The sequence below is a fragment of the Actinoplanes sp. G11-F43 genome, assembly GCF_050589265.1.
Classification (GTDB): Bacteria; Actinomycetota; Actinomycetes; order Mycobacteriales; family Micromonosporaceae; genus Actinoplanes.
This window is the reverse complement of sequence record NZ_JBNZCE010000024.1, coordinates 298,810-383,743: the sequence shown is the minus strand read 5'-3', so window position 1 is coordinate 383,743 and position 84,934 is coordinate 298,810. Positions and strand designations below refer to the sequence as shown.

General features: G+C 70.2%; 74 protein-coding genes and 2 pseudogenes (1 of these 76 cut by a window edge). 37 read left to right on the top strand and 39 right to left on the bottom strand.

The genetic code is table 11. The features are described 5' to 3' along the window. Positions 1-69: 69 nt before the first annotated feature. From ACQ0O7_RS28760 to ACQ0O7_RS28740, 5 genes are all read right to left on the bottom strand, one after another. Positions 70-321, bottom strand: a complete 252-nt coding sequence (locus ACQ0O7_RS28760; protein WP_430786283.1) for a hypothetical protein — start codon at positions 319-321, stop codon at positions 70-72. Between the two features lie 156 nt (positions 322-477). Further along, positions 478-2,466, bottom strand: coding sequence for a polysaccharide biosynthesis tyrosine autokinase (locus tag ACQ0O7_RS28755; protein WP_430786281.1), 1,989 nt, complete (start codon positions 2,464-2,466; stop codon positions 478-480). 164 nt (positions 2,467-2,630) lie between these two features. Continuing rightward, the gene (locus tag ACQ0O7_RS28750) at positions 2,631-3,182 is read right to left on the bottom strand and encodes a hypothetical protein (protein ID WP_430786279.1); all 552 of its coding nucleotides are present in this window, start codon (positions 3,180-3,182) and stop codon (positions 2,631-2,633) included. 41 nt (positions 3,183-3,223) lie between these two features. Next, positions 3,224-3,529: a protealysin inhibitor emfourin gene (locus ACQ0O7_RS28745; protein WP_430786277.1), complete on the bottom strand. Its 306-nt coding sequence runs from the start codon at positions 3,527-3,529 to the stop codon at positions 3,224-3,226. A 106-nt stretch (positions 3,530-3,635) separates the two neighbouring features. After that, positions 3,636-4,556, bottom strand: coding sequence for a siderophore-interacting protein (locus ACQ0O7_RS28740; RefSeq protein WP_430786275.1), 921 nt, complete (start codon positions 4,554-4,556; stop codon positions 3,636-3,638). 157 nt (positions 4,557-4,713) lie between these two features. Between ACQ0O7_RS28740 and ACQ0O7_RS28735 the strand changes: the two genes are divergently transcribed. Then, on the top strand, positions 4,714-5,184 hold the full coding sequence (locus ACQ0O7_RS28735; RefSeq protein ID WP_430786273.1) for a response regulator: 471 nt from the start codon (positions 4,714-4,716) through the stop codon (positions 5,182-5,184). Positions 5,185-5,208: 24 nt separating this feature from the next. Here the strand turns inward: ACQ0O7_RS28735 and ACQ0O7_RS28730 are convergent, their stop codons facing one another. Both ACQ0O7_RS28730 and ACQ0O7_RS28725 read right to left on the bottom strand, forming a co-directional pair. Next, positions 5,209-6,069 carry a universal stress protein gene (locus ACQ0O7_RS28730; RefSeq protein ID WP_430786271.1) on the bottom strand — a complete coding sequence of 287 codons (861 nt, stop codon included), beginning with the start codon at positions 6,067-6,069 and terminating at the stop codon, positions 5,209-5,211. 100 nt (positions 6,070-6,169) lie between these two features. Continuing rightward, entirely contained in the window at positions 6,170-7,036 is an 867-nt protein-coding gene (locus ACQ0O7_RS28725; protein ID WP_430786269.1) for a LysR family transcriptional regulator, read from the bottom strand. Between the two features lie 79 nt (positions 7,037-7,115). Here ACQ0O7_RS28725 and ACQ0O7_RS28720 point away from each other — a divergent pair, with 79 nt between their 5' ends. From ACQ0O7_RS28720 to ACQ0O7_RS28685, 8 genes are all read left to right on the top strand, one after another. After that, complete coding sequence (locus tag ACQ0O7_RS28720) at positions 7,116-7,751, top strand: type 1 glutamine amidotransferase domain-containing protein (RefSeq protein ID WP_430786267.1); 636 nt, start codon at positions 7,116-7,118, stop codon at positions 7,749-7,751. Between the two features lie 195 nt (positions 7,752-7,946). Next, positions 7,947-8,957: a glutamine synthetase gene (gene glnII / locus ACQ0O7_RS28715; RefSeq protein WP_430786265.1), complete on the top strand. Its 1,011-nt coding sequence runs from the start codon at positions 7,947-7,949 to the stop codon at positions 8,955-8,957. Between the two features lie 38 nt (positions 8,958-8,995). Then, positions 8,996-9,754, top strand: a complete 759-nt coding sequence (locus ACQ0O7_RS28710; RefSeq protein ID WP_430786263.1) for an N-formylglutamate amidohydrolase — start codon at positions 8,996-8,998, stop codon at positions 9,752-9,754. A 78-nt stretch (positions 9,755-9,832) separates the two neighbouring features. After that, a complete protein-coding gene (locus tag ACQ0O7_RS28705; RefSeq protein ID WP_430786261.1) occupies positions 9,833-10,162 on the top strand; it encodes an STAS domain-containing protein in 330 nt (109 codons plus the stop codon). Further along, positions 10,155-10,535: an ATP-binding protein gene (locus tag ACQ0O7_RS28700; RefSeq protein ID WP_430786259.1), complete on the top strand. Its 381-nt coding sequence runs from the start codon at positions 10,155-10,157 to the stop codon at positions 10,533-10,535. The genes ACQ0O7_RS28705 and ACQ0O7_RS28700 overlap by 8 nt, the downstream gene beginning before the upstream one ends. Before the next feature lie 222 nt (positions 10,536-10,757). Then, entirely contained in the window at positions 10,758-12,887 is a 2,130-nt protein-coding gene (locus ACQ0O7_RS28695) for an RICIN domain-containing protein (protein ID WP_430786257.1), read from the top strand. Positions 12,888-12,990: 103 nt separating this feature from the next. Continuing rightward, positions 12,991-13,722: an alpha/beta fold hydrolase gene (locus tag ACQ0O7_RS28690; RefSeq protein ID WP_430786255.1), complete on the top strand. Its 732-nt coding sequence runs from the start codon at positions 12,991-12,993 to the stop codon at positions 13,720-13,722. Continuing rightward, positions 13,719-14,000, top strand: coding sequence for a TM2 domain-containing protein (locus tag ACQ0O7_RS28685; protein ID WP_430786253.1), 282 nt, complete (start codon positions 13,719-13,721; stop codon positions 13,998-14,000). The genes ACQ0O7_RS28690 and ACQ0O7_RS28685 overlap by 4 nt, the downstream gene beginning before the upstream one ends. Here the strand turns inward: ACQ0O7_RS28685 and ACQ0O7_RS28680 are convergent. Together ACQ0O7_RS28680 and rho are read right to left on the bottom strand one after the other, a co-directional pair. Then, positions 13,997-15,487: a PP2C family protein-serine/threonine phosphatase gene (locus ACQ0O7_RS28680; RefSeq protein WP_430786251.1), complete on the bottom strand. Its 1,491-nt coding sequence runs from the start codon at positions 15,485-15,487 to the stop codon at positions 13,997-13,999. The genes ACQ0O7_RS28685 and ACQ0O7_RS28680 overlap by 4 nt on opposite strands. A 377-nt stretch (positions 15,488-15,864) precedes the next feature. Then, positions 15,865-16,914 (bottom strand): annotated as a pseudogene (gene rho, locus ACQ0O7_RS28675) (transcription termination factor Rho); the annotation flags it as partial. A 197-nt stretch (positions 16,915-17,111) separates the two neighbouring features. On the opposite strand from rho, the pseudogene ACQ0O7_RS28670 reads away from it, so the two are divergent. After that, positions 17,112-17,333, top strand: a pseudogene (locus ACQ0O7_RS28670) (helix-turn-helix domain-containing protein); the annotation flags it as partial. Positions 17,334-17,422: 89 nt separating this feature from the next. On the opposite strand, the gene ACQ0O7_RS28665 reads toward ACQ0O7_RS28670, so the two are convergent. Both ACQ0O7_RS28665 and ACQ0O7_RS28660 read right to left on the bottom strand, forming a co-directional pair. After that, the gene (locus ACQ0O7_RS28665; RefSeq protein ID WP_430786249.1) at positions 17,423-18,277 is read right to left on the bottom strand and encodes a L,D-transpeptidase; all 855 of its coding nucleotides are present in this window, start codon (positions 18,275-18,277) and stop codon (positions 17,423-17,425) included. A 23-nt stretch (positions 18,278-18,300) separates the two neighbouring features. Then, positions 18,301-18,921: a TetR/AcrR family transcriptional regulator gene (locus tag ACQ0O7_RS28660; protein ID WP_430786247.1), complete on the bottom strand. Its 621-nt coding sequence runs from the start codon at positions 18,919-18,921 to the stop codon at positions 18,301-18,303. Positions 18,922-19,018: 97 nt separating this feature from the next. Between ACQ0O7_RS28660 and ACQ0O7_RS28655 the strand changes: the two genes are divergently transcribed. Genes ACQ0O7_RS28655 through ACQ0O7_RS28645 form a run of 3 tightly spaced genes read left to right on the top strand, consistent with a single transcriptional unit; the run spans position 19,019 to position 22,101 of the window. Continuing rightward, entirely contained in the window at positions 19,019-20,167 is a 1,149-nt protein-coding gene (locus tag ACQ0O7_RS28655) for an acyl-CoA dehydrogenase family protein (protein ID WP_430786245.1), read from the top strand. A 13-nt stretch (positions 20,168-20,180) separates the two neighbouring features. Beyond that, on the top strand, positions 20,181-20,930 hold the full coding sequence (gene fabG, locus ACQ0O7_RS28650; RefSeq protein ID WP_430786243.1) for a 3-oxoacyl-ACP reductase FabG: 750 nt from the start codon (positions 20,181-20,183) through the stop codon (positions 20,928-20,930). 13 nt (positions 20,931-20,943) lie between these two features. Then, a complete protein-coding gene (locus ACQ0O7_RS28645; protein ID WP_430786241.1) occupies positions 20,944-22,101 on the top strand; it encodes an acyl-CoA dehydrogenase family protein in 1,158 nt (385 codons plus the stop codon). Between the two features lie 807 nt (positions 22,102-22,908). Here the strand turns inward: ACQ0O7_RS28645 and ACQ0O7_RS28640 are convergent. Continuing rightward, the gene (locus tag ACQ0O7_RS28640; RefSeq protein ID WP_430786239.1) at positions 22,909-23,697 is read right to left on the bottom strand and encodes a hypothetical protein; all 789 of its coding nucleotides are present in this window, start codon (positions 23,695-23,697) and stop codon (positions 22,909-22,911) included. Here ACQ0O7_RS28640 and ACQ0O7_RS28635 point away from each other — a divergent pair. Continuing rightward, positions 23,669-25,141: a hypothetical protein gene (locus tag ACQ0O7_RS28635; RefSeq protein WP_430786237.1), complete on the top strand. Its 1,473-nt coding sequence runs from the start codon at positions 23,669-23,671 to the stop codon at positions 25,139-25,141. The two genes, ACQ0O7_RS28640 and ACQ0O7_RS28635, sit on opposite strands and share 29 nt — an antisense overlap. Positions 25,142-25,450: 309 nt before the next feature. Here the strand turns inward: ACQ0O7_RS28635 and ACQ0O7_RS28630 are convergent, their stop codons facing one another. Then, on the bottom strand, positions 25,451-26,194 hold the full coding sequence (locus ACQ0O7_RS28630; protein WP_430786235.1) for a hypothetical protein: 744 nt from the start codon (positions 26,192-26,194) through the stop codon (positions 25,451-25,453). Positions 26,195-26,446: 252 nt separating this feature from the next. Here ACQ0O7_RS28630 and ACQ0O7_RS28625 point away from each other — a divergent pair, with 252 nt between their 5' ends. Beyond that, entirely contained in the window at positions 26,447-27,157 is a 711-nt protein-coding gene (locus ACQ0O7_RS28625) for a CG0192-related protein (protein ID WP_430786233.1), read from the top strand. 103 nt (positions 27,158-27,260) lie between these two features. Further along, the gene (locus ACQ0O7_RS28620; RefSeq protein WP_430786231.1) at positions 27,261-28,403 is read left to right on the top strand and encodes a nucleotidyltransferase domain-containing protein; all 1,143 of its coding nucleotides are present in this window, start codon (positions 27,261-27,263) and stop codon (positions 28,401-28,403) included. 269 nt (positions 28,404-28,672) lie between these two features. On the opposite strand, the gene ACQ0O7_RS28615 is transcribed toward ACQ0O7_RS28620, so the two are convergent. Then, on the bottom strand, positions 28,673-30,037 hold the full coding sequence (locus ACQ0O7_RS28615; RefSeq protein ID WP_430786229.1) for an FAD-dependent oxidoreductase: 1,365 nt from the start codon (positions 30,035-30,037) through the stop codon (positions 28,673-28,675). Between the two features lie 193 nt (positions 30,038-30,230). On the opposite strand from ACQ0O7_RS28615, the gene ACQ0O7_RS28610 reads away from it, so the two are divergent. The 6 genes from ACQ0O7_RS28610 to yicI all read left to right on the top strand — a co-directional run bounded on the left by ACQ0O7_RS28610 (position 30,231) and on the right by yicI (position 39,739). Then, positions 30,231-33,125, top strand: coding sequence for a glycoside hydrolase family 3 C-terminal domain-containing protein (locus ACQ0O7_RS28610; protein ID WP_430786227.1), 2,895 nt, complete (start codon positions 30,231-30,233; stop codon positions 33,123-33,125). 91 nt (positions 33,126-33,216) lie between these two features. After that, positions 33,217-34,233, top strand: a complete 1,017-nt coding sequence (locus ACQ0O7_RS28605; RefSeq protein ID WP_430786225.1) for a LacI family DNA-binding transcriptional regulator — start codon at positions 33,217-33,219, stop codon at positions 34,231-34,233. A 105-nt stretch (positions 34,234-34,338) separates the two neighbouring features. Then, positions 34,339-35,646, top strand: coding sequence for an ABC transporter substrate-binding protein (locus ACQ0O7_RS28600; RefSeq protein WP_430786223.1), 1,308 nt, complete (start codon positions 34,339-34,341; stop codon positions 35,644-35,646). A gap of 56 nt (positions 35,647-35,702) precedes the next feature. Beyond that, positions 35,703-36,602, top strand: coding sequence for a carbohydrate ABC transporter permease (locus ACQ0O7_RS28595; protein ID WP_430786221.1), 900 nt, complete (start codon positions 35,703-35,705; stop codon positions 36,600-36,602). Further along, a complete protein-coding gene (locus tag ACQ0O7_RS28590) occupies positions 36,599-37,468 on the top strand; it encodes a carbohydrate ABC transporter permease (RefSeq protein ID WP_430786219.1) in 870 nt (289 codons plus the stop codon). The genes ACQ0O7_RS28595 and ACQ0O7_RS28590 overlap by 4 nt, the downstream gene beginning before the upstream one ends. A gap of 9 nt (positions 37,469-37,477) precedes the next feature. Beyond that, positions 37,478-39,739 (top strand): alpha-xylosidase, encoded by a 2,262-nt coding sequence (yicI, locus tag ACQ0O7_RS28585; RefSeq protein ID WP_430786217.1) that lies wholly within the window; start codon positions 37,478-37,480, stop codon positions 39,737-39,739. Positions 39,740-39,822: 83 nt separating this feature from the next. Here the strand turns inward: yicI and ACQ0O7_RS28580 are convergent, their stop codons facing one another. The 3 genes from ACQ0O7_RS28580 to ACQ0O7_RS28570 all read right to left on the bottom strand — a co-directional run bounded on the left by ACQ0O7_RS28580 (position 39,823) and on the right by ACQ0O7_RS28570 (position 41,649). Then, positions 39,823-41,088, bottom strand: a complete 1,266-nt coding sequence (locus ACQ0O7_RS28580; RefSeq protein ID WP_430786215.1) for a DUF418 domain-containing protein — start codon at positions 41,086-41,088, stop codon at positions 39,823-39,825. 70 nt (positions 41,089-41,158) lie between these two features. Then, positions 41,159-41,287: a hypothetical protein gene (locus ACQ0O7_RS28575; RefSeq protein ID WP_430786213.1), complete on the bottom strand. Its 129-nt coding sequence runs from the start codon at positions 41,285-41,287 to the stop codon at positions 41,159-41,161. Between the two features lie 41 nt (positions 41,288-41,328). Beyond that, positions 41,329-41,649, bottom strand: a complete 321-nt coding sequence (locus ACQ0O7_RS28570) for a hypothetical protein (protein WP_430786211.1) — start codon at positions 41,647-41,649, stop codon at positions 41,329-41,331. Between the two features lie 178 nt (positions 41,650-41,827). Between ACQ0O7_RS28570 and ACQ0O7_RS28565 the strand changes: the two genes are divergently transcribed. Continuing rightward, positions 41,828-44,263 (top strand): phosphoketolase family protein, encoded by a 2,436-nt coding sequence (locus ACQ0O7_RS28565; protein ID WP_430786209.1) that lies wholly within the window; start codon positions 41,828-41,830, stop codon positions 44,261-44,263. A 204-nt stretch (positions 44,264-44,467) separates the two neighbouring features. After that, positions 44,468-44,905: a peptidoglycan-binding domain-containing protein gene (locus ACQ0O7_RS28560; RefSeq protein WP_430786207.1), complete on the top strand. Its 438-nt coding sequence runs from the start codon at positions 44,468-44,470 to the stop codon at positions 44,903-44,905. A 312-nt stretch (positions 44,906-45,217) separates the two neighbouring features. On the opposite strand, the gene ACQ0O7_RS28555 is transcribed toward ACQ0O7_RS28560, so the two are convergent. The 4 genes from ACQ0O7_RS28555 to ACQ0O7_RS28540 all read right to left on the bottom strand — a co-directional run bounded on the left by ACQ0O7_RS28555 (position 45,218) and on the right by ACQ0O7_RS28540 (position 49,346). Beyond that, a complete protein-coding gene (locus tag ACQ0O7_RS28555) occupies positions 45,218-45,970 on the bottom strand; it encodes an energy-coupling factor ABC transporter ATP-binding protein (protein WP_430786205.1) in 753 nt (250 codons plus the stop codon). Positions 45,971-45,975: 5 nt separating this feature from the next. Then, positions 45,976-46,716, bottom strand: coding sequence for a cobalt ECF transporter T component CbiQ (gene cbiQ, locus ACQ0O7_RS28550; protein ID WP_430786203.1), 741 nt, complete (start codon positions 46,714-46,716; stop codon positions 45,976-45,978). A gap of 17 nt (positions 46,717-46,733) precedes the next feature. After that, complete coding sequence (locus tag ACQ0O7_RS28545) at positions 46,734-47,690, bottom strand: Acg family FMN-binding oxidoreductase (RefSeq protein WP_430786201.1); 957 nt, start codon at positions 47,688-47,690, stop codon at positions 46,734-46,736. Between the two features lie 72 nt (positions 47,691-47,762). Next, positions 47,763-49,346: a GAF domain-containing protein gene (locus ACQ0O7_RS28540; protein WP_430786299.1), complete on the bottom strand. Its 1,584-nt coding sequence runs from the start codon at positions 49,344-49,346 to the stop codon at positions 47,763-47,765. 194 nt (positions 49,347-49,540) lie between these two features. Between ACQ0O7_RS28540 and ACQ0O7_RS28535 the strand changes: the two genes are divergently transcribed. Further along, entirely contained in the window at positions 49,541-50,194 is a 654-nt protein-coding gene (locus ACQ0O7_RS28535) for a response regulator (protein ID WP_430786199.1), read from the top strand. Positions 50,195-50,336: 142 nt separating this feature from the next. Here ACQ0O7_RS28535 and ACQ0O7_RS28530 read toward each other — a convergent pair whose 3' ends face one another. Continuing rightward, complete coding sequence (locus ACQ0O7_RS28530) at positions 50,337-50,894, bottom strand: hypothetical protein (RefSeq protein WP_430786197.1); 558 nt, start codon at positions 50,892-50,894, stop codon at positions 50,337-50,339. 103 nt (positions 50,895-50,997) lie between these two features. Here ACQ0O7_RS28530 and ACQ0O7_RS28525 point away from each other — a divergent pair, with 103 nt between their 5' ends. The 4 genes from ACQ0O7_RS28525 (at position 50,998) to ACQ0O7_RS28510 (ending at position 53,578) form a co-directional block, all read left to right on the top strand. Further along, positions 50,998-52,080, top strand: coding sequence for a hypothetical protein (locus tag ACQ0O7_RS28525; RefSeq protein ID WP_430786195.1), 1,083 nt, complete (start codon positions 50,998-51,000; stop codon positions 52,078-52,080). Then, complete coding sequence (locus ACQ0O7_RS28520) at positions 52,077-52,541, top strand: hypothetical protein (RefSeq protein WP_430786193.1); 465 nt, start codon at positions 52,077-52,079, stop codon at positions 52,539-52,541. Before ACQ0O7_RS28525 ends, ACQ0O7_RS28520 begins: the two co-directional genes overlap by 4 nt. Then, the gene (locus ACQ0O7_RS28515; RefSeq protein ID WP_430786191.1) at positions 52,538-52,876 is read left to right on the top strand and encodes a hypothetical protein; all 339 of its coding nucleotides are present in this window, start codon (positions 52,538-52,540) and stop codon (positions 52,874-52,876) included. Before ACQ0O7_RS28520 ends, ACQ0O7_RS28515 begins: the two co-directional genes overlap by 4 nt. A 63-nt stretch (positions 52,877-52,939) precedes the next feature. Continuing rightward, positions 52,940-53,578: a hypothetical protein gene (locus ACQ0O7_RS28510; protein WP_430786189.1), complete on the top strand. Its 639-nt coding sequence runs from the start codon at positions 52,940-52,942 to the stop codon at positions 53,576-53,578. A gap of 15 nt (positions 53,579-53,593) precedes the next feature. On the opposite strand, the gene pflA is transcribed toward ACQ0O7_RS28510, so the two are convergent. From pflA to ACQ0O7_RS28495, 3 genes are read right to left on the bottom strand one after another with little or no spacing between them, the layout of a single operon-like run. Further along, on the bottom strand, positions 53,594-54,328 hold the full coding sequence (gene pflA, locus ACQ0O7_RS28505; protein WP_430786187.1) for a pyruvate formate-lyase-activating protein: 735 nt from the start codon (positions 54,326-54,328) through the stop codon (positions 53,594-53,596). Between the two features lie 2 nt (positions 54,329-54,330). Beyond that, complete coding sequence (pflB, locus tag ACQ0O7_RS28500; protein WP_430786185.1) at positions 54,331-56,571, bottom strand: formate C-acetyltransferase; 2,241 nt, start codon at positions 56,569-56,571, stop codon at positions 54,331-54,333. 8 nt (positions 56,572-56,579) lie between these two features. Continuing rightward, positions 56,580-58,550: an ATP-binding protein gene (locus ACQ0O7_RS28495; RefSeq protein WP_430786183.1), complete on the bottom strand. Its 1,971-nt coding sequence runs from the start codon at positions 58,548-58,550 to the stop codon at positions 56,580-56,582. A gap of 98 nt (positions 58,551-58,648) precedes the next feature. Here ACQ0O7_RS28495 and ACQ0O7_RS28490 point away from each other — a divergent pair, with 98 nt between their 5' ends. Continuing rightward, entirely contained in the window at positions 58,649-59,035 is a 387-nt protein-coding gene (locus tag ACQ0O7_RS28490) for an ATP-binding protein (RefSeq protein WP_430786181.1), read from the top strand. Beyond that, positions 59,035-59,361 (top strand): STAS domain-containing protein, encoded by a 327-nt coding sequence (locus ACQ0O7_RS28485; protein WP_430786179.1) that lies wholly within the window; start codon positions 59,035-59,037, stop codon positions 59,359-59,361. The genes ACQ0O7_RS28490 and ACQ0O7_RS28485 overlap by 1 nt, the downstream gene beginning before the upstream one ends. Here ACQ0O7_RS28485 and ACQ0O7_RS28480 read toward each other — a convergent pair. Both ACQ0O7_RS28480 and ACQ0O7_RS28475 read right to left on the bottom strand, forming a co-directional pair. Further along, complete coding sequence (locus ACQ0O7_RS28480; protein WP_430786177.1) at positions 59,329-60,933, bottom strand: methyl-accepting chemotaxis protein; 1,605 nt, start codon at positions 60,931-60,933, stop codon at positions 59,329-59,331. The two genes, ACQ0O7_RS28485 and ACQ0O7_RS28480, sit on opposite strands and share 33 nt — an antisense overlap. Before the next feature lie 68 nt (positions 60,934-61,001). After that, the gene (locus ACQ0O7_RS28475) at positions 61,002-62,186 is read right to left on the bottom strand and encodes a GAF domain-containing sensor histidine kinase (RefSeq protein WP_430786175.1); all 1,185 of its coding nucleotides are present in this window, start codon (positions 62,184-62,186) and stop codon (positions 61,002-61,004) included. A gap of 194 nt (positions 62,187-62,380) precedes the next feature. Between ACQ0O7_RS28475 and ACQ0O7_RS28470 the strand changes: the two genes are divergently transcribed. Continuing rightward, positions 62,381-63,550, top strand: a complete 1,170-nt coding sequence (locus ACQ0O7_RS28470) for a response regulator (protein ID WP_430786173.1) — start codon at positions 62,381-62,383, stop codon at positions 63,548-63,550. An 8-nt stretch (positions 63,551-63,558) separates the two neighbouring features. On the opposite strand, the gene ACQ0O7_RS28465 is transcribed toward ACQ0O7_RS28470, so the two are convergent. From ACQ0O7_RS28465 to ACQ0O7_RS28420, 10 genes are all read right to left on the bottom strand, one after another. Beyond that, on the bottom strand, positions 63,559-63,966 hold the full coding sequence (locus ACQ0O7_RS28465; RefSeq protein WP_430786171.1) for an Hpt domain-containing protein: 408 nt from the start codon (positions 63,964-63,966) through the stop codon (positions 63,559-63,561). A 49-nt stretch (positions 63,967-64,015) separates the two neighbouring features. Continuing rightward, on the bottom strand, positions 64,016-65,176 hold the full coding sequence (gene rhaI / locus ACQ0O7_RS28460) for an L-rhamnose isomerase (protein WP_430786169.1): 1,161 nt from the start codon (positions 65,174-65,176) through the stop codon (positions 64,016-64,018). Between the two features lie 85 nt (positions 65,177-65,261). Beyond that, positions 65,262-66,326, bottom strand: coding sequence for an ABC transporter permease (locus ACQ0O7_RS28455; protein WP_430786167.1), 1,065 nt, complete (start codon positions 66,324-66,326; stop codon positions 65,262-65,264). Beyond that, entirely contained in the window at positions 66,323-67,318 is a 996-nt protein-coding gene (locus ACQ0O7_RS28450) for an ABC transporter permease (protein WP_430786165.1), read from the bottom strand. Before ACQ0O7_RS28450 ends, ACQ0O7_RS28455 begins: the two co-directional genes overlap by 4 nt. Further along, complete coding sequence (locus ACQ0O7_RS28445) at positions 67,315-68,865, bottom strand: sugar ABC transporter ATP-binding protein (RefSeq protein WP_430786163.1); 1,551 nt, start codon at positions 68,863-68,865, stop codon at positions 67,315-67,317. Before ACQ0O7_RS28445 ends, ACQ0O7_RS28450 begins: the two co-directional genes overlap by 4 nt. Then, positions 68,865-69,893, bottom strand: a complete 1,029-nt coding sequence (locus ACQ0O7_RS28440) for an autoinducer 2 ABC transporter substrate-binding protein (RefSeq protein ID WP_430786161.1) — start codon at positions 69,891-69,893, stop codon at positions 68,865-68,867. The genes ACQ0O7_RS28445 and ACQ0O7_RS28440 overlap by 1 nt, the downstream gene beginning before the upstream one ends. A gap of 522 nt (positions 69,894-70,415) precedes the next feature. Beyond that, positions 70,416-72,104 carry a hypothetical protein gene (locus ACQ0O7_RS28435; RefSeq protein WP_430786159.1) on the bottom strand — a complete coding sequence of 563 codons (1,689 nt, stop codon included), beginning with the start codon at positions 72,102-72,104 and terminating at the stop codon, positions 70,416-70,418. Between the two features lie 410 nt (positions 72,105-72,514). Next, positions 72,515-72,934 carry a phage holin family protein gene (locus ACQ0O7_RS28430; protein ID WP_430786157.1) on the bottom strand — a complete coding sequence of 140 codons (420 nt, stop codon included), beginning with the start codon at positions 72,932-72,934 and terminating at the stop codon, positions 72,515-72,517. Between the two features lie 97 nt (positions 72,935-73,031). Continuing rightward, entirely contained in the window at positions 73,032-73,712 is a 681-nt protein-coding gene (locus ACQ0O7_RS28425; RefSeq protein ID WP_430786155.1) for a response regulator, read from the bottom strand. Then, complete coding sequence (locus ACQ0O7_RS28420) at positions 73,709-74,860, bottom strand: sensor histidine kinase (RefSeq protein WP_430786153.1); 1,152 nt, start codon at positions 74,858-74,860, stop codon at positions 73,709-73,711. The genes ACQ0O7_RS28425 and ACQ0O7_RS28420 overlap by 4 nt, the downstream gene beginning before the upstream one ends. Before the next feature lie 132 nt (positions 74,861-74,992). Here ACQ0O7_RS28420 and ACQ0O7_RS28415 point away from each other — a divergent pair, with 132 nt between their 5' ends. From ACQ0O7_RS28415 to ACQ0O7_RS28405, 3 genes are all read left to right on the top strand, one after another. Continuing rightward, positions 74,993-75,718: an ABC transporter ATP-binding protein gene (locus tag ACQ0O7_RS28415; RefSeq protein ID WP_430786151.1), complete on the top strand. Its 726-nt coding sequence runs from the start codon at positions 74,993-74,995 to the stop codon at positions 75,716-75,718. Continuing rightward, on the top strand, positions 75,712-77,928 hold the full coding sequence (locus ACQ0O7_RS28410; RefSeq protein ID WP_430786149.1) for an FtsX-like permease family protein: 2,217 nt from the start codon (positions 75,712-75,714) through the stop codon (positions 77,926-77,928). The genes ACQ0O7_RS28415 and ACQ0O7_RS28410 overlap by 7 nt, the downstream gene beginning before the upstream one ends. Before the next feature lie 317 nt (positions 77,929-78,245). Next, positions 78,246-80,936 carry a serine/threonine-protein kinase gene (locus tag ACQ0O7_RS28405; RefSeq protein WP_430786147.1) on the top strand — a complete coding sequence of 897 codons (2,691 nt, stop codon included), beginning with the start codon at positions 78,246-78,248 and terminating at the stop codon, positions 80,934-80,936. Between the two features lie 48 nt (positions 80,937-80,984). Here the strand turns inward: ACQ0O7_RS28405 and ACQ0O7_RS28400 are convergent, their stop codons facing one another. Both ACQ0O7_RS28400 and ACQ0O7_RS28395 read right to left on the bottom strand, forming a co-directional pair. Then, a complete protein-coding gene (locus ACQ0O7_RS28400) occupies positions 80,985-81,596 on the bottom strand; it encodes a Uma2 family endonuclease (RefSeq protein WP_430786145.1) in 612 nt (203 codons plus the stop codon). Between the two features lie 27 nt (positions 81,597-81,623). Further along, on the bottom strand, positions 81,624-82,958 hold the full coding sequence (locus ACQ0O7_RS28395; RefSeq protein ID WP_430786143.1) for an aminotransferase class I/II-fold pyridoxal phosphate-dependent enzyme: 1,335 nt from the start codon (positions 82,956-82,958) through the stop codon (positions 81,624-81,626). A gap of 59 nt (positions 82,959-83,017) precedes the next feature. Between ACQ0O7_RS28395 and ACQ0O7_RS28390 the strand changes: the two genes are divergently transcribed. Both ACQ0O7_RS28390 and ACQ0O7_RS28385 read left to right on the top strand, forming a co-directional pair. Then, a complete protein-coding gene (locus tag ACQ0O7_RS28390; RefSeq protein ID WP_430786141.1) occupies positions 83,018-84,508 on the top strand; it encodes a CoA-acylating methylmalonate-semialdehyde dehydrogenase in 1,491 nt (496 codons plus the stop codon). 18 nt (positions 84,509-84,526) lie between these two features. Next, positions 84,527-84,934, top strand: partial view of an aspartate aminotransferase family protein gene (locus ACQ0O7_RS28385; RefSeq protein WP_430786139.1) — the 5' end (the start) only. The gene runs 927 nt beyond the window's last position; the window shows 408 of its 1,335 coding nt (coding positions 1-408); the start codon lies at positions 84,527-84,529; its stop codon lies beyond the right edge, outside the window.

Genomic DNA, 84,934 nt, shown 5'->3' with positions numbered 1-84,934 from the left:
TTGAACTGACCGAAGCAGTGGCTGGTGTTGAACCGGCCGAAGTAGCGGTTGGTGTTGAACCGGCCGAGGTCAGCGGTGTAGGAACTGGGCCAGGCGGCTACGGTTCTGGGCTGCGGCCCTGGCGGAACGGCGGCGGGTCAGCAGGACCGCGGCTGCTGCTGCGGCGGCCAGGACCACTGTGGTGGCGGTGGCCGACTTCTTGGGATTTCGGCGGACCGCGGCGGTGGCCTTGGAACTCGCCGTGGTCAGCGCCTGACGTGTGTTGCCGGTGGCCGCGTGGAGTTTTCCGGTAGTGGTCTCGATCGTCTGGTTCGTGGTCATCGCTCACCTCTCTAGGAGATTCGCCGGGTCGGGTCTGAGCGCTGAATCCCCTGGGAAAGCGGGACCCAACCCGGCGATGCGGTTCATTCACGCTCCAGGAGAGACACTAATCGGACAGTACGGTCGATGTTGTCCAAGAACTGACAGGACGGGCGGTCAGCCGCGGACCTGCATGGTCTCCGAAGGGGGAGCTTTCTCCGGCGAGCCGGCCTCCGGAACGGCGGAGGAAGTGGTGGAGAGAGCGGCGGAGGAAGTGGTGGAGAGAGCGGCGGAGGGGACGGTGGAAGGAGTGGTGGAGGGACCGGCGAAAGGGGCGGTGGAAGGAGTGGTGGAGGGGGCGCCGTCCACCGGCGAGATGGGCACGATCGCGGCCAGTTCCTCGTCGAGGTCGGAAGCGGCGTCCTCGGCGGAGTCCGGCGACGCATGGTCCGTGGAGAACTCGGCGTCATCGGCGGCCGGGGACGAGAGCACTTCCTGGGACGAGAGCACTTCCTGGGACGACAACGCTGCCGGGGATGAGGACGCTTCTGGGGACCCGAGTGCTTCCGAGGCCTCGTCGGACTGGGCGGACTCGGGGTTGGACGTGGCGGTGGCGTTGGCGGAGGCGTACACCGTCGCGGTCTGGGTTGAGCCGTAGATGACCGGGACGCCGACCGTTGTCGTGCGGGCGTAGAAGTCGGCGATCGCGGAGCGGTCGTTCTCGTCGCCGGTCTCCACCTCGACATAGGTGTGTGAGGTGACGCCGGGTGGTGCCACGTCGTCGGCGTCCGAGACGAGGCGGTCGCGGGTGAGCGGCTGGGGACCCGGTCCGGTGGAGTGCACGCGGGGGCGCGGGACTAGGCCGCCGGCGCTCTTCGGCGCGTTGACCAGGACCGGGCGGACGTTGTCGTGGGTGACCTCGGCGAGTTCGGCGAGGGCGCGCCGGACCGACTCGCGGCTGGTGCGGGTGTAGTCGCCGACCAGCAGGACCAGGTCGCTGAGCGCGGCCAGGGCGATCGCGTCGGCGGCGGTCAACACCGCGGCGGTGTCCACGATGACCACGTCGGCGTGCTTCTGGACGGCTCGCAGGACACGGGCGATCCGGGTGCTGTCCATCAGGTCGACGTGGTCGCCGTCGCGCCGTCCGGCCGGGATCAGCGACAGGTGCGGGACCTGAGTCTCCTCGATCACCCCGGAGACGCCGGTGTCACCGTCCAGCAGGGTGGTCAGGCCGTGGTCGCCGGGCACCTGGAAGACGTGGTGCAGGCGCGGGTTGCGCAGGTCGGCGTCGACCAGGACGACCGAACGGCCGGCCTGGGCGAGGGTGACGGCCAGGTTGGCGGCGGTGCTGGTGCGGCCCTGCCGGTCGCCGGGGCTGGTGACCAGGATCGTGGTGGTGCTGGTCGGGCGCAGGGCGGGCGCCAGGCGCGCGCGCAGGTAACGGTACGACTCGGCGGCCGGTGACTCCGGCTCGCGGAGGACCACGGGCGCCCCGGTGGACGTACCGCCGGGGCGTTTGTATCGGGGGACGGTGGCGACGACCGGGGTGCCGGCGAGTGCCGCGAAGTCGTCGCGGGAACGGATCCGGCCGCGGGTGCGGGAGCGCAGCAGGGCGGTGCCGGCGCCGAGCAGCAGGCCGGCGGCGAGCCCGGCGGCCAGGTCGGGGACGAGCGGGCGGGTCCGTGGGCCGGTGGCCAGGCTGGGTTCGCTGAGGACGGAGACGTCGGCGGGGCCACGGTTGCGGTAGGCGACGTACGCCTCGACCAGCGCGCGGGTGCGGACCTGGGCGCTGAACCGGTTGTCGGCGGTGTAGCGGATCCGCAGCACGCGGGTGTCCGGGACGACGTCGACGGTCAGGTCGCGGGCGAAGTCGGCGGTGGACGTGCCGACCCGGCCGGCGGCGGGGAGCAGCACCGCGTCGGAGAGGAGCACGGCGCGTTCGGTCCGGACGTCCGGGTCGGCCGGGAAGTACTGCGGGGCGGTGCTGGGCCGGACGGCGGGGGTGCTGGTGAGGCCGGCGTCGACCAGGATCGTCGCCTCGGACCGGTAGACGGAGGGCGCCTGCTGGTTCAGGGCGTACGCGGCGCCGATGGCCGCCGTCGTGACCACCAGTGTCCATGGACCGTATCGGCGCAGTAGTCGCGCGGATCGTCCGTAGGTCGTCATCGCGGAAGGCCTCCCCGTCGTTCAGATCTCAAGCCGAGGATTCTTCCACCGGTCGGTGGTCTCGCGCGTCGATCATTCCGGCGATATGTATCTCGTTGTTACGGCCATCAGCGCTTGCGGGATGTCGAATATGACGAGGATCTCCGCTGGTCAGCGGGGTTGGGTCAGCGGACCACGGTGAGGGTGGGCCGGCCCTGGCGGTCACTGTGCGTACGAGTGGCGCGTATGGCCAGGGGCGCCAGGAAGAGGACGGCGGCGAGGGCGGCGGCGCGCAGCAGTGCCGGGCCGACGTCGAATCCGGTGTCGGCGACGCCTTCCAGGACGAGGCTGGTGAAGGCGGTCAGCGGGGCGATCCCGGCGAGCTTGACCAGGGCGGCGCGGGGGCGGCGGAACCGGTCGCCGTGGCCGAGCCAGTAGCCGGGCAGGCGGCGGTCCATCACCATCGCGTAGAACAGGGCGGGCACCACGGTGAGGATCGCGACGACGGCGCACATCAGCAGGCTCGCGCCGTCCAGGGTGGCGCCGACCGCCGCGGTGGTGGCCAGCATGATGACGTCGAAGCGGCGCTGCCCGAAGCGGCCCTGGGCGGTGAGCCAGATCGCGGCGACGGCGACCGCGGGCACCGGGAACCACGGGAACGCGGCGCAGACCAGGAAGACCACCAGATAGGCGGCCACGAACGCGGCCGAGCGCAGGACGTACCGGGAAGCCGTCATGGTGTGGTTCGTCGGCGGGCGGCCGGGCGATCTGAGGGAATCTACGTGAACGGCTCGCTGGTCAGGAACCGCAGCAGCGGACGCAGTTCGGTGGGCACGCAGGGTTCGGCCACGGTGCCGCGCCACTGGCGCCCGCCGCACTCGACGGCCAGCTGGTAGCGGGTCAGGTCGGCCTCGGAGGCGGCGCCGATCTCCGCGCCCACCCGGGTGAGGTCGATCTCCTCGATCAGGCGGGCCAGCTGGGCGGCCTGATCGCGGGGCAGGGTCGCGGAGTCCAGGACGACTCGCATGGATCGTTCGGTGAAGCCGCCCGGTCGGCGCAGCTCGGCTCGTACTCGTGGGGTCACGTCTTCCGACGGTGGCACCGGGCCGACATGATCGCTGTCAGATCATGGGCACTGGCGGATGTCGATCCAGGGGGCACGCCGTCGCGCCGGGCGTGCCCCGGATCGGTCAGGACTCGGCCCGGCCGAGACGCCAGTAACCCATGAACGCCACTGAGCGGCGGTCCACACCGCACTCGGCGACCAGGTGACGGCGCAACGTCTTGATCACTCCGGCCTCGCCGGCCAGCCAGGCGTAGAAGCCGTCCGGGGCACTGACGGTCTCGTCCGGGACCTCCCACAGGATGCCCTCGTCGATGTCCACGTCCTCCAGGGTGGTGGTGGCCGCGGGGACGCAGTCGCCGATCAGCCTGGTGGCGACCTCGTGGACCGCCGGGATCACCTTGACGCCGTGCGCCTCGCCGTCGCGGGGCAGCCAGGTGACGGTGAAGCCGGGCGGGGCGGTGATCGCCAGCTGGTCGGCGCCCTCCGGAACCTCCAGCAGGGCGTGACCGACCGTGTCGTCCGGGAGGCGGGACAGGATCGAGGCGATCGCCGGGACCGCTGTCTCGTCGCCGACCAGCAGGATCCGGCGGGTGCCGGCCGGCGGGTGGAAGTCGATGCCGCCGGACGGGCCGCCGAACTCGGCGTTCGGGCCGAGGACGGTCATCTCCGAGCCGGGGACGGCGGCCACCGCCCAGCGTGAGGCCGGGCCGTTCACCCCGTGCAGGACCATGTCGACGTCGATCTCGCGGTCGGCGGCGCGGACATCGCGGATGGTGTACGTCCGGATCGGGTTGCGCTGCTCGTCGGGCAGCTCACGCCAGCGGGTGTACCAGTCGGGGCCGGTCGGCAGATGCGCGAAACCCGAGCCGGGCAGCGGCGGGATGAGCTTGATGCGCTGGTCCCAGCCGTTGTCGCCGAAGTGGGCCAGCTCGTCGCCGGTGAACGTCACCCGCAGGAAGTTGGGGCTGAGACGCTCGGTCCGGGCCACCTGAACCGGGAAGAACCGGAACGGGTGGACCTCGGTGGGCACTGCGGTCTGGGTCACGGTCGCCTCCCTCTTTAGGTAAACCTAACCTAACCGGTCGGTTCGGCCCTGTCACCATCGGCCCCCGATGCACCCGAGTAGCAACCGTCACTCTCCTGCGGTTGCGGGTGGGCGTGCCGATGAGTCCGGTCCAAGCGAGGCTGCGAGGAGATGACCCATGCCCTACATCCCGTCCGTACCGACCACGGCGCTCACGTTCAGTGATGCCGACGCGTTGCCGTGGTTCGCGGGGGACTGGGCGACGGCGCTCCAGCCGCCGACCGTCCTGATCGCCGACGACGACGGGGACGTGCGGGACCTGGTGTCGGTGAAGCTCCAGGCGGCCGGTTACCGGATCATCGAGGCCGACAACGGGCGCGCCGCGATGTCACTGGCCGTGCACGAGCGCCCGCAGTTGATCCTGCTCGACGTGTCGATGCCGGGGCTGGACGGGATCGGCTTCTGCTACGAGCTGCACTCGTCGCCGCAGACCGCGCACATCCCGGTGATCATCATCAGCGGCCGGGGCTCGCCGGCCGACGTGGCCCTCGGGCACACCGTCGGCGCCGAGGACTACCTGGCCAAGCCGTTCACCCCGGCTGAACTGCTGCGCCGGGTGGAGAGGCTGGTGCCGGTCCACCACCCGTGAAACCGGCGCGCCGTGGGGCGGGGCTCAGCGGGCGCCGTGGATGAGGGCGATGCTGCACCGGGCCCGGTGCAGCAGGTGCCTGCCGATCGACGGGCGCAGGGCCACCCGCAGCGCCCGGCGGGCCCGCGCCCCGGCCACCACCAGCTGCGCCCCGGCGGCCGCCTCGGCCAGCACCTCACCCGGCCCGCCGACCAGGATCTCGCTGGTCACCGGCACCCGGGGGAACCGGCCCCGCCAGAAGTCCACCACCGACCGCAGCCGGTCCCGCTCGGCGGCGACCGCGCACAGGTTGACGTCGGAGAGCATGTCGCGCCCGGCCGGCACCGGCCACGCGTGCACCGCGCGCAACGGCACCCCGCGCATCGCCGCCTGCTCGAAGGCGAACCCGAGGACCAGCCCGGCGGCGGGGGAGTCGTCCACCCCGGCCACCACCGGCGCGGTGTCCCGGGGCTCGCCGCGCACCACGACGACCGGGCAGCGGGCGTGCGCGCCGACCGAGGCGCTGGTCGAGCCGAGCAGCGCGCGCACCGGCGAGTGCCGGGGGCCGCCGACCACCACCAGGGACGCCTCGGCGCTGCGCTGGGCCAGCGCCACCGCCGCCGTGCCGTGCTCCACCCGGGTGCACAACCGGACCCCGGGATGGGTGGCCGACGCGGTCTCCAGGGCCTGGCCCAGCATCTCGCCGACCGCGTCGTCGGTGTCGGCGTCCGGGTAGACGGCGGCGGCCGGCATCATCGCGGCGGCGGGGACGTAACTGGGCCACTCGTACGCGTACAGCAGCTCCACCGTCGCGTCCGTCCGCTGCGCCTCGTCCAGCGCCCACCGGGCGGCCTTGCGCGCGTCGGGCGAGCCGTCATAGCCCACGACGATCCTCTGAGTGGCCACGTCGCCGCCTCCTAACGCCATCCTCCCCTGATCGTGGTCGGCGAATGTCCCGTCGGCAAGGGCCGTCGGTCGGCTTTCCCGGATGACCGGGCCCGCCGTCCTACCAGGAGGGCCCGGCAGTGCGGAGGGTGTCGTGGACCAGGCGTACGTGCGGGTTGGTGGACGTGCCCGGCAGGCGTACCAGAAAGCTGGTGTTGATCGGTGGGTCCTCCGGGTCGTGCAGCAGGGTCAGAGCGCCGGAGGCCAACTGCTCGGCGCACAGATAGCGGGGCAGCACCGACCAGCCGGCGCCGGCCAGCACGGCGGCCAGCACACCCCGCAGGTCGGGGATGACCACCGCCGGGCTCACGGTCAGGCGGCGGCCGAAGACGTGCCGCCAGTAGCGGCGGACGATCGGGACGTCTTCCGCGTACGCGATCAGAGGCGCCCGCTCCACGTCCAGTGGCGCCGTCGCGACCAGCACGAACTCCTCGTCGGCCAGGACCGTCGCGGACAGTGCCCGGCCCTTCGGCCGGGTGGTGGCCAGGACCAGGTCGAAGCGGCCGTGCCGGGCCCCGTCGAGCAACTCGTCGGTGAGCCCGGCGGTGATCCGCAGCCGGACGCCCCGGGCCACCAGCGGCGCCAGGGCGGGCATCACCCGGGTGGCCAGCAGTTCGGCCGGCCCGGCCAGGTGCACCGGTTCGGGCGGGGTGGACGGCTCGGCCGGGGTGAGCGCGCGGGCCAGGTCGTCGAGCGGTCCGGCGATCCGGGCGGCGAGCTCGTCGGCGACCGCGGTGGGCCGCACGCCCCGGGCGGTCCGCTGGAACAGCTGGCGGCCGGACTGCTGCTCCAGGGCGCGGATCTGGCTGGTGACGGTGGACTGGGACAGGCCCACGGCCCGCGCGCCGGCGGTGATGGCGCCGGCCCGGTACACCGCGAGGAAGGTGCGCAGCTGATCCAGGCTGCCATCGGAGAACCGATCGGTCACACCGAGGATTCTATTGGTGGGCCGATGGGCAAGCGATCTACGGTCGTTCCTGACACCGACGAGACCGTAGGAGATACCGATGGCGAAGATCCTGTTCGTGATGAGTGCCGCCGGCCACTGGACGCTGCGCGACGGCACCCGGCACACCACCGGCTTCTGGGCGGAGGAGTTCGCCGTGCCGTTCCGGATCCTGACCGAGGCCGGGCATGAGGTGACGGTGGCCACCCCGGGTGCGGTGGCGCCGGTGGTGGACCCGGCCAGCCTGGACGGCGCGGAGGCCCCGGTGGTGCCGGCGCCGGTGGACCTGGGCACGGTGGATCTGGGGGAGTACGCGGCGGTCTTCTACCCGGGCGGGCACGCGCCGATGGAGGACCTGGCGGTCGACCCCACCTCGGCGGCGCTGGCCGGCAAGGCGATCTCCACCGGGGTGCCGCTCGGGCTGGTCTGCCACGGGGTGGCCGCGCTGCTGCCGGTGGACCCGCAACTGGTGGCGGGCCGCCGGGTGACCGGTTTCAGCAACGCCGAGGAGAGCGCGGCCGGGCTGGCCCCGAAGGCGGCGTGGCTGCTGGAGGACCGGCTGATCGAGCTGGGCACCGACTTCGCGGCGGGACCGGACTGGCAGCCGTACGTGGTGGTCGACGGTTCGCTGATCACCGGCCAGAACCCGGCGTCGTCGGAGGAGGTCGCCCGGGAACTGCTGCGCCGGATCGGATGAACCCCCCGGAAAGGTGACTAAAAGCCACTGAACGTAACCGGGATCACGCTTCCGAGGTGCGGGAACGGAAACATGGATTTTATCTGCGGTGGATAGCATCCTCGCGCTCCACCTGGTTTTAGTGAGTGTTTATCGAGCTTTTCCAGGATGAGCTGGTGTACGCCCCGAGTACCCCTTTTGAGGAGAAGACGAACAATGGCGGTTAAGGCCGAATACATCTGGATCGACGGGACCCAGCCCACCGCGAAGCTGCGTTCCAAGACCAAGATCCTGGCCGCTGGCGAGAAGCCCGGCATCTGGGGCTTCGACGGGTCCAGCACCAACCAGGCGCCCGGCGACAAGTCGGACTGTGTTCTCCAGCCCGTCTTCGTCTGTCCCGACCCGATCCGCGGTGGCGACAACATCCTGGTCCTGTGCGAGGTCGAGCTGATCAACGGCGAGCCGCACCCGACCAACACCCGCGCCGCCCTGCGTACGGTCGCCGAGAAGTACGCCGACCAGGAGTCGATCTTCGGCATCGAGCAGGAGTACACGTTCTTCAAGGACGGCCGCCCGCTCGGCTTCCCGGTCGGCGGCGGCTACCCGGCCCCGCAGGGTGGCTACTACTGCGGCGTCGGCGCCGACGAGGTCTTCGGCCGTGAGGTCGTCGAGGAGCACATGGACGCCGTGCTCGCCGCCGGCCTGCACCTGTCCGGCATCAACGCCGAGGTCATGCCCGGCCAGTGGGAGTTCCAGATCGGCCCGGTCGCCGCGCCGCGGGTCGCCGACGAGCTGTGGGTGGCCCGCTGGCTGCTCTACCGCATCGCCGAGAAGCACGGCATCTCCGCCACCCTCGACCCCAAGCCGGTCAAGGGCGACTGGAACGGTGCCGGCGCGCACACCAACTTCTCCACCAAGGCCATGCGCGAGGGCTACGACGCGATCATCGCGGGTGCCGAGGCGCTGGGCAAGAAGCGCCAGGAGCACGTGGACGGCTACGGCGCGGGCATCGACGAGCGCCTCACCGGCCTGCACGAGACCGCCCCGTGGACCGAGTACAGCTACGGCGTCTCCGACCGTGGCGCCTCGGTGCGCATCCCGTGGCAGGTCGAGAAGGACGGCAAGGGCTACCTGGAGGACCGTCGCCCGAACGCCAACGTCGACCCGTACGTGGTGACCCGCCTGCTCATCGACACCATCTGCGGTGCCGCGGCCGGCGACAAGTAAGCAGTCCCGCCGAAGGCCACCGCGCGTATCCTCGTGCGGTGGCCTTCGACGTTCTGCCCGGTGATCCGGGGTCTCCGGTGATCCTGCACGTGCCCCACGCGTCGCGTGCTCTCGTCGAGTCAGGGCTCTACCCGGACGTGTCCGGCGAGTTGGATCACCTGACCGACGCGTACACCGATGAGATCGCTCTTCTCGCCGCCGACCTGACCGCGATCCGGCCGTGGATCTTCGTCAACCGGCTGTCCCGGCTGGTCGTCGACCCGGAACGGTTCACCGACGACGAGATGGTCCAGGTCGGCATGGGACCGGTCTACACCCACGGACACGCCGGCGGGCGGCTGCGCGACGACGATCCGGAGCGCGACAAGGTTCTCCTGCGAGACCATTTCCGGCCGTACGCCGAAGCCATGACCGCCCTCGTCGACAAGCGGCTGACCGCCACCGGCCGGGCCTACGTGATCGACGTGCACTCCTATCCGACCGAGCGCCTGCGGTACGAACTGCACGGCGACGGGCCCCGGCCGCCGGTCTGCCTCGGCACCGACCGGTTCCACACCCCGGCCGGGCTGGTCGCGGCCGGTCGCGCGGCGTTCCCGGAGAGCGCCCTGGACAGCCCGTTCGCCGGCTGTTACGTGCCGCTCAAGCACTATCACCGGGACCCGGCGGTGCGGGCGCTGATGATCGAGATCCGGCGTGATCAGTACATGAGCGAGCCCGGCGGGCCGCCCCACGCCGGCCTGACCGCGATCGGCCGCGCCCTGGCCGTCCTCGTCGACCGGCTGCCCGCCACCGGGTGACCCGCCGTGGCACCGCTCCGGCGGCCGGGATGTCATGATGGCCGGGGCGGGAACTGCCGCGGGAAGGGTCGGCGATCGATGGCGAACTTCGAGGCGAGGACCTCCGCCAGCAGCGGCCGCATCACCGTGTCCCTCACCGGCGAGTGCGACCTGTCCCACCGCGAGCACCTGACCGCGGTCCTGCTCGACGCCGTGCACCGCTCCCGGGCCGTCTTCGTCGACCTGTCCCGGCTCACCTTCATCGACTCGAGCGGGGTGCACAGCCTGATCACCGCCCACCACGCCGCCAAACACACCGGCGGCCACGTGTACGTGCTGCACGCCACCGGAGCCGTCGCCACCGTCCTGGAGATCACCGGGCTGGACGGCCTGCTGCGCGCGCCCGCCGACGAGAGCCGCCATGCCTGAGACCGCCGCCGACGGGATGTCCTACTCGGTTCCCGACGACCTGCGACGGGTCCGCGCCTTCGTCACCGAGCGGGCCCTCGCCCTCGGGCTGCCCGAGGCCCGGATCGACGTGCTCACCCTGGCCGTCAGCGAGCTGACCACCAACACCCTGCAGCACACCTCCGGCGGCGGGCACATCCGGGTGTGGGCGGAGGACGGCCGGCTGGTCTGCGACGTGGTCGACCGGGGTGTGGACCGCCCGTTCGGCCGCTCGATGCCCTCCGCCGAGGCGATCCGGGGCCGCGGCCTGGCCATCGTCGAACGGGTCTGCGACTCGGTCCGGACCACCCGTGTCCCGGAAGGCACCCTGGTCCGCATCTGCCTCGACCTCTAGCGGCCGCCGTTCGTGTGCCGCGCCGCGGCTCGAATCGAGCCGCGGCNCCACCCGACCCCGGCCACGGATCGCGGCGAGTTCCGGTTCGGGTGGCCCGTTCCGTCGCGCTCCGCGCCGGAGATCGGCACGCCTCTCGATTTCTGTTGTCGCCTGCCGGGTGCGGCATCTACCCGGGTGGACCTTCGGGTCCGTTCCCCCGCATCCCCAGGCGAAAGGAACACCATGTCCTCAGCGAGAACCCGGCGGCCACGCCGGGCCCTGGCCGCCACCGGCGTCCTGGCGGCCGGCGTCCCGGCCGGCCTCGTCGCGGTGACCATGCTCCCCGCCGCCGCGGCCACCCCCGTCGCGGACGGCGTCTACACCCTGGCCTCCGGATCCAGCGGCAAGTGCGTCGACGTCACCGGCGCGTCCACCGAGAACGCGGCGCCACTGATCCAGACCGCCTGCGACACCGCCGCCACCGACCAGCGGTGGAAGGTGGTGGGCCGGCCCGACGGGCGGTTCAACCTGGCCAACGTCAACAGCGGGCGCTGTGTCGACGTGCCGGGTTCGGCGACCACATCCGGACTGCAACTGCAGCAGTACGGCTGTGGCGACGGGCTCAAGAACAATCAACTGTGGACGTTCAGCGCGTCCACCGCGGCGTCCGGCAAATGGATCGTCAAGAACGTGGCCACCGGGCTGTGCCTGAGCAACCGGGACGGGTCCACCGCCGGCAACAACCCGATCGTGCAGGAGACCTGCTCCGACATCGCCCGCATGCAGTGGAACTTCAACCAGCTCTCCGGGCCGACCGCCCCGCCCACCACCACCCCACCGCCGGCCGGCGCCGGACGGCAGATGGAGGACCTGGACCGCGGGCTGATCAGCGTCCGCAGCGGCAGCGGCAACCTGGTCAGCTGGCGGCTGCTCGGCACCGAGCCGTACTCGACCGGATTCAACGTCTACCGGGGTGGCACGAGAATCAACGCGACCCCGATCGTCAACTCGACCAACTATCTCGACGCCGGGGCGGCCGCCGGTTCGGCGTATACAGTCAACGCCGTCGTCAACGGTGTGGAACAGCCCGCCTCGCCGGTCTCGCTGACCTTCGGCAACGGCTACCTCGATGTTCCGCTCTCGATACCGGCCGGCGGGACCACGCCGGACGGCGTCGCCTACACCTACTCGGCCAACGACGCGTCGGTCGGTGACGTGGACGGCGACGGCGTCTACGAGATCATCGTCAAGTGGGATCCGTCCAACGCCAAGGACAACTCGCAGTCCGGGTACACCGGCAACGTCTACATCGACGCGTACAAGCTCAACGGCACCCGGCTGTGGCGTATCGACCTGGGCCGCAACATCCGGGCCGGGGCGCATTACACCCAGTTCCAGGTGTACGACTACGACGGCGACGGCCGGGCCGAGATCGCGATGAAGACCGCCGACGGCACCCGCTCCGGCACCGGCGTGGTGATCGGCTCGTCGACAGCCGACCACCGCAACTCGTCCGGATACATCCTGAGCGGCCCCGAATACCTGACGATGTTCAGTGGACAGACCGGCGCCGCGCTGTCGACGGTCAACTACACCCCCGCGCGCGGGACGGTCAGCAGCTGGGGTGACTCGTACGGCAACCGGGTCGACCGCTTCCTCGCCGGAACCGCCTACCTCGACGGGCAGCGACCGAGTCTGATCATGGCCCGCGGCTACTACACCCGCGCCGTGATCGCCGCCTGGGACTTCCGCAACGGCACCCTCACCAGCCGCTGGACCTACGACTCCGGCACCGGCAACGTGGGCGCCTACGGCCAGGGCAACCACCAGCTGTCCATCGCCGACGCCGACCAGGACGGCAAGGACGAGATCATGTACGGGGCCGCGGCGATCAACGACAACGGCACCCTGATGTGGCGCAGCGGCCTCGGCCACGGCGACGCGCTGCACGTCGGCGACTTCATCCCGTCCCGGGCCGGGCTCGAGGTGTACCGGCTGTGGGACGGCGACCCGGTCCGGGAACTGGTCGACGCCACCCGGGTCGACAAGTACGGCACCGGCGGCGACACCCGGCTGCTGACCGCGTCCGGAGTGGCCTCCAACAACACCACCAAACAGACCCCGGCGGTCTCCGGGGACCTGTTCGGCGACTGGCGGGAGGAGATCGTGTGGCGGCTGTCGGACTCGTCGGCGCTGCGGATCCACAGCACACCCACGGTCACCGACCGGCGGATCCACACGCTGATGCACGACTCGCAGTACCGGGTCGCCGTCGCCTGGCAGAACACCGCCTACAACCAGCCGCCGCACCCCGGCTTCTTCCTCGGCAACGGGATGAACACCCCGGCACAGCCGAACATCCACGTCCGATGAGCCGCTGAGACCCCGGCCCCCACCCCCGCGGTGGGGGCCGGCCGCTCCGGTGACCCGCTGCGCAACAATGGGCGCCGGACCGGCTCGTGGACGGGAACGACACATGGAGATCATCTCGGCGGACGGCACCCGGCTGGCGGCCCGGCGGACCGGGCGCGGCGAACCGCTGGTGCTGGTGCACGGGTCGGCCGGTGGGCTGGACTCGTTCGATCCGGTCGTGCCGCTGCTCACCGACGCGTTCGAGGTGTGGGTCTACGAGCGCCGGGGCTACGCGCCGGGGGCCGGCGAACCAGCGCTCTTCGCCGGCGACGTCGCGGACCTGCGGGCCGTGCTGCAACGGTCCGGGCCGGCTCGGGTCGCCGGCGTGTCCTACGGCGCCACGGTCGGGCTGCACGCGGCGCTGGAATCGGGGGCCGGGATCCGTACCCTGACCGTCTTTGAACCTCCGCTCTTCGCCGCCGGGGCGGTCGGCGCGCTGAAACGGTTCCGGGCCGCGCTCACCGCCGGTGACCTGCTCGCCGCCAACCGGATCTTCGCCGCCGAGGTGGCCCGGTTCCCGTTCGCCGACCAGCTCGGGCCGGCCGATCCGGGCGAGACCACCGGGATGCTGCACGACCTGGAAGCCCTCGCCGCCGACGGGCCCGACATCGACCGGTGGTCGGGCATCCGGGTGCCGATCCGGATCGTGCAGGGCGGGGACACCTGGGCGCCGATGCCGGAGACCATGGACGCGCTGGCCGCCGCCTGCCCGGCCGCCGAACGGGTGACTCTCGACGGGCAGTCACACTTCGCCGCGCACACCGCCCCGGAGCTGTTCGCGGCGGCGATCCGGTGAACGATCCGCAGTACCGGCTACGGCGGGCCGAGCACGAATTCGCGTCGGTGCGCAAGGATGCCCGTACCGCGTATCTGCTCTGGTTCCTGACCGGGATCATCGGCGGGCACCGGTTCTATCTCGGCGACACCGGGCGGTCGGTGGCGATGCTGTTCACCCTCGGCGGGCTCGGCCTGTGGACGCTTGCCGACGTGCTGTTCGTGGGCCGCCGGGTGCGGGCCGTCAACAGCGCCCGGCGAGCCGAGATCATGGCCCGGTACGGCATGATCGACGCCTAGGTCACCCGGATCGCCAGAGTGCACGTGTCGTCGTCCGGGCTCGGTGCGTGCAACAGCCGGTGGAGCCGGGTCAACCGTCCGGTCCCGCGGTCCGCCGACACCGCCGACAGGTGATCACGGACTTCGGGGGCCCGGCTGTGGTCACGGCGTTCCACCAGGCCGTCGGTGAAGAACAGCACCAGATCATCCGTCTCCAGCACGGAGTCCACGGTCGGGAAGCCGGCCTCCGGCTCGGCCCCCAGCAGCAGCCCCGGCGGCCGGTCCAGCTCGGTGGCCCGCCCGGCCCGGCCCAGCAGCGGCGGCGGATGACCGGCCCGCGCCCACCCCAGCGAACGCGCCCGGGGATCGTAGACCGCCACCACGGCCGTACCGGTGATGTCGAGCTGAGCGCTCAGCCGGTTCATGTGCCGGAGCAGCTCGCCCGGGTCGCGGATGCCGATCGACAGCCACGCCACCAGCGCGAACCGCAGATGCGCCATGCCGCTCGCGGCCTCCAGCCCGTGCCCGGCGACGTCCCCGACGGCCAGCGCGACCAGCCCGTCCGGCAGGGTTCGCGCGTGATACCAGTCGCCGCCGACCCGGGTGGTGCTCTCGGCCGGCAGATAGCTGACCATCGCCTCCAGCCCGGCCAGCGCGAACGGGGCGACCGGCACCGGCTGGATCAGGTTCTGCAGCTGGCCGGCCAGCCGATGCTCGGCCAGCGCCGTCATCTCCCCGGTCCGGAGCCGGTCGGACAGCGATTCGATCTCGGTGCGGTACTCCACCCGCGCGGTGACGTCCTGCACCACGGAGTAGATCTTCACCGGAGCCCCGGAAGCGTCCCGGGCCACATCCGACAAGATTCGCAGATGCTTGACCCGATCGTGTACGCGGAACCGAACGGTCACATCCGAGGTCGCCCCACTGTCCAACGTCTGCCAGGCCGCCTCGGCGATCGGGCGGTCCTCCGGCAGCATCGCCCGCGCCTGATCCATCCGCGACAGCGGCCCGTGCCCGGCATCGCGGCCGTGAATCCGGTACATGCCCGGCGACCAGTCCGTCCGCCCCGTCGTCAGGTCGTATTCGGACCAGCCCAGGCTGCCCAGGATCTCGGTGTGCTCCAGCCGCCGCTGATGCTCGTCGACCCGCTGCCACCACACCAGCAGCCCGCCCAGCACCCGGTAGGCGCTGATCTCGAACCGCGACTCGGCGACCACTCCCGAACGGTTCTCCGCATACCGGAACTCGTCCATCCGCCCCGGCACCCCGGTGGTCATCACCTCCAGGTAGAGCCGCCACAACGGCCCGCCGACCAGTGCGGGGTACAGCTCGCCGAGCAGGCGGTCGATCCGCTGGGTGCCCCGCCCGAAGATGTCCCGGATCCGGTCACTGGTAGCCGCGATCCGAAAGTCGGCGATCGTCCCCTCCGACCCGAACACCGGAACCATCCAGGTGCACCCCGCCGGAACGGCGGCGAGCAACTCCCGCACCACCGCCTCGACCGCCATCCGAGCAGCCTATCGGTGGTGCGACCCGCCCCGGCCGCACAAAACGCGACAACCGGGCCGGCCGGCCCGAGCCCGTCCCGCGGCCCGGCGGCCGGAAGCGGAATCCCGTCACCGGCCCAGGCCGGACGATCATGACGGGGTGGTCCACCATGTGGGGATGGAACCGCATCGAGCACCTCCGCAACGGACGGAAGATCCACGCGATCAAGGCCTACCGGGAGCACACCGAGAAGGCCTGCTCGAAGCGAAACTGGCCGTCGAGCGGATGGCGCGGGACGCGAACATCGCCTGAACGAGGGCACGGGGCGGGGTGGCGGTGACGGAACGCTCACGCCCGGCGGCCGCGGACGGTCTGGGGGGATCGGCTGGCTGCGAGGTTAGCCAGGGGACCGTTCGGTAGGCGTACCGAGACGGATCTTCTGTAGTAACGCCGCGTTGGACGAGGTCGCCGTGAGCAGGCGGGAGAGCTGGGGCATCGCCTCGCGGCGGTCGGTGCCGGTCAGGGTGCGGCGTAGGCGGTTCACCAGCGGCAACTCGTCGGGGTGCAGCAGTAGTTCGTCGTGGCGGGTGCCGGAGGCGGCGATGTCCACCGCCGGATATGTCCGGGATTCCGCCAGCGCGCGATCGAGTTTCAGCTCGGCGTTTCCGGTGCCCTTCAGCTCCTCGAAGATCAGGGTGTCCATGGCCGAGCCGTTCTCCACCAGGGCCGTGGCGATCACCGTCACCGAACCGCCCTCGGCCAGGGCTCGCGCGGCGCCCAGCAGGCGCTTCGGCGGGTACAGCGCGGTCGGGTCCAGGCCGCCGGAGAGGGTGCGGCCGCGAGCCGGGGCGATCAGGTTGTGCGCGCGGGCCAGCCGGGTCAGCGAGTCCAGCAGCAGGACCACGTCCTCACCCTTCTCGGCCAGGCGTTTCGCACGCTCGATGGCCAGCTCGGCCACCTCGGTCTGCTCCTTCGGCGGGCGGTCGAAGGTCGCGGCGATCACCTCGCCCTTCACCGTCCGGCGCATGTGGGTCACCTCCTCGGGGCGCTCGTCGACGAGCAGCACCATCAGGTGGCACTCGGGGTGGTTGTGGGCGATCGCGGTGGCCAGATCGTGCAGGACCGTGGTCTTGCCGGCTTTCGGCGGGGCGGCGATCACCGCGCGCTGGCCCTTGCCGATCGGCATGAACAGGTCGATCACGCGGGTGGTCAGCAGGTGCGGCTCGGTCTCCAGGATCAGGCGCTCGTGCGGGTGCACCGAGGTGAGCTGGTAGAAGTCGGGGCGCGGGGGAGCGGGGCGGAGCCGGTCGAGTGGGCCGGTCAGGTGGTCGCCGCGGCGCGGGCGCAGGCCACGCGGCAGGGCGACGTCGGTGGGGGAGGGCGCGTAGCCGCTGGTCCGCAGCCAGGCGCGGTCGTTGACGATGTCGACGATGCCGTCGACGGACACGGATGTGGACATGATGGTTCTCGATTCGAAAGCGACGGCAGACGAGGCCGTGGATGCCGCGGGGCGGCGGGAGAAAGTGGATCAGCGGGGGCGATGGAGAGCGCCTGCATCCGGGATCCGGTTGAGCCCACCTTAGCACCGCCCGGCCGGACCGGCGATGATGGCGGTGGGACGACACTCACGGGGAGGAGACCGGGATGCCACTGTTGCGGCGGGTCATCGGGGCGGTTCTGCGCAAGGTCCGGCAGGGCCAGGGGCGGACGTTACGGGAGGTGGCGGCGGCTGCCGGGGTGTCGTTGCCGTATCTGTCGGAGGTCGAGCGCGGCACCAAGGAGGCCTCCTCGGAGATCCTCGCGGCGATCTGCCGGGCGCTCGGGCTGGCCATGCCCGACCTGCTGGAGCAGGCGCGTAAAGAGATGATCAAGGCGGTCGTCTCGGCGCCGGTGGCCCGGCGTGCTCAGGGTCCGCGGTGTGCGATCGGGCGCACGATGATCTGTGCCCGGGGCGGTCAGGCGGTGACGATGACCGGCGTGCCCGGATCCACCTGGTCGAGCAGCTTGCGCTGAGCCTTCGCCGGCATCCGCACGCACCCGTTGGAGACGCTGCGGCCGAAGACGGCGCTGTTCGACCACGCGTGGATGCCGGTGTGCGCACCCCGCAGAGCGGCCGACAGCTTCTCCGGCTCCTCCGGCACCGAGCCGAGCACCAGCGCGTCCAGCCCGGCGAAGGCGCTGCCGCTGGTGCCGGTGCGGCCCATCACGTAGGTCCGGCCGGTCGGCGTCGGCGTCCTCTTCGTGCCGATCGCCACCGTCCAGCGGCCCTGCTCCTCGCCTCCGCGCAGCCAGATCAGCCGGCGTTCGGCCAGGTTGACCACCAGCTGGTCGCGCAGCGGTTCGGGACGCCAGCCCGCGGTCGGCACCCAGCCGACCTTGCGGTTGGTGGCCGGGACCAGCACGGCGGCCCAGCCCTCCTCCCGCGCCACGATCGGGACGACGGTGGGCAGCCCGCTGATCCGGGGCGGCAGGAACGCCAGCGGCTCACCGCCGGGCGCGTCGTAGAGCGCCGTCTTCGCCGTCGGCCGCATCGCTTCGGTGATCACCACGACGGAGACCGGGGCGGGGTCGTCGGGCAGGCCGTCCGGGCCCTTCGCGTACGCCACCACCGGCAGGTCGGCGGGCGGCTTCCGGGCTTTCGGCGGGGCGGGCCGGGTGCCGGCTCCGGCGTCGGCGACCACCGGCTCGACGGCCGGCCGGGCGGGCTGTGCGTCGTCGTCACGGTTCAGCAGGACGGCTCCGCCGAGACCGGCGACGAGGGCGACGACCGCCAGGATCCAAAGGTACGGACGGGACCGGATCGTCGACATCCGCCTAGGGTAGTGGCACCGGGTCAGCGCTGGGCCAGGCGGGCGGCCAGGCCGTCGACGAACATCGTCAGGGCGAAGTCGAAGCTGTCGCGATCCACCGCGTCGGCGTGCTCGCGCAGCCGGTGGGCGTCGTTCAGAGCCGGATAGCGATCCACATAGACCTGCACGTCGTCGACGAAACCGCGGGAGAACGAGCCCATCGCCGCGCCCAGCACCAGATATTTCGTCGACGCGCCGATCATCGTGGCGTCCCGGGGCGGCCAGCCCGCCGCGACCAGGCCGCCGTGCACGGTGTCGGCGCGGCGCAGCGAGGCGTCCCGCCGGCTCGGGCCGCGGGCCAGGAACGGGACGATGTTGGGGTGCTCGGCCAGTGCCGCCCGGTAGGACCGGGCCCAGGTCAGCAGGCCCTCCCGCCAGCCGTGGGCGAACGCCGACACGTCCACCCGCTCCATGATCTCGCTGGCCACGTCGTCGAGCAGGTGCTCCTTGGTGGGGTAGTGGTTGTACAGCGCGGGTGCCGAGACGCCCAGGTCGGCGGCGAGCTTGCGCATGCTCAAGCCGTCGAGCCCGGCACGGTCGATGATCGAGAGGGCGGAGGTGCGGATGCCGGGCCGGGTGAGCAGCGGGGTCGTCGGCCGGGGCATGCGGTCCTCCGAGGGGCTTGGTTTAACTAACGGTGTTAAGTTAGCATCCGCCGAGAAACCTGACAGTGTTCAGTCACCGAGCTTTACGGGAGCCGCGATGAATCTCGGTCTGACGAGCGAGCAGGAGCAGTTCCGGGAGCTCGCCCGGGAGTGGGTGGACCGGGAGGTGGTGCCGCACGCCACCGCGTGGGACCGGGCCGAGCAGGTCGACACCGCGATCGTCGGCAAGCTGGCCGGGCTGGGCTTCCTCGGGCTCGGGATCGACGAGGAGCTGGGCGGCTCGGGCGGTGACTTCCTGACGTACTGCCTGATGATGGAGGAGCTGGGGCGGGGCGACACGTCCGTGCGCGGAATCGTCTCGGTCTCTCTCGGCCTGGTCGCCAAGAGCATTCAGGCGTATGGGACCGATGCGCAGAAGTCGCGATGGCTTCCGGCGCTGACCGGCGGGGAGACCCTGGGGTGTTTCGGGCTGACCGAGCCGGGCACCGGTTCGGACGCGAGTGGCCTGACCACGCGGGCGGTCCGGGACGGTGACGGCTGGGTGATCACCGGGGAGAAGATCTTCATCACGAACGGTACGTGGGCCGGGGTGGCGTTGATCTTCGCGCGTACCGGGGGCCCCGGGCCGTCAGGGATAACAGCGTTTCTGATAAATACGGATATGCCAGGTTTTATTCGTAAGGAAGTCAAAGGCAAGCTGGGACTTCGCGGTCAGGCCACCGCCGAGATCAGATTGGACGCCGTCAGGGTCGGCGATGAGGACCGGCTCGGCCCCGAGGGCTCCGGTTTCAAGATCGCCATGGCCGCCCTGGACAAAGGCCGGATAGCGGTCGCGGCCGGCTCGGTCGGGCTGTCCCGGGGCTGTCTGGAGGCGTCGATCGGCTACGCCAAGGAGCGCACCCAGTTCGGCAAGCCGATCGCGAGCTACCAGCTGGTCCAGGAGATGATCACCGACATCGCGGTCGAGACCGACGCCGCCCGCCTGCTGGTGTGGCGCGCCGCCGACCTGGTCGACCGCGGGCTGCCGTTCAAGACCGAGGCCTCGATGGCCAAACTCTTCGCCACCGAGGCCGCCGTCAAAGCCGCCAACCAGGCGATCCAGATCTTCGGCGGGTACGGCTACGTCGACGAGTTCCCGGTCGGCAAGGCCATGCGCGACGCCCGGGTCACCACCCTCTACGAGGGCACCAGCCAGATTCAGAAACTGCTCATCGGCCGCGCGCTGACCGGGATCAGCGCCTTCTAGAGGGAGTGCACACATGAGCCGGGTAGCCGTCGTCACCGGCGCCGCGCGGGGTATCGGCGCCGCCACCGCACTGCAGTTCGCCCGGGAGGGCGCGGCGGTGGCGGTGCTGGATCTGGACGAGCAGGCGTGCGCCGAGACCGTGGACCGGATCAAGGCGGCCGGGGGGACCGCCGTCGGCTACGGCTGCGACGTGTCCGACGAGGCCCAGGCCGACGCCGTGATCAACAAGGTGGCGGGGGAGCTGGGCGGGGTGGACGTGCTGGTCAACAACGCCGGGGTGCTGCGCGACAACCTGCTGCACAAGATGTCGGTGTCGGACTGGGACACCGTCATGAACGTGCACCTGCGCGGCGCGTTCCTGTGCAGCCGGGCGGCACAGCGGCACATGGTCCCGAAAAGATCCGGCAAGATCGTGAACACGTCGAGCGTGTCCGCGCTGGGCAACCGGGGTCAGGCCAACTACGCGGCGGCCAAGGCCGGCATCCAGGGCTTGACCCGGACCCTGGCGATGGAGTTGGGTCCTTTCAACATCAACGTGAACGCGGTGGCGCCCGGCTTCATCGTGACCGAGATGACCGATGCCACCGCCGCCCGGGTCGGGGTGTCGGCCGCCGAGATGCGGGCCCGGGCCGCCGAGATCACCCCGCTGCGGCGGGTCGGCCGGCCGGAGGACATCGCCCGGGTGGTCGCCTTCCTGGCCGGTGACGCCGCCTCCTTCATCACCGGCCAGACGATCTACGTGGACGGCGGCCGCCGTCTCTAGAAAGGACTCGACCATGCGCCGTTCGGTTTTCAACGAGGACCATGAGGCATTCCGGCAGACCCTGCGCGAATTCATCGAGGCCGAGGTGGTGCCGCACTACGACCAGTGGTTCATGGACGGGCAGGTGCCCCGCGCCCTCTACAAGCAGCTGGCCGACCTCGGCCTGTTCGGCATCGAGGTGCCGGAGGAGTACGGCGGCGCCGGCATCGACAGCTTCAAGTTCGCCGCCATCCAGACCGAGGAGACCATGCGTGCCGGCGTCTCGTTCGGCGCGGCCGGCGCCCACATCGCCCTCGGCCTGCCCTACCTCCTCGACCTCGGCACCGAGGAGCAGAAACAGCGCTGGCTGCCCGACTTCGTCTCCGGCGACACGATGTACGCGCTCGCCATGACCGAACCCGGCACCGGCAGCGACCTGGCCGGCATGAGCACCACCGCCCGCCTCTCCGAGGACGGCACCCACTACCTGCTCAACGGCGCGAAGACCTTCATCACCGGCGGGGTGCTCGCCGACCGGGTGATCGTCTGCGCCCGCACCTCCCCACCCAAACCCGACGACCGCCGGTTCGGCATCACCCTGCTCGCCGTCGACACCACCCTCCCCGGGTACTCCGTCGGCCGCAAACTCGACAAACTGGGCCTGCGCACCTCGGACACGGCGGAACTGGCGTTCACCGACGTGCGCGTCCCGGTCGGCGACCGGCTCGGCGAGGAGGACCGCGGCTTCTACTACCTGGGCAAGAACCTGCCGAAGGAGCGGCTGAGCATCGCCTACGGCGCGTACGCGCAGGCCGCGGCGGCGATCCGGTTCACCAAGCAGTACGTCCAGGACCGCAAGGTGTTCGGCCAGCCGGTGGCCAGTTTCCAGAACACCAAGTTCGAACTGGCCGCCTGCCAGGCGGAGGTGGACGCCGCGCAGGCGGTGGCCGACCGGGCGCTGGAAGCCCTGGACGCCGGCGAACTGACCGCTGCCGAAGCCGCGTCGGCGAAACTCTTCTGCACCGAGGTCGCCCACCGGGTCATCGACCGCTGCCTGCAGTTGCACGGCGGCTACGGCTTCATCAACGAGTACCCGATCGCCCGCCTCTACGCCGACAACCGCGTCAACCGGATCTACGGCGGCACGTCCGAAGTGATGAAAATGATCATTGCAAAAGACATGGGTCTTTAACCCTTGGCGGTACGGGGTCGACGTGGCCCCGCCGAATTCGACAGCCTCACGGTCCACCGCGCGACGTCCGCGGTGGACCGTCCCATCCCGCGCCCGCCGGGCGAATGCGACCCTCCCCGCTCAACCCCTCCCTCGCGGTGAATTCCCCACAAAAGCCCCCGGCTGTTTCCCCGCGCTTCGAGTCCGGGCCCGCGTGCGTTCAATCCCCACATCGAGTGTCCGTTTCCGGCCACACCTTCGTCGATCTTGGTGGATTAACCACCGAAAAGAATCTTCCTCGGGGCTGCCGGCCCGTCCGCGGTCAATTCCCCGCGCGATGGTCCGCCTTCCGGCGTTTCCCCCGGCCGATCTTGGCGGATTTACCACCGGATAGAGTCTTCCTCTGGGCTGCCGGCCCGCTCGCGGTCAATTCCTCGCGTGGGTGTCCACTTCCGGCCCTGTCCCCGGCCGATCTTGGTGGTTACCACCTTTTCGAGCCTTCTTCTCAGCTGCCGGCCCGCTCGCGGTCAATCCCTCGCGCGGGTGTCCACTTCCACCGTTATACCCGGCCGATCTTGGCGGATTTACCACCGTTTTCGGTGGTAAATCCACCAAGATTTCTGCTGGGCAGGTCGCCCGCGCGAGGGATTGACCACAAGTGATCAGGCGGCCGAGAACAGGACTCCCATCGGTGGTCAACTCTCCGAGATCGGAGATTCTGCGGATGCCTGGGCGAGGGATTCACCGCGAACGGGTCCGCAGCCCCCGGGAAAGGCCCTGTCCGGTTGTGGTGGGCGTGTGTTCGCTTGTCGTGGGTGGGTGCCGACTTCAGGTCGTACTGTCAATTCGTCTGGATCTTGTGCGGGACCGGGCGGCGACGTTGAGCAGGACCGCCCACGCGGTGAGGCAGCCGGCCAGGGCGAACGCCGCTGCTTCGCCCCAGTCGCCGGTGAAGGCCGGATTCAGATCCCAGACGTCCAGCGACAGAGCCCCCATCCCGATCACGGTGGCGGCGGCCAGCGGCGGCAGCAGCCAGAGCAGCACCGCTGGAAGACTCAGCCGGTCGTCCTCCAGCAGCCCGGCAGCCGTCACCACCAGCCAGCCGAGCGTGGCGAGGACCACCACCGCGGCCTTCCTCGTCAGCCGTCGCTGTTCCTCGCCGGATCCCGCCTGGACCGACTCCACCGGACGCGCCCCGATCAACTTTCCCAGGCCGACTCCCGCCGCCGCGAACAGGGGAAAGGCCAGGATCAGCGCCCAGTACCGGGGATCCTCCACACCGGCCGGGCCCGGCGATCGCAGTCGTGGACCTCCGCTCACCAGCCGGGCCGTCCCGAACGCGACCAGCGCCAGCACCACCCCCAGGCCGCTCGCCGAGGGGAGGGCGGTGCGGTGCGGGTACCGCCGGGCCAGCCACATTCCGGTGACGAACGCCAGCACGTGCCCCACCAGCACACCCGAGGTCGCCCGCATGACCTGCCGGTGATAGCCCCACTCCCACTGCTGGCCATCACCCTGCGGGTCATAGTTGATCATCTGCTCGTAGAACCCCTCGTTGACCGACATCAGAGCCACGACGAGCAACACCATGGCGGGAATCGCCCACAGCACTCTCATCAGCTCAGGGTGCGCCCGATCTATCGTGATCGCCATGCTGGTGATCTCCGCCGCCGACGTGCACGCCCTGCTCACTCCCGACACGTGCCGCGACCTGATGCGCTCGGCGCTGACCGCCTTGGCCGGCGGTCACGCCTTCCAGCCGTTACGCACGGTGATCCGCCCACCGTCGTTGAACGGCCTACTGGGCCTGATGAGCGCCCACGTGACCGGCCACTCACCCGCCGGTGCATCCATCGCTGCGCCCGGCCGTTCCTCCGGTCCGTCCGCCGGCTCGTCGTCCAGCCCGTCCGCCGGCTTTTCGGCCGGCGTCTCCGCTGGCCCGTCGTCCGGTCCCTCACCTGCCTCGGAACCGGCGTTCGGCATGAAGTCCATCTGTGTCTTCCCCGGCAACCCGCTCCTGGGCAAGGACTCCCACCAAGGCGTGGTGACCCTTTTCGATCACGAGACCGGCGAGCCGCTGGCAATCATCAACGCCTCAGCGGTCACCGAGATCCGAACCGCCGCCGTCTCCGCCCTGACCACGGCGGCACTGGCCCGCCCCGGCTCCCGGGTGCTGACCATCTTCGGCACCGGCGTGCAGGCCCGAGCCCACCTGCACGCCCTGACCGGTCCCGGATCGCCCACCGGCCCTGGACATTCATCCGGCCCTGGACATTCATCCGACCCCGGATATTCAACCGACCCTGGATTTTCCGCCGGCCCGGGGTCTCAAGCCCGGACCGGCTCCGAAGCCGGTCCCGGAGTTTCTGCCGGGCCTGGATATGCCGCGGTTTCCGGAGGCGTCACCGGTTCCGGATCTGCTGCCGATTTCGGTATGGCCGCCGGTTCTGGATATGCCGCGGGTTCCGGAAGTGCCATCGCCTCCGGATCCGCAGTCGGTTCCGGAATGGCCGCCGGGTCCGGGATGGCCGCCGGGTCCGAGGCTTCCGCCGGGTTCGGGTTCGCTGAAGTGCGCGTCGTCGGCCGGACCTTTGATGCCGCGTTCCGGTTCGACGAGAACACCCGCCCGTTCGCGGACGCGGAGGCCGCCGTCGCCGGTGCCGACGTGATCGTCACCGCCACCACCGCCGCCGACCCGATCCTGATGGCCGACTGGGTCGATCCGGGAACCCACATCAACGCCGTCGGCTCCTCCACTCCCACCGCCGCCGAACTGGACCCGGCCCTCCTGGCCCGAGCCGTCCTGATCGCCGACCGCCGGGAATCCCTGATCCACGAATCCGGCGACTACCAGCGAGCGGCACAGGCCGGAACGATCAACCCCGACCACATCCATGGCGAGCTGGGCGAGGTCCTGACCGGCCGTGTCCCCGGCCGCACAAGCCCGGAACAGATCACCGTCTTCAAATCCCTCGGCCTAGCGATCGAGGATGTGGTGGTAGCCCGCTACCTCTACGACCGGGCGTCAGCCACCGGCCGAGGCCAGCGAGTCACCTTCTAACCGTGGCGACGCGCTAACCGTGACGACTGAGCCCAAGCCTCACGAGTAAGTCCAACCGTGGTACCAAGCCCAACCCTGACGACGGGCCCAACCGTGGCACCAAGCCCAACCCTGACGACGGGCCCAACCATGGCACCAAGCCCAACCCTGACGACGGGCCAACCTGACCACGTGCCCAACCTTGACAGCGGAGCGGGCTAGACCTGAGGACTGGGTGAGCCCGGTCCTCCAGCCACGCCGCCCCCCAGTTCCGTCATGCGATCCCCGCCCGGTGAGTTCGGCCGTGTCGGCGACACGTTCCTCCAGCCCTTATCGGGTCGTGAGTTCTGCTATCTGCGGGATGGCGTGGAATCGTTCCGTCTCCTCCTCCGTGCCGATGTGGGGCCGTAGGTCTGGACGATTCGCGTACTCATGGATCGCCCGCGCCAGCAACTCGGCACTGACCCCCAGCGCCGACAGGACCGTCGGGTCGCCGAGGGCGAAGCCCTGCTTGCGAACCGGCCCGTCCAGCTTCAAGGTGACCCGGTCCGGCCGGTAGGCGAACGCAGGCACCGGCCCGCCCAGCGAGTCCCACGGGATGAAGACCGAACCGAGCAGTTGCCGGTTGACGATGCCCTCCGGGTACAGCCGGATCCCGGCCCGGCCCAGCGCCGACGCCCAGAACATGACCAGCGCGAGCAGGAAGAAAGCCAGATAGATCACCGAGAAAACGAGATCCATGCCGGCGTTGAGGTCCCGGATCGCCATCCCGATCGTCCGTACGCCCAGGACCGTGTAACCGGCCGCTCCGATGATCATCCCCGGATTCGGTGGCACCTCGAGCGCGGGCACCGTGGGCCGTGTCAGCAGCACCGCCGGGTGGTGCGACCGGTTGATCGAGATCATCCACAGGATCAATCCGAACGGCAGCACCAGCCGAACCACCAGATCGACGAACCACGGCAGATCGACCACGCTCGACTGCCGCCAGATCTCGAACCCGGCCGAGACCACCAGGGTGACGGCCAGGATCGCCACCCGCCACCGAACCACCCATCCGAGAACCCCTTTCATAGCGGCCACAGTAGTCATCGCTCACATCCGGCTGCTGCCCGTGCGCTCCGCGGGAACCGGACCCTGATCGAGCCCTCCCACGGCATGCCGCGGGTGACCTCGCGAGGGGATCGCGACCGGTTCTTCGTGATGCTCGCCGTCATCCTGCTCGTTCTGGAGGTGCGGCGCATCCGGCGCATCGCTTGATTGTGGATAACCCAGGGCCTGTGGACAGCGCCCGGCCGGGCCTCGGGAAGGGCTTAGGCTTTCGGAATGGCTCTTCTGCACAAGGCGACGATCGTCCCCAGCAAGATCGAACTGCTGAACCGCTGGCTGCCATCCCGGCCTTGGTCGGGTGGCGCCGACGGGTTCGAGCGGGTGGCCGCCGGCCGGTTCGACGACCCGGCCGGCGCGGTGGGCATCGAGACGCTGATCGTGCGTGCGGCGGACGGGCGGTTGTTGCACGTGCCGCTGACCTACCGTGGTGAGCCATTGGCCGGGGCCGAGGCGTGGCTGGTCGGCGTCACCGAGCATTCCGTTCTCGGCACCCGGTGGGTCTACGACGCGGTCGGCGACCCGGTCTATGTGGCGCAGGCGGTGGAGACGATCCGGTCCGCCGGTCGGGAGGCGGTCGAGGAGTTCGAGGTCGACGGTGAGATGGTCGCCCGGGTCCCGGACCTGGCGCTGCGGGGTTCCGGTCTTGCCTCTGGCATCACCGGAGGGACTACCCCAGGCGTCGCCTCTGGCGCTGCCTTTGGGGTCACTCCAGGTGTTGCCTCTGGGGTCACCGGAGGAGGCACCCCAGGCGTTGCCGAAGAAGCGACCTCGGGTGTCATCTCCGGTTCGGCGCCCGGGCGGGTCTCCGGATCGGTTTCCGGCGTTGCCGCAGAATCGGTTTCCAGCCGACCGGTGGTTACTTCTGGTGATCTCGCTGTGGTTACCGATGGTGATCCCGTCGGATCCTGGTCGATGGCGGGGAGCTGACGGTGGTCCGGTTCCTCGGTGGCCCGGTCCTGCCTGGCGCCACGCTGACCGGGGCGTGGGACGGCGAGGGCTCGCCGGCGGTTCTGGCCGGGTTGACCACGCGATGAGTGACGACCACCAGGCCCGGCTGCGCGTCTCCGGCGAGCGTCTGGCCGGGGAGTTCAAAACCCTTCCGGGTGTCCGGTCGGTGCTCCTCACCGGTTCGGTCGCGCGGGGCACCGCGGATCGCTGGTCGAACACAGACCTGCTGGTGGTGTGGGACGCCGTGCCGCCGCCCCCGGACCGGCACGTCGCCACGTCAAGCGCCGGGGCGGTGACGATCAACCGTCCACCCCGGCCGGAACCCGGACGCGACAGACCGGCGAACGCGCCACTGGCCAGCGGAAACCGGCAGGAGACCGCACTGCGAGCCGATGAGGGTCCGTGGGAGAGCACACCGCGAGCCGATGAGGGTCCGCGGGAAAGCACACTGCGAGCCGGCGATGGTCGGCAAGAGAGCGTGCTGTCAGCCGGTCGCAACCGGGCGGAGAGCGTGCTGTCAGCCGGCCGCAACCGGGCGGAGAGCGCTTCGCGCGCCGGTGACCGGCTGCGAGAGGGGGCGTTGCCGGTCGGCCACGGTCGGCCGGAGGGTGAGCCGGCGGCGGTCCGGGACCGGCGGGAGAGTGTGCTGCTGGACGGGGTTCGGATCAACCTGGACCATCGGGTCGCGGGTGAGGTGGACGAGTGGATCTCGGATCTGGTCGACCGGGCCGACCCGGCGGCGGTCAAGCAGCATCTGGTCGCGGCGATCCGGGACGGGGTGGTGCTGCACGACACCGGCCTGGTTCCCGGCTGGACGGTCCGGACCGACGTCTATCCGGAGGCCCTGGCGGTGGCCGTGGTCCGTGCCAATCTGGCCTTCCGTTCCTCGGGGTACCGGCGCAGACTCCTGGACCGCGGGGACCTGCTGCCATTGGCCGAGGACCGGCTGGACATCGCGCGTAACGTCCTGCTGGTGCTGCTCGGCCTGAACCGGGTGTGGCTGCCGCATCCCGGCGCCACCTGGATGAGCCGGCTCGCCGAGGGGCTGCGGTGGGCTCCAGCGGGTCTCCCGGCCCGGTTGGACGCGCTGTTCACCGCGACCCCGGCGAGCGCGGTCCCAGCCGCCGACGCCCTGATCAGCGAAACCCTGATCCTGGTGGCCCAGCACCTGCCAGACGCCGGCGCGGAGACGATCCTGGCCGATCTGTCCCGAGACCAGCCCTGACCCCCGTCACCCGCATGCGGCGGGCCGGCCGTAGGCTCCGCCGGGCCCGAACCGCGTGGCGATCTACGGCGTGGTTCACACCGCGCCTGGCCACGCGAGGCGTGGCCGCGCGGGAAGTGGCCGCGCAAGGAGTGGCCGCGCGGGAAGTGGCCGCGCAAGGAGTGGCCGCGCGGGGAGTGGCCGTGCGGGAAGTGGCCGCGCGGGGAGTGGCCGCGCGGGGAATGGCCACGCGTGGCCGGGCGGTGGCTTGGATCGGGAAGCGTCCAGGGTCAGATCTTGTCGGCGGCCTTGCGGGCGGCTATCAGGACCGGGTCCCAGACCGGGGCGAACGGTGGGGCGTAGCCCAGGTCCAGGGCGGTCATCTCGGTCACCGTCATGCGGTTCCAGACCGCGATCGCGAATGCGTCTATCCGCTTGGCGGCCTCGGCCCGGCCCACGATCTGGGCGCCCAGCAGCAGGCCGGTGTCCTTTTCGGCGATCACCTTCACGGTCATCGGTACGGCGCCGGGGAAGTAGCCGGCCCGGTTCGTGGACTCCACGGTGGCCGTCACGTAGCGGAAACCGGCCGCCTCGGCCTCCTTCGACGACAGACCGGTCCGGGCCACCTCCAGGTCGCAGATCTTGGTGATGGCGGTGCCGATCACGCCGGGGAAGGTGGCGTAGCCGCCGCCGATGTTGATGCCGGCCACCCGGCCCTGCTTGTTGGCGTGGGTGCCCAGCGGCACGTGCACCGCCCGGCCGCTGACCAGATGGTTGACCTGCGTGCAGTCGCCGGCCGCCCACACGTGGCCGACGACACCGTCCGGGCCGGTGACCCGCTGCCGCAGGTCGGTGGCCAGCCCACCGGTATGGCCCAGCGGTAGTCCGGCGGCCTCGGCGAGCGCCGTGTTGGGGCGTACCCCCAAGCCCAGCACCACGACGTCCGCCGGAATCGTGCCGGCGTCGGTGACCACTGCCCGTACCCGGTCGTCGGCGGTCTCCAGGGCCTGGACGGTGACGCCGGTGCGCAACTCGATGCCCAGGCCGCGGACCGCGTCGGCGACAAGCGCGCCCATGTCCGGGTCGACGGTGGCCATCGGCTGGCCGGAGCGTTCCACCAGGGTGACCCGCAGACCGCGGCTGATCAGGGACTCGGCCATCTCGACGCCGATGTATCCGCCGCCGATGACCACCGCGTCGCGTGCCTCGGACGACTCCAGCCAGGCGTTGAGGGCGGCCCCGTCGCCCAGCGTCTGCACGCCGAAGATGCCGTTCGCCGGATTGTCGGCCCAGGGTGGGCGGACCGGTTCGGCGCCGGCCGCGTACATCAGCTCGTCGAAACCCTCGGTGACGGTGCCGCCGCCGTTCAGGTCACGGGCGGTGATCGTACCGGCGTCCAGGTCGATGTCGGTGACCTCGTGCCGGAGGCGTACCTGGATGTCGTCGCGGTGGAACGCGGCCGGGTCGCGGGCGATCAGCGCGTCCGGGCCGTCGACCAGACCGCCCACCCAGTACGGGATGCCGCATGCCGAGTAGGAGGTGAAATCGCCGCGTTCGAACGCGAGGATCTCCAGCTTGTCGGGCCCGAGACGGCGCCGGGCCTGGGACGCGGCGGACATTCCGGCCGCATCGCCACCGATCACGATGAGTCGCACCACGTCATTCTGCCTCTGTTACCGACGGATTTCCGGAAAGCTGCGCGCGGCTGTTGCCCGGCGCATCGGCCCCGCTCTATGGTGGCCTCACCGCACCCCTTTTCCCGCCGGCGGTTCGATAAACCGTCCGTCGAAGCGCTTCGACTTATTCCGGTCGTTCCTTTGCGATGCCCTTTCCCAAGAGGAGACTGCCATGCGTCTCAGACGCGGTCTCGCCGCGCTTGCGGCCGCCGTCCTGGTCGTCCCGCTGATTCCGGAGCCGGCCCGCGCCGATCCGGTTCATCCGTTCCGTGACCCGTCGCTTCCGCTTCAGATCCGCCTCGACGACCTGGTCGGCCGGCTCACCCTGGACGAGAAGATCTCCCTGCTCCACCAGTACCAGCCGGCGATTCCGCGCCTGGGGATAGCCGTCTTCAAGTCCGGCACCGAGGCGCTGCACGGTGTCGCCTGGTCCAACGACTACCGGAACAACTCGGCGAAGATCGACGCCACCGCGACCGTCTTTCCGCAGGCCGTCGGGCTGGCCAGCACCTGGGATCCGGCCCTGATCGAGCGGGTCGGCTCCGCCGTCGGCGACGAACTGCGCGGCTTCCACGCCCGGGATCCGGTGGTCTGGGGGCTGAACGCCTGGGCGCCGGTGGTCAACCCGCTGCGCGATCCACGATGGGGGCGCAACGAGGAGGGGTATTCCGAGGATCCGCTGCTGACCGGGGCGATCGCCACCGCGTACGGCAAGGGTCTCCAGGGTGTTGATCCGGATCATCTCAAGGTCGCGCCGACGTTGAAGCATTACGCCGCCTACAACAACGAGACCCGGCGCGATCGGACCTCGTCCAATGTGCCGCAGCGGGTGCTCAACGAATACGACCGCAAACCGTTCCAGATCGCGCTGGAGAACGGTGCGGCGACCGGTGTGATGGCCGCCTACAACCTGATCAACGGGCGGCCCGCGACTGTCGATCCGGACCTCGGCACGCTGGTCCGGGACTGGAGTGAGCGGCGGCTCTTCAACGTCAGCGACGCCTGGGCGCCCACCAACCTGACCGGTTCGCAGGCCTATTTCGCCACCCAGGCCGAGGCGAACGCGGCCACCATCAAGGCCGGGCTGGACAGTTTCACCGTCAACGACACGAATGCCGAGCCGACCGTCACCGCCATCCGTGAGGCGCTGGCGCGGGGTCTGCTCGCCGAGGCCGACATCGATCGTTCGGTGGGCAACGCGCTGAGCATCCGGTTCCGGCTCGGCGAGTTCGATCCGGACGGTGGCCCGTACAGCGGAATCTCACCGTCGGTGATCGACAGCCCGGCACACCGCGCACTGGCCCGCAAGACCGCCGCCGAGGCCGCGGTGCTGCTGGAGAACGACGGGATCCTGCCGCTGAAGGCCGGCGGTTCGGTCGCGGTCGTCGGTCCCACCGCGGACAAGCTCTACAGCGACTGGTACGGGGGACAACTGCCGTACCGGGTCAGCGTCCTGGACGGCATCGCCGGACGGGCGTCCTCGGTCTCCACCGGCACCGGCGCCGACCGGATCGCTCTGCGTGAGGTGACCACCGGCAGGTATGTGACCTCGGGGCCCACCGCCGTGGGGGTCAGTGCGGCCACCGCGACCCCGGCGGCCCAGTTCGACAGCGTGGACTGGGGTGACGGCGTCTCGACGCTGCGCAGCGTGGCCGACGGCAAGCTGGTCAGCTACAACTGGGGCCCGTTCACGGCGAACGCGGACGAGCCGAACGGCTGGTTCGTGCAGCAGCAGTTCCGGCAGGAACGCCAGGCGGACGGAACGTTCGTTCTGCACTACGTCGGCTACGAGACCCAGGAGTCCTGGTTCCCGGCGAACCACTACGTGACGGTGGGTGACGACGGCAACCTCACCCTGGGCGCCGCCGACGCCGCCGGTGCCGCGAGGTTCACCAGGGAGGTGCTGGTCGACGGAGTGGCCGAGGCCGCCGCCCAGGCGAAACGGGCACAGACCGCGGTGGTCGTGGTCGGCACCGATCCGTTCGTCGCCGGGCGTGAGATCCGCGACCGTACGTCGACGGGGCTCGGCGCCCGTCAGACGGCGCTGATCGCGGCGGTGCGCAAGGCCAATCCGCGGACCGTCGTGGTGATCCAGAGCAGCTACCCGCAGACCGGCGCCCGGGCGCCCGGCGTCGTCTGGACCACCCACGCCGGGGCGGAGACCGGTAACGCGATCGCCGACATCCTGTACGGCGACGTCAACCCGTCCGGCAAGCTCACCCAGACGTGGTACCGGTCGGACGATCAACTGCCCGCTGACCTGCTGGAATACGACATCATCAAGAGCCGGCAGACATACCTCTACAGTGATGCGAAGCCGCTCTACCCGTTCGGTCACGGCCTGTCCTATACCTCCTTCAGCTACGGCCAGCCGTCGCTCAGGCATGGAACTGTGTCACTCAGAGTCACTAATGTGGGGAAGCGAGCCGGCTCGGAGGTGGTCCAGCTCTACACCCATCAGCGCACCTCCCGCGACACCACCCCGAACAAGCAGCTCCGCGACTTCCGGAAGGTGTCCCTGCGCCCCGGGCAGTCGACAACCGTCACCTTCGCGCTGAAACCATCCGATCTCTCCCGCTGGGACCAGACCCGGCAACGCTGGGTGATCGAGAAATCGGTGCACGACGTGCTGCTCGGCTCCTCGGCGGGCGACATCCGCCGGCGCGCCACCCTCACCGTCGACGGTGAGACGATCCCGCCCCGCGATCTGGGGCGGACGACCAGGGCGGAGACCTTCGACGGGTACGCCGGGGTCCGGCTCCTGGACGAGACCAAGGCCAGTGGCACCGTGGTCGGCGTGGTGTCGGCGGGGGACTGGCTGTCGTTCAAGGACGTCGCTCTGCGTAACGGCCGGACGTTCACGGCCCGTGTCTCGGGCGCCGGCACCGTCGAGGTGCGGGTGGGCTCGCCCACCGGCCGGCTCCTCGGCACGGCGACCGTGGCCGACACCGGGGGCGTCTACACGTACCGCGAAGTGACCGCCCCGCTGGCGCGGACCAGCGGCCGGGCGACGGTGTATCTGGTGCCCAGCCCCGGTCTCCGGCTGGCCACGTTCCGCATCAACTGACCGGTCACCGGGGGTGTGGGCCGATCGGGCACACCCCCGGTGATCAGTAGGATCGACGAAAGGTGAGCGCGTGGCGACTTGGGGAGGCGCAGTGCCGACTATCAACGATGTCGCTAAAGCAGCGGGGGTCTCGCCCAGCACGGTGTCCTACGTTCTGAGCGGGCGCCGGCCGATCTCCGCCGAGACGCGTGCCCGGGTGCAGGCCGCGATCGCCGAGCTGGGTTTCCACCCGCACGCCGGGGCGCGGGCCCTGGCCAGCAGCAAGACGAATGTGATCGCCCTGGTCGCGCCCCTGCGGGTGGACGTCAACGTGCCGGTGATCATGCAGTTCGCGACGGCGGTGGTGACCGCGGCCCGATCGTACAACCATGATGTCCTGCTGTTGACCAAGGACGAGGGCACCGCGGGGCTGGAGCGGGTCGCGCACAGCACCATGGTCGACGCCTTGATACTGATGGACCTGGAGCGCGACGACCTGCGCATCCCGGCGTTGCGCCGGCTCAAGCAGCCGTCGGTGCTGATCGGGCTGCCCGCCGACCACACCGGCATCGCCTGCGTCGATCTGGACTTCGGCGCGGCGGCCCGCGAGGCGCTGACCCATCTGGCCGGGCACGGGCACCGGCGGATCGGGCTGGTCGGCCCGTCGCCGGCGGTCTACAAGCGGCAGACGACGTACGCGGACCGGTTCCTGTCCGGTTTTCTGGAGGCCTCGGCGGATCTGGAGCTGCGCACGGTGACGCACCCGTGTGAGCCGGGCGCGGAGGGGGTCCGGTCCTGCCTGGCCGACCTGGAGGCCGAGCTGGACGGCATCACCGCGCTGGTGGTACACAACGAGGAGGCGCTGCGCCCGCTGCTGGACCTGCTGCACGCGACCGGCCGCCGGGTTCCGGAGGACGTCTCGATCGTGGCGGTCTGCCCGCGGGACGTGGCCACCGCGATGCCGGTGCAGCTGACCTCGATCGACATCCCGGCGCACGATGTCGGCACCCTCGCGGTGGAGACCGCGATGCGTCTGCTGGACGGCCGCAGCGTCGAGTACACCCGTCTGCTCGCACCCCGTCTGGTGGAGCGGGACAGCTGCCGCGAAATCTCCTCGTCACACCGTTGACACGAGCCAGGCTGAATCAATAGCGTCTCGACAAGAGCCATCGTCGAAGCGCTTCGACGAGTGATTCGCTTACTTTCCTCAACCAGTCCCTCTGGGAGGACGGCTATGTTCCGATCACGTTCCGGCCTGGCGGCCGGTGCACTTTTGCTGGCAGCATCCCTCGGTCTCGCCGCGTGCGGTGGCGGCGACTCCGCCGACGAGGGCGCGGACGCCAAGGTCCTGACCCTCTGGCACTACGAGGCGCCGAACAGCGCCATGGGCATCGCCTGGGCCAAGTCGATCGAGTTGTTCAAGGCGAGCCACCCGGGCGTCGAGGTGAAGTTCGAGGAGAAGGGCTTCGAGCAGATCCAGCAGAACGCCCAGATGATCCTCAACTCGGACAGCACCCCGGACATCCTCGAATACAACAAGGGCAACGCGACCGCCGGTCTGCTCTCCAAGCAGGGTCTGCTCACCGACATCTCGGACGAGTTCACCAAGCGTGGCTGGGACAAGAAACTGAGCCCCAGCCTCCAGACCACGGCGAAGTACGACGAAGACGGCATCATGGGCAGCGGCAAGGTCTTCGGCGTGCCCAACTACGGCGAGTTCGTCACCGTCTACTACAACAAGAAGATGTTCGACCAGTACAAACTGGCCGTGCCGACCACGCTCGACGAGTTCACCAAGGTGATGGACACGTTCGTGCAGAACAAGGTCACCCCGCTGTCGGTCGGCGGCTCCGAGTACCCGGCCCAGCAGATCTTCTACGAGCTGGCGCTGTCGAAGGCGAACCGGGCCCTGGTCGACGACTACCAGCTCTACAAGAACAAGGTCGACTTCAAGAACCCGGCTTTCCGGTACGGCGCACAGACCTTCGCCGACTGGGTGTCCAAGGGCTACATCGGCAAGGACTCGGCCGGCATCGGCGCTGAGGACATGGCGGTCGCCTTCACCCAGGGCAAGTTCCCGATCATGATCTCCGGTTCCTGGTTCTACGGCCGGTTCGCCGACGAGGTCAAGGACTTCGAGTGGGGCACCTTCCTGTTCCCGGGCAACACCCTGCACCCCGGCTCCAGCGGCAACCTGTGGGTGGTGCCGGAGAAGAGCAAGGCCAAGGCCCTCGCCTACGACTTCATCGACATCACCATGTCGCCGGAGATCCAGGCGCTGCTCGGCAACAGCGGCGGTGTGCCGGTCGCGGCCGACCCGGCGGCGATCACCGACCCGAAGAACAGGGAACTCGTCGAGACCTTCAACAAGATCTCCACGTCCGACGGGCTCGCGTTCTACCCGGACTGGCCGGCGCCCGGCTACTACGACGTGATGGTCGCGGGCACCCAGGGCCTGATCAACGGCTCGAAGACCCCGGACGCGATGCTCGACGAGATCGCCAAGCCGTACAACGAAAACCTCGCGGATCTCGGTAAATGAGCAACGCGCGGCGCGGGCGGTGACCACCGCCCGCGCCGCGACGGAAAGGGTCCGGTATGGCCGGTCGTTCTAGCCGGGACCGCGGCTACGCGGTGTTCCTGATTCCCGGCGTGCTCGCCTCACTCGCGGTGATCGTCGTGCCGCTGGTGATGACGGTGTACTACAGCTTCACCAAGTGGACCGGTGTCGGCGACCCGCGCTGGGTCGGCCTCGACAACTACACCCGGCTGTTCAGCGACACCCTGTTCTGGCAGTCGTTCGGCAACATCGGCCTGCTCGTCATCGCGATGGCGATCATCCCGACCCTGCTCGGGCTGGTGCTGGCCGCGGTGCTCTTCGACTACGTCGCCAAACACTTCGGCGACCGGTGGGCCGGGCTGTTCCGCTCCGGCTACTACCTGCCGCAGGTGCTGCCGGTCGCGGTCACCGGCATCGTCTGGTCCTGGATCCTGCACCCGAGTTACGGCTCGCTCAACCAGATCCTGGACACCATCGGGCTCGGCTCGCTGGGCCGCAACTGGCTCGGCGACGAGAAGTACGCGCTGTACAGCGTGATGGCCGTGATGATCTGGTTCCAGCTCGGCTACCCGATCGTCATGTTCATGTCCGGGCTGTCGCGGATCGACCCGTCCCTCTACGAGGCCGCCGACCTCGACGGCGCGACCTGGTGGCAGCGGTTCCGCAAGATCACCGTGCACATGATCCGGCCCGAGTTCTACGTCGTGCTGGTCACCACCACCATCGCCGCCCTGAAGATCTTCGGGCAGGTCTTCGTGCTCACCAAGGGCGGGCCGAGCAACTCCACACTCGTCCCCTCGTACTTCGCGTACAAGAACTTCTTCGAGAAAGCCCAGGTCGGGTACGGCTCGGCGATCTCCACCGTACTCACGGTGCTGATCGTGATCCTCGCGTTCCTCTTCCTGCGTCTCCAGCACCGGTCGGAGGAACTGCGTTGACCGCGACCACGGTGGCGAAGACCCCCGCCCGCCCGTCCCTGCGCCACCGCAACCCGGTCCGGTTCTTCGTGCTGGCCGGCCTGCTGGTGCTGCTCCTGCTGATGATCGGCCCGATGCTCGCGGTCGCGGTCAACGCCGTCAAGAGCCCCGCCGAGTACGCCGCCAACGGCCCGCTGTCGATCCCCAGCACCCTCTACTGGGACGGCATCGTCGACTTCTGGAACCGGGTCGACTTCGGCCAGAAACTCTGGAACAGCTTCATCACCTCGCTGACCGTGGCCGTGCTCGGCGTCGTCATCTCGATCCTCAACGCCTACGCCCTGGGGATCGGCCGGGTCAAGGGCCGGGTCTGGTTCCTGATCTTCTTCCTGGTCGCCAACCTGCTCCCGCAGGAGGTGCTGGTCTACCCGCTCTACTACATCTCCAAGGAGGTGGGGCTCTACGACAGCCTGATCGCGATCATCATCATCTTCACGGTCATCCAGAGCGCCTTCGGCACCTACCTGCTCACCTCGGTCTACGCCGAGTTCCCCCGGGAGATGCTGGAAGCCGCGTCCATCGACGGCGCCGGCAAATGGCGCACCCTGTGGCGGGTGGTCGTCCCGATCAGCGCGCCCACCCTCGCGGTGCTGTTCACGTTCTTCTTCATCTGGACGTGGAACGAGTTCTTCCTGCCCCTGGTCTTCCTGGTGTCCAACGACAACCAGACGGTTCCGGTCGCCCTCGGCGTCCTCCAGGGCGACAAGATGATGGACGCCACCACGACCAGCGCCTCCGCCCTGATCGGCATCCTCCCCGCGATCCTCTTCTTCCTGATCTTCCAGCGCACCCTCACGCGCGGCATCGCCGCCGGCGCCATCAAGTAAAGGATCTCCATGAAGTTCACCGATGGCTATTGGCGTAAGCGCGCCGGCTACACCGTCCTGCACCCCGCCCACCTCCAGGACACCGCCACCGGCCCCGACTCGCTGACCGTGTGGGCCGCCACCAGGCCGATCACGCACCGCGGTGACACGCTGAACTCCGCGCTGATCACCATCGAGGCGACCGCGCCGGCCCCCGACGTCATCCGGGTGACCGTCTCCAACTACACCGGCGGCCGCCCGCAGACCCCCTCGTTTGCGATCTCCTCGTCGCCGGCCGAGGTGAGCACCGATCAGTACTCGCTGACGTCCGGCGGCCTGACCGCGCGGTTCACCCCCGGCGAGAAGTGGGGACTCGACTTCCTCGACCCCGACGGGCGGCGCCTCACCGGCAGCGGCTGGAAGGGCATGGGCGTCGTCACCGGACCCGACGGCGCCTATGTGCACGAGCAGCTCGACCTCGGCGTCGGGCACGTCGTCTACGGCCTCGGCGAGCGTTTCGGCCCGATCGTCAAGAACGGCCAGACCGTCGACATCTGGAACGAGGACGGCGGCACCAGCAGCGAACAGTCCTACAAGAACGTGCCGTTCTACTTCACCAACGGCGGGTACGGCGTGCTCGTCGACCACCCCGGCAAGGTGTCGTTCGAAGTGGCCTCCGAGATGGTCACCCGCACCCAGTTCAGCGTCGCCGGGCAGAGCCTGTCGTACCTGGTGATCTACGGCCCCACCCCGGCCGACGTGATCCGCAAGTACACCGCCCTGACCGGCCGCCCCGCCCTGCCCCCGGCCTGGTCCTTCGGACTGTGGCTGACCACGTCGTTCACCACCGACTATGACGAGGAGACGGTCAACAAGTTCGTCGGCGGGATGGCCGACCGGGACCTGCCGCTGTCGGTGTTCCACTTCGACTGCTTCTGGATGCGCGAATTCAACTGGTGCGACTTCGAGTGGGATCCGCGGGTCTTCCCCGACCCGGAGGGCATGCTCAAACGCCTCGCCGACCGCGGCCTGCGCACCTGCCTGTGGATCAACCCCTACATCGCCCAGCGCTCGCCGCTGTTCGCCGAGGGCGCCGCCAAGGGATACCTGCTCAAGCGCCCCAACGGCGACGTCTTCCAGTGGGATCTGTGGCAGGCCGGGATGGGCCTGGTCGACTTCACCAACCCCGAGGCCCGCGAATGGTACGCCGGGAAGCTGCGCCGCCTCGTCGACATGGGGGTCGACGCCTTCAAATCCGACTTCGGCGAGCGCGTCCCCACCGACGTGGTGTGGCACGACGGCTCCGACCCGGAACGCATGCACAACTACTACACGCAGCTCTACAACGAGGTCGTCTTCGAGGTGCTGCGCGAGGCCCGTGGTGAGGGCGAGGCGGTCCTGTTCGCCCGCTCGGCCACCGTCGGCGGCCAGCAGTTCCCGGTGCACTGGGGCGGCGACAACTCCAGCAGCTTCGAGTCGATGGCGGAGAGCCTGCGCGGCGGGCTGTCGCTCACCTCGTCCGGTTTCGGCTTCTGGAGCCACGACATCGGCGGTTTCGAGGGCATGCCCGACCCCGCGGTCTTCAAACGCTGGGTCGCCTTCGGCCTGCTGTCGTCGCACAGCCGGCTGCACGGCAGCTCGTCGTACCGGGTGCCGTGGCTCTTCGACGAGGAGGCGGTGGACGTGCTGCGCTCGTTCACCCACGTCAAATACCGCCTGATGCCCTACATCTTCGGCGCCGCCGTGGAAGCCCACCGCACCGGCCTGCCGGTGATGCGCTCGATGGCGATCGCCTTCCCCGCCGACGCCGGCTCGACCTATGTGGACCGGCAGTACATGCTCGGCCCCGACCTGCTGGTCGCCCCGGTCTTCTCGGCCGGGGGAGAGGTGACCTACTACGTCCCGGAGGGGCGCTGGACCCGTTACCTGCCGGCCGCCGGCACCGCATCGGTGATCGAGGGCCCGCGCTGGGTGACCGAGACCCACGGCTTCGACACCGCCCCGGTGCTGGTCCGCCCCGGCGCGGTGATCCCGGTGGGCGCCCGCCAGGACCGTCCCGACTACGACTTCCGGGACGGAGTCACCCTGCGCCTGTTCGACCCGGCACCCGGCCGCACCGCCGTGGTGGTCCCCGGCCAGGGCTCCGCCGACACGGTCTTCACCGTCGAGGTCACCGACGGCACGGTGGTGGTCGGCCGGATGGGCGACGAACTGCCCTGGCGCGTCCAGCTGGGTGAGCAGGTCACCGAACTGGCCGCCGACCAGGACAGCTGCACCCTCACCCTGGGTTAGCAGCCCGGAGCGCCCGGCCCCGCCCACCGACGGCGGCCGGGCGCTCCCCGCCTTCTTCCGCCCGGTCTTTCGTTCCCGGCGGGTCATCGGGTGGTCGCCGATTCCCGGTGCGGCGCGGACGGCCGGCCGCCGTAAGTGAAGCGCCTGGTCACGGTCTCGAACGGGCCGCGCCGTCCGGTACGGCGCATCCGGTCGGCGATCAGCACGGTGACCGCCCAGGTGGCGGTGGCCAGCACGGCCGTCGTGGTCACCGACAGCGTGCCGGACAGGTCCAGCAGGAACGGCGTGAACACCACCGCCCATGTCACCGACTGCATCAGATAGCAGCTCATCGACCGCTGACCGGTCGCCGCGATCGCCGTCACCAGGACACCCGGTCTCGTCCAGCGCAGGGCCAGCAGCGCGAACAACGCCGCGTAGCCGAGACCACCCAGCGTGCCGGTCGCGCTGTGCAGGGCGGCGATCCGCTCCAGCGCCGGCTGTGCCGGTGCCGTGGTCACCCCGGCCAGGACCAGGGCGATCGGCTGCGCGCCCAGGACCGCGGCGCCGATGCCGGTGACGGCGACGGTGACGAGCAGCCGGAGATGCTCGGCCGGCCGCTCCAGGACACGACGGCGGCCGGCCCACAGCCCGAGCGCGAACGGGCCGAGGAAACCGAGCGGGCCCAGCGCCGCCACCACCAATGCCACCGGAACCCGCTCGGTCACCATCGCCACCAGGTCCGGCGGCAGCATCGACGGGTCCGGGCCGGTCCGGCCGATCGTGGACAGATCGGCGTTCGGCAGCGCGTTCAGCGCCAGCAGGAGCACGGCCACGGTCAGCAGCCAGCGATCCCGCCAGAACACCATCAGGGCGCCGACCAGCAGCAACACCCCGTAGGCCGCGAGGATGTCACCGACGTAGAAGAGGGTGGCGTCGACCAGGCCCACCGCGATCAGCACCGCGGCCCGCCGCCAGAGCAACCGCCGCACACCCCAGCGGCCCGCGCGTGGCCCCGGGACCACCGCCTCGTCCGGAACCGCCGCAGCCCCCGGATCCACCGACGCCCGCGAAGGCCCGGTCGCGTCGTCGGACCGGGCGGCGCGCTCCCGCTGCCGCTGGACGATCCGGGCGACACCGTAACCGAACAGCAGGCCGAACATCGGGAACGCCCGTCCGTCGACGAACGTCGACAGCAGCCAGACGACGGCGTCGTCCACCACCGTGCCGCCCTCGGGATAACCGCCGAGGTGCGACGGGCCGCGCAGGAAGTAGTGGGTGTTGGCCAGGGCGATGAACAGAAGCATGAAACCGCGAGCCAGGTCCGGGCCGAGAGCCCGGGCCGCCGGCTCCAGAGGACCGATCCGCATGTGACGACCCTACGAATCGGGCCGTCCCCGGCGCATTTGGCGAAAGTCTAGGAGGACCCCCGACTTAAGTTCACCAGGCGAGTACGCCGTTCTCGTCCCGCAGCGTGCCGGTCGGGCCGTCGGGGCCGAGGGTGGCCAGGCGGACGACGACCGCGGCGCTCTCCGCCACCGGCCGGCCGATCCCGAAGGCGGCGGTCATGTCGGTGGCGGCGGTGCCGGGACAGGTCGAGCGTCACACCATCATGGACCGTCGCCGTCGTGGAAGCGGCGGGCCGTCTCCCGGTGGGCCGTGGCGACCTGCGGGTCCAGGCCCAGGTCGACCACCTGGTCGGCGAGGATCCGGTACTGCGCGGCGGCGTACTCCCGGCACGGGAGGCAGGTGACCCGGTCCGGGGAACCGGAGGTCATCGCGAACGGCACGCGCAGGCCGCACGGCGTGGACACCTCCGGCGGCAGGGTGGCGGCCAGGCCGAACAGCGACGCCACCATGTTGCGTTCGGCCGCGCGTGAGCGCAGTGCACCCGCTTCGACGTGGATGTGCGGATCAGCATGGGGTTCCATCCGGTCGATTATCACGCGCCGGGAAGTAACTGGACCTTCACTCAGGGATGGGATCCTGCCGTATGCCGGTGGGGGTAACGTCCCCAGCGGAGGGGACTAAAGACCCATGCCGCTGTTTCGCGGCGGGGATACGTTGATCGTGACAAGTCAGGAACTCGAAAGACTTCAGTCGAGAGGAATGACCGTGACCGCCGTTTCGGACAACCGGGCCGCCACGCTCGACCAGCAGGAACTCGTGCGGAAGCTCGCCGCTCCGGATGATGCCGAGGTCGCGAGCCTCGATGCCTGGTGGAGGGCGAACAACTACCTCACCGTCGGGCAGATCTATCTTCAGGGCAACCCGCTGCTGCGTGAGCCGCTGAAGAACGAGCACATCAAGCCGCGCCTGCTCGGTCACTGGGGCACCAGCCCCGGCCTGTCGTTCGTCTACGCCCACGTGTCCCGGCTCATCAAGCAGACCGGTCAGCAGGCCATCTACCTGGCCGGCCCCGGGCACGGCGGCCCGGCGCTGGTCGCGGCCGGCTACCTGGAGGGCACCTACTCCGAGGTCTACCCGAAGGTGGGCCTGGACGAGGGCGGCCTGCTCAACCTGTTCCGCCAGTTCTCCTCGCCGGGCGGCATCCCCAGCCACGTGTCGGTGACCACCCCCGGCAGCATCCACGAGGGCGGCGAGCTGGGCTACGTGCTGGTGCACGCGTTCGGCGCGGTGATGGACAACCCGGACCTGCTGGCGATCGCGGTGGTCGGTGACGGCGAGGCGGAGACCGGTCCGCTGGAGGGCTCCTGGAAGGGCGTCTCCTTCATCAACCCGGAGCACGACGGCGCGGTCCTGCCGATCCTGCACCTGAACGGCGCGAAGATCGCCGGCCCGACGGTCCTGGCCCGCAAGGACCCGGCCGAGGTCCGCAAGTTCCTGGAGGGCCACGGCTACGACGTCCTGGAGATCGAGGGCGACGACGTGCCGGGCATGCACCACCGGTTCGCGCAGATCCTCGCCGAGGCCTGGGGCAAGATCAAGAGCATTCAGGACGCCGCCCGCAACGGTACGTGGGACGGCAAACGCCCCAACTGGCCGCTGATCATCATGCGTACGCCGAAGGGCTGGACCGGCCCGGAGAAGATCGACGGCATCACCGTCACCGGCACCTGGCGCTCGCACCAGGTCCCGCTCTCCGGGGTCAAGGGCAACGACGAGCACCTGGCCGAGCTGGAGAAGTGGCTGAAGTCGTACAAGCCGGAGGAGCTGTTCGACGCCACCGGCGCGCCGGTCGACCTGATCAAGGACCTGGCACCCGACGGTGACCTGCGGATGAGCGCGAGCCCGCACGCCAACGGCGGTCTGCTCACCAAGGACCTCGACATGCCGGACTTCCGCGACTACGCGTTCGACGTGAAGAAGCCGGCCGCCGACCGTGCCGAGTCCACCCGCAAGCTGGGCGAGATGATGCGCGACATCTACTCGCGCAACCCGGACAGCTTCCGGCTGTTCTGCCCGGACGAGACCAACAGCAACCGGCTCGGCGCCGTGTTCGAGGTGTCCGACCGCGGCTTCATGGAGTCGACCACCGCCGACGACGTGAAGATCAGCAACAAGGGCCGGGTCATGGAGGTGCTCTCCGAGCACAACTGCCACGGCTGGCTGGAGGGCTACAACCTCACCGGGCGGCACGGCATGTTCGCCACCTACGAGGCGTTCGCCATGGTCAGCGCGTCGCAGACGGTCCAGCACGGCAAGTGGCTGCAGGAGGCCTCGCACCTGCCCTGGCGCGCCAAGGTGCCCAGCCTGAACATCCTGCTCACCTCGACCGCCTGGCGCAACGACCACAACGGCTTCTCGCACCAGGGCCCCGGTCTCATCCAGGTGGTGCTCAACCAGCGCGGCAACGTGGCCCGGGTGTACCTCCCGCCGGACGCGAACACGCTGCTCTCGGTGGCCGACCACTGCTTCCGGTCGAAGTCGTACGTCAATCTGATCGTCATCGACAAGCAGCCGCAGCTGCAGTGGCTCACCATGGACCAGGCGATCGAGCACTGCAAGCAGGGCGCGGGCATCTGGGAGTGGGCCGGCAACGACGACGGCGGCACTGACCCGGACATCGTCCTGGCCTGCGCCGGTGACGTGGTCACCATGGAGACGGTGGCCGCCGCGCAGATCCTCAAGGAGAAGCTGCCGCAGCTCAAGGTGCGCGTGGTCAACGTGGTCAACCTGATGACCCTGCCTCGGCCCAAGGACCACCCGCACGGCATGAGCGAGACTCTGTTCCGCGAGCTGTTCACCGACACCGTGGACGTGGTGTTCAGCTTCCACGGCTACCCGGGCGCCATCCACCAGCTGGTGCACGGCCGGCCGGACGCCGACCGGTTCCGGGTGCGCGGCTTCATCGAGCAGGGCACCACGACCACCCCGTTCGACATGACGGTCCGCAACCGGGCGTCGCGCTACCACCTGGTGATGGACGCGATCAACAACGCCAAGCGGCTCCCGGCCGGCGCCACCGAGCTGAAGGCGTGGTGCGAGCGGCAGCTGGCGAAGCACGAGAAGTACGTGGTCGAGCACCTCGAGGACATGCCGGAGGTCCGGGACTGGTCGCTCGGCGACTGGGCCGAGCACTGATTGTTCGGTAGTGAGCATTACCGCGCGCGAATCCACAGGTTCGCGCGCGGTTTGCTTATCGGCTCCCACCAATCGGTCAGCAAGAAGGCAACAATTCTTGCGAAACCGCAGTCGAGACACTTCTCACCCTTTTATTCATCGGTTGGTCACGCGAAAGTAGGGGTACTAACCCGTCGCTCGACGATGAGGAAGGGGTACCCCTCTGTGACTGCCTCCCTGAACCCCTGGCCGACGACCCGGCAGGGCTCCACCGACCACCCGGTGCAGACCCTGCAATATCTGCTTCTGGCCCACGGTCACACGGTCGCCGTCGACGGCGTGTTCGGCCCGGAGACCGGCGCCGCGGTGCGCGCCTTCCAATGGGCCAAGAGCCTCCCCGACAACGGGGTGGTCGACTCGCCGACCTGGCAGGCGCTGCTCGTCGAGGTGCGCCCCGGCTCCTCCGGCAGCGCGGTGCGCGGCTTGCAGGAGGAGTTCGCCCTCGACGACAGTGACGGGGTGTACGGCCCGAAGACCGAGGCCGCCATCCGCGACCTGCAGCAGACGCTGCGCCTGCCGGTGGACGGCATCGCCGGCCCGCAGACCTGGCAGGCCATCGTCGGCGGCCTGCGCGAGGCGGCCCCGCTCAGCAAGGCGGCCTGACCCACCCTCCAGCGTGGTGACTTCCGGGGCGCTCCGCGCCGGAAGTCACCACGCTGTGCCGTTTCCACCCTCGTGTGCCGCGCTCCGGCGCGCTCCGTGCCGGAAGTCGGCACGCGGTTGGGTGGTGGTTGTTGTGTGCCGCGTTGCGGTGCGTTCCGTGCCGGAAGGTGGCACGTGGTTGGGTGGTGGTTGTTGTGTGCCGCGTTGCGGCGCGCTCCGCGCCGGAAGGTGGCACGCGGGTTGGTTGTGGTTGTTGTGTGGCGCGGTGTGGTGTGTTTCGCGCCGGAAGGTGGCACGCGGGTTGGGGTTTGACTATGGCCGGCGGAAGGACGGGTCGAAGCCGAACGGCAGTTCCAGGCGGTGGGCGGCCATCAGGTCACGGTCGGCCAGCAGGTCGCCGGTCGGGGCGTCGGCCACGATCCGGCCGCCGTCCAGGATCACCGAGCGGGGGCAGAGCTCCAGCGCGTACGGCAGATCATGGGTCACCATCAGCACCGTCACCGGCAGGGCGAGCAGGATCTCGGCCAGTTCCCGGCGGCTCGCCGGGTCCAGGTTGGACGACGGCTCGTCCAGCACCAGGATCTCCGGCCGCATCGCCAGCACCGTCGCCACCGCCACCCGCCGGCGCTGCCCGAACGACAGGTGATGGGGAATCTGGTCCCGATATGCCAGCATGCCGACAGCCGTCAGGGCCTCGGTGACGCGGGCTTCGAGCTCGGTACCCCGTACCCCCGAATTGGCCGGGCCGAAAGCGACGTCCTCCGCGACCGACGGCATGAACAGCTGGTCGTCGGGATCCTGGAAGACGACGCCGACCCGGCGGCGGATCTCGGTGACCGCCTCGCGGTCACCCGGGACGACCGGCAGACCGGAGATCTCCACCCGGCCGCCACCCCCGTGCAGGATGCCGTTGAGATGCAGCACCAGGGTGGTCTTGCCGGCGCCGTTCGGGCCCAGCAGCGCCACCCGCTCCCCGGCGGCGACGGTCAGATCGACACCGTGCAGGGCCGTCCGGCCGTCGGGATAGGCGTACGTGAGCCCGCTGATGCGCAACGCCGGAGTCATGGCGATCATGCTAGAGCGAGGGCGATCCCGGCCGCGGCGACCGGCAGCATCGAGGACAGTGCCCACTCCCGGGCCGGTGCGGCAGCCCTGTCCGGCGACGGCATCCGGCCGGTCCAGCCACGGGACAGCATCGCCAGGTAGACGCGCTCGCCCCGCTCGTACGACCGCAGGAACAGCGACCCGACGCCGACCGCGAACGCCTTCGCCTGCCACAGGAACCGGGGATCGTAGCCGCGGGAGATCCGGGCGATTCGCATCCGCCGCGCGTCGCCGGCCAGCACGTCGATGTAGCGCAGCATGAACATCATGATCTGGGTGAGCACCGCCGGGCAGCGCAGCCGGTCCAGGCCGGTGATCAGATCCCGCATCGGGGTGGTGGCGGCCAGCAGCAGCGACGCCAGCACCCCCAAGGTGCCCTTGGCGAAGATGTTCCAGGCGCCGAGCAGGCCGTCCACCGACAGCGACAGGCCCAGCCAGTCCACCCGATCGCCGGCCCCGAAGATCGGCAGGGCAATCGCCAGCAGCACGAACGGCAGCTCGATGGTGGCCCGCTTGAGCAGCCACAGCGGTGGGATCCGGGCCAGCGCCGCGACGATCGCGATCAGCGCCGCGAACCCGCCGAACGCGGCGAACCCGGTGCGTGGTGTGAGCACCACGACGATCGTGAACGACAGCACCGACGCGATCTTCACCTCGGGGGAGAGCCGGTGCACCGGGCTCTCCCCGTCGAGATGCAGCACCCTCATGGCGCCAGACTAGACGGCTATCCGATGATCACGTCGGACACGTCGCGGCGGGGGGACGGGTGGCCGGGCTGGCCGTACCCGATCCGGAACGCGATCTGCGGGAACCCGGACCGCCCCAGCGACCGCCGCAACTGGTCGCGGGCCGGCGGCACCTCGATCGGCTGGGAGATCATCGAACTGGCCAGTCCCGCGTCGGTGGCGGTCAGCAGCACGTGCTGCAGCGCCTGCCCGGCCATCAGCTGGTCCAGCTTGCGGTCCCCGGCCGTGCCCAGGATCCCGACCAGCGGCTCCGGCTCGTAGTCACGGCCCGGCGCCCGCCGCCGGCCGCCGAAGTTGCGCTGCGGCAGCAGATCCTGCGCCTCGGCCACCGACGCGGCGGCCACCGCCGGGATGCCGTCCTCCGCCGACTCGGTGTCCGTCCAGGTGATCAGCTCGGCCTGGTAGCGGGCGTCCCGGCGCAGCACCCGGTCGGCACTGTGCGCGATCTCCGAGAAACCGGTCAGCGCGGTCATCCCGACCAGCAGGTCCAGCCAGGTGCCCTCGACCCGGGCCGCCTCGATCAGGCGTACCCGCACATCGGCCGGCACCGGATCCGGCCAGAACGGCTCACGGTTGCTGTAGCGGCGTTCGATCGCCGCGTACAGATCCCGCTCGGTGTAGGTCGGTGGCCGGTGCCGGGCCGGGCTCAACCGGGCGATCACCTCGGGTTCGGTGCTCTCCGGCAGCAGCAGCACATCGGCCGGGGTGCCCGCCCACGCCAGGGCCAGCCGGGCGTTGAAGGTGGCCGCGCCCAGGGCCAGCCGCATCGCCCAGCCACCGTCGTCGGCCACCGCGAGCTGCCGGCCCGGATCGGACAGCACCTCGATGGCCCCGTCACGCAGGCGGAATCCCCACGGCTGGCTGTTGTACATGGAGGGGGCCTGGATCCCGGCCGCGGCGGCGCGCCGGAGGTCGGACGAGTCGTAGCGGTTCACGGCGATTCTCCTTCACTGTCTCCTACACCGTGCCCCGCGAGGGCTCCCGCCGATAAGGGCCGAAGGTCCCGGTCAACCGCCGATCGGAACGCGCCACGTCATCAGCGTGCCGGGCCCGTCCGAACGGGGGCCGATGTCGAACCCGCCGCCCAGGTCGTGTGCCCGTTCGCCCATGTTCACCACACCGCCGCGGGCCAGGGCCGGGTCGATGCCCACCCCGTCGTCCTCCACCTGGAGGATCACCTGCCGGCCGTCGACCCGCACCGACACCCGGACACTGCTCGCCTTGGCGTGCCGGGCCACGTTCGACAGGGCCTCCCGCAGCACCGCCATCAGCTCCGGCACGATGTCGTCCGGCACCGCGCTCTCCACCGGCCCGGTGGTCTCCAGCGTCGGCCGGAACCCCAGCGTGTCCAGCGCCGCGTCACAGGTGTCCCGCAGCTCGGTGCGCAGTGTGGCACCCACCGGCGCCCGCAACTCGAAGATCGACCGGCGGATGTCCCGGATGGTGGCGTCCAGGTCGTCGACGGCCGCGTTGATCCGCTGCGTCACCTCCGGCCGGACCCCCGGCGCCATCGCGCCCTGCAACTGCATACCGGTCGCGAACAGCCGCTGGATCACCACGTCGTGCAGGTCCCGGGCGATCCGCTCACGGTCCTCCAGAACCGCCAGCAGCTCCCGCTCCTCCTGCGCCCGGGCCAGCTCCAGAGCCAGCGCGGCCTGCCCGGCGAACGTCGACAACAGCGCCGCGTCGTCGGTGCTGGCCGGACGGCTCACGATCAGCACACCCTGCGGGGTGCTCTTCAACGGCGCGACGATGGCCGGACCGTCCGGCACCTGGCCCGGCCACTCGGCGGCGTCACACAGGTTCTCCACCAGGCGATACTCGTGATCGGCGTCGAACGCCGGCACCATCTTCCCGGTCAGCGCCGAATCGGCGCCCTCCACCACCTCGATCCGGTACCGGTCGCTGACACTCTCCCGCAACAGCACCAGCACCAGCTCGGCGTCGGCCACCTCCCGGGCGTGCCGGGCGATCAGGCGCAGCGCCTCGGTCCGGCGCACCGTGCCCAGCAGCAGGCTGGTGATCTCGGCGGCCGCCGCCAGCCACCGCTGACGGCGCTGGGCCAGCTCGTACAGCCGGGCGTTGTCGATCGCCACGCCCGCCGCCGCGGCCAGCGCGACCACGATCTCCTCGTCGTCGTCGGTGAACTCGTCGGCGCCCAGCTTCTCGGCCAGATAGAGGTTGCCGAAGATCTGGTCCCGGGTGCGCACCGGGACACCGAGGAAACTGTGCATCGGCGGATGGTGGGCCGGGAAACCGTACGACCGGGGGTGCCTGGTGATGTCCGGCAGCCGCACCGGCTTCGGATCGGTGATCAGCAGCCCCAGCACACCCCGCCCGTGCGGCAGATCGCCTATCTTCGCGTGCGCCTCCGGGTCGATGCCGTGCGTGACGAAGTCGGACAGGCTGCTGCGGTCCGGGCCGAGCACGCCCAGAGCGCCGTACCGCGCCCCGGCCAGCGCACACGCCGCCTCCACGATCCGCTGCAACGTACTGTTCAGGTCCAGGTCGGTGCCGATGCCGACGACCGCGTCCAGCAGCGCTCTCAGACGCTCCCGGCTGGTGACGATGTCGCCCACCCGGTTCTGCATCTCCTGAAGAAGCTCATCGAGACGGACCCGGGAGAGGGGGCTCAGCCCCAGTGAGGGAGTCGATGCTTCAGCCACGCCGTCGAGGCTAGCGGGTGCCTCATCCCGGCTGCTCGGGGCCTTTGTCCTCAGGTGATCACGGCGCGCGGGACTTTGGTCCCTAGGTGTCCGGGACACCTCCGGGTGAGAATAGAGCCATGATCCGAGTCTTTCTCCTCGACGACCACGAGGTCGTCCGCCGCGGCCTCGTCGACCTGCTCCAGGCGGGCGGGGACATCGAGGTGGTCGGCGAGTCCGGGTCCGCCCAGGAGGCGGCCCGGCGCATCCCCGCCCTGCGCCCCGACGTCGCCGTCCTCGACGCCCGGCTGCCGGACGGCAACGGCATCGACGTCTGCCGTGACGTGCGCGCCGTCGACTCGTCGATCAAGGGCCTGATCCTCACCTCGTACGAGGACGACGAGGCCCTGTTCGCCGCGATCATGGCCGGTGCCTCGGGCTACGTGCTGAAGCAGATCCGCGGCACCGACCTGGTCGACACCGTCCGCCGGGTCGCCTCCGGCCAGTCCATGCTCGACCCGGCGGTCACCCAGCGTGTCCTGGAGCGCATCCGCAACGGCGTCGAACAGCCCCGCGAGCTGGCCTCCCTCACCGACCAGGAGCGCCGCATCCTGGAGTTCGTCGCCGAGGGCCTGACCAACCGGGAGATCGCCGGCCGGATGTTCCTGGCCGAGAAGACGGTGAAGAACTACGTCTCCAGCCTCCTCGCCAAGCTGGGCCTGGAACGCCGCACCCAGGCCGCCGTCCTGGCCACCAAGCTGCTCGGCGACCACCCGTCCCAGCACCATCACTGAACCATCGCGTCTACCGCGGCCCGGGCCTCTTCGGTCCGGGCCTTTCCTTTTCGGTACGCCCCACCAAAACGCCGACCACCTCGTCCCCGCGATCTGCCCGGCGGCCCCGGACCGAAACGCGGCCGCCGGGCGAATGCGGTGGTCACCGTTCTTCGAAACGCGCTCGCCACTGGTGCGGAACACCGATGTCGAAGTAGTCGGCCCGCAGCAGAACGATCTTCGATTCACGATCGCGCATCAGTGAATCGAATGCCGACCGAAGCTCCGAGGTGAACTCCCGGACGCCGATCCGGTGTGGGGTTCCGTCGTCGACACCGACATGCCACCGTGTCATTCCGTGAGTCCGAACACTGACAAGGTGACCGGAAGAGAATCCTTCGCATTCGACAGTCCTCAGCGCCTCCAGGTACCCGCGGGGAATCTGATCCTTGCTCTCCCGCCTGGCCGCTTCGGCTTCGCTGTGGCTGAGGCCGGAGGCCAGGCGGCTGATCTCACGACGCTGCCGGACCCAGTCCAGCCAGGTGCTGACGGCCAGGCCGGCCAGCTGTCGCTCCAGGTCGCGCGCCTCGTACCTTTCGAAGGCCCGGGGCTCGAATATGAAATTCAAGATCCGTTCGCCGGTGATCGTGGCGCGGACATTCCCGTCCGGGGAGAGCCCGCTGGCGATCATGTTCTGGAAATTCTGTCCGATATCGCTCATGTTCATTCCCCGGCGGCCTGAGACCACACCGAACCCATTGACATCTGACAACGTACGCGAAGTCATGTGGTATTCGTATTCGATGGGGATGAGGTGGCACGCCGTGGTGGCCGGAACAATGGCGATCGTCCTGTCGACGATTGCGGTTCCGCGAGCCGCGGGGGCCGTTGACGCCGGGTTTCGCCTGGCCGTGGGATCGGGTGGCGGGGGCTTCTCGGGCGATGGCGGCCCGGCGTCCGAAGCCCGCCTGAAGGCCCCGGAGGCCGCCGCGGTGGCGGCGGACGGCACGCTCTACATCGCCGACACCGGCAACCACCGGGTCCGAGCGATCGGCCCGGACGGGCGGATCCGCACCGTCGCGGGCGACGGCGAGGCGAAAAACGAGACCGGCCCGTTGCCCGAGGGCGCGAAAGGGACCGAGATCTCGCTCGGGTATCCCGGTGATCTCACGGTGGGTGCGGACGGCACCGTCTACATCGCCGACGTGACCGCGGTCCGGGTGTACGCCCTCGCCTCCGACGGGACGATCTCGGTGCGCGCCGAGCCGGTCATGGCCGCCGGCACGATCGAGCCGCCGATGGAGGCGCCGTCCGGCGTCGCGGTCATGCCGGACGGCACGCTCTTCGTCGCGGACCAGAAGAACAACCGCGTCCTGGTCTTCGCACCGGGTGGCGCGGTCGGTGAGATCGCCGCCGCTGGTTTCGCCGCGCCCAGTGGACTCGCCGTCGATACCGCGGGTGACCTGTGGATCTGCGGTGCCAACAAGCTCCACCGATGGCGGGATGGGGAACTCTCCGAGGTGGCAGCGGCCGGAACGGTTTCCGCCGTCAGCGCGGGAGCCGGAGGCGTCTTCACCGTCGATGCCGTCGATCGTGCGGTGCATGTGCGGGATCCGGGCGGCGAGGCCCGGGCGGTGATCGGACTCGACCCGGCCATCTTCCGCCAGGACGTCGTTCTGCTCGGTGCGGGGACCACACCGGACGGCTCGATCCACCTGGTCGATGTGATCGGCAACCGGGTCTACTCGCACCCGGTGCCTGCCGCCGGTGGAGCCGGCGACGCCGCAGCTTCCGGAACTTGGCCGGCAGCACTCGGTGGAGGGGCTGTGATGACGATCATCGGCGTCGCGTTGCTCTTGGGGTGGCGACGACGGCGGACAGCGGACCGAGGAGGCGGGACAGCATGACGGAGAATGTCACCGGAGGTGACCTGTATCGGCTGTGGCGGGTGTCGGACGTGCATCTGCCGCGGATCGCGGACGTGTTCTACGACGCCAACCGTCTGCTGGGCGAAGCAGCCGGGGGTAGCGACGCGTTTCGGGCCAACACTCCGGCGTACCCCGGCGCGAGTGTCATGATCAGCACGGCCGGTCTCGCGTGGCAGGAACTGCGGGGCGAGTTGCAACTGATGATGGCGCTGGTCGGGGACACCGTGCTGGAGGCGGCGCGTGGGGTTCGCACCGCGGCGCTCGTCTACAACGAGACCGACCTGGCCAACGCCGACGACCTGATCGAGATCGGCACCGTGGAGGGGATGCTCGGCGACCATCTGCGGCAGGCGATCAACCACGACCCGGCTGATGTGCCGTCCAACCCGCCGTCGCCTGGCGCTGAGGACCACTACGGCACACCGGACCGGACGCCGTGAGCGGGCGGGCCGCCACCCCGCCGGAGCTGGCCGGCGTGGCCTATGAACGAAGGGTTCGGCAGCAGGCACAGCGGCTCAAGGCGGAACTCATCCGGCAGACCCTCGACGACATCACGTCCTGGAAACGTGCGGTCGACGACAAGTGGGACAACCTGCATCCGGACCTTCCGTTCAACTCGCCGATCCCTCCGGCGGAGGTGGCCCAGTACCGTGAGCAGGTCCGCACCCGCGACTACGAGTGGATCGTCCCCAGCTTCGAACGGTTCCTCGTCCCCGATCCGGACGATCTGAACCCGGCTCTCGACGCGCTGGCGCGGATCGAGGGGATGTTCTAAGGATAGGCGGACCTGTCCGGGAGTTGGACGGGTGCCAGTGCCGGGCTGGTCAGAGTCAACGACGTGCGGGTGGAGATGGGCGGCTGGCAGGGGAGATTCGCCACGAACTTCACCGACAGCTTCGTCACACCCTTGCAGAACGTCGTACCGAACCAGCGGGAGCTGATTCGATTCTCCCGGGAACAGTTGGAGTGCACCAAGGCTGTCTACTGCCGGTTCCGGAAATCGGTGCTGGAGCTTCTGGACACGTCCCTTCAGGCTGTTCAGAGCCTGACCGGCGGGTGCGACCCGGAAGTGGCCAAGTGGGCGACCATCACGTCGGTCGTCGTCGGCACGATGCTGGGCCCGGTCGCCACGGGCTGGGGGCTGCTCGGGGCCGTGCTGTTGGACGCCGGTGGAACGTTTGCAGGTGGGCTGGTGCCGGACGCCGGTCGTAGAACCGAATCGAACCTGGCCGCTCCGACCGCCACCGAGGTGGCGATGAAAGTCCACGCGGCGATGAGTGCCCTGGGAAACGACCTCTTCGCGGAGGAGGAGAAGGCCGCCACCGCGATGCGGATGATCGCTGGGGTCGTCGGTGACCATCGGCAGGAGGCCTTGCGGTCGAATCGATCCGGGCCCTTCGTGGTGGCGACTCCCGCACTGGCCGGCGCTACCCCCGCGCAACTGATGTCCGGTGCCTTCCGGTTGCAGCGGGGTTGACCCGCCGCTCCGGAATCAGTAGACGGTCAGGCCGTGGGCCCGGAACTGCTTGTGGACGCGGTCGATCAGGTCGGGGGACGGGGACGGGGTGTCGGCCAGGGGGAAGGGCAGGTTGAGGGCGGCGTACTTGCCGGCCCCGAGACGGTGGAACGGGAGGACCTCCACCCGTTCCACCGTGCGGATCGAGGCGGCGATGGCGGCCACCGACTCGACGTTCTCCTCGCTGTCGGTCAGGCCGGGGACCAGGACGAAGCGGATCCAGATCGGGATGCCGCGGTCGGCCAGGCGGTGCGCGAACGTCACCGTCGGTTCCAGGGTTCCGGTCCTGGTGACCCGGTGGTACGTCTCCTCGTCGCCCGACTTGATGTCCAGCAGGACCAGGTCGGTGACGTCGAGCAGCTCGTCGGACGCCTTGGCGCCCAGGGAGCCGCTGGTGTCCAGGGCGGTGTGCAGGCCCTTCTCGTGGCAGCGGGTGAAGATCTCCCGTACGAAATCGGGCTGTTGAAGTGCCTCTCCGCCGCTCAGCGTGACGCCGCCCCGCGCGACCTTGATGAAACGCTCGTAGCGCAGGATCTCGGTCATCAGCTCGTCGGCCGTCATCGGCCGCCCGCTGCGCCGGTACCAGGTGTCGGGGCTGTGGCAGTACTGGCAGCGCAGCGGGCACCCGGCCAGGAACGCGACGAAGCGCGTCCCCGGCCCGTCGACGCCGGTGGAGACGTCGAACGAGTGCACACTCCCGGTGAGGGTCATGGCTAGAGCGATCCGTGGAATGTCCGGGAGATGACGTCGCGCTGCTGCTCCTTGGTCAGCCGCACGAAGTTCACCGCGTATCCCGAGACCCGGATGGTGAGCTGCGGGTATTTCTCCGGGTGCGCCATGGCGTCCTCCAGGGTGGCCCGGTCGAGCACGTTGACGTTCATGTGGAAGCCGTGCCCGTCGGTGTAGCCGTCCAGCACCCCGACCAGGTTGCCGACCTGCTCGTCCTTGGTGCGGCCGAGGCCGTCCGGGGTGGAGGTGATGGTCAGCGAGATGCCGTCGCGGGCGCTGCGGTAGGGCAGTTTCGCCACCGACAGGGCGGCCGCTACCAGGCCGTGCTTGTCCCGGCCGTTCATCGGGTTGGCGCCGGGCGCGAACGGTTCGCCGAGCCGCCGGCCGTCGGGGGTGTTGCCGGTGTGCTTGCCGTAGACCACGTTCGAGGTGATGGTCAGCACGGACAGGCTGGGCTCGGCGCCCCGGTACATCGGCTGCCGGCGGATCTTCTCCATGAACCGGTCGACCAGGTCCACCGCGATCGCGTCCACCCGGTCGTCGTTGTTGCCGAACGTCGGGTAGTCGCCGTCCACCTCGTAGTCCACGACCAGGCCGGTCTCGTCCCGGACCGGCTTGACCTGGGCGTGCTTGATGGCCGACAGACTGTCCGCGGCGACCGAGAGCCCGGCGATGCCGGTGGCCAGGAAACGGTGCACCGGGTAGTCGTGCAGGGCCATCTCCAGGCGCTCGTACGCGTACCGGTCGTGCATGTAGTGGATGACGTTGAGGGCGTCCACGTAGGTCTCGGCGAGCCAGTCGAGGGTCTTGTCGTACGCCTCGAACACCTCGTCGTAGTCCAGAAGGTCGCCGCCCAGCGAAGGAGTCGCCGGCGCCACCTGCGTGCCACTGATCTCGTCCCGGCCGCCGTTGATGGCGTACAGCAGCGCCTTGGCCATGTTGGCCCGGGCCCCGAAGAACTGCATGTCCTTGCCGACCCGCATGCCGGACACGCAGCAGGCGATCGCCGCGTCGTCACTGAGGTACGGCCGCAGCAGGTCGTCGTTCTCGTACTGGATGCTGCTGGTGTCGATGCTGACCTGCGCGCAGAACCGCTTGAACCCCTCCGGCAGCCGCTGCGACCAGAGGACCGTCATGTTCGGTTCCGGCGCCGGCCCCAGGTTGTAGAGGGTCTGCAGGTAGCGGAAGCTGGTCCGGGTGACGAGCGGCCGGTCGTCGGAGCCGATGCCGCCGATCGACTCGGTCACCCAGGTCGGGTCGCCGGAGAACAGTTCGTCGTACTCGGGGGTACGCAGGAACCGGATGATCCGCAGCTTGATCACGAAGTCGTCGATCAGCTCCTGGGCGAACTCCTCGGTGATCCGGCCCTCGGCGAGGTCGCGCTGGATGTAGACGTCCACGAAGGTGGAGGTGCGGCCCAGCGACATGGCCGCGCCGTTCTGCTCCTTGGTGGCGCCCAGGTAGGCGAAGTACAGCCACTGCACCGCCTCCTGCGCGGTGGTGGCCGGGCCGGAGATGTCGAAGCCGTACGACGCGGCCATCTGCTTGAGTTCGCCCAGCGCCCGGATCTGCTCGGCGATCTCCTCCCGGTCGCGGATCACGTCGGCCACCGACAGGCGCGCGTTGAGCGCCGTCTTGACCTGCTGGCGCTCGGCGATCAGGTGGTCCACGCCGTAGAGCGCGACCCGGCGGTAGTCGCCGATGATCCGGCCCCGGCCGTACGCGTCGGGCAGGCCGGTGATGATGTGCGACCGGCGGGCGGCCAGCACGTCGGCCGGGTAGGCGTCGAACACCCCGGCGTTGTGGGTCTTGCGGTACTCGGTGAAGACCTTCTTGACGTCCGGGTCGATCTCGCGGCCGTACGCCTTGAGCCCGCCCTCGACCATCCGCAGTCCACCGAACGGCATGATGGCCCGGCGCAGTGGCGCGTCGGTCTGCAGGCCGACGATCAGTTCGCTGTCCCGGTCGATGTATCCGGGGGCGTGTGCGGTGATGGTCGACGGGGTGGTGGCGTCCACGTCGTAGATGCCGTTGGCACGCTCCTGCACGAACATCGCGGACAGCTTGTCCCAGATGCCGGTGGTGCGCTCGGTGGCCCCGGCGAGGAAGGCCGCGTCGCCGTCGTACGGCTTGACGTTGTCGTGGATGAAGCCGGCCACGTCGATTCCGGTACGCCACGTCGAGCCCGCGAAACCGCGCCACGCGTCCATGTTTCCTCCCAGCATGACCCCTCCTAGTGGTTCCTCCCCAGCGTCGCGTCCCGGTGTGCCGGGCGGGCAGGGTCGGAAGTCCCGGATCGCCGGGGAAGGCGGACGGTGGCCACGGTTCCGCCGCCGTCGTTCTCACTGAGAGTGATGGTGCCGCGGTGCAGTTCGACGATGGCCCGGCTCAGCGCGAGACCCAGCCCGGCCCCCGGAATGCCGCTGTGCCTGGCATTTGTCGCCCGGTAGAGGCGGGCGAACAGTTGGTTCTGCTCACCGGCCGGGATGCCGATCCCGCTGTCGGTCACGCAGAGTACCGCCACCTCGTCGTCGGCGGTGAGAGTGACGTGCACCGCCGTACCGTCCGGGCTGTACTTGACCGCGTTGCCCACCAGGTTCTCCACCACCTGCCGCAGCCGGGCCCGGTCGCCGGGGACGGCCAGCTTGTCCGGCAGGTCGGTGTGCACCTGGGTGCCGGCCAGCGCGGCCCGCACCACCGCGGCCAGGTCCACGTCGCCGACGGTGAGCTGGGCGTGCCCGGCCTCCAGGGCGGCCAGGTCGAGCAGCCGTTCGACGAGGGAGCGCAGCCGGGCGTTGTTGCGCTCGATGACCCCGAGCAGGTCCCGGATCTCCCCGACGGTGGTCCCGTCCGGCTCCTCGTTGATCAGGTCGGTGTACGTGCCGATCGAGGTGAGCGGGGTGCGCAGCTCGTGCCCGACCAGCGCGATGTACTCGCCGACGCTGGCCGCCAGCTGGTCGGCCAGCTCCTCCGAGCGGCGCCGCTCCAGGTACGACCCGATGTGCCCGGCGATGCCGCTGAGCAGCACGGTCAGGGCCGGGTCCGGGTCCTGTGGCTCCAGGGTGAAGAAGGCCAGCACCCCGATCACCTTCTCGGCGCTGAGCACCGGCACGGCCACCGCGGTCCGGTAGTGCTCGGCCTCGGCCATCACCGGCACGTCCGGGGCGCGCAGGTTCGGCACCCACACCGGCTCACCGGACTCCCAGCAGGAGCCGGCCAGCCCTTCGCCGCGTTTCAGGGTGGGCGGCAGCCGCAGCGGGGGAGAGCCGGGCGCCAGGTGGGTGGCGGCCGGGCGGAGCCGGTCCACCACCCCGTCGACCAGCCACAGCCGCAGGTACGGCCAGCCCAGTTCGGCCGAGATGGCGCGCAGCACCTCGGCCCCGGCCCGGCCGGTGTCCGGCGCCTGCACCAGGGCCTTGAGCACCTCGGTGGTGCAGTGCTCGTACTGCCGCTGCTGGTGTTCCGGGGTGACGTCGTGCACCGCGGCGACCGCGCCGAGGATCTTGCCGGTGTCGTCGCGGACCGGCCGGGCGTTGATCGCGAACCAGCGCCGCCGGCCCTGCCGGTCGTGGGCGAGCACCTCGTCGTGGTGGATCTCCTCGCCGGCGAGGGACCGGTAGAGCGCCACGTCCTCGGGTGGGAGGGCGCTGCCGTCCGGCCGGCGCAGCCCGAACCGCTCGGCCCAGTCCCGGGCCGGCACGCCCAGGCTCTCGTCGCCGAACAGGTCCCGGACCGCCTGGTTGACCACGACGAGCCGGCCCTCCATGTCGCAGGCCACCACTCCGGCGTCCAGGCTGCGCAGCAGCGCCTCGGTGAACGCCGGGTCGTGCCGGGCGCCGGGCGGCGCGTCGATGCAGGAGCGCAGCGTCTCGGTCAGCTCCTTGACGCTGAACGGTTTCGGCACCACCGCGAGGGCCTCCGCCTCGGCCAGGGTGGTGTCGCCGGGTGGCAGGTAGGCGGTGATCAGCACGACCGGGACGTCGGCGGTGCCCGGGTTCTCGCGCAGCGCCCGGCACATCTTGATGCCGTCCAGGTGGGGCATGTCGACGTCGGCGACGACCAGGTCGGGGCGGTTCGCCACGGCGGCGGCGAGCCCGGCCCGGCCGTCGCCGGCCAGCACGGGCCGGTGCCCGAGCCGGCGGACCACCTCGGCGATGACCGCCTGATGTTCCGGGTTGTCCTCGACCACCAGCACTGAAGCCATGCGATCAGCCTAAATCATATTAAATCCGGCAGAGGTTTCGTCCGGCGCCTAAGGCGGGTACTGTCCGCCCCGCACGCAGGCGAATCTCGGGGAATTGCATGAGCGAGCTCACCGCCCATTTGGACGTCCCACTCGACCGAGGCGCTCCGGCCGCTGCCCGCCGGGCGGCGACCGCGGTGCTGACCGGCTGGGGCTTCCGTGACGACGACTGGCTGGACGCCGCCGCGGTGGTGGTCAGCGAACTGGTGACCAACGCCGTCCGGCACGGCGGCGGCTGCATCGAGCTGCAGCTGGAGGCGCACGGTGGCCGGGTGACCGTGTCGGTGGCCGACGGCTCGTCGGTGGTGCCCCGCCGGCGCGACCCGGACGGCGACGGCGGCCGGGGGATCGCCCTGATCGAGGCACTGGCCGCGGCCTGGTCGGTGCAGAACTATCAGGGCGGCAAGCGGGTCCGGGTGGAGCTCCTGCCGTGCGAGGTGGCGTGATGCGGATCGGCCGGCTCGACGACGGCGGGGTGACCCGGCTGACGCTGCACGGCGAACTCGACCTGGACACCGGCGACCTGGTCGAGGAGCAGGTCACCGGGGCCCTCCGCGACCGGCCGGAGAGCCTGGTCCTCGATCTGGAGGGGCTGACGTTCTGCGACTCCGCCGGGATCGACGTGCTGCTCCTCTCCCGGGAGGCGGTGCGGCGGGCCGGCGCCCGGTTCCGGGTCACCCGCCCGCGGGGCATCGTGCTCCGGTCGCTGGAGGTGACCGGATTGCTGGAGATCCTGACCTCAGATCGAGAACCGGCCGGCGGCCGCCCGTAACCCGTCGGCCAGGCTCTGCACGTCCTCGGCGGTCCGGGCCACCTCGCCGACCGCCGCCCGGCTGGCCGCGGTGCCGTGCGCCACGCTGGCGATGTTGCCGGCGATGTCGCCGACCCCGGCGGCGGCCATGGTGACCCCGCGGTTCATCTCGGCGGTGGTGGCGCTCTGCTCCTCCACCGCCGAGGCGATGGTGGTCTGGAAGTCGCTGATCTGCTCGATGATCCGGCTGATCTCGTCGATCGCGGTGACCGCCTGACCGGTGTCGCTCTGGATCGCGGCGATCTGCTGGGAGATCTTCTCGGTGGCCCGCGCGGTCTCCTGGGCCAGGTCCTTGACCTCGCTGGCGACCACCGCGAAGCCCTTGCCGGACTCGCCGGCCCGGGCCGCCTCGATGGTCGCGTTGAGGGCCAGCAGGTTGGTCTGCGAGGCGATCGCGGTGATCGTCTCGATCACGTCGCCGATCTGCGCCGACGACTCGCCGAGCCGGTTGATCGTCTCGCTGGTGGCCCGGGCCGCGGCGACCGCGTCGGTGGCCACCTGGGCGGCGTCGGCGGCGTTGCGGGAGATCTCGGTGATCGCCGCGCCCATCTGCTCGGAGCCGGCCGCCACCGTGTGCACGTTGCCGGAGACCCCGTCGGCGGCGGACGCGGCCATCCCGGCCTGCTGGTCGGCCTCGGCGATGGACGAGTCGATCTGGTGGCTGACCCGGCGCATGGTGTCCGAGGCCGCGGTGAGCCGGCCGCCGTTCTCGACGATCTCGGTGACCGTGGCGCGCACCCCGGCGACCGCCTCGTCGACGGCCCGGCCCATCACCGCCAGCTCGTCACCGCCGGTGGTGTCGGCCCGCACGGTCAGGTCGCCGCGGGCCATCGCGTGCAACACCTCGACCAGGTGGCCGACCGGCCCGGCCACACTGCGGGTGACCAGCACGGTGAGCAGCACCGCGGCGGCCACCGCGACCAGGAACACCACGATCATCGTGGTACGCGTGGTGGCGGCCTCGGCCCGGGCGTCCTCGGCGGCCTGGTCGGCGCGGTCGGTGACCGAGGCGACCAGCGTGTCGGTCGCCTCGTTGATCTTGTAGTAGATCGCGTAGCTGCTGTCCAGCAGCACCTTGTCGCCCTCGTCGACGCGGCCCGCCGCGTACAGCGCGACCATCTGGTCGTCGGCGGCCTTGAACTCGTCCCACAGGCCGCCGAGCGAGCTGAAGACCGCCCGTTCGGTGCCGGTCATGCTCGCCGTGTCGGTCTCCGCGAGCAGCTTCTTGATCTTCTCCATGTCGGCCAGGAACCCGGCCCGGTTCTCACTGGCCGGCTCCACCGCGGCCCGCGGGGTGAGCCGCCGGGTGTCCCACACGTAGGCGACCTGCCACCCGGAGATGTCGCCGTTGTAGTACTTCTGCTCGTCCACCTGGTGCATCAGGTGCTGCAGACGCTGCAACTCGTCGGCCGAGGCGGCCTGCCGGGTCAGGCCCCAGGCGCCGATCCCGACCGCCACCCCGAGCAGGAGCAGCACGATCAGGAACGCCGAACCGAGCCGCCCGGCCAGTCGCATCCGCCGCAGAATCGACATCGGGGCCCCCGCTCGCCATTGAGTGTCACCTCACCATCGGCAGGTCCGTACCTCTCCTGAGGGTGCAATCACCCCGGAATGGACATCCGGGCGATCGTGCCCCGGCCGGGACCGGCCGATTCGACGGTGAGCCGCCCGTCGTGCGCCCGCATGATCCGCTCGGCGATGCTCAACCCCAGGCCGACCCCGGGGACCGCCTGCTCCCGGGCGTACTGGCCGCGGTAGAACCGCTCGATCACGTGCGGCAGCTCGTCGGCCGGGATGCCCGCGCCGGTGTCCACCACCTCGATGGTGCGCCCGTCGATCCGGATGGTCACCGGCTGCCCGGTGGTGCTGAACAGCACCGCGTTGCGGACCAGGTGCTCGGCGGCCTGGCTGAGCCGGGTGAAGTCGCCGGGCACGGTCGCCTTGCCCTCCGGCGCGTCGATCACGATCGGCACGTCCCGGGTGCTCGCCTGCGACTTGCACGCGGCCATCGCCGCCTCGGCCACCGCGACCAGGTCGGTCAGCGAGCGCAGCAGCGGCAGCGGGGCGGCCGCCGGCCGGGTGCCGGCGAGCAGGTGGTCCACCATGCGGACGAGCCGCTCACCGTTGCGCTGGATGGGATCGATCAGGCGGCGGTACGGGGCCAGCTCCTCGTTGTCGACGAGCAGCTCCAGATACCCCTGGATGGTGGTGACCGGGGTGCGCAGCTCGTGCGACACGGTCGCCACGAAGTCCTCCTCGCGGCTGATCGCCCGGGACAGCTCGTCACCCAGCTCGGCCAGCAGCAGGCGGTTGCGCAGCGCGGCCAGATGACCGGCGGCCTGCCCGGACATCGTCCAGAGCAGTTCCAGGTGCTTCTCCGCGGTCTCCCGGGGCTTGTCGTCGAGCACGCACACGCTGCCCAGGGTGTGCCCGTCCTCGTCGATCAGCGGCACCCCGGCGTAGAACCGGATGTTCGGCGCGCCCTGGACGTTGTCCCAGGAGCGGTACCGCGGTTCGGCGAGGGTGTCCTCGACGACGAGCGGGCGCCCTTCCGCCACCACCTGTTCGGCGAAGGAGTTGACCAGCGGGCCGCCGTCGCCGGGCACACCGGTCTTGCCGGCGAACCACTCCCGGTCCTGCCCGACCAGGGTCACCGCCGACATGGGGGCGTCGAAGACCGCGCCGGCCAGCCGGGTCAGCTCGTCCAGCACCACCGGCCGTGGGGCGTCGAGCAGGTGATAGCTGTGCACCGCTGCCAGGCGGGCGTCCTCGCCTACTGCGCTCACATCTGTGTCCGTTCTTCCGGTACCGCGTGCGGGTTCTCCGCCGTGACTCGCGGATCGCCATTCGGCTGTCCGCGTGAGCCGCCTGAGGAGTTCGGCACAGTTGAAATCCTGCCCCCTCGAACGCTCAGGCATTCCCGGAATCCGGCGATAGGGGACCACGTAGCACGACGACCGGTCAGACGAAGGAGACCACTATGCGGACCGAGCTGTACCGGTCTGGTGATGTCGAAGCCGGGGCGAAGGCTCAGCCGTTGCTTCTGCTCGTCGACGACGAGGAGAGTGTGCTGGACACGCTCTCGATGCAGCTCGGCCGGGACCACCGGCTGCTGCTCGCCGCCAACGCCGACGAAGCGCTCCAGCTGCTCGCCGACAACGGCGAGGTGGCCGCGGTGATCAGTGACATGCGGATGCCCGGGATGGACGGCATCGAGCTGCTCGGCCGGATCCAGAGCGACTACCCGGACACCATGCGGATCCTGCACACCGGGTACGGCGACATGAACACCGCGATCGCCGCGATCAACTCCGGCGGCGTCTACCGGTACGTGCCGAAGCCCGCGTCCCGGGACGACATCCTCGACGTGGTGCACTCGGCGGTCTCCAAGCACGACCACGTGATGGCCGAGCGCGGCATGGTCGACACCACCCTGAAGACCAGCCTGCACGCCCTCTTCGGCATCCTGGAGATGTCCAGCCCGCTGGGTTTCGCCCGGGCCGGCCGGATCCGTGAGCTGGTCGCCGAGCTGACCCACGCCCTCGAACTCGACGGGCTGTGGGAGCTGGAGGCCGCCACGATGGCCTCCCAGCTCGGCGCGGTCACCCTGCCGGCCGAGGTGATGAGGAAGCTCTGCGAGGGCCAGAGCCTCAACCCGGACGAGCAGGCCCTGGTCCGCGGGATGCGCAGCATGGTGCTCCCGCTGATCAAAGAGATCCCGATGATGGAGAACGTGGTCGCCATCGTGCGCGGCCTGGCCGGCGAGGCGCCCCCGCCCGGCGGCTGGTCCGGTCTGGTCGAGGGCGCGATCAGCGTGATCCGTACGGCCATCGAGTACGAGACGGTCTTCGCCCGTACCCACGACCCGGGTGTGGCCATCGCCTTCCTGGACCAGCAGGGCGGGCTGGCGCCGCACGTGCTCTACGCGCTGCGCCTGGTCAAGGGTGTGGAGGCCTCGGCGCGCAACACCACCCGGGCGTGCGCGATCGCCGACCTGCAGATCGGCATGCGGCTGGCGTCCGACGTGACCGCGGTCAACGGCCTGGTGCTGATCGGCCGGGGCACGGTGGTGACCGAGGTGATGCTGGACCGGCTCGCGAACTTCTCCCGCGTGGTGGGTCTGGTCGAGCCGGTGCTCACCGCGGCCTGACCCAGCCCTCACGCCGGGGAGGCCCGTTCGTACTCGCCGGCCAGGATCAGCACCGCCCGGACGGCGCCGTCGACCTCGGCCGCCAGACGTTCAGCGGTGGGGCCGGGGTCGGCGACGATCCCGGCCCTGGCCTGTTCCTCCACGCTGAAGCACACCTGGGCCAGGCCGGTCGCGCCGATGTTGGCCGCCGAGCCCTTCAGGCTGTGCGCCTGCTCGCGCACCGGCGCGGCGTCGCCCTGGTGCAGCAGCCGCACCAGCTGGTCCGCCGCGGCCGGGGTCTTCGCCGCGAACGAGGTCAGCAGCCGGCCCACCAGCGCCAGCTCGGCCGGTGACGGATCCGCCTCGACGATGTCGGCGAGACGGGCCCGGACACCGGCCACCCGGGCCTCGTCCTCCGGCTGCGTGGCGGTCTCCATCCGCCCATGGTGCGCCCGGAACCCTGCTTTCCGGGGTGATTCTCGCGTTTTACCGGTTCATGCCCCCCCAGCCGGCCTGCGTGCCGCCCACCCGTTCGGCGGCCGCTGTCTCGGCGTACCCGGAAGCCTGGAAAGCCTTGACCGGGTCCCGCGGCAGACCGCGAGCCTCCCGCCGGTCGGCGAGGGCCGCCCGCACGTCGGTCTCGAAGGCGTCCATCAGCACCTCGTGCGCGCCCAGCACGTCTCCCTCGCGCTGCGCGGTGGCGAGCGCCGCCTGGTCGATCAGCAGCGCCTTCGCCAGGGCCTGCTCGACGTTGAGGACCGAGCGGATCTGGCCGGGGATCTTCTCCTCGATGTTGTGGCACTGGTCGAGCATGAAGTTGACCCCCGACCCGGGCACGTGCGCCCCGGCGGCGACGATCTCGGACAGGATCCGGAACAGCTGGAACGGGTCGGCCGAGCCCACGATCAGGTCGTCGTCGGCGTAGTAGCGCGAGTTGAAATCGAACGCGCCCAGCCGGCCCTGCCGGATCAGCTGCATCACGATGAACTCGATGTTGGTGCCCGGCGCGTGGTGGCCGGTGTCCAGCACCACCTGGGCCCGCTCGCCGAGGGCCAGGCAGTGCAGCAGCGAGGTGCCCCAGTCCGGGATGTCGGTGCTGTAGAAGTACGGCTCGAAGAACTTGTACTCCAGAAGGATGCGGTGATCGTCGTCGGAGGCGTCGTAGATCTCCCGCAGCGACTCGGCCAGCCGCTCCTGACGGCCGCGCAGCGAATCCTGGCCGGCGTAGTTCAGCCCGTCCGGCAGCCAGATCTTCAGATCCGTCGAACCGGTCTGGCGCATCACGTCCAGGCACTGCTTGTGATGGTCGACGGCCTTGCGGCGGATCGCCGGGTCCGGATTGCAGAGCGAGCCGAGACGGTAGTCGTCGTCCTGGAAGACGTTCGAGTTGATCGCGCCGATGGTGACCCCGGACTTCTCGGCGTACGCCTTCAGGTCGCTCCAGTCGTCCACCACGTCCCACGGGATGTGCAGCGACACCCGGTTGGCCAGCCCGGTCAGGCTGTTGACCTGGGCGGCGTCGGCGATCTTCTCGTACGGGTTCCGCGGTCCGCCGGGACGGGTGAACACCTTGAAACGGGTGCCCGAGTTCCCGTACGCCCAGCTCGGGACCTCGATCGTGAAGCCGTCCAGTCCGGCGAGGTTCATTGCTGTGCCTTCCTTGTCATGCTCTTCTGGCCCTCACGTGCGAGGCCGCCGTTCAACTTGCGATGGTGCCGTTCGGTGCAGGCGATCATGACGAGCCTCCGTACCTACGATTGGTGAGCCCGTTCAACAGGGCGGCGAACACCAGCACCGTGCCGAGGGCCAGGAGCTGGTACTGCGAGCCCTCGTTACCGACGAAGGCGAGCAGGATGCCGGCGTTGAGCCAGACGATGAGCAGAGTGGCGAGCACGACCCCGGCGACCCGGCCGATGCCACCGGTGATCGCCACGCCGCCGAGGACGGCGATGGTGATCGCGGGCAGGGCCATGCCGTTGCCGGAGACGCCCGCGTCCGGGCGGGCCGAGGCGAACTGCCCCACCGTCACCACGGCCACCAGGCCGGAGATCAGACCCGCGTAGACGTACGCCTTGAAGCGCGTGTCCCGGACCGGGAGCCCGGCCCAGCGAGCGGCGACGTCGTTGGTGCCGATCGCGTAGAGACGCCGCCCGTACGTGGTGCGGGCCAGCAGCAGCCAGACCGCCACCACGGTGGGCAGCAGGAACGTGAAGATCCCGAGGGGTACGTCCGGGATGTACGCACCGATCAGGGGCAGCTCGACGGACTCGCTCATCGAGAACAGCTCCTGGATCGGTTTCGTGCTGATCGGCTGCTGGTTGTTGATCACGATGGCCAGCGACTTGTACGCGTAGAACGTCGCCAGCGTGGCGATCAGCGCCGGGAAGCCGATGTAGGAGATCAGGAAGCCGTTCACGGCCCCCAGGAGCGCGCCGAACGCCGCGGTGCCGAGGATCGCCAGCCACAACGGCCAGCCCCATTGGCCGTACGCGAAACCGAAGCCCATGCCGGCCAGGCTGACGATGGCGCCGACACTGAGGTCGATGCCGCCCCGCCCGGACAGGATGACCAGCAGCTCCGCCAGGCCCAGCATGGCCAGCGGGACGGCGTTGATCAGGCTCGCGGACATGTAGTCGAAGTCGTAGGGCGCGGTCAGGTAGCCACCCGCGTCGTTGACGAAGAACGTCGCCACCACGATGACGATCAGGACGGCGAGCAGGGCGATCCGTTGCGTCAGTAGTAGGCGTACCCAATCGGATCTTTGGGTTTTCGTCGCTTTTTCTGCGGTTGTCGTCACCGGCTTCTCCTCGCGCGGGCACGCAGCAGGTCGGCGCCGACCGCCACGATGATGAAGATGCCGACGAACAGGTCGGAGAGCTGCGAACGCCAGCCCAGCTGGGTCACGCCGGACGCCACCGACTGCACCAGCAGCGCGCCCAGCAGGGTGCCCAGCACCGAACCGCGGCCGCCCATGATGCTCGTGCCGCCGATCACCACCGCCGCGATCACCGCCAGCTCCTTGCCGGAACCCACCGACTGATCCAGCGTCGACGTGCCCTGCGCGATGATGAAACACGAGGCCAGGCCCACCATCAGACCGGTCAGCAGGTAGGCCGTCAGCACCCGGCGCTGCACCCGGACCCCGGCCAGCCGGGCCGCCTGCGCGTCCCCGCCGATCGCGAAGAAGTGCCGGCCACCCGCGGTGTGCCGCAGGTACCACCAGGCGGCAGCGGTGATCAGCAGCGTGATCAGGAAGGCGTGCGGGACCCCCAGGGTGCGGCCGTCCGGGCCCCGGCCGAAGAACGCCAGGGTGCCCGGGATGCCGTTGACCGTGCCGGAGCCGAAGATCCGCAGGCCGAGGAACATGAAGAGGTTCGCGGTGCCGAAGGTGATGATGATGGCGTGGACCCGGCCGTACGCGATCAGGACGCCGTTGACCAGGCCCAGCACACCGCCGGCCGCGACCGACAGCAGAACCGCGACGCCCAGGCTCACCTCCGCGCCGACCAGGGCCTTCGCGGTCAGCACCGAGCACACCATGATCGCGCCGCCGACACTCACGTCGATGCCGCCGGTGATGATCACGATGGTCATCGCGACGCCGACCAGGGCGATCGGCGCGGTGGCCACCAGCAGTGGCTGGATCGAGCCGGCGGTCAGGAAGGCGGGGGTGCTCACCGCCAGGCCCGCCCACAGCAGCACGATCACGCCGACCAGGACCAGCTCCTGGCCGGTGACCAGGCTCCTTCGGGCCGTTCTCGGTCGTGTCTTCTCCGCCGGCGCGGTCATTCCCCTCCTCCCGGCGCCACGGTTCCGCCGGTTTCCCCGCCGGCCCTTCCACCGGCCGCCGCCGCCAGCAGATCCACCTGGCTGGCGTCCGGGCCGAACTCGTCGGTCGTCGTGCCGCCCCGGACCACCTGGATGCGGTCGGCGATACGCAGCGCCTCCGGCAGGTCGGAGGTGACCACCAGCACGGCGGTGCCCTCCTCGGCCAGCTCGGTGATCAGGCGGTGGATCTCCTCCTTGGCGCCGACGTCGACACCCTGCGTCGGCTCCGCCAGGACCAGCACCTTCGGGCGCTCCACCAGCTGCCGGGCCAGCACCACCTTCTGCGCGTTGCCGCCGGACATCGCGCTGATCGCCTGCCGTTCGTGCGGGGTCTTCACCGCCAGCCGCCGGATCAGCTCCCGCGCCTTCGTCCTTTCGAGAGCCCTGTCGATCAAGACGCCGAACCTCGACATCCTTCGCAAGTGGCCCGCCGAGATGTTGAAAGCGATCGACTGGAAACCGAACATGCCCTCGACCTTGCGGTTGGCGGGCAGGAGGGCGATCCCCAGTCGCTGGGCGTGCTGCGGACTTCGCGGGGACCGCTCCTCCCCCTCGATGATCAGCTTGCCGCTGGTCGCGCGGTCGATGCCGTAGACGCAGGCCGCGATCTCCGAGACGCCGCTGCCGACCAGGCCGTAGAGGGCGACGATCTCGCCGGCGCGTACGGTCACGTCGACGTCGGTGAACTTGCCGGCCCGGGAGAGTCCTTCCAGAGACAGAACGTTCTTGCCGGCTGGGACCTCGCGGTGCGGACGGGCGTCGGACAACTCCTCGCCGACCATCAGGTGGGCGATCTGCCGCACGGTCAGATCCCCGATGTCGTACGTGCCGATCGTGCGCCCGTCCCGCATGACCGTCACCTCGTCCGCGATCCGGAACAGCTCGTCCAGCCGGTGCGAGATGTAGACGACACCCACCCCGGCCGCGGTCAGCCTCCGGACCACCCCGAACAGCACCTCGATCTCGGCATCCGTCAGGATCGCCGACGGCTCGTCCAGGATCAGCACCTTCGCGTCCGCCGCCAGAGCCTTCGCGATCGACACCTGCTGCTGCCCGGCCACCGAGAGAGTGCCCACCTCGGCGGTCGCGTAGCGCTCCGGAAGACCCAGCAACTCCAGCAGCTCGGCCACCCGGGCGTTCTGGGCGGCCCAGTCGATCCGCCCGGCCCTGGTGATCTCCCGGCCGAGGAAGATGTTCTCCGCCACCGTCAACTCCGGGAACAGCTGCGGCTCCTGGTAGACGGTGGCGATCCCGCGCGCGATCGCGTCAGTGGTGCCGGCGATCCGCACCGGCTCGCCGTCGAACTCGATCTCACCGGTGTCGGCCACCTCGGCACCCGCCACGATCTTGATCAGCGTGGACTTGCCGGCCCCGTTCTCGCCGACCAGGGCGTGCACCCGGCCCGCCCGTACCGCGAAATCGGCGTTCTGAATGGCCCGGACCGCGCCGAACCGCTTGGTGATCGCGGTCAGGCGCAGCCGGGGCGTCTCGTCGTCTCGGCCGGTCATCAGTAGTTGAACTGGTCGACGTTCTCGTCGGTGATCTGCAGGGCCGGGCCGAGCAGCAGCATCTTGCTCGCCTCGTCATACGTCACCGCGGACAGATCCGGCGACACGTTGTTGGTGGCCGCGATCGGCTTGCCCTGCGCGATCTGGGCGCCCGCCCACGCGGTCAGGTAGCCCAGGTTCTCCACGTCCCAGAGGATCGCCGCCGTCGACGACTTGTCCTGAAGGTACGGCTTCATCGCCTGCGGGGTGCCCAGCCCGACGGTGAACACCTTGCCGATCTTCCCGGCGTCCTTGACCGCCTGCGCCACCCCCGGAGCGCTCGACGTGCACTCGCCGACCAGGCCGGTCAGGTCCGGGTGCGCGTTCATCAGGTCGGTGGCCATCTGCGTCGCCTTCGCCTGATCCTCACCCGCGTAGACGACGTCCACGATCTCCGCGTCCGGGTACTTCTCCGCGGTGTACGCCCGCTGCACCTCGATCCAGGAGTTCAGGTTCTCCGCGGTCTGTCCGCACGACACGATCGCGTACTTGCCCTTGCCGCCCATCGCCGTCAGCAGAGCGTCGGTCAGCCCCTGGCCGATGCCCTCGGCGGTGGCCTGGTTGACGAACACCTCCCGCACGCTCGACGGGGCGTCGGTGTCCGCGGTGGCGACGTGGATGCCGGCGTCCTTGGCCTGCTGCAGCAGCGGGGCCATGCTGTCCGGGTCGTTCGGCGCGACGATCAGCGCGTCGACCTTCTGCTGGATGTAGGAGCGGACGATGTCGGCCTGCGCCCCGGCGTCCGCCTGGGTCGGCCCCTGGTACAGCCATTCGACGTTGCCCAGCGCGGCCGCGGCCTCCTTGCCACCGGCGTTCATGGCCTCGAAATACGGCACACCCTGCAACTTCGGAACGAACGCCACCTTGTACGTCTTGGCGCCGGCGTCACCCGGGGTGGCGGAGTCGGTCTCGTTCTTCTTCGTACAACCGGACAGAGCTATGGAGGCCGCGGTGGTGACCACAACAGCAGCGACAAACCGAGAACGCATGACGTCTCCTGAAAGGCAACTTGAAACGTTCTAGCTGAGGTGTGACCCACGTTACGATCCCGTTAGGGCAGGGTCAAGAGTTGATTCCCGTCGCCGCCATTCGACTCTCTTGGCGGGAGGTGGTCCTTGTCCGGCGGGGTGGTGACACGTTTCAAGTTGTGGCCGGTGGACGACGTCTGCCTGCGGTGGAATGGTTCTCGCCCGCGGTCCGGCGCCTCCCGCGCGCGGCGGTGACGGTGGGCCCGCCACGCCGCGCGGTCCGCTCCTCTACCCGGCCTGTTCTACTGCCGGGTTCGCTCTTCCGCCCGGTCTGTTCTGCTGCCGGGTTCGCTCTTCTGTCCGGCCCGTTCTTCTGCCCGGTTCTCTCTTCGCGTGGTCCGGTCTGCCTCGCCGTGCCGCCCCGTGTCTCGGCCCCAGGTGTGCCGGCCTCGGCTTCATTCTTCTTGTGGAGACCTCTGCCGCCGAAGCACGCCACGGTGTCCCATCGCGAGTGGCGATGGGACACCGATCCTCCGCGACCCGTCAGCGCATCCTGCGAACCAGAACCACCACGATCGCCGCCGCCGCCACAACCGCCCCGGCCAGGGCATACCGCTGCCGCTCATCAGTCCGCCGGATCACCGCCGAAGCCCGATCCCGAACCACCCCCAGAGCATCAACGGCCCGCTCCGGAACCGCCCCGACCACACTTCCGGCCCGCTCCGCCACATCGGCAGCGGTCTCCCCGAGCCGAGCCCCGGTCTCCGCCGTGGCCTGCCGCATCTCCGCGGCATCGACCCGGCCCCCGCCGGCCTCGTTCTCGCCCCTGCCGGCCACGTTCTTCCGGAGTTCCCCAGCCGCCGCCACCACGGATTCCGTCAGCCCACCGACCCCGGAGGCAGCGGCCTGCCGAGCCTTACCGGCAGCCACAGCGACAGGCGCCGCCTTCTCGGCAACGGACGCCGCTTTCTCAGCGATGGACGCCGCCTTGTCGGCGGCGCTCTGCCGGACTTTCCCGGCTGCCTCAGCGACAGGTACCGCTTTCTCAGCGACGGTCCGCCGGGCTTTCTCGACAGCCTCACCGGCCGCCGCGGTCTTCTCCGTAGCGACCTGCCGCACCTTGTCGACAGCCTCGCCGACAGGAACGGTCATCCCACCGGTCATCTTCGGTTCCGCCTCGACAGCCGAGTTCTTCCCGGTAACGGCTTGACGTGTCTTGCCCGCCACCTCGGCCGCCTGTCCAGACTTCTCCGCAGCGGTTCCGCTGGTTCCCATTGGCCCGCTGGTTTCCGTTGGTCTGTTGGTTCCCGTTGATTCGTCAGCCCCGGTTGTTCCGGTTGACTTGGTGCTACCGGCCGGTTTGGCGATACCGGCCGTGCCTGCCGCACTCACCGGCTCACCCTTTTGTTCCGGGTTCTTGACCGCATCAGTTTCCAGGCCCTTGACCGGATCAGATTTCGGGTTCTTGACCGCATCGGGAAGTCGCGTGCCGGGCGTCGGAACCGTCGCCCGGCCGGTAGCGGTAACCCGGCCCGCATCGGCATCATCCGCTTTGCTTCCACCGTTCGACGTCGTTCCGCCGATGGTGCCGCTGTCGGTCGCCGAATCACGGACGGCCTCGGAACCCCTCGCACCTCCTGCTCGCGCTCGCCCCGCCGAAGAATCGTCGGCCACACCTTGCCCCCGCGGTTCCGGGCTGCTCGCGGTGGTCGCACCGGCACCCGGCGAGGGTTTACGCCCGGCCGAGGGCTTTCCACTGGCAGCGCGTCCCGGCTCGGGACGCGCGCTCGGCGAGGCCCCCCGATCACCTGGCGTCTTGGCCTGCGGTTTGGTCGGCATGTCAGCCAACGTCCCGGCCGACGGTTTAGCGGGCATATCGGCCGGAGTCCTGGGATGCGTCGGACCGGCAGGCGTCTTGGCCTGCACCGGGCGCTGCGTATCGGCCGACGTCTCGGTGTGCGTGGCGTGTGGCATATCGGCTGGTGTCTTGGCGTGCGTCGGATCGGCAGGTGTCTTGGCGTGCGCCGGGCGCTGCGTATCGGCCGACGTCTTGGCGTGCGTCGGATCGGCAGGTGTCTTGGCGTGCGCCGGGCGCTGCGTATCGGCCGACGTCTCGGTGTGCGTCGTGTGTGGCATATCGGCTGGTGTCTTGGCCTGTGTCGCGTTCGGCGTCGTGGTGTGCGTGGCGTGTTGCGTATCAGTTGGCGTCTTGTCGTGTGCCGCGTTCGGCATGTCCGCCGGGGTCGGTGCCGACGGCGCACTGTCAGCCGGACCGGACTGCGAGGCACTCGCACGTGGGCCGCCAGTCGCCGCCGGACGGGTGCCCGGCTGTGGTCGGCCGGAACGATCAGGCGCTGCCGGGCGCGTGCCCGGTTGTGGGCTGCTTGAGCCGCCAGGCGTTGTTGGGCGGGCACCTGGCTGTGGCCTGCCGGAACCATCAGGCGCTGCTGGGCGCGTGCCTGACTGTGGGCTGCTCGGGCCGCCAGGCGTTGTCGGGCGGGTGGCTGACTGTGGGCTGCTCGGTGCCGCCGGGCGGCTGCCCGGCTGTGGCCGATCGCCCGGTGTCCGGGTGGCGGCGGGTGGGCCGGGGCGCGGGCGTTCGGAGGAGGGGCGGGCTTCGGGGCGGTTGCGGTTGGGAGCACTCATGGCTGCTTCTCCCGCCGGGCCGCGATCATGAACTCGTCCATGTCCCGCCGCCCACTGGCGATCGCGGCCTCAGGGGTCGGTGGGACCGCCTGGCCGATCTCTTTCTTGCCGGCGATCGCGGCGATTCCGGCGGCGGCGAGCAACACCACGGTCACCGTCAAGGCGGCCGCCCAGACCGGCATGACCAGCGAGAGAGCCGCACCGGCGGTGAAGACCAGGGCACCCGTCCCGTACATCGCGACCACTCCGGCCCCGCCGAGCAGGCCCGCGCCCTTTCCGGCTCGCCGGCCCTTCTCCACCATCTCGAGACGGGCCAGCGCCAGTTCGTCCCGAACCAGCGTCGTCACCTGTCCGCTGAGCCGGCTCACCAGCTCAGCGGCCGAGGCGTGATCCGTTCGCGCGTCTGTATGGGTCATCGTCCCCTCCGTCCTGCACGGTCATCCCGAAAGGCATACCCCCACCAATCCTGACTAATCACCCCTCCCGCTAGCCTCGTAACCGGGTAACACCTGCTCAGCGCGCTGGCACAATGAGCCCCGTCTCGTAGGCGACGATCACCAGCTGCGCGCGGTCACGGGCCTGAAGCTTGGCGAGCAACCGCCCGACATGGCTCTTCACGGTCGGCTGGGTCACCCGTAGGCGATCGCAGATCTCGGTGTTGGAGAGCCCGGCGCCGACCAGGATGAGGACCTCGCGCTCCCGGTCGGTGATGTTGCCGAGTATCGCGGCCTCCCGGGCCGGCTCCTCCGGCAGCGACGCGTAATGGGCGATCAGCCGCCTGGTGATCCCCGGCGCGAGCAGACCATCCCCGGAGGCGACCACCCGGACGGCGGTGATCAGGTCCTGTGGCACGACGTCCTTCAGCAGGAATCCGCTGGCCCCGGCCCGGAGAGCCCCGAACACGTACTCGTCGTAGTCGAACGTCGTCAGGATCAGCACCCGCGTCGCCGGCGTCTCGGCAGCGCCACAGATCCGCCTGGTCGCCTCGATGCCGTCTCCGTTGGGCATCCGGATGTCCATCAGCACCACGTCCGGCTGCTGGCGGCGTGCCACCTCGACGGCCTCGTTGCCGGACGCCGCCTCCCCGACGACGACCAGCCCCGGCGTGGTCTCGATCAGCATCCGGAAACTGGCCCGTAGCAGGGCCTGATCATCGGCGATCATCACGCGTACGACATCGGGGTCCGGTGTCATGCGACATCCTGATAAGGGAGCGTGGCCACGACGGCGAAACCGCCGCCGCTCTGTGGGCCCGCGCTGAAGGTGCCGCCGTGTGCCGCGACCCGCTCGCACATCCCGACCAGGCCCGTGCCGCCGCCGGGCGTCATCGTGGAGTGCCTGGTCCCGTCGTCCTCGACCGAGATGCGCAGGGTGCCGTCGGCGGTCTCCACCTCGACCCGGCATGAGGCGGGGGCGGCGTGCCGCACCACATTCGTCAGGGACTCCTGCACGATGCGGTAGGCGGTCAGCGCCACCGGCGCCGGTAGATCGCCGGCGCAGTCCACCGTCAGCCGCACCGACACGCCGGCGGACTCGGCGTTGCCGGCCAGCCGCCCGAGGTCCGCCAGGGTGGGTGCGGGCGTGTAGTCGGGTTCGGTCCGCAGCGCACCGACCACCCGGCGCAGCTCGGCGAGGGCTCCCCGGCTCTCCGCCTCGATCACCGCGAGAGCGTCGAGAACCGCCTCCGGCCGCTCCCGGGCGACATGATTGGCCACCCCCGATTTCACCGCGATGAGGCTCAGGCTGTGGCCGATGGTGTCATGCATGTCGCGGGCGATGCGCAGTCTCTCCTCGGCCACCGCCCGCAAGGTGTTCTCCGTGATGGCCTGCTCGGCTCGCTTGTGGCGTTCCCGCAGCGTCCAGCCGATCGCCCAGGCGGCGCCGGACGCGTTCAGCGCGACGACGATCCCGGCCAGACCCGGCGACTCCGCCGAGCCACTGCTGAAGGCTGTGCCGGCGACCAGGAACCCCATCATGACCAGGATGCTCCGCACCCCGGGGCTGCCGTCCACATGACGCCCCACCGTGTACGCCGCCACGCCGGCGACAGCCACCGGGGCGGGCGAGGCGTAGTCGGGGATGACGCCTGAGGCGAGCACCAGCGCCGTCACGACGGCGATGACGACGGCCACCACGACCGGCCGGCGGCGGCGGATCAGCATGGGCGCCCCGAACAGCACTCCGGCGACCACCGCCAGCCATGGTGGCTCGGGCACCAGGAGAGGAGACGTCGAGGCTGCCGCATACCAGCAGAGGACGCCGGAGGCGAGGGCGATGGCCAGGTCGAGAGCCCGCTGTGCTGCCGGGCCCAAGCGCTGTACCAGAGGCGTCTGCACGGGCATACCGGCGAGATTAGCCATCGACGGTTCCGTTGGCGTCAGCCCACAGTAGTCATACCCGGGTATGACACGGCGATTCCGAACCCATACCCAGGCTCGATGACACTTCGGCACCTCCGGCGGGATCGTCATCGCATGGCAGTCGAACTGGACGATCTGGGCAAGACATACGATGGCGGAGCCGGCACGGTGACCGCTCTGGGTGGTGTGACCACGAGTTTCGGCGACGGCACCTTCACCGCGGTGATGGGGCCGTCCGGCTCCGGCAAGTCGACACTGCTGCACTGCGCGGCGGGCCTGGAGACGCCGACGACAGGGCAGGTGACGATCGCCGGGACCCGCCTGCGGGATCTGGGTGAGACCGCACTGACCAGGCTTCGTCGCGACCGGATCGGATTCGTCTTTCAGGAGTTCAACCTGGTCTCCTCGTTGACGGCCGCGCAGAATGTCGCCCTGCCCGTGCGGCTGGCCGGGCGGAAGGCGGACGGATCGGCGGTCCGCTCCGCCCTCGCCGCGGTCGGCCTGGCCGACCGGGCCGGGCACCGGCCACGCGAGCTGTCCGGCGGCCAACAGCAACGGGTCGCCATCGCCCGGGCGCTCTTCACCCGTCCGGCGGTGCTGTTCGCCGACGAGCCGACCGGCGCACTCGACAGCCGTTCCTCCCAGCAGGTCATGACTCTGCTGCGGGAACTCGTCGACGGGCACGGACGGACCGTGGTGATGGTGACGCACGACCCGGTCGCCGCCGCCGTCGCCGACCGCGTGGTGCTGCTCGTCGACGGGCGGATCGCCGACGAGCTGACCGGTGCCGACGCCGCCTCGGTCGCCGATCGGATGACCGTGCTGGAGCGGTCGTGCTGACCCGCGACCGGCTGGGCACCCTCGTCGCGGTCCTTCTCGGCACCCTCCTCGTCACCACATTCCTGCTCCTGCTCACCTCGGCACGTCCACGGGTGCCGGACCGGTTCGCCGGGTCTACGGCGGTGATCCAGAGCAATGCCGCGGCCAACGGGCCGAGCGAGTTCGCCGAGACGGTCCCCTGGCCGGCTGAGACGGTGACCGCACTGGTCCAGCGGCTCCGCGAGGTCCCCGGCGTGACCGGTGTGGCGGTCGACCGTGACTTCTACGCTCAGCCGCTGCGCGACGGGCAGCCCGTGCCGGGCGTGACACGGGGGCACGCCTGGCACGGGCCGGACCCGGGCGGTGCAGTCGTCGACGAGGACCTCGGCTTCCCCATCGGGAGTTCGATCACCCTGCTCACCGGGGCCGGTGAGGTTCAGTGGCGGGTCGCCGGGCACACCGAGCTGCCCGGCGTCCATCTGCCGGAGCCGGCGGCCGCCGCGCTGGCCCCGGGTGTCCGCCACATCGGAGTCACCGGTGATCCCGACCCCGCAGCTCTGCGGACCGCGATCGGTGCCGACGGCACGGTCCTGACCGGTGACGACCGTGGGTCGGCCGAGGCCCGGGACGACGCCAGGATCCGCTGGATCGGCATGCAGGTGCTCTCCGCCACCGCGGCCGTCGCGGCATTCGCCTGCATCTTCCTGATCGGGTCCACCTCGGCCTACGAAGTGGACCAGCGGCGCCGGGAGATCGGCCTGCTCCGGGCCGTCGGGGCGACTCCGCGCCAGGTGCGCGGCATGCTCTACCGGTCGGCGCTGCTGCTCGGTGCCGGGGCGGCCGCGGCCGGCGTGACGCTCGGCGCGTTGATCGCACTGCCACTGGCTTCGGTGCTGGTGCGGGAACGACTCGAACCGGTCGGCTACACCGTGCACTGGGAGCCGTGGGTGCTGGCCGTCGCTTTCGCCTCCGGACCGCTGATCGCCCTGCTCGGAGCCGTCGGCGCGGCTCGCCGGGTGTCCCGGATCAGTCCCCTCGAAACCCTGCGGGCCGCCGAACTGGAGCGCCGCGCGATGAGCCGTACCAGATGGGTCGCCGGTTCTGCCGCGGTCGTCGCCGCGGTCAGCGCGGGGGCCGCTGCCGCGACGGCCGAGGAGATGCGGGATCTGGGCGGCTACGCACTGCTCGGCGCCATCGCACTGATCGCGGCGGCCGCACTGCTCGCCCCGGCGGTGGTGCCCGCGCTCATCCGGGTGCTGCTGGCGCCACTGCCCGGAGTCATCGCGACCCTGGCACGGGAGAGTGCCCGCACCGCTGTGCGCCGCACCGCCTCCACCGCGGCCCCGGTGCTGTTCACCGTCGCCTTCGCGGTGTTCGTCACCGGGACGGTGCGGACCTCGGCCGCGGCCTGGGACATCGAGCGGAGCGCCCTCATGCCACCCGGTGCGATCCTGATGCCCGACGGCACCCCGGGCCTGCACGACGGGATCGCCGGGCGGGCGCCACTGGACAGCGTCGTCTACCTCGACGGCCGGGCCACGACGGCGACCGGGCTCGGCGAGGTGGAACCCGGCACGGCGCTGCTGCCCACCCCGTCGGCCGAGACGGTCACCGTGACCTGGGGTGACGGTGAGACACAGGTGCTGCGCGTCGCGGGGGTGGCGCCGCCCGGCCCGCTCACCGCGGCGCTGGTGGTGAACCGGGACGAGGCACGCGGACACGACCCCTCGGCCCTGGCCCCCGCGGTCTATTCGGCGCCGGACGGCACACCCGCCGCCGGATCGGTCCGGACCGATCCGGCGAACCTATCCCGGCAGATCGAGGCCGACGACGACCGATTGATCGGTACGTTCACCGTCCTTCTGCTGATCGTCTCGGCCGGTGCCGGTGCCCTCGCCGTGGTGAACACGATGCTGATGACGGCACGCGGGCGGCGTCCGGACCATCGGGTCCTACGCCTGTCCGGGGCGACCGGCGGGCAGGTGCTCCGGGCAGTGGCCCTGGAGACGACGCTGGCGGTGGTGATCGGTTCCCTGCTCGGCGGCCTCGCGGGGCTGATCGCGATCGCCGGGTCGGCTCGGTCGCTGGCCGAACAGGTCGGGCATCATGTGCCGGTCCTGATCTCCTGGCCGATGGCCGGCGCGACAGTCCTCACCTGCCTGTTGTTCGCGCTGGCGGCGGCGACGATCCCGGCGGCCCGTTTCGTGCGCCGCCCGGCCGGTGCCCGATGACCGGATATGCCGTTCAGCCGGTGCCCGATGGTCGGGAACCACGAGCGTGTCAGGTGCCCGATGGCCGGGGATCGCGAGCGTGTCAGGTGTCCGTTGACCGGGATCGCGTGCGGGGGAGCGGCCTTGACCGGGGCCGTGTGCGCGGTAGGCGTCCGAGGGGTGGGGGCTTCCATTCGGGGCGGCGTGCCACGACGGGAACCGTTGTCCGTGGCCGGTGTCCGACGGCCGGTCACGAGCGGGCGGTGGGTGCCCGTTTTGCGGCATGGTGCTGGTGGGGGTTCGCATTACCGGTGCGCTCGGCGGGTATAACGGTGCGCATGCCTGATGCGCCCGTGTTGCTCGCCGGACGATACCGGCTCGGTGAGAGCCTGGGCCGAGGAGGAATGGGCCAGGTTCTCCTCGCCCGGGACGAGACCCTGGAACGCGACGTCGCGATCAAGGAGCTCGACCAGCCGATCGGCAGTGACGGCGGGGCCGCGGCGCGGCGGACCCTGCGGGAGGCGCGTGCGGCGGCCCGGATCAACCACCCCAACGTCGTTCAGGTGTACGACGTGCTCCAGCTCGACGATCGCACCTGGATCGTCATGGAGTACGTGCCGTGCCGTTCGCTGCGGGAGGAGATCGCCGAGCGGGGGCCACTCGACCCCTACCGGGTCGCCCGGATCGGGCTTGACCTGATCGGCGCGCTGCGCACCGCCCACCGCCTCGGCGTGGAGCACCGGGACGTCAAGCCGGCGAACGTGTTGCTCGCCGACGACGGCCGGGTGCTTCTCACCGACTTCGGCATCGCGGCGGTCGACGACGACGGAGTGATCAGCCGGTCGGACATCCTGGTGGGGTCGCCGCAGTTCATGGCGCCGGAGCGGGCGCAGCACGGCACCAGCGGACCCGAGGCCGATCTGTGGTCGCTCGGCGCCACGCTGTACGCGGCGATCGAAGGGCGGGCGCCCTACCAGCGGGGTTCGACGATGGCGACGCTCACCGCCCTCACCACTGAGGAGCCCGATCCGCCTCGTCACACGGGTGCGCTGCGCCCGCTGCTGGACGGGCTGCTCCGCAAGGACCCGACGACACGGATGACCTCTGAGGACGCCGAGAGCCTGGCCCGCACGATTCTCGACGGGCTCTCCGACTCGGGCGAGACTCCACCACCCGTGAAATCGGGCGGGGCTCTGGCCGGTCTCGCCGCGGTGTTCCGGATCCCCCGGCAACGGTCCACCAGCGGCTCAGGCGCCGTCAGTGCCCGCGAAGAGGGAGAGTCCGGGTCGGCGTCGGCGAAGCCGGTCACCGAGCAGCCCGCGGCGGCCGGCGATGCCGAGAACCACGGGACAGCGGGGAGTGCCGGCGGCCGATCGGATGCCAACCCGGGTGCGGACGGCCGGAATACTGTCGATCAGGGCAGCGCCAGCCGTGGTGCCGCCGCGGGGCCCGCTGTTGCGAGCGCAGCCACGGGCGCGGCCGGGGCGGAGATCGTCGATCGGGAGCCGGCGGCTAACGATGCCGCTGTCCAGGACGATGCCGGCTCTGACCAAGGCCGGGGCGTTACCGAGCCGGATACCGACGGGCGGACCGATGGCCCGGAAGCCGGCGGTCCGAGCTCGAATGCTGACCGACCGGATGCCGCAGGGCGGGATGCCGCGGGGCGGGATGCCGCGGGGCGGGCTGCTGCGGGGCGGGATGCCGCGGGGCGGGCTGCTGCGGGGCGGGCTGCCGGCGGCTCGGGCGTTGCCGGGACCGGTCCAGTCGAATCGGGCACCGAGGGGTCGAACGTAGGAGGGCCGGGCGCGGACGGGGCGGACGCGGGCCGGGCGGACACGGAAGGGGCGGGCGCTGACGAGCCGGGTGCTGACGAGCCGGGTGCTGACGAGCCGGGCATTGAGGAGCCGGGCGTTGAGGAGCCTGGTGCTGACGAGCCGGGCGTTGGCGGGCGGGATGGCGACGGCCGGGACATCGGTGGGCGCGGTGAGCCGGGGGAGGCATCTGCGGGGCCGGAAACTGGGTCCGCGGTACGACAGGACGTGGCCGAGGACGCCGGGACGGCACTGACCGCCACGCGGATCGATGTGGACAGTGCGCCGTCGGTCAGCCGGGACATCGATCCGGCGGCTGATCCGGGCGGTGAACGGGGCGGTGGGCTGACAGCTGTCGGGGTGGGGGTTGTTCCTGGGCCTCGGCGGGCCGGGGGTGTGTGGGGTCCGCCTGGCGGCGTGAGCGGTGAAGGTGCCGCTGTGGGGAGTGGGCGGCCTCGGCGTGGGGTGCTGGTGGCCGCGGCGGTGCTGGCTGTGGTGCTCGCTGCCGGGACTGTGTGGGCTGTTCGGGCCGGCTCGGGGGACGGGGCTCCCGAAGCTGGGCCGAAACCCGCCGCCACCGCTGGAGCCAGTGCGGCAGTGAGCGCCGGGACCGGTGGTGACCCGGCGTCGGCGGGGCCGGACGCGCTTCAAGGGGCGCAACCGGGGGCCTCCGGGGCGGACCCGGGGGCGTCGGGAGCGGGGACGATTCCGGGGGAGAGCCCGGTCGCCGGCGCCGAACCGAGCGCCGAACCGAGCGAGGAACCGGACGGTGGGCGGCCCGAGCTACCGGACGGGTGGCGGGAGTACAAGGACAAGACCGGGTTCGCGGTGTACGTGCCGGAGGGCTGGACGCGTTCGCAGGATCGGACGATGGTGTACTTCCGCGGCGACAACAAGGTTCTCGGTATCGACCAGACCGACAAGCCGAAGTCGAATCCGGTGAAGGACTGGCGTGGGCAGGCCGATTACCGGACTTCGCGCGGGGACTTCCCGGGCTACAAGGAAATCAAGATCGAGTCGGTGGACTACTTCCGGAAGGCTGCCGACTGGGAGTTCACGTTCAACCGGAACGGCAGCCGCCGGCACGTCAACAACCGGGGCACGGTGGTCGCCGACGACAAGGCCTACGGCTTCTGGTGGGAGACGAGCGACAGCGCCTGGGACGACTCCCGCGACGACCTGCAACTGGTCTTCGACAGTTTCGTGCCGGCCAGATGAGCAGAGCCGGCCGGTGGCAGAGCCGGTGGTGACGCAGTCGGCCGGTGATCAGAGGCCGAGTAGCCGGTTCGCTTCGATCCTGATCGGGAACGGCTCGTCCAGGGTCAGGGTTTCGTCGCCCCGGGCTACCGCGTAGGTGGAGTAGCCGTCCGCCTCCAGCCGGAACAGGTGAAGCGTCACCGACTCATAGTCGGTCATCTCCGGTTCGATGAGGAGATACCACTTGATCCTGGCCTCGGCGTAAAGCTGCTTCTTCAGGGCACGGTCGGTGGTCGCGTTGCTCGGTGACGTGATCTCGCAGACGACGAGGACGTCGGACGCGTCGGTGACGGTCACGACCCGCGGACCTCGGGAGATGATGAGGTCAGGCTGCATGATCCGGCCGGTGCGAAGGCGGACGTTCACGTCAGGGCGGACCCGGAGACCCGCCTTGTCGCACAGGGGGAGAAGTTCGGCCGCCAGGCGCACGCTGATGTCTTGATGTGGTCCGTTCGGTGCTGGGCTCACCCAGAGGCTCCCGTCGAGCAGCTCGATGCGTTGATCCGTCTCATCGAGCGCCAGGTACTCCTCCTCGGTCCAGGGGCCGTGGTGATCGTCCAGCGTGACCTTGCTCATGGGCAAAGTGTCGCATGCGCTCATGGCGATCAGCGTCGCATGCACACGTGTCGCGTATCAAGTTCGTATGGGTCAACGAGGTATCGAAGGAGTGGCTGCTCGGGCGGCTCGGGACAGGCGTTCGGCCACGGCTGTGTGGTCTTCGGTGATCAGGCCTGTGGTGACCCGCAGGTGGGGTGGCATGGCGGGGCCCACCGTGAAAGCGGTGCCGGCCGCCGCGCCGATGCCGGAGCTGGCCAGGCTGAGCAGGGCGGCCTGTTCGTCGGCCACCGGGAGCCAGATGTTCAAGCCCTCGCCCGGAGGCAGGACCACGCCCGATGCGGCCAGGGTGGTGGTGACCAGGCGGCGCCGGCGGGCGTACTCGTCGCGGGCGGCGGACACCGCGGCGATCGACGAAGGGTCGGTGAGGAGGGTGAGCAGCAGATGCTGGAGGAGGCGGCTGGTCCAGCCCTGGCCGAGCAGCCGCCGTTCGAGGATCGGGTCGAGGAGGGTGGCCGGGCCGCTGACCGCCGCGAGGCGCAGGTCGGGGCCGTGACTCTTGGAGAAGCTGCGCACGTGCACGGTCTGCCTGGGAAGGTGGGTGCCGATCGACAGCAGCGGGCCGGAGGAGAGGTCCCCGGCCGAGTCGTCCTCCACCACGTACAGCGAGGGGTCCTGGGCGAGGACCGCGGCGAGTGCGGCGGACCGCGACGGTGACCACGACGCGCCGGTGGGGTTGAGGGCGCGCGGCTGGAGGAAGACCGCGGTGGGGCGCCGGGCCAGGGCTGTGGCGAGCCGGCCGGGCAGCATCCCGGCCTCGTCGGTGGCGACGCCGGCGACCCGCACGCCGAGGGTGTCGAGCAGGTCGAGCAGGGGCGGGAAGCACGGGGTTTCGACGAGGGCCAGGTCACCGAGGCGGAGCAGGGCGGACGCGACGTGGTCGACGGCGTCCATCGCGCCGTCGAAGATCGCCAGGCGTTCCGGTGGGTAGGGCCAGGCGGAGCGCAGCAGGGCGCCCAGTTCGGGCAGCACCGGCTCGTCGAGGTAGCTGCTGGGGGCGGGGGAGAGGCCGCGCAGGTCGGGTAGCCGGGGGAGGAGTGCCGGGTCGGGGACGCCGGTGGACAGGTCCAGCCCGAAGCTGGTGGTCTGCCGCAACGCTGCCCGATATCGGCCGGGGCCGCCGGTGCCGGGGGTGGCGACGACGGTGCCGCGGCGGCCGTCGGTGCGAATGGTTCCGGCCCGGCGCAGGAGCTGCCACGCCGAGTTGACGGTGCTGGGGGAGAGCTGCAGCCCGGTGGCGACCGACCGGACCGGCGGAAGTCTGGTCCCGCCGGTCAGGGCGCCGTCGCCGACCGCGCGGCTGACCGCTTCGGCCAGGCCCCGGGCGCTGGCGTCGGAGAGTCGTTCGGTGACCGCCGCGAAAAACATTTTGTGACAGTACAATTCAAACATTGTTCGGTCTAGGGTCGTCACATAATCTCGGCCGTATGAATCACATCGCGCACTGGATCGGCGGCACTGAGCAAACGGGCGGGTCAGGCCGGGTCGGTCCGGTCTACAACCCGGCGACCGGCGAGCAGATCGCCGAGGTGGATCTCGCCAGCGCCCAGGAGCTCGACGCGGCGGTCCAGAGCGCCAAGGCGGCGGCCCGGGCCTGGCGCAGCGCCTCCCTCTCCAAGCGCTCGGCGGTGCTGTTCAAGTTCCGTGAGCTGCTGGCCGGGCGGACCGGTGAGCTGGCCGCGATCGTCACCCGCGAGCACGGCAAGGTGCTCGCCGACGCGGCCGGTGAGGTGGCCCGCGGCCTGGAGAACGTGGAGTTCGCCACCGGCATCCCGCACCTGATGAAGGGCAGCTTCTCCGAGCAGGCCGCGACCGGGGTGGACGTCTACTCGATCCGCCAGCCGCTCGGTGTGGTCGCCGGCATCACCCCGTTCAACTTCCCGGCGATGGTCCCGCTGTGGATGTGCGCCACCGCGATCGCGGCCGGCAACGCGTTCGTGCTGAAGCCGAGTGAGAAGGACCCGTCGGCGGCGCTCTGGCTGGCCCGGCTGTGGCAGGAGGCGGGCCTGCCGGACGGCGTGTTCACCGTGGTCAACGGGGACAAGGAGGCGGTCGACGCGATCCTGGTCCACCCGGACATCGCGGCGGTCAGCTTCGTCGGCTCGACCCCGATCGCGAAGTACATCTACGAGACCGGCACCGCCAACGGCAAGCGGGTGCAGGCGCTGGGCGGCGCGAAGAACCACATGATCGTGCTGCCGGACGCCGAGCTGGACGCGGCGGCGGACGCGGCGATCAGTGCGGGGTACGGCGCGGCCGGCGAGCGCTGCATGGCGATCTCGGTGGTGGTCGCGGTCGGTGAGATCGCCGATCCGCTGGTGGAGGCGATCGCGGCGCGACTTCCCAAGATCAAGATCGGCGACGGTACGGATCCCGCCTCGGAGATGGGCCCGCTGATCAGCGCCCAGCACCGGGACAAGGTGACCGGCTACATCGCCTCCGGTGTCGAGCAGGGCGCCACGGTGGTAGCCGACGGCCGCACCGACGGGACGCTGCCGTCGAAGGGCTACTTCCTCGGCGCGACCCTGCTGGACAACGTGACCCCGGACATGACCGTCTACACCGACGAGATCTTCGGCCCGGTGCTGAGTGTGGTGCGGGTGGACACGTACGCCGAAGCCGTTGAATTGATCAATGACAACGAGTACGGCAACGGCACCGCCATCTTCACCCGGGACGGCGGCGCGGCCCGGCAGTTCCAGTTCGACGTGAACGCGGGCATGGTCGGCGTGAACGTGCCGATCCCGGTGCCGGTGGCGTACTACTCGTTCGGCGGCTGGAAGGCGTCGCTGTTCGGCGACAGCCACATGTACGGCCCGGACGGCATCCACTTCTTCACCCGCGGCAAGGTGGTCACGTCGCGCTGGCCGGACCCGGGCACGTCGTCCGTCGACCTCGGCTTCCCGCAGACACGATAAAAAGCGATAAAAAGAGACATGTCGGAATCGCAGGTTCGCGCTGACGACCGCGCGCACGTCTTCCATTCCTGGTCGGCCCAAGGATTGATCGACCCGTTGCCCATCGAGAAAGCGCAGGGCAGCCATTTCTGGGATTACACAGGTCGTAGATATCTGGACTTCTCGTCTCAACTCGTCAATGTCAACATCGGCCATCAACACCCGAGACTCGTCCAGGCCATCCAGGAACAAGCCGCCAAACTGTGCACCATCCAACCGTCCTTCGCCAACGACAAACGCGGCGAAGCGGCCCGGATGATCGCCGAGATCGCCCCACCGGCACTGAACAAGGTGTTCTTCACCAACGGCGGCGCCGAGGCGAACGAGAACGCGATCCGGATGGCCCGCCTGCACACCGGCCGGCACAAGGTGCTGTCGACCTACCGC

Excerpts from the sequence above, each read along its gene's own strand:
- ACQ0O7_RS28760 (WP_430786283.1), bottom strand. The coding sequence starts at position 321 with ATGACCACGAACCAGACGATCGAGACCACTACCGGAAAACTCCACGCG.
- ACQ0O7_RS28755 (WP_430786281.1), bottom strand. The coding sequence starts at position 2,466 with ATGACGACCTACGGACGATCCGCGCGACTACTGCGCCGATACGGTCCA.
- ACQ0O7_RS28750 (WP_430786279.1), bottom strand. The coding sequence starts at position 3,182 with ATGACGGCTTCCCGGTACGTCCTGCGCTCGGCCGCGTTCGTGGCCGCC.
- ACQ0O7_RS28735 (WP_430786273.1), top strand. The coding sequence starts at position 4,714 with ATGCCCTACATCCCGTCCGTACCGACCACGGCGCTCACGTTCAGTGAT.
- ACQ0O7_RS28720 (WP_430786267.1), top strand. The coding sequence starts at position 7,116 with ATGGCGAAGATCCTGTTCGTGATGAGTGCCGCCGGCCACTGGACGCTG.
- glnII (WP_430786265.1), top strand. The coding sequence starts at position 7,947 with ATGGCGGTTAAGGCCGAATACATCTGGATCGACGGGACCCAGCCCACC.
- ACQ0O7_RS28705 (WP_430786261.1), top strand. The coding sequence starts at position 9,833 with ATGGCGAACTTCGAGGCGAGGACCTCCGCCAGCAGCGGCCGCATCACC.
- ACQ0O7_RS28700 (WP_430786259.1), top strand. The coding sequence starts at position 10,155 with ATGCCTGAGACCGCCGCCGACGGGATGTCCTACTCGGTTCCCGACGAC.
- ACQ0O7_RS28695 (WP_430786257.1), top strand. The coding sequence starts at position 10,758 with ATGTCCTCAGCGAGAACCCGGCGGCCACGCCGGGCCCTGGCCGCCACC.
- ACQ0O7_RS28690 (WP_430786255.1), top strand. The coding sequence starts at position 12,991 with ATGGAGATCATCTCGGCGGACGGCACCCGGCTGGCGGCCCGGCGGACC.
- ACQ0O7_RS28680 (WP_430786251.1), bottom strand. The coding sequence starts at position 15,487 with ATGGCGGTCGAGGCGGTGGTGCGGGAGTTGCTCGCCGCCGTTCCGGCG.
- ACQ0O7_RS28665 (WP_430786249.1), bottom strand. The coding sequence starts at position 18,277 with ATGTCGACGATCCGGTCCCGTCCGTACCTTTGGATCCTGGCGGTCGTC.
- ACQ0O7_RS28660 (WP_430786247.1), bottom strand. The coding sequence starts at position 18,921 with ATGCCCCGGCCGACGACCCCGCTGCTCACCCGGCCCGGCATCCGCACC.
- ACQ0O7_RS28655 (WP_430786245.1), top strand. The coding sequence starts at position 19,019 with ATGAATCTCGGTCTGACGAGCGAGCAGGAGCAGTTCCGGGAGCTCGCC.
- fabG (WP_430786243.1), top strand. The coding sequence starts at position 20,181 with ATGAGCCGGGTAGCCGTCGTCACCGGCGCCGCGCGGGGTATCGGCGCC.
- ACQ0O7_RS28645 (WP_430786241.1), top strand. The coding sequence starts at position 20,944 with ATGCGCCGTTCGGTTTTCAACGAGGACCATGAGGCATTCCGGCAGACC.
- ACQ0O7_RS28635 (WP_430786237.1), top strand. The coding sequence starts at position 23,669 with ATGGCGGGAATCGCCCACAGCACTCTCATCAGCTCAGGGTGCGCCCGA.
- ACQ0O7_RS28640 (WP_430786239.1), bottom strand. The coding sequence starts at position 23,697 with ATGAGAGTGCTGTGGGCGATTCCCGCCATGGTGTTGCTCGTCGTGGCT.
- ACQ0O7_RS28630 (WP_430786235.1), bottom strand. The coding sequence starts at position 26,194 with ATGAAAGGGGTTCTCGGATGGGTGGTTCGGTGGCGGGTGGCGATCCTG.
- ACQ0O7_RS28625 (WP_430786233.1), top strand. The coding sequence starts at position 26,447 with ATGGCTCTTCTGCACAAGGCGACGATCGTCCCCAGCAAGATCGAACTG.
- ACQ0O7_RS28620 (WP_430786231.1), top strand. The coding sequence starts at position 27,261 with ATGAGTGACGACCACCAGGCCCGGCTGCGCGTCTCCGGCGAGCGTCTG.
- ACQ0O7_RS28610 (WP_430786227.1), top strand. The coding sequence starts at position 30,231 with ATGCGTCTCAGACGCGGTCTCGCCGCGCTTGCGGCCGCCGTCCTGGTC.
- ACQ0O7_RS28600 (WP_430786223.1), top strand. The coding sequence starts at position 34,339 with ATGTTCCGATCACGTTCCGGCCTGGCGGCCGGTGCACTTTTGCTGGCA.
- ACQ0O7_RS28595 (WP_430786221.1), top strand. The coding sequence starts at position 35,703 with ATGGCCGGTCGTTCTAGCCGGGACCGCGGCTACGCGGTGTTCCTGATT.
- yicI (WP_430786217.1), top strand. The coding sequence starts at position 37,478 with ATGAAGTTCACCGATGGCTATTGGCGTAAGCGCGCCGGCTACACCGTC.
- ACQ0O7_RS28580 (WP_430786215.1), bottom strand. The coding sequence starts at position 41,088 with ATGCGGATCGGTCCTCTGGAGCCGGCGGCCCGGGCTCTCGGCCCGGAC.
- ACQ0O7_RS28575 (WP_430786213.1), bottom strand. The coding sequence starts at position 41,287 with ATGACCGCCGCCTTCGGGATCGGCCGGCCGGTGGCGGAGAGCGCCGCG.
- ACQ0O7_RS28570 (WP_430786211.1), bottom strand. The coding sequence starts at position 41,649 with ATGGAACCCCATGCTGATCCGCACATCCACGTCGAAGCGGGTGCACTG.
- ACQ0O7_RS28565 (WP_430786209.1), top strand. The coding sequence starts at position 41,828 with ATGACCGTGACCGCCGTTTCGGACAACCGGGCCGCCACGCTCGACCAG.
- ACQ0O7_RS28555 (WP_430786205.1), bottom strand. The coding sequence starts at position 45,970 with ATGACTCCGGCGTTGCGCATCAGCGGGCTCACGTACGCCTATCCCGAC.
- cbiQ (WP_430786203.1), bottom strand. The coding sequence starts at position 46,716 with ATGAGGGTGCTGCATCTCGACGGGGAGAGCCCGGTGCACCGGCTCTCC.
- ACQ0O7_RS28540 (WP_430786299.1), bottom strand. The coding sequence starts at position 49,346 with ATGCAGAACCGGGTGGGCGACATCGTCACCAGCCGGGAGCGTCTGAGA.
- ACQ0O7_RS28535 (WP_430786199.1), top strand. The coding sequence starts at position 49,541 with ATGATCCGAGTCTTTCTCCTCGACGACCACGAGGTCGTCCGCCGCGGC.
- ACQ0O7_RS28530 (WP_430786197.1), bottom strand. The coding sequence starts at position 50,894 with ATGAGCGATATCGGACAGAATTTCCAGAACATGATCGCCAGCGGGCTC.
- ACQ0O7_RS28520 (WP_430786193.1), top strand. The coding sequence starts at position 52,077 with ATGACGGAGAATGTCACCGGAGGTGACCTGTATCGGCTGTGGCGGGTG.
- pflA (WP_430786187.1), bottom strand. The coding sequence starts at position 54,328 with ATGACCCTCACCGGGAGTGTGCACTCGTTCGACGTCTCCACCGGCGTC.
- pflB (WP_430786185.1), bottom strand. The coding sequence starts at position 56,571 with ATGCTGGGAGGAAACATGGACGCGTGGCGCGGTTTCGCGGGCTCGACG.
- ACQ0O7_RS28495 (WP_430786183.1), bottom strand. The coding sequence starts at position 58,550 with ATGGCTTCAGTGCTGGTGGTCGAGGACAACCCGGAACATCAGGCGGTC.
- ACQ0O7_RS28490 (WP_430786181.1), top strand. The coding sequence starts at position 58,649 with ATGAGCGAGCTCACCGCCCATTTGGACGTCCCACTCGACCGAGGCGCT.
- ACQ0O7_RS28485 (WP_430786179.1), top strand. The coding sequence starts at position 59,035 with ATGCGGATCGGCCGGCTCGACGACGGCGGGGTGACCCGGCTGACGCTG.
- ACQ0O7_RS28480 (WP_430786177.1), bottom strand. The coding sequence starts at position 60,933 with ATGTCGATTCTGCGGCGGATGCGACTGGCCGGGCGGCTCGGTTCGGCG.
- ACQ0O7_RS28470 (WP_430786173.1), top strand. The coding sequence starts at position 62,381 with ATGCGGACCGAGCTGTACCGGTCTGGTGATGTCGAAGCCGGGGCGAAG.
- ACQ0O7_RS28465 (WP_430786171.1), bottom strand. The coding sequence starts at position 63,966 with ATGGAGACCGCCACGCAGCCGGAGGACGAGGCCCGGGTGGCCGGTGTC.
- rhaI (WP_430786169.1), bottom strand. The coding sequence starts at position 65,176 with ATGAACCTCGCCGGACTGGACGGCTTCACGATCGAGGTCCCGAGCTGG.
- ACQ0O7_RS28450 (WP_430786165.1), bottom strand. The coding sequence starts at position 67,318 with ATGACCGCGCCGGCGGAGAAGACACGACCGAGAACGGCCCGAAGGAGC.
- ACQ0O7_RS28445 (WP_430786163.1), bottom strand. The coding sequence starts at position 68,865 with ATGACCGGCCGAGACGACGAGACGCCCCGGCTGCGCCTGACCGCGATC.
- ACQ0O7_RS28440 (WP_430786161.1), bottom strand. The coding sequence starts at position 69,893 with ATGCGTTCTCGGTTTGTCGCTGCTGTTGTGGTCACCACCGCGGCCTCC.
- ACQ0O7_RS28435 (WP_430786159.1), bottom strand. The coding sequence starts at position 72,104 with ATGCCGAACGCGGCACACGACAAGACGCCAACTGATACGCAACACGCC.
- ACQ0O7_RS28430 (WP_430786157.1), bottom strand. The coding sequence starts at position 72,934 with ATGACCCATACAGACGCGCGAACGGATCACGCCTCGGCCGCTGAGCTG.
- ACQ0O7_RS28425 (WP_430786155.1), bottom strand. The coding sequence starts at position 73,712 with ATGACACCGGACCCCGATGTCGTACGCGTGATGATCGCCGATGATCAG.
- ACQ0O7_RS28420 (WP_430786153.1), bottom strand. The coding sequence starts at position 74,860 with ATGCCCGTGCAGACGCCTCTGGTACAGCGCTTGGGCCCGGCAGCACAG.
- ACQ0O7_RS28415 (WP_430786151.1), top strand. The coding sequence starts at position 74,993 with ATGGCAGTCGAACTGGACGATCTGGGCAAGACATACGATGGCGGAGCC.
- ACQ0O7_RS28405 (WP_430786147.1), top strand. The coding sequence starts at position 78,246 with ATGCCTGATGCGCCCGTGTTGCTCGCCGGACGATACCGGCTCGGTGAG.
- ACQ0O7_RS28395 (WP_430786143.1), bottom strand. The coding sequence starts at position 82,958 with ATGTTTTTCGCGGCGGTCACCGAACGACTCTCCGACGCCAGCGCCCGG.
- ACQ0O7_RS28390 (WP_430786141.1), top strand. The coding sequence starts at position 83,018 with ATGAATCACATCGCGCACTGGATCGGCGGCACTGAGCAAACGGGCGGG.